At 74.8% G+C, this 115343-nt stretch carries 102 protein-coding genes, 3 pseudogenes and 1 riboswitch (2 of these 106 cut by a window edge); of the genes and pseudogenes, 54 read left to right on the top strand and 51 right to left on the bottom strand.

Annotated elements, in window-relative coordinates; translation table 11 throughout:
• Both ACYVQV_RS05365 and ACYVQV_RS05360 read right to left on the bottom strand, forming a co-directional pair.
• Nucleotides 1-1727: the 5' portion of a DNA polymerase gene (locus ACYVQV_RS05365; RefSeq protein WP_461022225.1), read on the bottom strand. The gene continues 121 nt to the left of window position 1, outside the view; 1727 of the gene's 1848 nt are visible here — the first part of the coding sequence; the start codon lies at nt 1725-1727; its stop codon lies off the left edge, out of view.
• A gap of 75 nt (nt 1728-1802) precedes the next feature.
• Nucleotides 1803-3467 carry an ATP-dependent DNA ligase gene (locus ACYVQV_RS05360; protein ID WP_461022224.1) on the bottom strand — a complete coding sequence of 555 codons (1665 nt, stop codon included), beginning with the start codon at nt 3465-3467 and terminating at the stop codon, nt 1803-1805.
• Between the two features lie 51 nt (nt 3468-3518).
• On the opposite strand from ACYVQV_RS05360, the gene ACYVQV_RS05355 reads away from it, so the two are divergent.
• From ACYVQV_RS05355 to metX, 6 genes are all read left to right on the top strand, one after another.
• Nucleotides 3519-4184, top strand: coding sequence for an EcsC family protein (locus ACYVQV_RS05355; protein WP_461022223.1), 666 nt, complete (start codon nt 3519-3521; stop codon nt 4182-4184).
• A 102-nt stretch (nt 4185-4286) separates the two neighbouring features.
• On the top strand, nt 4287-5027 hold the full coding sequence (locus ACYVQV_RS05350) for a matrixin family metalloprotease (RefSeq protein WP_461022222.1): 741 nt from the start codon (nt 4287-4289) through the stop codon (nt 5025-5027).
• A 164-nt stretch (nt 5028-5191) separates the two neighbouring features.
• On the top strand, nt 5192-5578 hold the full coding sequence (locus tag ACYVQV_RS05345) for a YkvA family protein (RefSeq protein WP_461022221.1): 387 nt from the start codon (nt 5192-5194) through the stop codon (nt 5576-5578).
• A 158-nt stretch (nt 5579-5736) separates the two neighbouring features.
• A complete protein-coding gene (locus ACYVQV_RS05340) occupies nt 5737-6960 on the top strand; it encodes a DUF4192 domain-containing protein (RefSeq protein ID WP_461022220.1) in 1224 nt (407 codons plus the stop codon).
• Nucleotides 6961-7042: 82 nt separating this feature from the next.
• Nucleotides 7043-7158, top strand: a riboswitch (SAM riboswitch).
• A gap of 195 nt (nt 7159-7353) precedes the next feature.
• Nucleotides 7354-8670 carry a bifunctional o-acetylhomoserine/o-acetylserine sulfhydrylase gene (locus ACYVQV_RS05335; RefSeq protein ID WP_461022219.1) on the top strand — a complete coding sequence of 439 codons (1317 nt, stop codon included), beginning with the start codon at nt 7354-7356 and terminating at the stop codon, nt 8668-8670.
• Entirely contained in the window at nt 8670-9839 is a 1170-nt protein-coding gene (metX, locus tag ACYVQV_RS05330) for a homoserine O-acetyltransferase MetX (RefSeq protein WP_461022218.1), read from the top strand. Before ACYVQV_RS05335 ends, metX begins: the two co-directional genes overlap by 1 nt.
• A gap of 39 nt (nt 9840-9878) precedes the next feature.
• Here the strand turns inward: metX and ACYVQV_RS05325 are convergent, their stop codons facing one another.
• Nucleotides 9879-10448 (bottom strand): NUDIX domain-containing protein, encoded by a 570-nt coding sequence (locus ACYVQV_RS05325; protein WP_461022217.1) that lies wholly within the window; start codon nt 10446-10448, stop codon nt 9879-9881.
• A 210-nt stretch (nt 10449-10658) separates the two neighbouring features.
• Here ACYVQV_RS05325 and ACYVQV_RS05320 point away from each other — a divergent pair, with 210 nt between their 5' ends.
• From ACYVQV_RS05320 to ACYVQV_RS05305, 4 genes are all read left to right on the top strand, one after another.
• Nucleotides 10659-11057 carry a universal stress protein gene (locus ACYVQV_RS05320; protein ID WP_461022216.1) on the top strand — a complete coding sequence of 133 codons (399 nt, stop codon included), beginning with the start codon at nt 10659-10661 and terminating at the stop codon, nt 11055-11057.
• A gap of 21 nt (nt 11058-11078) precedes the next feature.
• Nucleotides 11079-11702 (top strand): HhH-GPD-type base excision DNA repair protein, encoded by a 624-nt coding sequence (locus tag ACYVQV_RS05315; protein WP_461022215.1) that lies wholly within the window; start codon nt 11079-11081, stop codon nt 11700-11702.
• A gap of 234 nt (nt 11703-11936) precedes the next feature.
• Nucleotides 11937-13562, top strand: a complete 1626-nt coding sequence (locus ACYVQV_RS05310; protein ID WP_461022214.1) for an RNA polymerase sigma factor — start codon at nt 11937-11939, stop codon at nt 13560-13562.
• A gap of 147 nt (nt 13563-13709) precedes the next feature.
• Nucleotides 13710-14261 (top strand): AMIN-like domain-containing (lipo)protein, encoded by a 552-nt coding sequence (locus ACYVQV_RS05305; RefSeq protein WP_461022213.1) that lies wholly within the window; start codon nt 13710-13712, stop codon nt 14259-14261.
• A gap of 62 nt (nt 14262-14323) precedes the next feature.
• Here the strand turns inward: ACYVQV_RS05305 and ACYVQV_RS05300 are convergent, their stop codons facing one another.
• Nucleotides 14324-14824 (bottom strand): DUF456 domain-containing protein, encoded by a 501-nt coding sequence (locus ACYVQV_RS05300; RefSeq protein ID WP_461022212.1) that lies wholly within the window; start codon nt 14822-14824, stop codon nt 14324-14326.
• A gap of 23 nt (nt 14825-14847) precedes the next feature.
• Nucleotides 14848-15072: a DUF7455 domain-containing protein gene (locus ACYVQV_RS05295; protein WP_461022211.1), complete on the bottom strand. Its 225-nt coding sequence runs from the start codon at nt 15070-15072 to the stop codon at nt 14848-14850.
• Nucleotides 15073-15337: 265 nt separating this feature from the next.
• On the opposite strand from ACYVQV_RS05295, the gene ACYVQV_RS05290 reads away from it, so the two are divergent.
• Complete coding sequence (locus ACYVQV_RS05290) at nt 15338-17494, top strand: DNA gyrase/topoisomerase IV subunit B (RefSeq protein WP_461022210.1); 2157 nt, start codon at nt 15338-15340, stop codon at nt 17492-17494.
• Between the two features lie 123 nt (nt 17495-17617).
• Nucleotides 17618-19090 (top strand): APC family permease, encoded by a 1473-nt coding sequence (locus ACYVQV_RS05285; RefSeq protein WP_461022209.1) that lies wholly within the window; start codon nt 17618-17620, stop codon nt 19088-19090.
• A 67-nt stretch (nt 19091-19157) separates the two neighbouring features.
• Here the strand turns inward: ACYVQV_RS05285 and ACYVQV_RS05280 are convergent, their stop codons facing one another.
• From ACYVQV_RS05280 to ACYVQV_RS05260, 5 genes are read right to left on the bottom strand one after another with little or no spacing between them, the layout of a single operon-like run.
• Complete coding sequence (locus ACYVQV_RS05280) at nt 19158-19766, bottom strand: hypothetical protein (protein WP_461022208.1); 609 nt, start codon at nt 19764-19766, stop codon at nt 19158-19160.
• Complete coding sequence (locus ACYVQV_RS05275) at nt 19763-20389, bottom strand: hypothetical protein (protein ID WP_461022207.1); 627 nt, start codon at nt 20387-20389, stop codon at nt 19763-19765. Before ACYVQV_RS05275 ends, ACYVQV_RS05280 begins: the two co-directional genes overlap by 4 nt.
• On the bottom strand, nt 20386-20844 hold the full coding sequence (locus ACYVQV_RS05270) for a hypothetical protein (protein ID WP_461022206.1): 459 nt from the start codon (nt 20842-20844) through the stop codon (nt 20386-20388). The genes ACYVQV_RS05275 and ACYVQV_RS05270 overlap by 4 nt, the downstream gene beginning before the upstream one ends.
• Nucleotides 20814-22193, bottom strand: a complete 1380-nt coding sequence (locus ACYVQV_RS05265) for a hypothetical protein (RefSeq protein ID WP_461022205.1) — start codon at nt 22191-22193, stop codon at nt 20814-20816. Before ACYVQV_RS05265 ends, ACYVQV_RS05270 begins: the two co-directional genes overlap by 31 nt.
• Nucleotides 22190-22504, bottom strand: a complete 315-nt coding sequence (locus ACYVQV_RS05260; RefSeq protein ID WP_461022204.1) for a hypothetical protein — start codon at nt 22502-22504, stop codon at nt 22190-22192. Before ACYVQV_RS05260 ends, ACYVQV_RS05265 begins: the two co-directional genes overlap by 4 nt.
• Before the next feature lie 91 nt (nt 22505-22595).
• Between ACYVQV_RS05260 and ACYVQV_RS05255 the strand changes: the two genes are divergently transcribed.
• Both ACYVQV_RS05255 and ACYVQV_RS05250 read left to right on the top strand, forming a co-directional pair.
• The gene (locus ACYVQV_RS05255; RefSeq protein ID WP_461022203.1) at nt 22596-23636 is read left to right on the top strand and encodes a GNAT family N-acetyltransferase; all 1041 of its coding nucleotides are present in this window, start codon (nt 22596-22598) and stop codon (nt 23634-23636) included.
• A gap of 51 nt (nt 23637-23687) precedes the next feature.
• Entirely contained in the window at nt 23688-24059 is a 372-nt protein-coding gene (locus ACYVQV_RS05250; RefSeq protein ID WP_461022202.1) for a DUF3140 domain-containing protein, read from the top strand.
• Nucleotides 24060-24134: 75 nt separating this feature from the next.
• Here the strand turns inward: ACYVQV_RS05250 and ACYVQV_RS05245 are convergent, their stop codons facing one another.
• Nucleotides 24135-26609: a DNA gyrase/topoisomerase IV subunit A gene (locus ACYVQV_RS05245; protein ID WP_461022201.1), complete on the bottom strand. Its 2475-nt coding sequence runs from the start codon at nt 26607-26609 to the stop codon at nt 24135-24137.
• A gap of 230 nt (nt 26610-26839) precedes the next feature.
• Between ACYVQV_RS05245 and ACYVQV_RS05240 the strand changes: the two genes are divergently transcribed.
• Both ACYVQV_RS05240 and ACYVQV_RS05235 read left to right on the top strand, forming a co-directional pair.
• On the top strand, nt 26840-28006 hold the full coding sequence (locus tag ACYVQV_RS05240) for an alanine racemase (protein WP_461022239.1): 1167 nt from the start codon (nt 26840-26842) through the stop codon (nt 28004-28006).
• Between the two features lie 20 nt (nt 28007-28026).
• Complete coding sequence (locus tag ACYVQV_RS05235) at nt 28027-29364, top strand: D-arabinono-1,4-lactone oxidase (RefSeq protein ID WP_461022238.1); 1338 nt, start codon at nt 28027-28029, stop codon at nt 29362-29364.
• Here ACYVQV_RS05235 and ACYVQV_RS05230 read toward each other — a convergent pair.
• A complete protein-coding gene (locus ACYVQV_RS05230) occupies nt 29337-30014 on the bottom strand; it encodes a nitroreductase family protein (RefSeq protein ID WP_461022200.1) in 678 nt (225 codons plus the stop codon). The genes ACYVQV_RS05235 and ACYVQV_RS05230 overlap by 28 nt on opposite strands.
• A 128-nt stretch (nt 30015-30142) precedes the next feature.
• Here ACYVQV_RS05230 and ACYVQV_RS05225 point away from each other — a divergent pair, with 128 nt between their 5' ends.
• The 4 genes from ACYVQV_RS05225 to ACYVQV_RS05210 are packed head-to-tail and all read left to right on the top strand — an operon-like array spanning nt 30143 to nt 35532.
• Nucleotides 30143-32980: a bifunctional acetate--CoA ligase family protein/GNAT family N-acetyltransferase gene (locus ACYVQV_RS05225; protein WP_461022199.1), complete on the top strand. Its 2838-nt coding sequence runs from the start codon at nt 30143-30145 to the stop codon at nt 32978-32980.
• Between the two features lie 28 nt (nt 32981-33008).
• Entirely contained in the window at nt 33009-33641 is a 633-nt protein-coding gene (locus ACYVQV_RS05220; RefSeq protein WP_461022198.1) for a DUF5998 family protein, read from the top strand.
• Complete coding sequence (locus ACYVQV_RS05215) at nt 33638-34792, top strand: alkaline phosphatase family protein (protein WP_461022197.1); 1155 nt, start codon at nt 33638-33640, stop codon at nt 34790-34792. The genes ACYVQV_RS05220 and ACYVQV_RS05215 overlap by 4 nt, the downstream gene beginning before the upstream one ends.
• Before the next feature lie 38 nt (nt 34793-34830).
• On the top strand, nt 34831-35532 hold the full coding sequence (locus ACYVQV_RS05210; protein ID WP_461022196.1) for a thymidine kinase: 702 nt from the start codon (nt 34831-34833) through the stop codon (nt 35530-35532).
• A gap of 16 nt (nt 35533-35548) precedes the next feature.
• Here the strand turns inward: ACYVQV_RS05210 and sepH are convergent, their stop codons facing one another.
• The gene (sepH, locus tag ACYVQV_RS05205) at nt 35549-36823 is read right to left on the bottom strand and encodes a septation protein SepH (RefSeq protein WP_461022195.1); all 1275 of its coding nucleotides are present in this window, start codon (nt 36821-36823) and stop codon (nt 35549-35551) included.
• Nucleotides 36824-37024: 201 nt separating this feature from the next.
• On the opposite strand from sepH, the gene ACYVQV_RS05200 reads away from it, so the two are divergent.
• From ACYVQV_RS05200 to ACYVQV_RS05190, 3 genes are all read left to right on the top strand, one after another.
• Entirely contained in the window at nt 37025-37759 is a 735-nt protein-coding gene (locus ACYVQV_RS05200; RefSeq protein ID WP_461022194.1) for a trimeric intracellular cation channel family protein, read from the top strand.
• A gap of 78 nt (nt 37760-37837) precedes the next feature.
• Nucleotides 37838-38962, top strand: a complete 1125-nt coding sequence (locus ACYVQV_RS05195; RefSeq protein WP_461022237.1) for a ferrochelatase — start codon at nt 37838-37840, stop codon at nt 38960-38962.
• Nucleotides 38959-39801, top strand: coding sequence for an inositol monophosphatase family protein (locus ACYVQV_RS05190; RefSeq protein WP_461022193.1), 843 nt, complete (start codon nt 38959-38961; stop codon nt 39799-39801). The genes ACYVQV_RS05195 and ACYVQV_RS05190 overlap by 4 nt, the downstream gene beginning before the upstream one ends.
• Before the next feature lie 61 nt (nt 39802-39862).
• Here ACYVQV_RS05190 and ACYVQV_RS05185 read toward each other — a convergent pair whose 3' ends face one another.
• Nucleotides 39863-40156, bottom strand: a complete 294-nt coding sequence (locus ACYVQV_RS05185; RefSeq protein WP_461022192.1) for a hypothetical protein — start codon at nt 40154-40156, stop codon at nt 39863-39865.
• Between the two features lie 406 nt (nt 40157-40562).
• On the opposite strand from ACYVQV_RS05185, the gene ACYVQV_RS05180 reads away from it, so the two are divergent.
• Nucleotides 40563-40859 carry a DUF4193 domain-containing protein gene (locus ACYVQV_RS05180; protein WP_461022191.1) on the top strand — a complete coding sequence of 99 codons (297 nt, stop codon included), beginning with the start codon at nt 40563-40565 and terminating at the stop codon, nt 40857-40859.
• Between the two features lie 72 nt (nt 40860-40931).
• Here ACYVQV_RS05180 and ACYVQV_RS05175 read toward each other — a convergent pair whose 3' ends face one another.
• Entirely contained in the window at nt 40932-41456 is a 525-nt protein-coding gene (locus tag ACYVQV_RS05175) for a DUF3093 domain-containing protein (RefSeq protein ID WP_461022190.1), read from the bottom strand.
• A 70-nt stretch (nt 41457-41526) separates the two neighbouring features.
• Here ACYVQV_RS05175 and dut point away from each other — a divergent pair, with 70 nt between their 5' ends.
• The 4 genes from dut (at nt 41527) to ACYVQV_RS05155 (ending at nt 44594) form a co-directional block, all read left to right on the top strand.
• The gene (gene dut / locus ACYVQV_RS05170) at nt 41527-42054 is read left to right on the top strand and encodes a dUTP diphosphatase (protein ID WP_461022236.1); all 528 of its coding nucleotides are present in this window, start codon (nt 41527-41529) and stop codon (nt 42052-42054) included.
• Complete coding sequence (locus ACYVQV_RS05165) at nt 42051-42914, top strand: DUF3710 domain-containing protein (RefSeq protein WP_461022189.1); 864 nt, start codon at nt 42051-42053, stop codon at nt 42912-42914. The genes dut and ACYVQV_RS05165 overlap by 4 nt, the downstream gene beginning before the upstream one ends.
• Nucleotides 42915-43002: 88 nt before the next feature.
• On the top strand, nt 43003-43431 hold the full coding sequence (locus ACYVQV_RS05160; RefSeq protein WP_461022188.1) for an OB-fold nucleic acid binding domain-containing protein: 429 nt from the start codon (nt 43003-43005) through the stop codon (nt 43429-43431).
• Entirely contained in the window at nt 43428-44594 is a 1167-nt protein-coding gene (locus tag ACYVQV_RS05155; RefSeq protein ID WP_461022187.1) for a DUF3159 domain-containing protein, read from the top strand. Before ACYVQV_RS05160 ends, ACYVQV_RS05155 begins: the two co-directional genes overlap by 4 nt.
• On the opposite strand, the gene ACYVQV_RS05150 is transcribed toward ACYVQV_RS05155, so the two are convergent.
• Both ACYVQV_RS05150 and ACYVQV_RS05145 read right to left on the bottom strand, forming a co-directional pair.
• Nucleotides 44578-45240 (bottom strand): potassium channel family protein, encoded by a 663-nt coding sequence (locus tag ACYVQV_RS05150; protein ID WP_461022186.1) that lies wholly within the window; start codon nt 45238-45240, stop codon nt 44578-44580. The two genes, ACYVQV_RS05155 and ACYVQV_RS05150, sit on opposite strands and share 17 nt — an antisense overlap.
• Nucleotides 45237-45905, bottom strand: coding sequence for a potassium channel family protein (locus tag ACYVQV_RS05145; protein ID WP_461022185.1), 669 nt, complete (start codon nt 45903-45905; stop codon nt 45237-45239). The genes ACYVQV_RS05150 and ACYVQV_RS05145 overlap by 4 nt, the downstream gene beginning before the upstream one ends.
• Before the next feature lie 140 nt (nt 45906-46045).
• Between ACYVQV_RS05145 and ACYVQV_RS05140 the strand changes: the two genes are divergently transcribed.
• Nucleotides 46046-48163: an APC family permease gene (locus ACYVQV_RS05140; protein ID WP_461022184.1), complete on the top strand. Its 2118-nt coding sequence runs from the start codon at nt 46046-46048 to the stop codon at nt 48161-48163.
• A complete protein-coding gene (locus tag ACYVQV_RS05135; protein WP_461022183.1) occupies nt 48160-49536 on the top strand; it encodes a class I SAM-dependent RNA methyltransferase in 1377 nt (458 codons plus the stop codon). Before ACYVQV_RS05140 ends, ACYVQV_RS05135 begins: the two co-directional genes overlap by 4 nt.
• A gap of 204 nt (nt 49537-49740) precedes the next feature.
• Here the strand turns inward: ACYVQV_RS05135 and ACYVQV_RS05130 are convergent, their stop codons facing one another.
• Nucleotides 49741-50106, bottom strand: coding sequence for a tyrosine-type recombinase/integrase (locus tag ACYVQV_RS05130; RefSeq protein ID WP_461022235.1), 366 nt, complete (start codon nt 50104-50106; stop codon nt 49741-49743).
• Nucleotides 50107-50258: 152 nt separating this feature from the next.
• On the opposite strand from ACYVQV_RS05130, the pseudogene ACYVQV_RS05125 reads away from it, so the two are divergent.
• Nucleotides 50259-51374: pseudogene (locus ACYVQV_RS05125) on the top strand (ISL3 family transposase); the annotation flags it as partial.
• 21 nt (nt 51375-51395) lie between these two features.
• Here the strand turns inward: ACYVQV_RS05125 and ACYVQV_RS05120 are convergent.
• The 9 genes and pseudogenes from ACYVQV_RS05120 to ACYVQV_RS05080 form a co-directional block, all read right to left on the bottom strand.
• A pseudogene (locus tag ACYVQV_RS05120) lies at nt 51396-52725 on the bottom strand (ISL3 family transposase).
• Between the two features lie 123 nt (nt 52726-52848).
• A pseudogene (locus tag ACYVQV_RS05115) lies at nt 52849-53361 on the bottom strand (helix-turn-helix domain-containing protein); the annotation flags it as partial.
• A 123-nt stretch (nt 53362-53484) separates the two neighbouring features.
• Nucleotides 53485-54612 carry a MalT transcriptional regulator family protein gene (locus tag ACYVQV_RS05110; protein WP_461022182.1) on the bottom strand — a complete coding sequence of 376 codons (1128 nt, stop codon included), beginning with the start codon at nt 54610-54612 and terminating at the stop codon, nt 53485-53487.
• A 2-nt stretch (nt 54613-54614) separates the two neighbouring features.
• Complete coding sequence (locus ACYVQV_RS05105; protein WP_461022181.1) at nt 54615-54974, bottom strand: hypothetical protein; 360 nt, start codon at nt 54972-54974, stop codon at nt 54615-54617.
• Complete coding sequence (locus ACYVQV_RS05100; protein WP_461022180.1) at nt 54971-57427, bottom strand: AAA family ATPase; 2457 nt, start codon at nt 57425-57427, stop codon at nt 54971-54973. The genes ACYVQV_RS05105 and ACYVQV_RS05100 overlap by 4 nt, the downstream gene beginning before the upstream one ends.
• A 96-nt stretch (nt 57428-57523) precedes the next feature.
• Entirely contained in the window at nt 57524-58546 is a 1023-nt protein-coding gene (locus tag ACYVQV_RS05095; RefSeq protein WP_461022179.1) for a hypothetical protein, read from the bottom strand.
• A complete protein-coding gene (locus tag ACYVQV_RS05090) occupies nt 58543-61980 on the bottom strand; it encodes an AAA family ATPase (protein ID WP_461022178.1) in 3438 nt (1145 codons plus the stop codon). The genes ACYVQV_RS05095 and ACYVQV_RS05090 overlap by 4 nt, the downstream gene beginning before the upstream one ends.
• 36 nt (nt 61981-62016) lie before the next feature.
• Nucleotides 62017-63186: an exonuclease SbcCD subunit D gene (locus tag ACYVQV_RS05085; RefSeq protein ID WP_461022177.1), complete on the bottom strand. Its 1170-nt coding sequence runs from the start codon at nt 63184-63186 to the stop codon at nt 62017-62019.
• 54 nt (nt 63187-63240) lie between these two features.
• The gene (locus ACYVQV_RS05080) at nt 63241-65178 is read right to left on the bottom strand and encodes an ATP-binding protein (protein WP_461022176.1); all 1938 of its coding nucleotides are present in this window, start codon (nt 65176-65178) and stop codon (nt 63241-63243) included.
• Between the two features lie 609 nt (nt 65179-65787).
• Between ACYVQV_RS05080 and ACYVQV_RS05075 the strand changes: the two genes are divergently transcribed.
• The 9 genes from ACYVQV_RS05075 (at nt 65788) to ACYVQV_RS05035 (ending at nt 77080) form a co-directional block, all read left to right on the top strand.
• Complete coding sequence (locus ACYVQV_RS05075) at nt 65788-68604, top strand: aconitate hydratase (protein WP_461022175.1); 2817 nt, start codon at nt 65788-65790, stop codon at nt 68602-68604.
• Nucleotides 68605-68729: 125 nt separating this feature from the next.
• Entirely contained in the window at nt 68730-69101 is a 372-nt protein-coding gene (locus tag ACYVQV_RS05070) for a hypothetical protein (RefSeq protein ID WP_461022174.1), read from the top strand.
• Between the two features lie 95 nt (nt 69102-69196).
• Complete coding sequence (gene dxs / locus ACYVQV_RS05065; protein ID WP_461022173.1) at nt 69197-71146, top strand: 1-deoxy-D-xylulose-5-phosphate synthase; 1950 nt, start codon at nt 69197-69199, stop codon at nt 71144-71146.
• A gap of 114 nt (nt 71147-71260) precedes the next feature.
• The gene (locus tag ACYVQV_RS05060; RefSeq protein WP_461022172.1) at nt 71261-72520 is read left to right on the top strand and encodes a substrate-binding domain-containing protein; all 1260 of its coding nucleotides are present in this window, start codon (nt 71261-71263) and stop codon (nt 72518-72520) included.
• A 50-nt stretch (nt 72521-72570) separates the two neighbouring features.
• The gene (locus ACYVQV_RS05055) at nt 72571-73308 is read left to right on the top strand and encodes an ABC transporter ATP-binding protein (RefSeq protein WP_461022171.1); all 738 of its coding nucleotides are present in this window, start codon (nt 72571-72573) and stop codon (nt 73306-73308) included.
• Complete coding sequence (locus tag ACYVQV_RS05050; RefSeq protein WP_461022170.1) at nt 73305-74081, top strand: ABC transporter ATP-binding protein; 777 nt, start codon at nt 73305-73307, stop codon at nt 74079-74081. The genes ACYVQV_RS05055 and ACYVQV_RS05050 overlap by 4 nt, the downstream gene beginning before the upstream one ends.
• Entirely contained in the window at nt 74078-74962 is an 885-nt protein-coding gene (locus tag ACYVQV_RS05045) for a branched-chain amino acid ABC transporter permease (RefSeq protein ID WP_461022169.1), read from the top strand. Before ACYVQV_RS05050 ends, ACYVQV_RS05045 begins: the two co-directional genes overlap by 4 nt.
• Nucleotides 74959-76149 carry a branched-chain amino acid ABC transporter permease gene (locus ACYVQV_RS05040; protein WP_461022168.1) on the top strand — a complete coding sequence of 397 codons (1191 nt, stop codon included), beginning with the start codon at nt 74959-74961 and terminating at the stop codon, nt 76147-76149. Before ACYVQV_RS05045 ends, ACYVQV_RS05040 begins: the two co-directional genes overlap by 4 nt.
• Complete coding sequence (locus ACYVQV_RS05035; protein ID WP_461022167.1) at nt 76142-77080, top strand: alpha/beta hydrolase; 939 nt, start codon at nt 76142-76144, stop codon at nt 77078-77080. Before ACYVQV_RS05040 ends, ACYVQV_RS05035 begins: the two co-directional genes overlap by 8 nt.
• Before the next feature lie 54 nt (nt 77081-77134).
• Here the strand turns inward: ACYVQV_RS05035 and ACYVQV_RS05030 are convergent, their stop codons facing one another.
• From ACYVQV_RS05030 to ACYVQV_RS05020, 3 genes are all read right to left on the bottom strand, one after another.
• Nucleotides 77135-79141, bottom strand: coding sequence for a helix-turn-helix domain-containing protein (locus ACYVQV_RS05030; RefSeq protein WP_461022166.1), 2007 nt, complete (start codon nt 79139-79141; stop codon nt 77135-77137).
• 89 nt (nt 79142-79230) lie between these two features.
• Nucleotides 79231-79980: a 3-hydroxybutyrate dehydrogenase gene (locus tag ACYVQV_RS05025; RefSeq protein ID WP_461022165.1), complete on the bottom strand. Its 750-nt coding sequence runs from the start codon at nt 79978-79980 to the stop codon at nt 79231-79233.
• Between the two features lie 120 nt (nt 79981-80100).
• A complete protein-coding gene (locus ACYVQV_RS05020) occupies nt 80101-80976 on the bottom strand; it encodes a hypothetical protein (RefSeq protein WP_461022164.1) in 876 nt (291 codons plus the stop codon).
• A 276-nt stretch (nt 80977-81252) separates the two neighbouring features.
• Here ACYVQV_RS05020 and ACYVQV_RS05015 point away from each other — a divergent pair, with 276 nt between their 5' ends.
• Complete coding sequence (locus ACYVQV_RS05015) at nt 81253-82818, top strand: tetratricopeptide repeat-containing diguanylate cyclase (protein WP_461022163.1); 1566 nt, start codon at nt 81253-81255, stop codon at nt 82816-82818.
• An 89-nt stretch (nt 82819-82907) separates the two neighbouring features.
• Here ACYVQV_RS05015 and ACYVQV_RS05010 read toward each other — a convergent pair whose 3' ends face one another.
• The 5 genes from ACYVQV_RS05010 to ACYVQV_RS04990 form a co-directional block, all read right to left on the bottom strand.
• Nucleotides 82908-85046 (bottom strand): 3-hydroxyacyl-CoA dehydrogenase NAD-binding domain-containing protein, encoded by a 2139-nt coding sequence (locus tag ACYVQV_RS05010; protein ID WP_461022162.1) that lies wholly within the window; start codon nt 85044-85046, stop codon nt 82908-82910.
• Nucleotides 85046-86263 (bottom strand): thiolase family protein, encoded by a 1218-nt coding sequence (locus tag ACYVQV_RS05005; RefSeq protein WP_461022161.1) that lies wholly within the window; start codon nt 86261-86263, stop codon nt 85046-85048. Before ACYVQV_RS05005 ends, ACYVQV_RS05010 begins: the two co-directional genes overlap by 1 nt.
• Nucleotides 86264-86365: 102 nt before the next feature.
• Entirely contained in the window at nt 86366-87595 is a 1230-nt protein-coding gene (locus tag ACYVQV_RS05000) for a ribonuclease D (RefSeq protein WP_461022160.1), read from the bottom strand.
• 97 nt (nt 87596-87692) lie between these two features.
• Entirely contained in the window at nt 87693-88334 is a 642-nt protein-coding gene (locus tag ACYVQV_RS04995) for a helix-turn-helix transcriptional regulator (protein ID WP_461022159.1), read from the bottom strand.
• Nucleotides 88335-88461: 127 nt separating this feature from the next.
• Nucleotides 88462-89049 carry a DUF3000 domain-containing protein gene (locus ACYVQV_RS04990; protein WP_461022158.1) on the bottom strand — a complete coding sequence of 196 codons (588 nt, stop codon included), beginning with the start codon at nt 89047-89049 and terminating at the stop codon, nt 88462-88464.
• Nucleotides 89050-89289: 240 nt separating this feature from the next.
• Here ACYVQV_RS04990 and ACYVQV_RS04985 point away from each other — a divergent pair, with 240 nt between their 5' ends.
• The 3 genes from ACYVQV_RS04985 to hemE all read left to right on the top strand — a co-directional run bounded on the left by ACYVQV_RS04985 (nt 89290) and on the right by hemE (nt 91725).
• A complete protein-coding gene (locus tag ACYVQV_RS04985; protein WP_461022234.1) occupies nt 89290-89709 on the top strand; it encodes a DUF2243 domain-containing protein in 420 nt (139 codons plus the stop codon).
• The gene (locus ACYVQV_RS04980) at nt 89706-90560 is read left to right on the top strand and encodes a cytochrome c oxidase assembly protein (RefSeq protein ID WP_461022157.1); all 855 of its coding nucleotides are present in this window, start codon (nt 89706-89708) and stop codon (nt 90558-90560) included. The genes ACYVQV_RS04985 and ACYVQV_RS04980 overlap by 4 nt, the downstream gene beginning before the upstream one ends.
• Nucleotides 90561-90675: 115 nt before the next feature.
• Nucleotides 90676-91725, top strand: coding sequence for a uroporphyrinogen decarboxylase (gene hemE, locus ACYVQV_RS04975; protein WP_461022233.1), 1050 nt, complete (start codon nt 90676-90678; stop codon nt 91723-91725).
• A 43-nt stretch (nt 91726-91768) separates the two neighbouring features.
• Here hemE and ACYVQV_RS04970 read toward each other — a convergent pair whose 3' ends face one another.
• Complete coding sequence (locus ACYVQV_RS04970; protein ID WP_461022156.1) at nt 91769-92860, bottom strand: DUF4349 domain-containing protein; 1092 nt, start codon at nt 92858-92860, stop codon at nt 91769-91771.
• A 135-nt stretch (nt 92861-92995) separates the two neighbouring features.
• On the opposite strand from ACYVQV_RS04970, the gene hemG reads away from it, so the two are divergent.
• From hemG to ACYVQV_RS04955, 3 genes are all read left to right on the top strand, one after another.
• Nucleotides 92996-94513, top strand: coding sequence for a protoporphyrinogen oxidase (gene hemG, locus ACYVQV_RS04965; protein WP_461022155.1), 1518 nt, complete (start codon nt 92996-92998; stop codon nt 94511-94513).
• A gap of 70 nt (nt 94514-94583) precedes the next feature.
• Entirely contained in the window at nt 94584-95309 is a 726-nt protein-coding gene (gene hemQ, locus ACYVQV_RS04960) for a hydrogen peroxide-dependent heme synthase (protein WP_461022154.1), read from the top strand.
• An 83-nt stretch (nt 95310-95392) separates the two neighbouring features.
• Complete coding sequence (locus ACYVQV_RS04955; RefSeq protein WP_461022153.1) at nt 95393-95818, top strand: hypothetical protein; 426 nt, start codon at nt 95393-95395, stop codon at nt 95816-95818.
• 361 nt (nt 95819-96179) lie between these two features.
• On the opposite strand, the gene ACYVQV_RS04950 is transcribed toward ACYVQV_RS04955, so the two are convergent.
• From ACYVQV_RS04950 to msrB, 3 genes are all read right to left on the bottom strand, one after another.
• Nucleotides 96180-96590 (bottom strand): hypothetical protein, encoded by a 411-nt coding sequence (locus ACYVQV_RS04950; protein WP_461022152.1) that lies wholly within the window; start codon nt 96588-96590, stop codon nt 96180-96182.
• A 74-nt stretch (nt 96591-96664) separates the two neighbouring features.
• Nucleotides 96665-97156: a GNAT family N-acetyltransferase gene (locus ACYVQV_RS04945; RefSeq protein WP_461022151.1), complete on the bottom strand. Its 492-nt coding sequence runs from the start codon at nt 97154-97156 to the stop codon at nt 96665-96667.
• Nucleotides 97153-97602: a peptide-methionine (R)-S-oxide reductase MsrB gene (gene msrB, locus ACYVQV_RS04940; protein WP_461022150.1), complete on the bottom strand. Its 450-nt coding sequence runs from the start codon at nt 97600-97602 to the stop codon at nt 97153-97155. Before msrB ends, ACYVQV_RS04945 begins: the two co-directional genes overlap by 4 nt.
• A 116-nt stretch (nt 97603-97718) precedes the next feature.
• Between msrB and ligD the strand changes: the two genes are divergently transcribed.
• Nucleotides 97719-98774, top strand: coding sequence for a non-homologous end-joining DNA ligase (gene ligD, locus ACYVQV_RS04935; RefSeq protein ID WP_461022149.1), 1056 nt, complete (start codon nt 97719-97721; stop codon nt 98772-98774).
• Between the two features lie 47 nt (nt 98775-98821).
• On the opposite strand, the gene ACYVQV_RS04930 is transcribed toward ligD, so the two are convergent.
• From ACYVQV_RS04930 to ACYVQV_RS04920, 3 genes are all read right to left on the bottom strand, one after another.
• A complete protein-coding gene (locus ACYVQV_RS04930) occupies nt 98822-99127 on the bottom strand; it encodes a hypothetical protein (RefSeq protein ID WP_461022148.1) in 306 nt (101 codons plus the stop codon).
• Between the two features lie 81 nt (nt 99128-99208).
• Nucleotides 99209-99745, bottom strand: a complete 537-nt coding sequence (locus tag ACYVQV_RS04925; protein WP_461022147.1) for a hypothetical protein — start codon at nt 99743-99745, stop codon at nt 99209-99211.
• A gap of 70 nt (nt 99746-99815) precedes the next feature.
• Entirely contained in the window at nt 99816-100877 is a 1062-nt protein-coding gene (locus ACYVQV_RS04920; RefSeq protein WP_461022146.1) for an ATP-dependent DNA ligase, read from the bottom strand.
• Between the two features lie 88 nt (nt 100878-100965).
• On the opposite strand from ACYVQV_RS04920, the gene ACYVQV_RS04915 reads away from it, so the two are divergent.
• The 3 genes from ACYVQV_RS04915 to ACYVQV_RS04905 all read left to right on the top strand — a co-directional run bounded on the left by ACYVQV_RS04915 (nt 100966) and on the right by ACYVQV_RS04905 (nt 103875).
• Nucleotides 100966-101418, top strand: coding sequence for a DoxX family protein (locus tag ACYVQV_RS04915; protein WP_461022145.1), 453 nt, complete (start codon nt 100966-100968; stop codon nt 101416-101418).
• The gene (locus ACYVQV_RS04910; RefSeq protein ID WP_461022144.1) at nt 101415-102602 is read left to right on the top strand and encodes an alpha/beta hydrolase; all 1188 of its coding nucleotides are present in this window, start codon (nt 101415-101417) and stop codon (nt 102600-102602) included. The genes ACYVQV_RS04915 and ACYVQV_RS04910 overlap by 4 nt, the downstream gene beginning before the upstream one ends.
• Nucleotides 102603-102696: 94 nt before the next feature.
• A complete protein-coding gene (locus ACYVQV_RS04905) occupies nt 102697-103875 on the top strand; it encodes a hypothetical protein (RefSeq protein WP_461022143.1) in 1179 nt (392 codons plus the stop codon).
• Between the two features lie 33 nt (nt 103876-103908).
• Here the strand turns inward: ACYVQV_RS04905 and ACYVQV_RS04900 are convergent, their stop codons facing one another.
• Genes ACYVQV_RS04900 through ACYVQV_RS04890 form a run of 3 tightly spaced genes read right to left on the bottom strand, consistent with a single transcriptional unit; the run spans nt 103909 to nt 106072 of the window.
• Entirely contained in the window at nt 103909-104694 is a 786-nt protein-coding gene (locus ACYVQV_RS04900) for a dihydrofolate reductase family protein (RefSeq protein WP_461022142.1), read from the bottom strand.
• Nucleotides 104691-105179 (bottom strand): SufE family protein, encoded by a 489-nt coding sequence (locus ACYVQV_RS04895; RefSeq protein ID WP_461022141.1) that lies wholly within the window; start codon nt 105177-105179, stop codon nt 104691-104693. Before ACYVQV_RS04895 ends, ACYVQV_RS04900 begins: the two co-directional genes overlap by 4 nt.
• On the bottom strand, nt 105176-106072 hold the full coding sequence (locus tag ACYVQV_RS04890; RefSeq protein ID WP_461022140.1) for a sulfurtransferase: 897 nt from the start codon (nt 106070-106072) through the stop codon (nt 105176-105178). Before ACYVQV_RS04890 ends, ACYVQV_RS04895 begins: the two co-directional genes overlap by 4 nt.
• A 102-nt stretch (nt 106073-106174) precedes the next feature.
• On the opposite strand from ACYVQV_RS04890, the gene zapE reads away from it, so the two are divergent.
• Nucleotides 106175-107248, top strand: coding sequence for a cell division protein ZapE (gene zapE / locus ACYVQV_RS04885; protein WP_461022139.1), 1074 nt, complete (start codon nt 106175-106177; stop codon nt 107246-107248).
• Nucleotides 107249-107284: 36 nt separating this feature from the next.
• On the opposite strand, the gene treZ is transcribed toward zapE, so the two are convergent.
• From treZ to ACYVQV_RS04870, 3 genes are read right to left on the bottom strand one after another with little or no spacing between them, the layout of a single operon-like run.
• Nucleotides 107285-109378, bottom strand: coding sequence for a malto-oligosyltrehalose trehalohydrolase (gene treZ, locus ACYVQV_RS04880; protein ID WP_461022138.1), 2094 nt, complete (start codon nt 109376-109378; stop codon nt 107285-107287).
• Between the two features lie 50 nt (nt 109379-109428).
• The gene (locus ACYVQV_RS04875) at nt 109429-110583 is read right to left on the bottom strand and encodes a cation:proton antiporter (RefSeq protein WP_461022137.1); all 1155 of its coding nucleotides are present in this window, start codon (nt 110581-110583) and stop codon (nt 109429-109431) included.
• A gap of 4 nt (nt 110584-110587) precedes the next feature.
• Nucleotides 110588-111073 (bottom strand): cation:proton antiporter regulatory subunit, encoded by a 486-nt coding sequence (locus tag ACYVQV_RS04870; RefSeq protein ID WP_461022136.1) that lies wholly within the window; start codon nt 111071-111073, stop codon nt 110588-110590.
• 127 nt (nt 111074-111200) lie between these two features.
• Here ACYVQV_RS04870 and ACYVQV_RS04865 point away from each other — a divergent pair, with 127 nt between their 5' ends.
• Nucleotides 111201-111815, top strand: a complete 615-nt coding sequence (locus tag ACYVQV_RS04865) for a carboxymuconolactone decarboxylase family protein (RefSeq protein WP_461022135.1) — start codon at nt 111201-111203, stop codon at nt 111813-111815.
• Here the strand turns inward: ACYVQV_RS04865 and sigJ are convergent.
• Nucleotides 111742-112713 (bottom strand): RNA polymerase sigma factor SigJ, encoded by a 972-nt coding sequence (gene sigJ, locus ACYVQV_RS04860; RefSeq protein ID WP_461022134.1) that lies wholly within the window; start codon nt 112711-112713, stop codon nt 111742-111744. The two genes, ACYVQV_RS04865 and sigJ, sit on opposite strands and share 74 nt — an antisense overlap.
• A 105-nt stretch (nt 112714-112818) precedes the next feature.
• Between sigJ and ACYVQV_RS04855 the strand changes: the two genes are divergently transcribed.
• Nucleotides 112819-113961: a polyphosphate kinase 2 family protein gene (locus tag ACYVQV_RS04855; RefSeq protein ID WP_461022133.1), complete on the top strand. Its 1143-nt coding sequence runs from the start codon at nt 112819-112821 to the stop codon at nt 113959-113961.
• 25 nt (nt 113962-113986) lie between these two features.
• On the opposite strand, the gene ACYVQV_RS04850 is transcribed toward ACYVQV_RS04855, so the two are convergent.
• Together ACYVQV_RS04850 and treY are read right to left on the bottom strand one after the other, a co-directional pair.
• Nucleotides 113987-114928: a hypothetical protein gene (locus tag ACYVQV_RS04850; protein WP_461022132.1), complete on the bottom strand. Its 942-nt coding sequence runs from the start codon at nt 114926-114928 to the stop codon at nt 113987-113989.
• A gap of 44 nt (nt 114929-114972) precedes the next feature.
• Nucleotides 114973-115343, bottom strand: the final stretch of a protein-coding gene (gene treY / locus ACYVQV_RS04845) for a malto-oligosyltrehalose synthase (RefSeq protein WP_461022131.1). Its footprint extends 2146 nt past the window's final position; the window shows 371 of its 2517 coding nt (coding positions 2147-2517); its start codon lies off the right edge, out of view; its stop codon occupies nt 114973-114975.

Raw genomic sequence — 115343 nt, 5'->3', positions numbered from 1 at the left:
CACCAGCGCGCCGCAGTGGCCTCGAGGTCGGCGACCAGGCCCTCGGCGACCTCCTCGGCGGCGTCGTCTCGCACGTGCAGGAGCAGCTCGTCGTGCAGGCACAGCACCACCGCGCCGGACCCGGAGCCGGCCAGGCGGTGGCGGACCGTCGCGGCCCACGCCTTGAACAGCTCCGCGGCCGCGCCCTGCACCACCGCGTTGCGGGTGAAGCGCCCGCGAGCGGCCAGCGCGGCGCGGTAGCCGCGCGACGCGGCCTCACCGGCCTCCGGGGGGACGTCGTCCACCGGCCACGGCCGGACCAGCCGGCCGCCGTAGGTGCGCAGGTGCTCACCGGCTCGACCGCGCTCGTCGGCGGTCTCGAGCATCGCCATGGCCGTCGGGTAGGTCGTGCGCATGCCCTGCAGCGCCTGCCCGGCGGCGCCGCTCGTCTGGCCGTACATCGCGGCGAGCACGGCGACCTTGGCGACCGACCGCTCGCAGTCCAGCCGCTGGGCGACGGGCGCGTACAGGTCGTCCTCGCGGGCGGCGGCCACGAGCGCCCGGTCACCGGAGACGGCGGCGAGCACCCGGGGCTCCACCTGGCCGAGGTCGGCGCGCACGATCCGGTGCCCGGGCTCGGCGCGGACGGCGACCCGCAGCTCGCGCGGCAGGCTGTGCAGGCCCGCCTGCGCCGTCATCCGCCCGGCGCCACCGTCGCTGGCGGACCAGGTGCCGCGCAGCCGCCCGTCGGGGTCGAGGTGGGTGTCCAGCCACCGGTACCCGTACGTGGTCGCGAACCGCTCGGCCTGGCGCCACGCCAGCAGCGCCTCCACGACGGGGTGGGCCGTGCGCAGCCGCTCCAGTCGCCAGGACCGGGTGTCCGGGACGTCGAGCCCGACGTCGGCGAGCAGCTGCCTGACCTGGGCGGGCGAGCGCAGGTCGGCGGGGCGGCCACCGGCCCGGTCGAGGACGACGGCGTCCCGCGCGGCTCTCAGCCGCAGCTCGTGCCGCTCGTCCCGCGGGCGCGGGCCGGCGAACGAGGCGACCACCCGCTCGGCTGCCTGCCGGTCGACCGGGAGCCCCTCGCGGGCGAGCTCGAGCGCGAGGACGGCGGCTGCCGACTCCGACCAGGCGGTGTGCACCAGGCGGCCGTGGTGCGGTGCCACCCAGTCCGTGCCCGGGACCTGCTCGAGGGCGGCGACCTGCAGGTGGTGGGCCTGCAGGGCGAGGGCCGCCCATCGGGCGGCCCGGTCCGGTGAGGTGCTCCACCCGCCGTCCACCCATTCGGGGGACAGGTGCCCGTCGGCGGTGAGTGCGTCGTCGTGCGCTGCCCCGCCGTCCGCGCCCGGTGCCGCCGCGCCCCGCAGGTCGAGCTCGCCGGCGCGCGGGAGGTCCTCGACGGCCAGCCCGTGGCAGGCGGCCCACACCCGACCGGGGTCGTCCGCGGAGCCGCCGACGAGCAGCCGGTGCACCGCCGCGAGGTCCCAGCACCGGCGCACTCTCGGAGGCGGGGCAGCGGCCAGCAGCGGACCGAGCGCCTGGGCGGCCGACCACCACACCCAGCGCGGCCCGGCGTCCGCGTCCCAGCGGGTGAGGAGCGCCGCCGCCTGCGCCGGGTCGCACGCGACGGTGGCGGTGCCGGTGCCGCAGGCCACGGCGAGCCCGCCCGCGGTGACGGCCAGGGCCGCGGGCTCGCCCGCACGCAGCAGGGCGGCGACCTCGTGGCCGTCGGGGGGTGGTCGGTGCACCGTCCCATCCTGGCGGTTGGTCCCGACGGTCCGGCGCCGGTCCGCCACCGGTCAGCCCGCCAGCGAGCCCGCCGGTCAGCCGCCGGCCTCGTGCAGCGCGCGGACGTCGTCCACCGTGTCGGCCTCGTCCGGGCGCTTGTCGGGCCGGTACCGGACCACCCGGGCGAAGCGCAGGGCCATCCCCGCCGGGTAGCGCGTCGAGGTCTGCACGCCGTCGACGGCGACCTCGACGACGAGCTCCGGGCGGACGTCGACCCGGGCCCGCGTGCCGCCGGTGGACACGCGCTGCAGCGCGTCGGTCTGCCAGCGCAGCAGCTCGTCGGTCATCCCCTTGAACGTCTTGCCCAGCATGACGAAGCCACCGGGCCGGCCGTGCCGGCCGTCCGGGTCCCGGGCACCGAGGTGCAGGTTCGACAGCAGCCCGGCGCGCCGGCCGTGACCCCACTCGGCCGCCAGCACGACGAGGTCGAACGTGGTGCGCGGCTTGACCTTGACCCAGGCCGCGCCGCGCCGGCCCATCGCGTACGGCGCGTCCAGGGCCTTGACCACGACGCCCTCCTGGCCGCGGGCGAGGGCGTCCTCGACGAAGGCGGCGGCTTCGGCGCGCGTGCTGCCTGCGCGGTCCGTGCTGCCCGGCTCGTCGGGGTCGTCAGGGTCATCGGGCTCATCGGGGGCGTCGGGCAGCAGCAGGGCGGGCACCGCCAGGTGGGGGGCGAGGCGCTCGAGCACCTCCCGCCGGACCCGGTAGGGCTCGTCGAGGAGGTCGCGCCCGTCCAGGTGCAGCACGTCGAACAGCACCGTCGTCAGGGGTGCGGAGTCGGCGGGGCGGCGACGCGTGGCCACCAGCGACCCCGTCTCCTGGAACGGCAGCGGACGCCGCTCGCGCAGTGCCGGGTGCCCCGTGGGCGCGGGGCCCTCGGGGCGGTCGTGCGCAGCGCCGAGCGCCACGACCTCGCCGTCGAGGACGACGGAGTCCACGGGCAGGGCCGCCACGGCCTCGACGACCTCGGGAAGGCGCTCGGTGACGTCGTCCAGGCTCCGGGTCAGCACGCGGTGGCCGCCCGGCCAGCGGTGGACCTGGACGCGCACGCCGTCCACCTTCCACTCCACGGCCGCCGGACCGGTCCGCGCCAGCGCCGCGGCGAGGTCGGGCGCCGCCTGCGCGAGCATCGGTGACAGCGGCTGGCCGGGCACGAGGCCGAACCGGTCCAGCACGGCGGCGCGCCCGTCGGCGGGGACGCCGAGCAGCGCGACGGCGACGTCGGCGAGGCCGCCGGTGAGGGTGACGGCCCGGCGGACGGCGGCCGCGGGCACGTCGGCCGCCGCGGCGACGGCGTCCACGAGCACCCCGCGGGCGGCTCCCTGGCGCAGCTCCCCGCCGACCAGGCCGACGACCAGCCGCTGTTCGACCGCGGTCGCGCGGCTCGCGAGGTCCCGCACGAGGCTCCGGCGCGCCGTCGAGGACCCCGGTCCGGAGAGCTCCTGGGCGCGGGTGAACGCGGCGTCGAGGTCCAGCACGGTCAGGGTCGGGTGCGCTGCCGGCTCCGGGAGGTCCGCCAGCGACCGGTACCCCAGGCCCGTGCGGCGCTGGGGGAGCTCGCCCGCGAGGTGGTGCACGAGCACGGGGACCTCCGCCGTCGACGCGGCGCGCAGCACCACGGCGAGCCGGCGCGTCTTCGCCGTCCGCGAGGTGGTGGCGGCGACGTCCTCGACGGCGGCGGCGACCTCGGCGAGCAGCACCCGCCCATCATCGGCAGAATCGCCCCTCAGCACACGACGAGGAGGCAGCTGATGGCACGACGGACCGAGCAGGAGCCCGGCCGGCTGGACGAGGCGGCGGCGGGGCTGGTCGGCCGGCTCGTCGACGCCGGGCTCGACGGCGTCGGCCCGCTGGACCCCGCGCACGCCGTGGCGGCCCGCGCGCTCGCCGCGCGCGGCTCCGTGGAGGAGGCCGTGGACGAGGTGGTCACCACCCACGTCCGGCTCGCGGCGGCCAACGGCTTCGTGACCGGACTCGGCGGTTTCGTCACCCTGCCGGTCGCGCTGCCCGTGAACGTCGCGGGCTTCTACACGGTCGCGACCCGGATGGTCGGGGCCATCGCGCACCTGCGCGGGTACGACCTGTCGCGTCCGGAGGTCCGGTCCGCCGTCCTGCTCGTCCTGGTCGGCGCGGACTCGACGTCGCTGCTGACCAAGGCGGGGCTGAACCCGGGGGGCCGGGTGGCGGGTCTGGCGATGCAGAGGCTCCCGGCGCCGGCGCTCATGGTCCTCAACAAGGGCATCGGCTTCCGCCTCCTGTCGCAGCTGGGCACCAAGGGGCTCGGCCGCCTCGGGCGCGCCGTCCCGCTCGCGGGCGGCGCGATCGGCGCGGGGCTGGACTGGTGGCTGCTGCGCCGGATCGCCGGCGACGCACGGCGCGAGCTCATCGCCCAGCACCAGCTCGAGCCCGGGCGGTAGCCGCCGGCGGGCTCATGTCGGGGCGCCCGGTGCCGATGGGCGGGTGTGGGCGGTGTCGCGAGCAGCAGCAGCGGAGCGCGGCGGCGCGCCCGCGTGCCGGTCGTGGCCGTGCTCGTGGCCGTCGCGGCCCTCGCGGGCTGCGCCCTCACCGGCGCCGACGGGTCGTCGTGGTCGGGCCCACCGGTCCCTGACGACGCCTCGCCCGTTCCCATCGGGACCCCGCTGGCGGCCCCGCCCGGGTCGGGCGGCTACTCGCTGCTGATGCAGCAGGACGACGGCTCACCCGTCGGGTGGGACCCCTGCCGACCGCTGCACTACGTCGTCAACGACGCGGGCGCGCCGCCGTCCGGTGCGTTCGTTCTCGCGGACGCGGTCGCCCGCGTCGAGCAGGTCACGGGTTTCGTCCTGGTGCACGACGGCGCGACGGACGAGCTGCCCTCGGCCACCCGTGAGCCGGTCCAGCGCAGCCGGTACGGCGACCGCTGGGCGCCCGTCCTGGTCGCCTGGTCCGACGGGACGAGCGAACCCTGGCTCGCCGGGGACGTCGCCGGGTACGCCGCACCGCACCCGGTGGCGGGGTCCGGCGGTGACCTCCGGTACGTCACCGGCCAGGTGGTGCTCGACACCGGCACGCTGGGCGACCTCGCGAACCGGCAGGCCGGCGTCGCGCGGGCCCGGGCGGTGGTCCTGCACGAGCTGGCGCACCTGCTGGGCCTGGGCCACGTGGAGGACCCGGCCCAGCTGATGCACCCCACGACCACGCCGCTGGGCACCGACTTCGGTGACGGGGACCTGCGCGGCCTCTTCGCGGTGTCCTCGAGGCCCTGCGGCGCCGGGTCCTGACCACCGTCGTCCGGACCGTCCTCGGCGACGTGGTCTGCTGGCCGCGCCGGGGTGCGCCCGGGGTGTGCCCGGGGTGCGCGGAACAGCGGCCGTCCGCCGGGCGTTGGACGGGTCGGACCGCGGGCCCTGGAGCGGCGCCCGAGGCGGACGGGAGGAGCCGGCGGATGAGGACGACGCGACGCGCAGCCGCGCTGCGCACCCTGTGGGCGACCCTGAGCGGTCGCCGGCGCCCCGGAGGTCCGAGCACGGCCAGCGTGCTCTCCGCCGTCCCGCGACTGGTCGTCGCGACGCTGCGGGGGCGCTACCAGGGCACGACGCCCGGTCGCCTCGGCCTGATGCTGCTGGCCGGGCTCTACGTCGTGTCCCCGGTGGACCTGCTGCCTGAGGCCGCCCTGCTCGTCGTGGGCCTCGCCGACGACGCCGTCGTCCTCGCCTGGCTCGCCGGCGCGCTGCTGACCGAGGCCGAGGCGTTCCTCGAGTGGGAGGCGGGGGGCTCGCCCTCGACGACGGCGCCGACCGACCCCCGGGTCGTCCCCGGACAGGTGGTCTGACACCGCAGGCTCGAGGGCGGCGGCCCCGCGGCTGGGTCGCGCCGTCCGACGGGCCGTGCGGTACGAGACGTCCACAGGCGCCGTCACGGGGCCGGCCGTCCACAGCCACCGCACCTGACCGCGCGCCGCCGGCGCGCGCACGGCCAGGGTCGTGGCCCATGAGCACACCGACGATCCGCGTCAGCGAGCCCCGCGACCTCCTGGCGGTCGTGCCGTACCAGCTCGGGTACGTCCCGACCGACAGCCTGGTCCTGATGAGTCTGCGCGGGCCGCGCCAGCGGGTCGGTCTCGTCGCCCGCGCCGACCTGCCCGACCGCAGCTGGCCGCGCCACGAGGTGGAGTCCCTGTGCGGGACGGTCGCCGGGCACCTGCGTCGCGACGGGGCCCGCGCCGCGGTGCTGGTGGTCTACGCCGACCCGGGACGCACCCTGCCGCAGGACGTCGGCGCACCGGCGGACGACCGTGCCGCGGACGACCGTGCCGCGGACGACCGTGCCGCGGACGTCGTGGCGCTGGCCGCGGCGGCGCTGGCCGAGCACGGCATCCCGTTGCTGGACGCCTGGTGGGTGGGCGGCGGGCGCTACCGCTGCCTGACCTGCGCGGGGGACTGCTGCCCGGCGGACGGGCGACCGCTGGACGAGGTGCGGGACAGCCAGGCGCAGGCGGAGCTGGTCTACCGGGGGTTGAGCGTCGCGTCGGGACGCGGGGACCTCCTCGGCGACCTGTCACCCGCCGCTGCGTCCGTCCGTCGGGCGGTCCGGGAGGCCGCCCTACGGCCCGGTGCCGTGCCCCCTCAGGACACGGCCGATCTCGTCCGGTGGCGCCAGGAGGTCCTGCGGACCTGGTCCCACCGCCTGCGCGCGGGCGACGGCACGGGCGGCTCGGGGGAGCGGGCGGTGGACGGCGACGTGGACGTCGCGGTGGCGCTCGTGCAGGACGCCGCCCTGCTGGCCGGGTTGGCCGACCCCGTGCTGCGCGACGCCATGATGCTGGCGTGCGCTCCCGGTGCCGGCGACGGCCCGGAGCGGCTGCTGTCCCGCGGGGCCGGCGACCGGGAGGCGGGGCGTCTGCTCGACCGCGTCTTCGGAGCCCGCGACCCCCTGCGCCCGGAGCGCGCTCGGCTGGAGGCGGCCGGGACGGTGCTGCGCCACCTCGTCCGGGTGTCGGACGGCCCGGAGGCTGCCCCGCCGCTGGCGGTGCTCGCGTGGATGTCCTGGTGGGCGGGCGACGGCGCCCCCGCCTCCGACCTGTGCGACCTCGCCCTGGCCGCCGACCCCGGGCACTCCCTGGCGGGCCTGCTGCGGCGCTGCCTGGACGGTGGGATCCCGCCCGGGTGGGCGGAGGCGGACCGGCAGCGGGACCTGCAGGTGGCACGCGGCTGATCGGGTGACGGGCGAGACGAGCGGTCCGACTGGCGAGACGCGGTTGTCGTGGCCGGTCGGCGCTCGCGTACCCTCCTTCACAGGTCATGAGTCCCAGCGCCAAGCCCCGGCTCGCTGGGCGGCAACCCTCCTCCGCGGTGGGGTGCCCCGGGTGATGACCGGGTCGGACGCCGCGACGGCGCCCGGCAAGCGCGGGCCCGCGGCACGGGCCCCGGTACCCGAGGAGGCCGCCGTGACCTGTCGAACGACCCGTCGAATGCGTCGCTGACGCCACCCCCGCCCCGTCGCGCGCTCCGGACCACCTGGTCCCGGCGCGGCGCGACCCGCCCCGGGCGGCGTCGCCCCCGGCCCCAGGACGGGCCGCCCCCTCATCCACGACCCAGGAGGCACACCATGACGCAGGGATGGTCCTTCGAGACCCGGCAGATCCACGCGGGGCAGGCCCCCGACCCGACGACGGGCGCCCGCGCGCTGCCGATCTACCAGACGACGTCCTACGTCTTCGACGACACCGACCACGCGGCGAACCTGTTCGGGCTCAAGGAGTTCGGCAACATCTACACGCGCCTGATGAACCCCACCACCGACGCGGTCGAGCAGCGCGTCGCCGACCTCGAGGGCGGCGTCGGCGCTCTGCTGGTCTCGTCGGGGCAGTCGGCGGAGGCCCTGGCGCTGCTCAACGTCGCCGAGGCCGGGGACCACGTGGTCGCGAGCCCGAGCCTGTACGGCGGCACGTACAACCTGCTGCGGCACACCTTCCCGAAGCTGGGTGTCACGGTCGACTTCGTCAGCGACCCCGACGACCTCGACGCCTGGCGCCGCGCCGCCACCGAGAGCACCAAGGCCTTCTTCGCCGAGACCGTCCCCAACCCCAAGCAGGACGTGCTCGACATCGAGGGCGTCGCGGGCGTCGCCCACGAGGTGGGCGTGCCGCTGGTGGTGGACAACACCGTCGCCACGCCCTACCTCGTGCGCCCGCTGGAGTGGGGCGCCGACGTGGTCATCCACTCCGCCACCAAGTACCTGGGTGGCCACGGCACGTCCATCGCCGGCGTCATCGTCGACGGCGGCACCTTCGACTACGCGCGCGACCCGCAGCGCTTCCCGGGGTTCAACCAGCCGGACCCGAGCTACCACGGGCTGGTCTACGCCCGGGACCTCGGCGTCGGCAGCCCGCTCGGCGCGAACCTGTCGTACGTGCTCAAGGCCAGGGTCCAGCTGCTGCGCGACCTGGGTGCCGCGGTGTCGCCCTTCAACGCCTTCCTCATCGCGCAGGGCCTGGAGACCCTGAGCCTGCGGGTCGAGCGGCACGTGCAGAACGCCGAGGCCGTCGCCCGGTGGCTCGAGAACCGGGACGAGGTCCGCTCCGTCGCCTACGCCGGTCTGCCCAGCAGCCCCTGGCACGAGCGCGCGCGCAAGTACGCCCCGAAGGGCGTCGGAGGGGTCCTGTCCTTCGAGCTCGCCGGCGGTGTCGAGGCCGGACGCCGGTTCGTGGAGGCGCTGACGCTGCACAGCCACGTGGCGAACATCGGGGACGTCCGGTCGCTGGTCATCCACCCCGCCTCCACGACCCACAGCCAGCTCACCGACGCCGAGCGGCTCGCCGCCGGGGTCACCCCCGGGCTGGTCCGCCTGTCCGTGGGGCTGGAGCACGTGGACGACATCCTCGCCGACCTGGAGGCGGGGCTGACGGCGGCGAAGGGGGCGTGATGACCGTCCTCGGGCTGCCCGCGCGGTGCGAGCCCGCGCCCCGGCGCCCCAGCGCGGCGTGGCGCGACGGCGACCCTCCGGGGCGCCGGAGGTTCGCCGACGTCGGTCCCCTCGCGCTGGAGGCGGGTGGTCGGCTGCCCGGCGTCCGGATCGCCTACGAGACGTGGGGCACCCTGTCGGCGGCGCGTGACAACGCGGTGCTCGTGCTGCACGCGCTGACGGGGGACAGCCACGTCGTCGGCGACGCGGGGGAGGGCCACCCGACGCCGGGGTGGTGGGAGGGCCTGGTCGGGCCAGGCGCCCCGATCGACACCGACCGCTACTACGTCGTGGCACCCAACGTCCTCGGCGGTTGCCAGGGGACGACCGGTCCGGCGTCGACCGCGCCCGACGGTCGCGCCTGGGGCAGCCGCTTCCCGTTCACCACGATCCGGGACCAGGTGGCCGCGGAGGTCGCCCTCAGCGACCACCTCGGGATCGACGCGTGGGCCCTCGTGGTGGGCGGGTCGATGGGCGGCATGCGGGCCCTGGAGTGGGGCGTCGGTGCCCCCCAGCGGGTCGAGCGCCTGCTCGTGCTCGCGTCCAGCGCCTACGCGACGGCGGACCAGATCGCGTGGGCCAGGCCGCAGCTGGCGGCCATCCGGTCCGACCCGGCCTTCCGCGGCGGCGACTACTACGACGCCGCGGACGGTGCCGGACCCGACGCCGGACTGGCGGTGGCGCGCCAGATCGCGCACGCGACGTACCGCAGCGGCCCGGAGCTCGACCAGCGCTTCGGCCGCGCCCCGCAACCGGGGGAGCGTCCGCTCGGCGGTGGCGGCCGGTACGCGGTGGAGTCCTACCTCGACCACCACGCCGGCAAGCTCGTCGGCCGGTTCGACGCGAACTCCTACCTCGTCCTGACCGAGGCGATGAACTCCCACGACGTCGGCCGCGACCGGGGCGGCGTGCGGGCGGCCCTGTCGCGCGTCACCGCCCGCACGGTCGTCGCCTCCGTGGACAGCGACCGGCTCTACCCGACCCGGCTATCCGAGGAGATCGCACAGGGCGTCCCGGGAGCCGACCCGGTGGTCGAGCTGTCGTCGCCCTACGGCCACGACGGCTTCCTCGTGGAGGCGGCTGCGGTCGGCGCCGTCACGGCGCGGCTGCTGGCCGCGAGCGGGCGCTGACCCGGGTCGGACGCGGGGCACCGCCCGCGTTCGGCGACGTCAGGTGCGGCGGCGGTCGCGGCCCCCGGTGGCCGGCGGGGCGGTGACGTGGGGCAGCAGCTCCGCCCAGCTCGACGCGAGCCCGGGGTGCAGCGGCAGCGCCGGGACCTGCGCCGCCGGCACCCAGCGCACGTCGTCCGACTCGGCCGTCGTGGCTCGCGGGCGCACGGCGCAGCGCAGGCGCCCCACGACCACGCGGTAGGCCCAGTCACCGTGGTCGGTGCTGACCACGGTGGCGAGGACCTGCACCGCCTCCGGCGGGACGGCCGCCTCCTCGTGGGCCTCGCGCAGCGCGCCGGCGACGTGGTCCTCGTGGCTGTCGACGGCGCCGCCCGGCAGACCCCAGGTGCCGCCGAGGTGCGTCCACGCCGCCCGCAGCTGCAGCAGCACCTCGGCGCCCCCGGTGTCGGCGCCCCCGGTGTCGGCGCCCCCGGTGTCGGCGCCCCCGGTGTCGGGGCCCGCGGACCCGGAGCCGTCCCGCGTCAGCAGGAGGCCGGCCGCCCCGTGCAGCCCCCAGTGGCGGTGCCCGCAGCGGCACTGCACCCAGCCGTTCCCGTCTCCCGAGGCCACGGCCTCACGCTACGACAGCCGGTCACCGGTGACCCCGACCGGTGACCCCGACCGGTGACCCAGACCGGTGACCCAGACCGGTGACCTCGACCGGTCAGCCAGGACGCCGGGGCGACCGCTCGTGGCCACGGCGACGGCACGCCGCGCATCCGCTACGGTCGGCCCAGGAGCCGGGACGACCGGCGCAGTCGCAGTCGAGGAGGTCCACCGATGGCGATCGTCGTCGGGTACGTGCCCACCAAGGAGGGCCGTGCGGCCCTCACGGCCGCGGCCGCCGAGGCGCGGCTGCGCAACGCCAAGCTGGTGGTCATCAACAGCAACCGCGGTGGCAAGGAGCTCGACCAGGAGGAGGCCGCCCGCTACGAGGAGGAGCTGGCGGCCGTCAAGGCCCAGCTGGACGAGGCGGGCGTCGAGCACCAGGTCCGCCAGCTCGTGCGTGGCCTCGAGCCCGCCGAGGACCTCGTCGCCGTCGCCGAGGAGGAGGGCGCCGCCCTGATCGTCATCGGCCTGCGTCGCCGCACCCCCGTCGGCAAGCTGATCCTCGGCTCGAACGCGCAGCGGATCCTGCTCGACGCCCCGTGCCCCGTGCTCGCCGTCAAGGCGTCCTGACGCCCACCCCGACGCCCGGAGGTGGCTGACGTGCTGCGGATCGCCCAGGACACCGAGGCGGACGAGCTGCTCACCCGGGACCCCTTCGCGCTGCTGGCGGGGATGCTGCTCGACCAGCAGTTCCCGATGGAGCGCGCCTTCGCCGGACCCGCGCTGCTGGCGGGGCGGATGCACCCCGACGTCCCGGCAGGACGCCGCTCGCTCGACCCGCACGAGCTCGCGGGCGTCGACGACGACCGGCTCACGGCGTGGATGGCCGGACCGCCCGCCGTCCACCGTTACCCGGGGAGCATGGGGCAGCGGCTGCGGGCGCTGGCCGCCGAGGTCGTCGGCACCTACGGCGGTGACACCACGCGGCTGTGGACGGACCCCGGTCCCGACGGCGCGCCCGTCACCGGGATGCTGGTCCGGCGACGCCTGGAGGCGCTGCCCGGCTTCGGCAAGCAGAAGGCCGCGATCTTCCTCGCCCTGCTGGGCAAGCAGCTCGGTGTGCGCCCCCCTGGGTGGCGGGAGGCCGCCGGTGACTACGGTCGCGACGACGTCCGCCGCTCGGTGGCGGACGTCAGGGACGCGGAGACGCTGCAGCAGGTCCGGGACACCAAGAAGGAGCTGAAGGCCCAGGCACGGGCCGGCCGTCCAGGGTGACGCGACCGGGCCGCCGGACCCGATCGGCCTGCAGCGGCGGGCCCGTGGCACCGGTCGAGGTCGGCTCGTGCCAGAATGGGGGCTTGACCTGGTCCTCCATGTCCCCTGCCCGGAATCGGGCATGTTCGGGAGCCGGGCCGTGTTAAGCCCCTGGAGGGGCCGACGCCGAGGCGTGCGGGTCCTCCGTGCACTGCTCCACAGCGCTCCACCGAGTACCTCGACGAAAGGCAGTCTGTGTCGTCGGTCCCGACTTCCCGGTCGCTCCCGCCCGAGTTCAACCACCCCGCGCTGCAGGACCTCCTGCGCTCCGGCAGCACCCGGGGTGTGGTCGAGGCCTCTGCGCTGCGCAGCGCCTGCGAGCAGGCGGAGGTGCCCATGCCGCGGATGAAGGCGGTGCTCCGCGCGCTCGACGACGCGTCGGTGACGGTGGTCGTCGACCAGCCGGCCGCTCCCGCGCGCAAGAAGGTGGCCGCCGCCACCCGCACCCGCAGCGCCGTCACGGCCAGCGCCACCAAGAAGGCCGCCCGGTCCGAGGGCGGGACGACGACCGCCACGCGGCCGGCCAAGAAGGCCGCGCCCGCTGCCGCGGAGCCGGTCGACGACGCGGCGGAGGCTGCCCCCGCCGAGGCCACCCCCGCCAAGGCCCCGGCCCGGAAGGCGGCCAAGAAGGCCTCCGGTGACGGGGCGGCGCCCCGCAAGGCGGCCGCGCGCAAGGCGGCCGCGGCCAAGCCGGCGACCGCGAAGAAGGCCGCGGCATCCAAGGGTGCGTCCGCGAAGGCGGACCCGGCGACCGCCGCCGACCCCGAGGCCGCGGCCGACGACGAGAACGAGCCGGACCTGGCGACGGCCGAGGCCGCGGCTCCCGGTGAGGAGCCCAAGGAGGGCGAGTCCTTCGTCCTGTCCGACGACGACGACGAGGACGCCCCCGCCGTCCAGGTCGCCACGGCGGGTGCCACGGCCGACCCGGTCAAGGACTACCTGAAGCAGATCGGCAAGGTCGCCCTCCTCAACGCCGAGCAGGAGGTCGAGCTCGCCAAGCGCATCGAGGCCGGCCTGTTCGCGGAGGAGAAGCTGAACTCGGGCGAGAAGCTCGACACCAAGCTCAAGCGCGAGCTGCAGTGGATCGCCCACGACGGGCGCCGCGCCAAGAACCACCTGCTCGAGGCGAACCTGCGGCTCGTGGTCTCGCTGGCCAAGCGGTACACCGGCCGCGGCATGCTCTTCCTGGACCTGATCCAGGAGGGCAACCTCGGCCTCATCCGCGCCGTCGAGAAGTTCGACTACACCAAGGGCTACAAGTTCTCGACGTACGCCACCTGGTGGATCCGGCAGGCCATCACCCGTGCCATGGCCGACCAGGCCCGCACCATCCGCATCCCCGTGCACATGGTCGAGGTCATCAACAAGCTCGCCCGGGTGCAGCGCCAGATGCTGCAGGACCTCGGGCGCGAGCCCACCCCGGAGGAGCTCGCCAAGGAGCTCGACATGACCCCGGAGAAGGTCGTCGAGGTCCAGAAGTACGGCCGCGAGCCGATCTCCCTGCACACCCCGCTCGGTGAGGACGGCGACAGCGAGTTCGGTGACCTGATCGAGGACTCCGAGGCCGTCGTCCCCGCGGACGCCGTGTCGTTCACGCTGCTGCAGGAGCAGCTGCACTCCGTGCTGGACACGCTGTCCGAGCGTGAGGCCGGGGTGGTGTCGATGCGCTTCGGGCTGACCGACGGCCAGCCGAAGACCCTCGACGAGATCGGCAAGGTCTACGGGGTCACCCGCGAGCGCATCCGCCAGATCGAGTCCAAGACGATGTCCAAGCTGCGGCACCCGAGCCGGTCGCAGGTGCTGCGCGACTACCTGGACTGACATCGGCACGCCCCGAGGGGCCCGGTCCGTGGCGGACCGGGCCCCTCGGCGTGTGCGGCCCGCACGGACCTGCCCGTTCGGCTGACAGCCGCGCCCGCGCAGGCGTACCACTGAGGGAGGAGAGGGACCCTCACGAGGGAGGCCGTCATGGTGCGTCGTCGTCTCGTCTCGCTGCTCCTCGCGCCCGTGGCGGCCGCCGCGGTGCTGCTCGCACCGGTCGCCCCGGCGGCCGCCGGTCCCTACTGCGGCATCTGGTGGGGGTCGCTGCCGGAGATCGTGGAGAGCTACGACCGCGGGGTCCTGGTGGACGTGCGCTCAGGGCGGCACCCGTGCTTCGACCGGCTGGTCCTCGACGTCCGCGGTGACGTGTCGGGGTACCGGGTCTCCTACGTCCCCGCCGTCTACTCCGAGGGGCAGGGGGCGCTGGTCCCCCTGCGCGGTGGCGCCCGGATCCAGCTGGTGGCGCTGGTGCCCGCGTACGACGAGTCGGGCGAGCCCACCTACCTGCCCGTGGACCGTCGGGAGCTCGTCCACGTCGCGGGGTACCGGACCCTGCGGCAGGTCGCGTGGGCCGGGACCTTCGAGGGGCAGACGACGCTCGGGGTGGGCGTGCGCGCCAGGCTGCCGTTCCGGGTCTTCCTGCTCGACGGCCCGGGGGACCGGACGAGGCTGGTGCTCGACGTCGCCCACCGGTGGTGACCGCCGCACGGGCCGCCGTGGGGCAGCCGGTCACGTGCCGGCGGTCGGACCCCGCCGCGGGCTCAGCCCCCGGCGCCGCTCATGACGCTGACCAGCCACGTCAGGGCGGCCAGCAGGGCGGCGGTGAGCTCGACGAGGATGCCGATGCCCACGGCCTTGAGCGCGGTGCGGGTGGAGGCCGCCGACTGCGGGCCCGGCCCCAGCCGGTGGCGCTCCATCAGGTACAGGCCGCCGATGAAGAACAGCGCCAGTCCCACGACGGGGACGACGAAGAAGCCCACCAGGCCCGCGAGGCCGGCCACCAGCAACGAGCGCCGGGGCACCCCCGACGTGAGCATGGTGCGGCCCGCGGTCAGGTACTTCAGGAGCTGGCCGGCCAGCAGCAGGACGACGACCGCGGCCAGGACGAGCCAGCCGCCGGTCGTCTGGACGACGAGCGCCCAGACGCCGACGGCGACCGCGATGAGGAGGGGGCCGGGGACGACCGGGACGACCGTGCCCACCAGCCCGACGAGGATCGTCAGACCGGCGACGAGCGTGATGTCGTCAGCGAGCGCGCCCACCGGCGTACGGGGTCAGGGGTCGGTCAGCGCTGGTCGCCGGTGGGGGCGTCCCCGCTGGTCAGGCGCGCGGACTCGTCGGTGATGTCGGCGGCGACCTCGCGCAGCTTCTCGGAGTGCGCGCGGCCGTGGTGGGCGCAGAAGAGCAGCTCGCCCCCGGACGCGAGGACGACCCTCACGTAGGCCTGGGCCCCGCAGCGGTCGCAGCGGTCGGCGGCCGTCAGGGTGTCGGTCGTGAGAGTGGCGGTCACGTCGCCCCTTCCGTGGTGCTCGTGGTGCTGGTGGTGCGGGGTGCACCGGTGGCCCGGCCGGTCGTCCGGCCGTCACCTGGACCAACATGAAACCACCGAGCAGGCTTCCCGGCGGCCCGGTCCGGCCCGGTTCGCTCTCCGCGTAGCCGAATCGTTGTGGTGCAGGTCACGACGCGAGGGAGCGCGGACCGTCGCCGGTCGTGCCGTCGGGCCGAGGACGCCGTGTCGGGCGGGCCCCGTCGCCGGCGGCCGATAACCTGCCGGGGTGCCTGCACCGAAGACCTCCCAGCGTCCCGCCGCGACCCGCAAGCAGGCGGAGGACCCCGGCGCCTACTCGGCCCGCCACCTCTCGGTCCTCGAGGGCCTGGAGGCGGTCCGCAAGCGCCCCGGCATGTACATCGGGTCCACCGACTCGCGCGGCCTCATGCACTGCCTCTGGGAGATCATCGACAACGCCGTCGACGAGGCGCTGAGCGACTACGCCGAGCGCATCGACGTCGTCCTGCACGCCGACTCCTCGGTCGAGGTGCGGGACGACGGGCGGGGCGTCCCGGTGGACGCGGAGCCGAAGACCGGCCTGTCCGGCGTGGAGGTCGTCTTCACCAAGCTGCACGCCGGCGGCAAGTTCGGTGGCGGGTCCTACGCGGCGTCCGGTGGCCTGCACGGTGTCGGGGCCAGCGTCGTCAACGCCCTGTCGGCGCGCCTCGACGTGGAGGTCGACCGCGGCGGCAGGACCTACGCGATGAGCTTCCGCCGGGGGGAGCCGGGCGTCTTCGACGACCCCGCCGACGGACCGACCCCCGACGCCCCGTTCCGCCCGTTCGTGGAGGGCTCGGAGCTGCGGGTCGTGGGCAAGGCGAAGCGGGGCGTCACCGGAACCCGCATCCGGTACTGGGCGGACCGGCAGATCTTCACCAAGGACGCCGCCTTCGGGTACGACGAGCTGGTCACCAGGGCGCGGCAGACGTCCTTCCTCGTGCCGGGTCTGCGGCTGACCATCCGCGACGAGCGGGGCCTTCCGGGCACGCCCGCCGCCGACGGTGCGCACGAGGAGGTCTTCCAGCACGACGGCGGCATCACCGAGTTCGTCGACCACCTGGCCCACGACGCCCCGGTGACCGACGTCTGGCGGCTGCAGGGGTCCGGCTCGTTCACGGAGACGGTCCCCGTGCTCGACGCGCTGGGCCACCTCGAGCCGACCGAGGTCGAGCGCGAGTGCGTCGTCGACGTCGCGCTGCGGTGGGGGACCGGGTACGACACCGAGGTCCGCAGCTTCGTCAACATCATCGCCACCCCCAAGGGCGGCACCCACCTGGCCGGCTTCGAGGCCGCGCTGCTGAAGACCTTCCGCAAGGTGGTCGAGGCGAACGCCCGCAAGCTCAAGGCGGGCAACGACAAGCTGGAGAAGGACGACGTCCTGGCCGGCCTGACCGCCGTCCTGACCGTCCGCCTGCACGAGCCGCAGTTCGAGGGCCAGACCAAGGAGGTGCTGGGCACCAGCGCCGTGCGCGGGATCGTCGCCAAGGTCGTCGAGCGCGAGCTGAGCGCCCTGCTCACCTCCACGCGGAAGGGCGAGAAGCAGCAGGCCGGCCAGGTGCTGGAGAAGGTCGTCGCCGAGATGAAGTCGCGCATCAGCGCGCGCCTGCACAAGGAGACCCAGCGGCGCAAGAACGCGCTGGAGACCTCGTCCCTGCCGGCGAAGCTGGCCGACTGCCGCACCAACGACGTCGAGCAGTCCGAGCTCTTCATCGTCGAGGGCGACAGCGCCCTGGGCACCGCGAAGCTGGCCCGCTCCAGCGACTACCAGGCGCTGCTGCCGATCCGGGGCAAGATCCTCAACGTCCAGAAGGCGTCCGTCACGGACATGCTGAAGAACGCCGAGTGCGCCTCGATCATCCAGGTGATCGGCGCCGGTTCCGGACGCACCTTCGACCTCGAGGCCGCGCGCTACGGCAAGGTCATCCTGCTCGCGGACGCTGACGTGGACGGCGCGCACATCCGCACGCTGCTGCTGACCCTGTTCTTCCGCTACATGCGGCCGATGGTGGACGCGGGGCGCGTCTTCGCGGCCGTGCCGCCGCTGCACCGGGTCGAGGTCGTGGGCGCCGGCCGCTCGCGCAACGAGGTCGTCTACACCTACTCCGAGGCGGAGCTGACGACGCTGCTCAAGCAGCTCGAGAAGAAGGGCCGGCGGTACAAGGAGCCGATCCAGCGCTACAAGGGCCTCGGTGAGATGGACGCCGACCAGCTCGCCGAGACGACGATGGACCGCCGGCACCGCACGCTGCGGCGCATCACGGTCACCGACGCCGCCGCGGCCGAGCGGGTGTTCGAGCTGCTCATGGGCAGCGACGTGGCACCGCGCAAGGACTTCATCGTCGAGGGCGCGTCCGAGCTCGACCGCGAGCGCATCGACGCCTGAGCGGGCGCGACCGTACGGGGGCGACGCGTCCGGTTGTGGGGTCCCACCGAGGGGTCCACGCTGGCCCCGAGCGGGTCGCGGGGACCGGTCGACAGGCGGCCGTCCCGTCCCGGGGAGGTCGCCATGGCCAGGACCGCGGACGGCTCCGCAGCGGGGCCCGCCGACGCAGCGCCGACCGCCCGGCGGGGTGAGGAGGAGCCGCACGAGCTCAAGCGGGTGATGGGGCCGCGCCTCCTGTTGCTCTTCATCGTCGGGGACGTGCTCGGCACCGGGATCTACGCCCTGACGGGCCAGGTCGCCGCCGAGGTCGGGGGTGCGGTCTGGCTGCCGTTCCTCGTGGCGTTCGGCGTGGCCATGCTCACCGCCACCAGCTACCTCGAGCTGGTGACCAAGTACCCCCGCGCCGCCGGCGCCGCCCTGTACGCCCACCGCGCGTTCGGCATCCACTTCGTCACGTTCCTGGTGGCGTTCACGGTGATGTCCTCCGGCATCACCTCGGCCTCGACCGCAGCGAAGGCGTTCGCCGCCAACCTCAGCGCGGGGCTCGACCTCGGCCTCGGCCCGGAGGCGGCCGGGGTCACCTGGATCGCGTTGGGGTTCATGGCGCTCGTCGCCGCGGTGAACGTGCGCGGGGTCGGTGAGAGCGTCAAGGCGAACGTGGTGCTGACCTGCGTCGAGCTGTCCGGTCTGCTCATCGTCATCCTGGTCGGCCTGTGGGCGGTGCTCGGACTCAGCGGGGCGGAGACCGACTTCTCCCGCATCACGATGTTCGACACCGGGGAGGGCAAGAGCGCCTTCCTCGCCGTGACGGCGGCGACCTCGCTCGCGTTCTTCGCGATGGTCGGGTTCGAGGACTCGGTGAACATGGCCGAGGAGACGAAGGACCCGGTGCGGATCTTCCCGAAGGTCATGCTGACCGGCCTGACCGTGACCGGGATCATCTACGTCCTGGTGTCGGTGTCCGCGGTGGCTCTGGTGCCCGTCGGCGAGCTGGGGGAGGGCGACACCCCGCTGCTCAAGGTGGTCGAGGCCGGCGCGCCGGGGTTGCCCCTGGACGTGGTGTTCCCCTTCATCGCGATGTTCGCGGTCGCGAACTCCGCCCTGATCAACATGCTGATGGCCAGCCGGCTGCTCTACGGGATGGCCCGGGAGATGGTGCTGCCGCCGGTGCTCGGGCGGGTCCTGCCGGGGCGCCGGACCCCCTGGGTCGCGATCCTCTTCACCACCGCGCTGTCCTTCGGCCTGATCGTCGTGGTCGGTGCGGTGCCCGCGCTCGGTGGGACCACGGCGCTGCTGCTGCTGGCCGTCTTCACGGTCGTCAACGTCGCCGTGCTCGTGCTGCGCCGCAGCCCCGTCGACCACGACCACTTCACGGCGCCGACGGCGCTGCCGGTGCTGGGCGCGGCCGCCTGCGCCTACCTCGTCGGGCCCTGGACGGGTCGGGACCCCGAGCAGTACCGGGTCGCCGCCTGGCTGGTGGGGATCGGTGTGGTGCTCTGGGCGCTGACGTGGGTCGTCAACCGTGCTGTCTACGGGCGGCGGACCTTCCTGCGCGACCCGGAGGAGCTGGCGGCCAAGGGGCCGGGCGAGGGCTGACCCCTCGCGCCGTCCTCACGCCCGCGCCGTCCTCACAGCACTGCGTGGTCTTACGCGCACGCCGTCCTCACAGCACCACGCCGTGCTCCCAGCGCCACGTGGTCATCAACGCGTCGAACAGGTCGACGAACAGGTCCGGTGTGGCCTCGTCGTCCTGCAGGCCCACGGTGGTGAACACCACGCTCACCCAGCGCACGTCGTCACCGGGCACGGGCAGGTGGTACTCGACGCGGTGGGCCGTCGTCCCCTCCTCGGGGCCGTCGTGCCGGGTCCGCGACCGCACCGCGACACCGGCGCGCAGGGTCAGCACCTCGGCGTCAGGGGTCCGGCTGGCCAGCCCTGCCGCCGCCGTGGCCGGGTCCGGCGCGGTCTGGTCGCCCGGGAGCGGCAGGACGTGGTCCTGCACGACGAAGGAAGCGGGGACCGGTCGCCCACCGACCCCCCGGATCGGGGCGTAGAGGTCGAGCGCACCGGCGGCCCGGGCCCTGGCGACCATCTGCGCCGCCTGCTCGCGGGCCCTGGCCAGGTGGGGTGCGACGCGGTCGCGGGGCGCCCCCTCGGCGGCCTCGACGAGGATCCGGTCGATCTCAGCGGCCGTCCCCTCGTCCCGGACGGGGAAGCGCACCCATCCCGGGGGGAGCACCAGCCGGTAGCCGGTGGCGGGGGCGTCGCTCACGCCTGCCTCACCTCCAGCGTGGCGGCCAGCGCGTCCACGTCCAGGCCCGCCGCGGCGACGACCGTCGGGTCACCCGCCGCCCACAGCCGCACGTACACGTCCACGTCGTCCAGGCGGGTCGCCCAGGCGTAGGACAGCAACGCGGTGAGCCGCTCGTCGACGCCCGCCCCTGACTGGCCGTACGCCAGGGCACGCAGGCCAGGGCCCAGGGGGGTGCTGACCTCCTCGACCACCGGCGGTTCCACGGTCCGGGCGCCTCCGTCGGCCCCCACCAGGCGGCGCAGCGTGCCCGCCTCGTCGTCACCGTCCTCGGCGACGTGCAGCTCGAGCACGAGGGGCAGCGGGACCGCGTCGGGCGAGGGCAGGTGCAGCCACTTGGCCACCCACTCGTCCCCCGCGGGGTAGCCGGGCGAGCCGGTCAGCTCCAGGAGCCGGACCAGACGTTCGCGGAGCTCCGCGTCGGGTGCGTCCCCGGCGTCGGCGAGCACCGCCTCGGCGGTCCGGGTGGCCCAGGCGCGCACGTCCACCGGCGCCTCGTCGGGCAGGTCGGGGCCGGGCGCGTCCACCCACACGCTCCAGTCGGGGTCCGCGTCGACGTAGTGCACGCCGGTCTCCTCGCTCACGGGTCACGGCGGCCGGGGCCGCCCGTCTGCTGGGGGGCCCCGACCCGGACGCCGCGCAGCTCCTGCGCTCCGCGCACGGCGAAGGCGACCGCCAGCGCCGCAGCGAGCAGGCTGGTCCACAGCACCGGGGACGCCGGGTGGCTCAGCCCGGGCAGCGCGCACAGGAAGGCCAGCAGCATCGCCTGCGGGAACAGCAGCGGCGACCGCTCGCCGACCCGCCGGCCCAGCACCACCGCGACGAGCGGCACGAGGCTCGGCAGGACGAACCAGGGCCACAGGGGCTCGGGTCCGACCCGCTCCCCGCTCACGGCCGAGACCACCGACCCCACGGCGAACGAGACCACCACGAGCACCGCGGTCACCGACACGGCGACGTGCGCGGCGCGGACCGGGGCGGGCTCCTCCCGCAGCGACTCGGGACGGTTCACCAGGACGAGCCGGGGGTCGTCGTCCACGCCTTCTTCAGGTCGTCCCAGCCGGGTACGGGGTTCCAGTCGGCGTAGACACCGAACGCGCTCGCACCGGCGCCGACGAAACCGGCGCCGGTGGCGACGGCCGTCGCCGTCCGGGTGGCCGCGGCGGCGCCCCGGATCGGGGCGCTGGTCGGGAAGTCCCGCACCACGCGCGCGATGTCGTCGCTGAGCGCGGCGACCTCCGGGTCCAGGCCGCGGGCGACGCGTGAGCGCAGCGGCGCGACGGCGAGGTCCGCCTCGCGGTAGATCTGCGCCATGTGCGCCCGGGCCACCTGCGCCTGCCGGTTCATCGCCTGGGTGATGCGGTGGTGCTCGGCGCGCGCGATGCTGCCGGCCCGGCCCCCGCGGGCCATCCGGGTACCGAGGAGGGCGCGCTGCGCGCTCGTGACGGCGCGCACGGTCCGTTCGGCCTCACGGCCCGCCCGCACGGCGCCGAGGGCGCGTACGGCCGCCTGACCGCCCTTGAGGGCGCCCACGGCGAGCCTGCCCGTCCCCAGGGTCGCGAGGCTGAACGCGTCGAGCGCCACGTCCGCCCACGACCCGTGGCCGCTGGCGGCCAGGGCCGTGTGGGCGAGCAAGGCGGCCACCCCCACCAGGACCCCGGCCACGAGGAGGTTGAGACCGGGGACGAACAGGGAGACGACGAGCAGCACCATGCCGATCGCGCCGAGGACCTTGGCGACGACGTCGATGACGTCGTGCCACCGGTCCATGAAGTCGAGGAAGTTGTCCCACCAGCCGTCCTTGACGTCGTCGTCGGCACCCTCCCGGATGCGACGGGCGACGTCCCGACCGTCCTCGTCGAGGTCGAGCTCGAGCCGGTGGAGGTCGCGCCGCAGGTCCTCGAGCTCCTGCGAGGCGTTGCTCCAGGCCTTCTGGCGGCGGGTCCAGTCGTCGACGTCCTCCTGCGTCCCGGCCGCGGGAGGCTGCGCCCACGGGCCGACGTCGTCGCCGGCACGGTCCATCGAGCCGAGGGCGGCCTGCGCCTGCGTGAGCAGCGACGCCGACCGCCGCTGGTAACCCTCCAGCTGGGCGGGCCACGGGCGCAGCGCCGCGGCGGTCGTCCGGTACCGCCCGGACACCTTCTCCAGCTGGCCCGCCGCCTTGGTGGACGCCTCGACGAGGGTCTCCTTGTACTCGCCCTCGAGGAGGTCGCTCGAGCCGATGGCCCGCAGCCGCCGCACCTGGCTCTCGATCTCGTCGGCGACCTGGTCGTAGTGCCGTGAGGCGCGGCGGACCACGTCGGGGTCGCCGGGCACCGGGTCCTCACCACGGCCGAGCGCGGACCAGTCGCGCGGGCGCCCGCCGCCACCGCCGACCTCGACCCTCACAGCGCCACCGGACCGTGCTGCGGGCGGGGGGACTCCACCGCGAGCTGGCGCGCGACGGACTCGTCGGCGTCCTGCCAGCTGGCGATCGCGGTGCGCGTCGCCTGCTCCAGGCCACGGAGCTGGTCGACGAGCTCACCGCGGTGGCGGTCCCAGTTGTTCGCGAACGCCTCGATGGCACGGCTGATGCCGTGGTGGCCCACCGCGTCCTTGACGGCGTCGGAGGCGTCGTCCAGGCCGGCGAACTCGTCCGCCAGCGTCCTGAGCGCCGACGCCGACTCCTCCAGCGTCCCGTAGTGCACCCGCAGCGTCATGACCTCGTCCTCCCCCTCGTGCGCACCGCGGGAATCTAGCAAGCCGAAAAGCAGGTGAGGCGGCGTCGTCCACAGCCCTACCGTGGCGCCCGTGGAGACCAGCACCTCGGCGCCCTCACGCGCCGTCCCCCTGCCGCCCGGTGCGCACGGCCTGACCTGGCGGCCGATCGAGGAGGCCGACCTGCCCGCCTGGCTCGAGCTGGAGCAGGCCATCGAGGCGGCAGACGACCCGGCGGAGCGCTACGAGCTCGACGACCTGCGCGAGGAGCTGCTCGACGGCAGCTGGAAGGACCCGCGACGCGACACCGTCCTCGCCCTGGACGACGACGGGCGCGCCCGGGCGTTCGGGCAGGTCACCGTCCTGCCCGGCGACACCCGGGTCGTCCGGGCGTTCTGCTGGGGCGGGGTGCACCCGCAGTGGCGGCGCCGGGGGATCGGCCGGGAGCTGCTCACCTGGCAGGAGGCGCGCGGCCGGCAGGCCATCGCCGAGACGGGCAAGCAGGCACCGGGACGGGTGCTGGTGCACGCGGGGGAGCAGTACCCCGACCGGCAGGCGCTGCTCGCGTCCGCGGGCTTCCGGCAGGCCCGCTGGTACCTGGAGATGACCCGTCCGCTGACCGGGGACGGTGCCCAGCCGGTCCCCGACGTCGCGCTCGACGAGGAGCTGCGCCTGGTCCCCTTCGACGCCGACCTCGGCGAGGCCGTGCGGCTGGCGCACAACGAGGCGTTCGCCGAGCACTGGGGCAGCGAGCCCCGGGACCCGGAGAGCTGGCGGCAGCACACCGTCGGCGGTCGCAGCTTCCGCGCGGACTGGAGCTTCGTCGTCCTCGACGGCGACGAGGTGGCGGGGTACACCCTCGCGTCGGCGTACCGGCAGGACTGGGCCGCCCAGGGCTACAGCAGCGGGTGGACGGACCTGCTCGGGGTGCGCCCGAGGTGGCGGGGACGGCGGATCGCGCCCGCGCTGCTGGCCGCCACCATGCGGGCCCTGCTCGCCGAGGGGATCGAGCGCGCCGACCTCGGCGTCGACAGCGAGAACCCCTCCGGTGCGCTGGGGCTCTACCACGGCATGGGGTACACCCAGACCCGACGGGAGGCCGCCTGGGTCAAGGACGTGCCGCCTCCCGCCTGAGCAGCCTCAGGGCGCGGGTTTGGGTGCCGTCCCCGCGGGTAGCCCAGCGGCATGAGCACCGGCTACGACGACGAGACCGTGGACCCCGACGCGCTGTGGCAGGAGTTCCACACCGTCGTGAACATGACGTCCCGCGAGCTGGAGGAGTGGCTGCGGACCCGCTCCGCCGGAGAGGACGCCGAGGAGCTGCCCGACGAGGCCGGGACGCCGAAGGGCCAGCGAGTGCTGGCGGTGCTGCGCAAGCGCCGCCAGGACCTCACCGACGACGACGTCGCGGTGATGGGCGCGGTCGTGCGGACGGTCAGGTCGCAGCGGCGCGAGGACCTCGAGCCCACCGCCGGGGAGGCGCACTGGCGGCACCGGCTGATGTCGCTGGGGCACGACCCGCTCAAGCCCCCCGGCGACCCCGATCGCCGGAGCTAGCCCGTGGGCTCCGTCCGGCGCGCCCGGCTGTGGCTGCTGGCTGTCGGGGCCCGGCTGTCGGGTGGTGGTCCCCCGTCAGCCGGTGGTGACCACCGGGCCGCCGAGGGCGGCGACGGGCTGGGGCAGCGGCGTGCCGGACCCGTCGCGACGCCCCGTCGCCGCGGGCAGGTCGACGGCCGCACCGGCCGAGGACGTCGCCATCGCCGGGCCGGCGCCGACCCAGGCGGCGACGAGCAGGTCCTCGCCACGCAGGAAGCGGTGGCAGCGGACACCGCCCGTGGCGCGGCCCTTGCCCGGGTACTCCGAGAGCGGCGTGACCTTGACCGACCCGGTCTCCGTCCCGGGCAGGGCGGAGGCCGAGCCCGCGACCGTGACGACCACCCCGGCGTCCAGCGAGCCGGCCGGGACGGCGCCGAAGAACGTCACCCGGGCGCCCGCGGACAGCTTCACGCCGGCGATGCCGCTGCCACCGCGACCCTGCGGCCGGACCTTGTCCGCGCCGAACCGCAGCAGCTGGGCGTCGCTGGTGACGAACACCAGCTCCGCGTCCGGACCGGTCAGCTCGACGGCGCCGACGACCTCGTCGCCGTCCCTGAGCGCGATGGTCTCCCACTCCTCCCGGCCCGGGTAGTCGGTCGTGACGCGCTTCACGACGCCCTGGGCGGTGCCGAGCGCCAGGCCCGGTGAGTCCTCCGCCAGCGAGCACAGGGTCAGCACGCGCTCACCCGGCTCCAGGGTCAGGAACTCCGACACCGGCGCCCCGCCCGACAGCGACGGGGAGCCCTGCGTCGGAGGCAGCGCCGGGGTGTCGACCACGCCGAGGCGCAGCACCCTGCCGCGGTTGGTAACCGCACCGACCTCGCCGCGGGCGGTCGTGCGCACGGCCGCCACGACGACGTCGTGCGCCCGGCGGTCGGTACCTTCCGCGTACGCCGCAGGCGGCTCGGCGTCCGCCGTGCGGGCGAGCAGGCCGGTCCCGGACATCAGCAGCCAGCACGGGTCGTCGGCGACCTCCAGGGGCGTGGCGGCGGTCTTGCCCTGGGCCCCGGAGGACTCCAGCAGCACGGTGCGCCGCGGCGTCCCGTGCTCCTTGGCGACCTTCGCGAGCTCGTCCGACACCAGCGTGCGCAGCAGCCGGTCGTCGCCGAGCACCTCGCGCAGCTCGGCGATCGCCGTGGCCAGCTCGTCCTTCTCCGCCTCGAGCTCGATCCGGGAGAACTTCGTCAGCCGCCGCAGCCGCAGCTCGAGGATGTAGTCGGCCTGCACGGTGTCGAGGTCGAAGACGCCCATCAGCCGGCCCCGGGCCTGCTCGGCGTCGTCGCTGGTGCGGATGACCGCGATGACCTCGTCGATGTCGAGGATCGCGACGAGCAGACCCTCGACGAGGTGCAGCCGCTCCTCCTTGCGGGCCAGCCGGAACGCCGTGCGCCTGCGGACGACGTCCAGGCGGTGCTCGACGAAGACGGTCAGCAGCTCGCGCAGGCCGAGGGTGCGCGGCTGGCCCTCGACGAGGCAGACGTTGTTGATGCCGAACGAGTCCTCCATCGGCGTGAGCCGGTACAGCTGCTCCAGCACCGCGTCGGGGTTGAAGCCGGTCTTGACCTCGACCACCAGGCGCAGCCCGTGCGCCCGGTCGGTCAGGTCGACGACGTTCGAGATGCCCTGCAGCTTCTTCGCCTGGACGGCGTCCTTGATCTTCTCGATGACCTTCTCGGGCCCGACCGTGTACGGCAGCTCGGTGACGACGATGCCCTTGCGGCGCGCGGTCACGTTCTCCACGCGCGTCGTCGCCCGGGTGCGGAAGGTGCCGCGTCCCGTCGCGTACGCGTCGCGGATCCCGTCCAGGCCCACGATCTTGCCGCCCGAGGGCAGGTCCGGGCCCGGGACGAACCGCATCAGCGCCTCGAGCGAGGCGTCCGGGTGGGCGATGAGGTGGCGGGCCGCTGCCACGACCTCGACGAGGTTGTGCGGCGGCATGTTCGTCGCCATGCCCACGGCGATGCCGCTGGCGCCGTTGACCAGCAGGTTCGGGAACGCCGCCGGCAGGACCTCCGGCTGGGTCAGCTGGTTGTCGTAGTTCGGGACGAAGTCGACGACGTCCTCGTCGAGCGACGCCGTCATCAGCAGCGCCGACGGGGCCAGGCGGGCCTCGGTGTACCGCGGCGCGGCCGGGCCGTCGTCCAGCGAGCCGAAGTTGCCGTGCCCGTCGACCAGCGGCACGCGCAGCGAGAACGGCTGGGCCATCCGCACGAGCGCGTCGTAGATGGCCGCGTCACCGTGCGGGTGCAGCTTGCCCATCACCTCGCCGACGACGCGGCTGGACTTGACGTGCCCGCGGTCGGGGCGCAGACCCATGTCGTGCATCGAGTAGAGGATCCGCCGCTGCACCGGCTTCAGGCCGTCCCGCGCGTCCGGCAGGGCGCGCGAGTAGATCACCGAGTACGCGTACTCGAGGAAGCTGCCCTGCATCTCCGAGGAGACGTCCACGTCGACGATGCGCTCGTGGACCTCGTCGGGTGGGGGCGGTGCGGAGGAGGAACGGCGGGCCATGCGCCCGATTGTGGCGCAACGTCGCGGCGGTCCCCGCACCGGCACGCGGCCCCGCCGGCATCCGCGCGGGGGTTGACCGGCCTCCCCCCGGGCACGAGGCTGCCGCGGTGACCAGCAGCGCGCGGACGACACGCACCGACCGGTCGGCGGCGGCGTCATCGGGTCCCACCGGTGCGACGCCCGCGGCCCCGGCGACCGCCCCGTCCCCCGACGGACCGACCGCCGAGGGAATGTGGGAGGAGCTGGACGCCGCCACGCGGCACCTGCCCGCACCGCTGGCCGCCGTGCACCTGGACGCGTTGCGGCGCAACGCCGACGACCTCGTCCGCCGCGCCGCCGGGACGCCCGTGCGGGTGGCGACCAAGTCGGTGCGCTGCCGCGCCGTCCTCGAGCTCGTCCTGGCGCGGCCGGGCTTCCGCGGCCTGATGGCGTACTCGCTGCGCGAGGCGCTGTGGCTGGTCGGGCACGGTCACGACGACGTCCTCGTCGCCTACCCCAGCGTCGACCGCGGCGCCCTGCGCGACCTCGTCGCCGACGAGCGGGCGCTCGCCGCCGTGACGGTGATGGTCGACGACCCCGTGCACCTCGACCTGCTCGAGGAGGCCGCCGCGGCCACCCGCCCGGCGGCGCCGGTCCGGGTCTGCCTGGACGTCGACGCGTCCCTGCGCGTGGCCGGCGCGCACCTGGGCGTGCGCCGGTCCCCGCTGCGCACCGCCGACCAGGCGGCAGCCGCCGCGCGCGAGGTCGCCCGCCGGCCCGCGACCCGGCTCGTCGGGGTGATGACGTACGACGCGCAGGTCGCCGGGCTGCCCGACCGCTCCCCGGCCGTCCGGGCGGTCAAGCGGCTCTCGCTGCGCGACCTGCACCGCCGACGGCTGGACGTCGTCCACGCCGTCGAGCGCGCCGCCGGCGGGCCGCTGGACGTCGTCAACGCCGGCGGGACGGGCAGCGTCGAGCTCGTCGCGGGCGAGCCGGCCGTGACCGAGGTGGCCGCCGGCTCCGGGCTCTACGGGCCCACGCTCTTCGACGCCTACCGGCGCTTCACCCCGCGGCCCGCGCTCGGCTTCGGCCTCGACGTGACCCGCCGGCCCGCGCCCCGGGTCCGCACCCTCTTCGCCGGTGGCTGGGTCGCCTCGGGCCCAGCCGGTGAGGACCGCCTGCCGCGCCCCGTGCACCCGCCGGGTCTGTCGCTGCTCGGCACCGAGGGCGCGGGGGAGGTGCAGACCCCGGTGCGCGCCCGCGGGCGGGTGCCCGAGGTGGGCGAGCGCGTGTGGCTGCGGCACGCCAAGGCCGGAGAGGTCTGCGAGCGGGTGAGTGCCCTGCACCTCGTCGAGGGTGCCGGCGCCGCGGTGCGGACCGTGCCGACCTACCGCGGCGAGGGTCGGTGCTTCGGGTGACGCGGCGTGCGAGGGGCCTGCTGCGGGCGCCGGCCGGTGCCGCCCGCCCGGTCGGTGAGTGGACGACGTGGGGGCGCACCGCCCGGGCCCTGCCGGTCCGGGAGGCGCACCCGGCGACCGCCGGGGACGTCGCGGCCGAGCTGGTCGGGGCGGCACGGGAGGGCCTGCGGGTCAAGGCGGTCGGCAGCGGCCACTCGTTCACGCCGGTGGCCGTCACCGACGGCGTGCTGCTGCGGATGGACCGGCTCAGCGGGGTCGTGGCCGCCGACCCGTCGACGGGGCTGGTGCGGGTGCGCGCCGGGACGCCGCTGCACCGGCTCGGCGCCGAGCTCGACGCGCTCGGCCTGGCGATGACGAACCTCGGCGACATCGACAGGCAGACGATCAGCGGGGCCGTCTCCACCGGCACCCACGGCACCGGAGCGCGGTTCGGTGGGCTGGCCACGCAGGTGGTGGCCGCGCAGGTGGTGCTGCCGGACGGCTCGGTCGTGGACTGCTCGCCGGCGCACGAACCGGAGCTGTTCGCCGTCGCCCGGCTCGGCCTCGGCGCGTTCGGCGTCCTCACCGAGCTGACGGTGCAGTGCGTCCCGGCGTTCGACCTGCACGCCCGCGAGGAGCCCGGTCGGCTCGACGACGTCCTGGAGCGGCTCGACGACCTCGTCGACGGCAGCGACCACTGCGAGTTCTACTGGTTCCCGCACACCGACCGCGTCCAGCTCAAGGTCAACACGCGCCTGCCCGCGGGCAGCGCCACCCCGGACGGCCGGGCCCGCCGGCTGCGCCGCTGGGTCGACGACGAGGTGCTGTCCAACGCGGTGTTCGCCGCCACCAACCGCCTGTGCGCCGGCGCCCCGGGCGCCGTGCCGACCGTCAACGCGGTCGCGGCCCGCGCGCTGACCGCACGGGAGTACACCGCCCCCAGCCCGCAGGTGTTCACCGCACCGCGCCGGGTCCGGTTCCGCGAGAGCGAGTACGCCGTCCCCCGCGAGAGCGTCGCGGACGTCGTCACCGAGCTGCGCCGGGCCGTCGACGCCAGCGCGCTGCGGGTCTCCTTCCCGGTGGAGGTCCGGTTCGCCGCCGCGGACGACGTGTGGCTGTCCACCGCCCACGGCCGCGAGAGCGCGTACGTCGCCGTGCACCAGCACGTCCTGGGCGAGCACGAGGAGTACGTCGCACTGTTCGAGCGGGTCGTCCGCGACGTCGGCGGCCGCCCGCACTGGGGCAAGCTGCACTCGATGGACGCCGCGTCCCTGGCGCCGCTGTACCCGCGGTTCGCCGACGCCCTCGCCGTCCGCGACCGGGTCGACCCCGGACGCGTCCTCGGCAACGCCTACCTCTCGCGCGTGCTCGGCCCCTGAGGCGCGGTGGCCGTCCCGGCGCCCTCGCCGTCCTCCGGCGACCACGGCGTGCCGAACCGCCCCCCGTGCGCCACGTCGCCGAGGGGACGCCGCCCGCGGCGCAGGCTGGGTGAGCGCCGGTCCGGTGCCGGGTGCCCGAGGGCGACCACCCCCACCGGACGACGGTCGGCCGGGACGTCGAACGCCGACCGCACGGCGTCCCAGCGCTCCCCCGGGACGCCGAAGAAGCAGGCGCCCAGCCCCTCGTCGACGGCCGTGAGCAGCACCAGCAGCGCCGCCATCCCGGTGTCGACGTCCCAGTAGGGCACCGGCCACCGTGCCTCGTCGCGGTCGGTCCAGCCCTTGTCCGGCTCGGCGTAGCGGTCGAGGTAGGCGTCCTTGCGGCTGAGGCACACCACGAGGACCGGCGCCGTGGCCATCCCCCGCAGCCAGGAGTCCGGGACCGCCGCGGGGTCGGTGGTCGCGTCCCAGAAGCGGGCGACGTCGGCCGGCCGGTCCAGGACGAGGAAGTCCCAGCCCTGGGTGAAGCCCGCGGACGGCGCGCGCACCGCCGCCTCGAGCAGCCTGCGCACCGTCGCGCCGGGCACGGGGCGGGCGGGGTCGAACGCGCGCACCATGCGCCGGCGGCGGACGACGTCCCTCAGCTCCACGGGAGCCACCCTGGCAGAGTCCTGGCGGGGGCGTCCTCGGCACACGGCAGCAGCCCGACGTCGGCACGGCGGCGGCACGACGTCGGCACGGCGTCCGGGGGCGGGCGCGGGACCTCTAGCCTGGGCCCATGCGGCGCCAGGGGCGGGACCGGGCGGGGGAGTACCCCTCCCACTGGGAGGCGGACGTCGTCCTGCGTGACGGCGGCATCGCCCACGTGCGGCCGATCCGCACCGACGACGCCGACGCGCTGCAGCGCTTCCACGTCGCGCAGTCGCCGGAGTCCGTCTACCTGCGCTTCTTCGCCCCCATGCCCCGGCTGTCCGAGAAGGACCTCGAGCGGTTCACCCACGTCGACCACCGCGACCGCGTGGCCCTGGTCGCGACGACCGGCGAGGAGATCATCGGCGTCGGCCGCTACGACCGGGTCGACGGGCGGCAGGCCGAGGTCGCCTTCAACATCTCCGACCACCACCAGGGTCGCGGCCTCGGCTCCGTGCTGCTCGAGCACCTCGCCGCCGCCGCCCGCGAGCGCGGCATCCACCGGTTCGTGGCGGAGGTGCTGCCGCAGAACCGCAAGATGGTCGGCGTCTTCCGCGACGCCGGGTACGAGGTCACCCACCACTACGACGACGGGGTCATCTCGCTGGCGTTCGACATCGACCCCACCCAGCGGTCGATGTCGGTGATGGCCGCGCGCGAGCACCGGGCCGAGGCCGAGAGCATCAAGGCGCTCCTCAACCCCTCGTCGGTCGTCGTCGTGGGCGCCAGCCGCAGCACCGAGTCCGTGGGTGGGGCGCTGCTGCGCAACCTCGTCGACGGCGGGTTCACCGGTGCCGTGCACGCCGTCAACCCCGAGGCGCTGGAGCTGTACGGGGTGCAGGTGCACGCCCGGGTGGAGGACGTCCCCGGCCCGGTGGACCTCGCGGTCGTCGCGGTCCCCGCCCCGATCGCGGTGGACGTCGTGCGCGCCTGCGGCGGGTTGGGCGTCAAGGGCGTCGTCGTGGTGTCCAGCGGGTTCGCCGAGACGGGCAGCGAGGGGCTCGAGCGCCAGCGAGAGCTGGTGCGGGTGGCGCGCACCTACGGCATGCGCGTCGTCGGGCCGAACTCCTTCGGCATGCTCAACACCGACCCGGGCGTCGCGCTCAACGCGTCGCTGGCGCCGTGGCTGCCGCGGCCGGGCCGGCTGGGCCTGTTCAGCCAGTCGGGGGCGCTGGGGGTGGCGGTGCTGTCGTCGGCGGACCGGCGCGGGCTGGGCGTCTCCGGCTTCGTGTCGGCGGGCAACCGCGCGGACGTGTCGGGCAACGACCTGATGCAGTTCTGGGAGGAGGACCCTCGCACGGCGACCGTCGGCCTGTACCTGGAGAGCGTGGGCAACCCGCGCAAGTTCTCGCGGGTCGCCCGCCGGCTGGCCCGCAGCAAGCCCGTGGTGGTGGTCAAGTCCGGCGTCTCCGGGTACGGGGTGCCGCCCGGCCACGCCGTCCGCAGCACCCGCGCGCCGCGCGGCACGCTGGACGCGATGCTGCGCCAGGCCGGGGTGATCCGGGTGGAGAACATCCACCAGCTCTTCGACGTCTCGCAGGTCCTCGTCGACCAGCCGCTGCCCGCGGGGGAGCGGGTCGGCGTCGTCGGCAACTCCGACGCGTTGGGCGCGCTGGTCGCCGAGGCGGCGCTCAGCTGGGGTCTGGAGCTGGCCCGCGAGCCGGTGTCGCTGCACCCGGAGGCCGACGCGGCGACGTTCCGGGCGGCGCTGGAGGACGTCTTCGCCGACCCCGGCGTGGACTCGGTCGTCGCCAGCTTCATCCCCCCGCTGGCCACCGTGGACCGGGAGGTGGCCCGGGCGCTCGTCGAGGTCGCCGGCGGCAGCGACAAGACGTGCGTCGCGTGCTTCCTGGGGATGCGCGGGGTCGGTCACCAGGGCGGGCTCGCCGCAGGGCCGCCCGGCGGGGGAGGCGCCGGGGGCGGGCAGACCGCGCAGGAGGGCGCGGGGACCCGGCACGTGGTCGCCGTCGGCGACGAGGGACCGGCGCTGACCGAGGGCCTGCCGACCATCACCGCGGCCTCCGCGGCCGCGACCCCCGGCACCGACGGCGCGGGGCACCGCGTGGTGCCCGCGTACCCCAGCCCCGAGGACGCCGTCCGTGCACTGGCCGCCGTCACCCGCCACGCCCAGTGGCGACGGCGGGACCCGGGGACCCCGGTCGCCCCCGCCGACGTCGACGTCTTCGCCGCGCACGTCCAGGTCGAGGAGGTGCTCAGTGGCGCCCCCGGCGCGCACCCCGCCGGCATCCGCCTGGACGACGAGGCCGCCGCGCGGCTGCTCGGGCACGTCGGGGTGGACGTCTGGCCCGCCGTCGCCGTCCGGGACGCGGACGCCGCCGTCACCGCGGCCGAGGAGCTCGGCTGGCCGGTCGTGCTCAAGGCGGCCACCCCCAACCTGCGGCACCGGCGCGAGCTCGGCGGCGTGCGCCTGGACGTCGGCGGTCCCAGCGAGCTGCGCCGGGACCTGGCCGGGCTGCGGGCCGAGCTCGGGGACCTCGGCGACGGCTTCCTCGTCCAGCGGATGGCCCCGCCCGGGGTGACGGTGGTCGTCCGGTCGATCGAGGACCCGCTGTTCGGCCCGGTGGTCTCCTTCGGGCTCGCCGGCGACGCGATCGAGCTGCTCGAGGACGTCGCGCACCGCATCCCGCCGCTGACGGACACCGACGTCAGCGAGCTCGTCCGCTCGGTGCGGGCCTCACCCCGGCTGTTCGGCTACCGCGGTGCCCCACCGGTCGACGTGGAGGGCCTGGAGGACCTGGTGGCCCGCGTCTCGGTGCTGGCGGACGAGGTCCCCGAGGTCGCCGAGCTCGAGCTGAACCCCGTCATCGTCGGCCGCCGCGGCGTGGCGGTCCTCGGGGCCGCGGTGCGGCTGGCCCGCCCGGCCGGGCGGACCGACTCGGGTGTGCGCCGGGCGCCGTCGGCCTGAGCCCGCGCAGGGTGCCAGGATGACGGCCATGAGCTCGCGTCGTCGTCCCCCGGACCCCTCGCTGCCCTCGTCGCCTCCCGAGCTGCCCGCCGAGCTGGGCGCCGACATCACCCGGGCCGGGTACTACCCGGCGCTCGTCGCCGACGTGGTCGCGACCGCGCTCGCCGACGAGCAGGTGCGGGCGCACCTGGTCCACCAGGAGACGACGTTCGACTCGGACGAGGTGCGACGGCACGTCACCGTGCTGGCGCTCACGCCGACGCGGTTGATCGTCGCGCACGCGGACGACCACGGCCCGGACGCCGCGGTGCCGACGACGTACGCCGCCGCGTCCTCCGAGGCCGTGCCGCTGCAGCACGTGCGATCCGTCGTGGTCTCCCACGTCGTCACCCGGCCCGAGCGGTACGTGACGGGGACCCCGCCCCGCGAGGTCACCCTGACGATCTGCTGGGGGTCGGTGACCCGGCTGGACCTGGAGCCCGCGTCCTGCGCCGACCCCGACTGCGAGGCCGACCACGGGTACACCGGGACGACCACCGCCGACGACATCGTCGTGCGGGTCAGCGCGGAGGCCGAGGGGGACGACGCCGTGGCCGCGGCCGTCGCCTTCGCCCGGGCGCTGTCCGCGGCCACCGGCCCCGGGAACCCGGCCCACCGGTGAGCCCGGCGGCCCCGGCGGGCCCGGCGACGCCGGTGCTGGCCGACGTCCTGCCCGCGGCCGCCGCCGCGCTCGACGCCCCCGTCGACGTGCCGGGCCGGTCCGGGACGCCCTCGCTCGTCCTGCCCGCCGCCCCGCGGGTCTGCGTCCTCCTCGTCGACGGTCTGGGCGAGCGCCTGCTCGCGGACCGGGGCGGCCACGCGCCGTACCTGCGCGCGCTGCTGGAGCAGGGCCGGGTGCTGGACTCGGGCTTCCCCTCCACCACCGCGACGTCGATGGGCTCGTTCGGCACCGGCGCGTCCTCCGGCACGCACGGCATGGTGGGGTACCAGGTGCTCGACCCCGACCGGGACGTGCTGCTCAACGAGCTGGCCTGGGACCCCGCGGTCGACCCGCGGACCTGGCAGCGGCACCCGACGGTCTTCGAGCGGGTCGCCCAGCAGGGGGTCGTGGCCGTGCAGGTCGGGCCGGGCTTCTTCGCCGGGTCGGGTCTGACGGAGGCGGCGCTGCGCGGTGCCCGCTTCGTCGCCGCGGACACCCTGGACGAGCGTGTCGACGCCGCCGTCGCGGCCATGCGCAGCGCCCCCCGGACCCTCGTGTACGTGTACTGGGGTGAGGTCGACAAGACCGGCCACGTGCACGGGTGCGGTTCGTGGCAGTGGGGCGAGGAGCTCGGGCAGGTGGACCTCGCGGTCCGCCGGCTCGCCGCGTCGATGCCGGCCGACGGCCTGCTGCTGGTGACCGCGGACCACGGCATGGTCGACGTGCCGCGGCACGCCCGGCTCGACGTCGCCGGCGAGCCGGACCTGGCGGCCGGTGTGCGGCTGACCGGCGGTGAGCCCCGGGCACCGATGCTCTACTGCGAGCCGGACCAGGCAGCCGCCGTGGCGAGGCGCTGGCGCGAGCGGCTCGCGGACGACGCCGACGTGCTGACGCGGGACGAGGCGGTGGCGGCGGGGTGGTTCGGGGCGGTGGACCCCCCGGTCCTGCGCCGCATCGGGGACGTCGTGGTGGCGGTCCGCGGGGCCGTGTCGGTGCACGACTCGCGCGTGCAGCGGCCGGAGCTCATGGGCCTGGTGGGGATGCACGGCGCGCGGTCGGACGCCGAGGTCCGGATCCCGCTGCTGCAGGTCGCGGGGCGCCGGGTCGGCTGACGCGCCGGCCCGCTGCGGCCGTGCGGCAGGATGTCCCGGTGCCAGAACTCGTCTTCTTCACCGGGACCATGGACTGCGGCAAGTCCACGCTCGCCCTGCAGATGGACCACAACCACGCCGCGCGCGGGCGCGGCGGGCTGGTCTTCACCCGGTACGACCGGGCCGGCAGCTCCAGGGTGTCCAGCCGGCTGGGGCTCAGCACCGCGGCCCTCGAGGTGGACGACGGCACCGACTTCTGGGACGAGGTGGCCCACCGTCGCACGCACGGCCAGCGGGTCGACTACGTGATCTGCGACGAGGCCCAGTTCTACTCCCCGGAGCAGGTCGAGCAGCTGGCCCGGCTCGTCGACGAGATGGAGGTCGACGTCTTCGCGTTCGGCATCGCCACCGACTTCCGCACCCGGCTGTTCCCCGGCTCGCGGCGGTTGTTCGAGCTCGCCGACCGCGTGCAGGTGCTCCAGGTGGAGGCGCTGTGCTGGTGCGGCAGGCGGGCGACCCACAACGCCCGGACCGTCGACGGCGTCATGGTGGTCGAGGGGGAGCAGGTCGTCGTCGGCGACGTCGACGAGCCGCTGCTGCACGGCGGGCCGATGGCACAGGTCGGCTACGAGACGCTCTGCCGGCGCCACCACGCGCGCCGGATGACCGCGAGCGCCGCCCGGGCGGCCGCCGCCTCGCCGGACGTGCTGCCGTTCGACCTCGCGGTGTGCGCGGTGCCGCCGCACCGCGGTCACGGCTGACGCCGGACCGCCCGCGTCAGTCCTTGCGGGCGCCGAAGACGATCTCGTCCCAGCTCGGGACGCTCGGGCGCCGCGCCTTGCCCTTGCCGGACTGGCGTCGCGGCGCGGCGGGCACGACGGCCGGCTCCCGGCGCGGGCTCCCGCCCTCCGCCCGGCCGCCCTCCGCATCCGTCGTCGCCGGCTCGTCGCCGCCGGCCGCCGGGTCACCCGGGACGACGTCGTCCGCCGACCCGTCACCCGACCCGTCGTCCGACCCGGCGCCGGCTGCGTCGTCCGGACCCTCGTCGGGTTCGCTCGCCTCACCGGCGGGAGCGGTGGCCTCCTGCGCGTCGTCCGCCGCGCGCCGCCGGTCGCGCGCCGGCTCCAGGGCGGGTGCCGCCGGGTCGGGGAGGGCCAGGATCTCCGCGTCGTGGGCGGTGTCGGGCCGTGACGCCGGCGGGTGCGCCGCCGGCGGCAGGCCGAGCTCCCCGAGGAGGTCGTCGCCCTCCTCGGGGGTCGCGACCGGCTGCCGGCGCCCGCGCCGGCCGCGCAGCTCCTCGAGCAGGTCGACCGTCCCGCCGGCCGCGGTGACCGCGGGCTCGGGCACCGGCTCCGTCGGGGTGGGCTGGGTGGAGGTCGGCTCGGTGGCGGTGCCACCGGCCTCGCGGACGCCTCCGTCGGCCTCCACGTCGTAGACCCGCTCGCGGACCGCCGCCAGCCGCCGGCCGGTGAGGGGGCCGTCGGCCACCGGCTCCTCGGCCGCGGTCAGCCAGCGCGCCTCGTCGTCCACGGGCTCGAGCGTCGAGCGCGCCACGTCGAACACCCACCGGGCGCGACGGTCCTTCGACCCGGTACGGAACGACAGCTGGACCATCCAGGTGCCGTCGTCGCGCCGCCACGCGTCCCAGTCCCCGGCGGTGGCGCCGCGGGCGGCGAGCCGCTCGTCCACGCGCTCGGACAGGACGGGGCCGCGCTGGCCCCCGGCCCGGACGGGCTGCTGCTGCGCCACGCGGGCGACGTGCTCGCGCTCGGCGAGCACCGGACCCTCGTACCGGCGCACGTGCTCGACGGGCACCCCCGCGGACGCGGCGACGTCCTCGGCGGACTCCCCGGCCCGGATCCTGGCCTGGACCTCACGGGGGCGCAGCGCGCCGTCCACCTGGATCTGCAGCTGGCCGAGCCGGGCGCGGTCGCGCCGGACGGCGGCCCGCAGCGGCTCGTCGATCGCGAGCCGGTAGCGCTGACCGTCGGCGCCGGTCAGCAGGACGTGCTCGCCGTCGTCGTCCACGCCGACGAGATGCAGGTCCTGCATGGCTCGTGCCTCCGTCGTCCGGGCGCCGCCGTCGCGTCACCGTGCCGCTGGTCCCACCGGCGCACCCGCGGTGCGCCCTGCGCCGCGGTGGTGCCCCGGCGCCACCGCGACTCTGCCACCTGGCGCGCGGCAGGTGAAGCAGGCCCGCGGCGCGCCGAGCATGTCGATCTCGGGCCGTGGCGGTCCGGGTACCGTCGCCGGGTGGACCCGATCGGCGCCTTCTCCGCCCTCGGCGCCCTCCCGCTCGTCCTGCCGGCCGGTGCGGCGACGGGGACGGCGCAGGCCGTGCTCGAGGCGGCCCGCATCCCCGTGCTGGCGCTGGACCTCGTCGGAGTGTTCGTCTTCGCGCTGTCCGGCGGGCTGGCCGCCGTCCGGCACCGGATGGACGTCGTCGGGGTGGTGGTCCTGGCCTGCGCGGCGGGCCTGGGCGGCGGGATCATCCGGGACGTGCTGCTGGGGGCCGTGCCGCCGGTCGGGATCTCCGACTGGCGGCTGCTCGCGGCCGCGGGAGCGGCGGCCCTGGTCGCCTTCTGGTTCCACCCCGCGGTCCCCAGGATCCGGCGGGTCGTCCTGGTCCTGGACGCCGTCGGGCTCGGCGTGTTCGTCGTCGCGGGGACGGCGAAGGGGCTCGGCCTGGACGCGCCGGTGCTGGCGGCCGTGGTCGTGGGGGTGGTCACCGGCGTCGGGGGCGGGATGGTGCGGGACCTGCTCACCGGCCAGGTGCCCGAGGTGCTGGGACGCACCGAGCTGTACGCCACGCCCGCGGTGCTCGGCGCCGTCGCCTACGCGGCCCTGGAGCGCGGTGGCCTGGGGGGACCGCCGGCCACGGTCGGGTGCGTGCTGCTCGTCGTCCTGGTCCGGCTGTGGGCCATCCGGTACCGGGTGACGGCCCCCACACCGCGCGACCCTGGAGGGGCGGCGACGCCCGCGGCTTGACACGATGGGCCCGTGAGCGACGACGTCCCCACCCCCGCCACCGGCACCCCCGCCACCCCGGCGACGACCGCCGGTGGCCTGCGTCCCTACGACGAGGTGGTCCTGCTGTCCTTCGGCGGGCCCGAGGCCCCCGACGAGGTGCTGCCCTTCCTGCAGAACGTCACCCGCGGCAAGAACATCCCCGACGAGCGGCTCGAGGAGGTCGGCGAGCACTACTACTCCCGTGGTGGGCGCAGCCCGATCAACGACCTCAACCGCGCGCTGCTGGCCGAGCTGCGCGCCGAGCTGGCCCGGCGCGACGTGGACGTCCCGGTCCGCTGGGGCAACCGCAACTGGGCCCCGTACCTGACCGACACGCTGAGGGAGGCGCACGAGGCCGGGGCGCGCCGGGTCCTCGTGCTGGCGACCAGCGCCTACCCCTCCTACAGCGGGTGCCGCCAGTACCGCGAGGACGTCGCCCGCGCGCTGCTGGAGCTGGCCGCCGAGGGCCGCACCCTGGCCGCCGACAAGGTGCGCCACTACTTCAACCTCCCGGGTTTCGTCGAGGCGTCCGTGGACGCCGTCACCACGGCGCTGGGCGAGCTGGGTGAGGCGGCGGCACGCGCGCGGCTCGTGTACGTGACGCACTCGATCCCCACCGCCATGGCCGACACCGCCGGGCCCGACGGCGGCGGGTACGTCCGCACGCACGAGGACGTCGCCCGCGAGGTCACCCGGACGGTCGCCGAGCGCACCGGCGCCGACCTGCCCTGGGACCTCGTGTACTGCTCGCGCTCCGGCCCGCCGTCGCAGCCGTGGACGGAACCGGACGTCAACGACCACCTGCGCGACCTGGCGGAGCGGGGGACGGACGCCGTCGTGCTGGTGCCCGTCGGCTTCGTCAGCGACCACATGGAGGTGGTGCACGACCTCGACACGGAGGCGGCGCAGACGGCCCGCGAGGTGGGCCTGTCCTTCGCGCGCGCCGCCACGGCGGGGACGCACGCCGCCTTCGTTTACGGCCTGGTCGACCTGCTGCTGGAACGGGCCCGCGCGGAGCGCGGGGAGGCGGTGCACCGTCCCGCGGTCGGCGCGCTGCCGGCGTCGCACGACGTGTGCCCGGTGGGCTGCTGCCCCAACCTGCGCGACCCCGACCGCCCGGCGGCGTGCGGCGTGGACTGGCCCGGCGCCGGCGCGGCGGTCTCCGTCGGGTCGGGCCGGTGACCTCACCCCCGGTCGGCCCGGACCCGGCCCTGCTCGGCGAGCTGGTCGGGTTGGCCGAGCGCGTCGCCCGGGACGCGGGGCGCCTCGTCCGCGACGAGCGGCCCGCCGACCTGGGGGTGACGGGTACCAAGTCCAGCCCGACCGACGTGGTCACGGCGATGGACACGGCCGCGGAGGACTTGCTCGTCCGGGACCTGCTCGGCGCGCGTCCCGACGACGGGCTGCTGGGCGAGGAGGGCGGGCTGCGGCCCGGCACGTCGGGCCTGACGTGGGTCGTCGACCCCATCGACGGCACCGTCAACTACCTCTACGGCATCCCCGCCTACGCGGTGAGCGTCGCCGTCGTCAGCGGTGAGCCGACGCCCGCGGCGTGGACCGTGCTCGCGTCGTGCGTGCACAACCCGGCCTCCGGGGAGACCTGGACGGCCACGCTGGGTGGCGGTGCGCTGCTGGACGGGCACCGGCTCACCGGTCCCGCGGAGGTGCCGCTGGAGCGCGCCCTCGTCGGGACGGGCTTCGGCTACCGCGAGGACCGGCGCCGCTCCCAGGCGAGGGTGCTGGCCGCCCTGCTGCCGAGGGTCCGCGACGTCCGGCGCGCCGGGGCGGCGTCCCTGGACCTCTGCGCGGTCGCCACCGGCCGGCTGGACGCCTACTACGAGCGCGGTCTGCAGCCCTGGGACCTCGCGGGAGGGCAGCTGGTGGCCTCGGAGGCCGGCGCCAGGGTCAGCGGGCTGTCGGGTCTGGCGGCCGGTGAGGCGATGGTCGTCGCCGCCGCGCCGCGCCTCGCCGCGGAGCTCAGCGCCGCGCTGGTGCCGCTCGACCCGCTGGGGGACGGCTGAGGACGACGAAGGGCCCACCGGTGCGTCCGGTGGGCCCTGTCGCGGCGGGGTCGGGTGACCCTCAGGCGCGCTGCTCGGTCTGCTCCGTCACGTCGACGGCGTCCACGTCGACGGCGTCCACGTCGACGGCCTCCGGCTGCTCGGGCAGGACCACGTCGATCGGGCCGGTGTGCGCGGCCAGGGTCTCCTGGAGGCCGGGCACCTCGACGTCGTGGTCCGCCGCGACGCGCGCGAGCTCCTCGAGCTCACCCACCCGCACGTCCACGAGGTAGTCGTCGCCCTCGTCCTGGGCGTCGCGGAGCGACGTGCTGGCCTGCGCCACGCGCTCGGTGATCTCACTGGCGAACTCGCTCATGACACCTCCACTCGATCGGTCCGGTCGGCGTCGCCAACTCGGGGCGGCGGCGCCGTGGACCCGGCACCGGTCCGCAGACCCTACGCGGTCAGGGGGTGCCGCAGGCAACTCCCGGCGGTGGCAGGTGGGTGAAACCCGGGTGGACCGCGGGCGGCGTCCCGGTCGACCGTGTCGCGCTGACCTGCGGCTTCACCGTGCTCGGGGCCGCCGCTGTGGTCTGGCTCACCGCTGCGACGGGACGGGTGGCAGGATCCGTCCCGTCCTGCCGGTGAGCCGCGGAGGCACCACGGGCTCCGGTGAGGCACAATCCTGGCGCCCCGGGCACAAACGCGAGCCGCCCGGCGTTAGACCGTCGCCGCAGCCCGCGGCAGCCGATGCCTTACCTCACCCGGAGCGTGACCCCCCGATGGCGACCGACTACGACGCGCCGCGCAAGACCGACGACGACCTCAACGAGGACTCGATCGAGGAGCTCAAGGCCCGCCGTACCGACAAGAACTCCGGCAAGGTCGACGAGGACGAGACCGAGGCCGCCGAGGGCTTCGAGCTGCCCGGCGCCGACCTGTCCAACGAGGAGCTGTCGGTCCGGGTCCTGCCTCGTCAGGCCGACGAGTTCACCTGCTCCAAGTGCTTCCTCGTGCACCACCGCAGCCAGCTCGCCAGCGACAAGGGCGGGGTGTACGTCTGCACCGAGTGCGCCTGACCACCCGGCCCGGTCCGGGGCCCGGCGTGCCGGTCGCGTCCTGAGGCGACCGGCACCGGCGCCGCCGTGCGCTCATCCGCCCGGCGGTCGCCGTGCCGCGCCCGCCCGGCGCAGGGCGGTCACGAGGTCGTCGGGTCGCCGCGTCGACACCAGCCAGTAGGGCGTGGGGTCGCCCGGGTCGTGCAGCGGCACGCGCACGACGGGGTCGACCCACCCGCGGATGAGCAGGTGGGCCCGCGGGTCGAGACCGGGCCCGCGCTCGTGCCGGGCGTCCTGCCCGCGGGCTGCGGCGGGCTCCCCCAACCAGGCGAACTCGATGCGCGCGCGCCCCGCCCGCAGCGCTCCGTCCGCGACCTCCACCGTCGGTGTCGAGCGGACCAGGGCCAGCAGCACGAGCGCGGCGGCCACCGCGGCGGCCGTGACGGCCGCCGGGACGCCGACCGGCAGCACGACCACCCCCGCCGCGGCGGCGGTCGCCGGGACGAGCAGCCACACCGCGGGGGAGGGCCACAGGCGCTCGAGGAAGAGGGCCCCACCCTCCGGTGCCGAGGGGGCAGGTCCCCCGGGGGCGGGGGCCGGACCGTCGTCGTGCTCCACGGGCCCAGCCTCGCACGGTCGCGCGGGGGCACTACAGTCGCCCACCGTGGTCCAGACCCCCGCGCAGGACGTGGCCGGCAGCCCGTCGGACGACGCGCACACCGTCGACGTGAGGGTGCTGCGCCTCGACCCCGAGCTGCCGGTGCCGTCGTACGCCCACGCCGGGGACGCCGGCGCCGACCTGCACGCGAGGCACGACCTCGTGCTCGGGCCGGGTGAGCGCGGCACCGTCGCCACGGGGATCGCGCTGGCGCTGCCCCAGGGGTACGCCGCCTTCGTGCACCCGCGGTCGGGACTGGCCGCCCGGCACGGCGTCACCGTCCTCAACGGCCCCGGGACCGTCGACGCGGGTTACCGTGGGGAGGTCGTGGTGGCCCTGGTCAACACCGACCTGCACCGGGCCGTGACGCTGCACCGCGGCGACAGGGTCGCGCAGCTGGTCGTCCAACGCGTCAGCACCGCACGCTTCGTCGAGACGGACGCCCTGCCGGGCTCCGGACGCGGCGCCGGCGGCTACGGCTCCACCGGGGGACTGGCCCACGACGAGAGCGCGTCGCACCGGCGCACCGAGCAGGACGACGTCGAGGAGGACTCGTGAGCTGGTTCCGTCGCGGGAGCCGCAACCAGGCGGCCGCCAACGTCGACCCGGAGGTCGGCACGGGCGTCGAGGACGCCGCGGACGAGGTGGAGGAGACCGACGAGCAGCGCGCCGCACGCGAGGAGGCCGAGGAGCTCGAGCGGGCCGAGCGCGCCCTGCACGCCCGGCGTGCGGCCCTGGCCGACGCCGACGCCTCCCGCCGCGAGCTGGGTCCGCTGGACGCGGCGGAGGTCGACGACGAGGTGACCCGGGTCGACCTCGGTGCGCTGCGGCTGCCGCCCCGCCAGGGCATGGAGCTGCGGCTCGAGCTCGAGGAGAAGACGCAGCGCGTCGTCGGGGTGACGGTCGCGCTCGCCGGGTCGAGCGTGCAGATGCAGGCGTTCGCCGCACCCCGCCGTGACGGGGTGTGGGACGACATCCGCGGGGAGATCGCCGCCCAGGTGGCCCGGCAGGGCGGCACCGCCGACGAGGTGCCAGGCACCTTCGGGCGAGAGGTCCTGGCGCGGCTGCCCGCGCGGACCCCGGACGGGCGCACCGGTCACCAGGTGGCGCGGTTCACCGGCGTGGACGGCCCGCGGTGGTTCCTGCGCGCCGTCTTCCACGGCAAGGCGGCCGTGGACGAGGAGGCGGCCCGTGAGCTCGAGGAGGTCGTCCGCGGGACGGTCGTCGTGCGCGGGGACGAGGCGATGGCACCTCGCGACCTGCTGCCGCTGAGGCTGCCGACGCAGCCCGGCACGGTGCAGCCGACGGCCGGCGCGGCGGCGGAGCAGGCCGAGGGCGGGGGGCAGGCCGGCGGGGAGCCGGGGACCGGGCCCCTCGACCCGTTCCGTCGCGGTCCCGAGATCACCGAGACGCGCTGACGCCGGGCCGTCGCGGCACCCACCGCCGGCCGGGGCCGGGCGACCGGGTAGCCCGTCGACGTCGACGCCGCTGACCTACGCTGGAGGCATGGACGTGCCCGCTCACCCGCTCGTCGAGCCCGGTCGCAGTGACCAGCCCGCCCGACGCAGCCGCTGGCGGGACGCCGTGCGCCGGCTCACCACGGCGCAGGACGACCTGCACGCCGCCGAGGAGCAGGAGGCGTCCACCCGGTGGGGTGGGACGCCCTGCTGCGACCTCACCGGCCGGCGCCAGGCGACGCTCGTCGGCACGCTGCGCTCGGTCACCCTGCGGCCCCGGGGCGGTGTCCCGGCGCTGGAGGCGGAGCTGTTCGACGGCTCGGGCACCGTGACGGTGATCTGGCTCGGGCGGCGCGAGATCGCCGGGGTGCAGGCCGGCCGGCGCGTGCGCGTCAGCGGGATGGTGGCCGTGCACGAGCGCCGCGCCGTGATGTACAACCCGAGGTACGAGCTGCTCCCGCTCGGTGTGACGGCGTGAGCGACCACGCGGCGGCCGGGCGCCACGACGGCCGGCGCCGTGGTCGGGGGGACGACCGGGGGAACCTGGGCCGCCGGGCCAGGGCGGGGATCGCCGCCGCCACCGCGGAGGAGTTCTCCGTCCGCGACGCCGTGGGCGGGCCCCGCGGCGTCGTCGAGGCGGTGCTCCCCGGTCTGCTCTTCGTGCTGTGGTTCACGGCCACCCAGGACCTGCGGGCCTCCCTGGTCGCGGCGGTCGCCGCCTCCGTGGTGGCCGTGGTCGTGCGGGTCGCGACCGGCGGGACCGTCATGTCCGCGCTGTCCGGGCTCGTGGGCGTCGGCGTGTGCGCGTTCGTCGCGGCCCGCACCGGCGAGGCGAGGGACTTCTACCTGCCCGGGCTGCTCATCAACGTCGGCTACGCCGTCGTCTACACGGCGACGACGCTGCCGACGCCGGCCTTCACCGTCCGTCTCCGGCGGCACCGGTGGCGTGTACCGAGGGGCCCGTGGCCCGTCTTCGGGCTGCTGCTCGGTCCGCTGCTCGGTGAGGGGCTGGCGTGGAAGCACGACCAGCGACGGTTGCGGGCCTACGTCGTCGTCACGTGGCTGTGGGTCGGCATGTTCGTCACCCGGCTCGTCGTGCAGCTGCCGCTGTTCCTCGCCGACGCCGTCGGTCCGCTGGGCGCGGCGCGTCTGGCGATGGGCGTGCCGTTCTTCGCGCTCACCGCCTTCCTGTCGTGGCGGGTGCTGCGAGCGGTGCCGCTCGCCGTCGCCGCGCCCGCTGCCGACGACGCGGGGACGCCGAGCGAGGACGGCGCTGACCGCGCCCCGTACGCGGACCCCGACGGGTACGGGGCCGACGGGTACGCGGCGGACGGGTACGAGGCCGACGCGTACCAGCCCGAGGGGTACGCGGTCGATGGGTACGAGGCGCACGGGTACGAGGCGGACGGGTACCAGCCCGAGGGGTACGCGGCCGAGGGGTACGAGCCAGACGGGTACGAGGCGGACCCGTACCCGGCGGACGCCACCGCCGTGCACGGCGCGGTCGAGCCCTGGGAGGACGGCACCGTCGACGGCACCGCGTGGCGGGACGGGACGTCACCGGACGACCGCTGGCGGGACGAGCCGTGGCCCGACGACCGCCCGGAGGAGCCGTGGGACGAGGTCACCCGCGGCCGGTGAGCAGGCGCCGCAGCTCCTCGTCGTGCTCGCTGACCGACAGGATGAGCAGCTCGTCGCGCGCCTCGAGGGCGTCGTCGGACGTCGGGGCGATCGGCCGGTCCTCCCGGATGATCGCGACCAGGACCGTGTCCGCCGGCCAGGGGACCTCGCCGACCGTCGTCCCCACCAGCGGGGAGTCGGGGGCCAGGGTCAGCTCGAGCATGTTCGCGTGACCCTGCTGGAAGGTGAAGATCCGCACCAGGTCGCCGACGGTGACGGCCTCCTCCACCAGAGCGGTCATCAGCCGCGGGGTGGAGACCGCCACGTCGACTCCCCACGCCTCGTCGAACATCCACTCGTTCTTGGGGTTGTTGACACGGGCCACGGTGCGGGGCACCCCGAACTCGGTCTTCGCCAGCAGCGACGTGACCAGGTTGGCCTTGTCGTCGCCGGTGGCGGCGACGACCACGTCGGTGTGCTCCAGCCCGGCCTCGGCCAGCCGCGCGACCTCGCAGGAGTCGGCCAGCAGCCACTCCGCCTGCGGCACCGACTGCATCTTCATGGCCGCGGGCGCCTTGTCCACCAGCAGCACCTCGTGGCCGTTGACGAGCAGCTCGCGGGCGATGGACCGCCCCACGGACCCCGCCCCGGCGATGACGACCCTCACTCGCGACCCACCTCCGGTGCCGACGCCAGCACCCGCTCGACGACGGGCTCGTCCTCGGTCCGCATCATGACGTGGACGAGGTCCCCCTCCTGCACGACGGTGTCGGCGGCCGGGATCGTGCCGTCGCCGAAACGGGTCAGGTAAGCCACCCGCGCCCCGCTCGCCCGCTCCAGCTCGGCGACGGACCGGCCCAGCCACCCGGGGTGCAGCCCCAGCTCGGCCAGCCTCAGCCGACCGCTGCTGTCGGTGTACTCCGGGGCGGCGCCGTGCGGCAGCAGGCGGCGCAGCATCTGGTCCGAGGTCCACCGCACGGTGGCGACCGTCGGGATGCCGAGGCGCTGGTAGACCTCCGCGCGCCCGGGGTCGTAGATCCGCGCGACCACGTTCTGCACGCCGAAGGTCTCCCGGGCGACGCGCGCGGCGAGGATGTTGGAGTTGTCACCGCTGGAGACGGCCGCGAAGGCGTAGGCGTCCTCGACGCCGGCCTCGCGCAGCGTGTCCCGGTCGAAGCCGATCCCCTCGACGGTCGAGCCCTCGAACGTGGTGCCGAGCCGCCTGAAGGCGTCGGGGTTCTGGTCGATCACGGCGACCGTGTGGCCGTGCTCCTGCAGGCTGTGGGCCAGCGTCGACCCCACCCGCCCGCAACCCATGATCACGAAGTGCACGTGCGCCCGTCCTCCCGTCGGCACGGCGGCCGTCGACCCGGGGCCGCAGGGTGCCGTGTGGCGGCGCCGACCCCCGTCCGCAGACGCCGGAACGCTACACGTCCCCGGGACGTGCCGCCTCGTGCCTAGCATGGTCGCTCGTGCTGACCTTCACGGGCGCCCTCAAGCGCGTCCTCGTGGGGCGACCGTTCCGCAGCGAGCGGTTGCAGCAGACGCTGCTGCCCAAGCGGGTCGCCCTCCCCGTCTTCGCCTCCGACGCCCTGTCGTCGGTGGCGTACGCGCCGAACGAGATCTTCCTGACCCTGGCGCTGGCCGGGCTGACGGCGTACGCGCTGACCTGGCAGGTCGGCCTGGCGGTGGCCGTGGTGATGCTCGTCGTCGTCGCCTCGTACCGGCAGAACGTGCGCGCCTACCCCTCGGGCGGCGGGGACTACGAGGTGGCCACCACGAACCTCGGGCCGCGCTGGGGTCGCACGGTCGCGAGCGCCCTGCTCGTGGACTACGTGCTGACGGTCGCGGTGTCGGTGTCCTCGGCGTCGCAGTACGCGGCGTCGGCGGTGCCGTCGCTGCGCGGCCACGAGACCACCGTCGCGGTGGTCACGGTGCTGCTGCTGATGACGGCGAACCTGCGGGGGGTGCGCGAGTCCGGGACGCTGTTCGCGGTCCCCACCTACCTGTTCATGGTCTCGGTGCTGGGGATGTCGCTGGTCGGGGTCGTGCGGTGGCTGCTCGGCGACCTGCCGCAGGCCGACAGCGCCCGGTTCAGCACCGTCGTCCAGCCCGAGTACTCCGACGGCCTGGCCACGCTCGCGGGCGCGCTGCTGCTGATGCGGGCGTTCTCGGCCGGGTGCGCGGCCCTGACCGGGGTGGAGGCGGTGAGCAACGGCGTGCCGGCGTTCAAGGCCCCCAAGAGCCGCAACGCGGCGGCCACGCTGGCCATGCTGGGCGTGCTGTCGGTGACGATGCTGATGGCCGTCATCGTGCTCGCCCGGCGGATGGGCGTGGTCTACGTCGACGAGACCCGGCCGTGGGACGAGCTGCTGCTCGACGGCCAGCAGGGCCGGCCGGGCCCCGGCGGGTCCGTGGTGTTCCCCGACGGCACGGAGTACCACCAGCTGCCCATCATCGGCCAGCTCGCCGAGGGGGTCTTCGGCGGCGTCCCGCTGGCGTTCCTCGTGGTCACCGCGGCGACCGGCGCGATCCTCGTCCTCGCGGCGAACACCGCCTTCAACGGCTTCCCGGTGCTGGGGTCGGTCCTGGCGCGCGACGGGTACCTGCCCAAGCAGCTGCACACCCGCGGCGACCGGCTGGCGTTCAGCAACGGCATCCTCATGCTCGCCGGCGGGGCCGTGCTGCTCATCGTCGTCTTCGACGCCCAGGTGACGCGGCTGATCCAGCTGTACATCGTCGGCGTGTTCGTCGCGTTCACCGTCAGCCAGGCGGGGATGGTGCGGCACTGGACGCGGCTGCTGCGCACGGCCACCGACCCGCGGCTGCGGCACCGGATGCTGCGCTCGCGGGTCATCAACGCGGTGGGCCTGGGCCTGACCGCGACGGTGCTGGTCGTCGTCCTGGTCACGAAGTTCACCCACGGGGCGTGGATCACGCTGGTGGCGATGGGCCTGCTGTACGCGCTGATGACGGGGATCAGCACGCACTACCGCCGGGTCGCGGCCGAGCTCGAGGTCGAGCGGACGTCGCCGCGCGTGCGGGTGCTGCCCTCGCGGGTGCACGCCCTGGTGCTCGTGTCCAAGGTGCACCTGCCCACGCTGCGCGCGGTGGCCTACGCGCGGGCGAGCCGCCCGTCGGTCCTCGAGGCCGTCACGGTCTCGGTGGACCCCGAGGAGACCGTGGCGCTCCAGCGCGCCTGGTCGCAGGCGCAGCTGCCCGTGCCGCTCAAGGCGCTGGACTCCCCGTACCGGGAGATCACCCGGCCGGTCGTGGACTACGTCCGCAGCATCCGGCGGGAGAGCCCGCGCGACCTGGTGGTCGTGTACGTCCCCGAGTACGTCGTCGGTCACTGGTGGGAGCAGCTGCTGCACAACCAGAGCGCCCTGCGGCTGAAGTCCCGCCTGCACTTCACCCCGGGGGTCGTGGTCGCCAGCGTGCCCTGGCAGCTGCGCTCCTCCGAGGGGATGGAGGAGCGCTGGCACGCGGACGAGGGGATGGTCCGCCACGCCGCGCCCGACCACGACGAGCCGGACGACCGGTCCGGCGGGACGACGGGCGACCCCGGCAGCAGGAGGACGGGCGCGTGAGGAACGAGCGGGACGAGCGCGGGAGGCGGTCGCGGCCGCGACCCGGCCGAGGGACGGGACCGCGGCGCGCGCAGCGGCCCGTCGGGCGTCACGTCGGCCGCGAGGTCGAGCTGGACGTCGGCCCGGTGGCCCACGGCGGGCACTGCGTGGCCCGGCACGAGGGACGGGTGGTGTTCGTCCGGCACGCGCTGCCGGGGGAGCGGGTCGTCGCCCGCCTGACGGAGGCCGGGGACGACGACCGCTTCTGGCGCGCGGACGCCGTCGACGTGCTCACCGCGTCGCCGGACCGGGTGCCCTCGGCGTGGCCGCAGGCGGGCCCGGGTGGTGTCGGGGGCGGCGAGCTCGCGCACGTCGCCCTGCCGGCCCAGCGGCGGTGGAAGGCGGACGTCGTCCGCGAGCAGCTGCGCCGACTCGCGGGGCTCGACCTCGACGTGCTGGTCGAGGCGGCCCCCGGTGACGACGCCCGCGGCGGGTTGGCGTGGCGGACCCGGATCGAGCTCGTCGCGGACGCCGAAGGGCGGGCGGGCATGCACCGGCACCGCTCGCACGAGGTGCTGCCGCTGACGTCGATGCCGTTGGCGACCGAGCGGGTCGCCGGTCTCGACCTGTTCTCGCGGCGGTGGCCGGCCCGGTCGCGGATCGAGGTGGTCGCCCCGGCCGGCGGGGACCGGCCGGTGGTGCTGGTCGACGGCGTCCCGTGGGTGCAGGGCCGGCCGGACGGCCGTCCGAACGCCCGGACGTCGGTGCGCGAGCACGTGGAGGTCCGTGGCGCCGGGTACGGCTACCGGGTGTCGGCCGCGGGGTTCTGGCAGGTGCACCGGGCCGCGCCGCAGGTGCTGGCGGAGGCGGTGCTCGACGCCCTCGCGGGTCACGACCTGGCTGGCGCCGCGGTCCTGGACCTGTACGCCGGGGCCGGGTTGCTCACCCAGCCGCTGGCCGACCTGGTGGGGCCCGCCGGTCGGGTGGTCGCCGTCGAGGGCGACGCCACGGCGGTGCGGGACGCCCGTCGCTCGCTGCACGACCGTCCGCACGTCGAGCTGGTCGAGGGGGACGTGCGGCGCGTGCTCGGGTCGCCGTCCGGGGGAGGGGGCGGTGACCCGCACGCCGGCCCGCTCGGCGGGGCGTTCGACGCGGTCGTGCTCGACCCGCCGCGGGTCGGGGCGGGCCGCCGGGTGGTCGCCGCCGTCGCGGGTCGCCGTCCGCGGGCGGTGGTGTACGTCGCCTGCGACCCGGCGGCGCTGGCGCGGGACGTGGCCTACCTGGCCGAGGAGGGGTACGTGCTGAGCGGTCTGCGGGCGTTCGACCTCTTCCCGATGACGCATCATGTCGAATGCGTCGCGCTACTGACGAAAAGCGGCTCTGACCTGCGGTGATGCGTTCGGGGCCCTTGGCGCGGACCTCTGAAATCCGGTCTTAAGGCTCACTTTGGGCTCACTTTGATGTCACGGCACAACTTCTGAGCTGTGTGGTGCCGTCCGCGACGGACCGCAGCGAAGGGCTGAGGAGCGCTGGAGGGCCCGTAGACGTTCTCGAAGCGTTTCCACGGGCTCTGGGCCCCGGATGCGTCTCTCCGGCCCTCAGCGGTCGAGAGACGGTCCGTCGGTCGGCCCGTCCCCCGGCGCGAGGCGCTCCGTGGCTGCCCGGTAATCGGGAACGACCAATTTGCGGTTGATGTAGTGCCGCTCGGTGACGGTCTTGGACGTGTGCCCGAGGTGGTGCATGGCAGCTTCGGCGTCGTAGACCTCGTCGATCTCGGTCGCGACGGTCCTCCTGAACGAGTGGGGCGAGACATCCTGGAGCGCCGCGATGTCGGCGTAGTCGGCAAGGTGGCGGATGTGCCACAGCCGGCCCTGCACGTTTGTCGGGTAGTGCCAGGTGCCGTTACGGGTGATGAACACCGCGTCGAGGTCGTTGGGCGGTTGGGCGACCTTCCGCCGACGCAGTAGCGCGGAGTGAATCGCCCCGGGTTTCGTGGCTCTTCCCAGTTGAGGGTGTAGTGGGCGGTGTCGGAGGGGTCGGCGCGTCGGTGCCTGGGTAGAGGTCGAGGTCTCCCGAGGATGGGAGTTCCTACGCTGCCCATCCGGAAGACCTCGACGTGCTTGACGCTACCTTCGCGACCCCTGATGTGACGACGTTCTGCGGCCTGGACGAGCTCGGTCTCGTCGTGGTCGGTCAGCGGCTGGAGCGGGACCGGGCGGTGCTGGCCTGTCGGGTCGCCGACCACGCGGTCGACGACGCGGATCGCTGGTGCCGGCGCTGCGGCTGCGAGGGCAGAGCCCGGGACACCGTCACCAGGCAGTTGGCGCACAAGCCGCTGGGGTGGCGTCCGACGACGCTGCTGGTCACGATCCGCCGCTACAAGTGCACCGGCTGCAGTCACGTGTGGCGCCAGGACACCAGCCGCGCCGCCGAACCGCGGGCGAAGCTGACCCGCACGGCGGTGCGGTGCGCACTGGTTGGGCTGGTCTGCCAGCACCTGACCGTCGCCCGCCTCGCCGAGGCCCTCGCGGTGTCCTGGGACACCGCGAACACCGCGGTGCTCGCCGAGGGCAGTCGGGTGCTGCTCGATGACCCGGCCCGCTTCGACGGGGTGCAGGTCATCGGGGTCGATGAGCACGTGTGGCGGCACACCCGCCGCGGCGACAAGTTCGTCACCGTCGTCATCGACCTCACCCCGGTGCGCGACAAGACAGGCCCCTCACGGCTGCTGGCGATGGTCGAGGGCCGCTCCAAGCAGGCGTTCAAGACCTGGCTCGCTGGTCGCCCGCAAGCCTGGCGAGACGGGTTGGCGGTCGTGGCGATGGACGGGTTCACCGGCTTCAAGACCGCCACCACCGAGGAGCTGCCCGACGCGGTCGCGGTCATGGACCCCTTCCACGTCGCCCGCCTCGCCGGCGATGCGTTGGACCGGTGCCGCCGCCGGGTCCAGCAGGACCTGCACGGGCACCGCGGTCGCGCCGGTGACCCGTTCTACCGAGCCCGCCGCACCCTGCACACCGGCGCGGACCTGCTCACCGACCGCCAGGCACAGCGGCTCACCGCGCTGTTCGGGGTCGAGGACCACGTGCAGGTCGAGGCCACCTGGGGCGTCTACCAGCGCATGATCGCCGCCTACCGCGACCCCGACCGCGCGCAGCGCCATCGCGCGATGAGCAGCCTCATCTGCGCGCTCAGCGCCGGCGTCCCGGCAGCCCTGACCGAGCTCATCACGGCTCTTCGCCGTTGAGTGTGGTCACGGAGTCAGGCCACCTGCGATGAGGAGCATGCGCAGTCGGTAGTTGCTGAGGTTGCGGAAGCCGCGGGCGATGCGGCGGTGGAGCTCGATGAGCCCGTTCACGGCTTCGGTGCCGCCGTTGCTCGCGCCACCTGTGTCGAAGTAGCTGAGGAACGGCTCGCGCCACTGCTTCAGCGTGCGACCAAGGCGCGCGACTTCGGGGATCGGGCAGGTCGGCAGGCTGGTGAGGACCTGTTCGGCGAGTCGGCGGCCGGCGGCGTGAGTGTCCTGGTGGAAGCAAGCTCGGACCTGCTGGGCGCAGCGGTAGGCGACTTCGACCTCGACGTGCTCGGGGCGGGCGGTGAACGCCGCGCGCAGCCGGGCCCGCTGTCGGTCGGTCAGGTGCTCGGCGCCGGCGCGCAGGATGTTTCGGATCCGGTAGAGCGGGTCGTCGCGGCGGCCGCGGTGGCCGGTGGTCTCCTGCTGAACCCGGCGGCGGACGTCGTCGACGACCGCGCCGGCGAGCTTGACGACGTGGAACGCGTCGAGCACGGCGACTGCGTCCTGCAGCTGGTCGTCGATCGCGTTCTTGTAGCCGTGGAACGGGTCGAGGGTGGCGATCTTCACGCCCGCACGGAAGTCCTCGCCTCGCTCGATCAGCCAGCCCCGGTAGGCCTGCCCGGAGCGGCCGGGCACCAGGTCCAGCAGCCTGGCGTGCACGCGTCCGTGCTGGTCACGGGTCAGGTCCACCATCCCGGTGAGCTCCTTCGGGCCGCGCCCGCCGTCGGCGACCGGCTTGGTTGAGACGTGGTGCCACACGTGCTCGTCCACGCCGAGCATGTGCACGCCGGCGAACCGGGCCGGGTCGGCGTCGGCAGCGGCCAGCACCGGTCGGATCGACTCCCACACCGTCCGCTAGCCGGTGCCGAGCTGGCGACGGATGCCGTTGACCGAGGCGTGCTCGCGGCGCAGCTGCTCGATCGCCCACCGGCAGGCCCGGGCGGTGAGCTTGGCCCGCGGCCGCGACCCGCTCGTCCTGCTCGACGAACGTCGTTACCGGGCACGCGGGCTCGGAGCAGATCCGGCGCCGCTTGCGCCAGCAGATCCGTACCGGCCGGCCCATCGCAGGCGCGTCGATCAAGTGCACTTCGAGCCGGCCGTGGCCACGCGCCACGACGCCGCACGCCGAGCAGCCCATCACGGCCGGCGCGGACTCCACCGTGACCGTCAGGGCGCCACCATCGTCGCGCTCGACACCCACCACGCGCAGCCCAGGAAGGCCGACCAGCAGATCGCAACGGTCGCAGTAGCCGCCGACAGGGCGGCAGCACGACGTAGGCTCACCCATCGTCGAGGGCCTCGGGGTCAGAAGAGGTAGAAGTCCTCTGATCCTCGGGGACCTCGACCCGTCTCAGCCCTCAGCCCCCACCCCCCGCGCGTCGCACCCCGACCACACTCAACGGCGAAGAGCCGGTTTGTCCGGGGTCGCCGCCCGGTTGCGGGTGCCCTGAGCCCGTCCGACGTACCGCCACCCGCCGCCGTCGGGGATGTTGCCGAACTTGGTCACGTCGACGTGGATCATCGATCCGGGGTGGGGGTGCTCGTAGCGGCGCACCGGCTCCCCGGTCGCCCGGTCCACGTGCGTCAGCCGGTTCAGCCGGCACCGGACCAGGACCTGGTGCGCGGTCGAGGGCGCGACCCCGGTCATCGCGGCGAGCTGGACCGGGCCCAGGCGCTTGCGCAGCCGCAGCGACACGATCCGCTTGGTCGTCGCCGGGCACGTCTTGGTCGGGCTGGTCCGCGGCCGTGACGTCCGGTCGGCCATGCTCTCCCCGGCCCGGTACCGCTCGGCCCACCGCTTCACCGTCGGCCACGCGCACTGGAACCGGGCCGCGACTTCGGCGATCGGGACCTGCTGGTCCACGACCAGGCGAGCGACGGTCAGCCGGGCACGAGGGGTCAGAGCAGCGTTAGCGTGGGACACGAGGGCCTCCTGGCGGGTGAGCGGTTCTTCGACAGCTCCACTCCACCCCGGGAGGCCCTCCCACGCTCACATCCTCAGATCAGCGTGTCGCACTCCCTCGACCAACGTGCCCGGTCAGTACAACTAGAAGAACTCCTGGGCGAGGTCGACGCGGATCGGGTCATCACTGGTGAGTTCGACGTCGCGCCTATGCGTTGCGACTATCCGCTCCACGATTGAGTTCGAGATGCCCAAGCGGCGTGAAACCTCCGCGCGCGTCATCCCGCTCGCCTGTAGGCGCCGCGCTGCTGTGGCGTAACGCTCCTCGCGGGGCAGACCGAAACGTTCCTGCTCAAGGCGAGCTACCTCCTTGGCAAGACGCTCGGCTTTGCTGCTGGACTCTCTTTCGAGATGCGGCGCGAGCACGTGAAGCTTTGCCGCATTTCTCGAGGCGAAGCCGAGCCGGTCGCGCTCCGCCGGTGAGAGTGCAAGAAGGATGGCCTCCGCGCGCTTGGCGAGCTCGCGTTCAGCTTTGGTGCGCGCACCGGACTCATAGGCATAGGTAGAGAGCGCGCGCTCAAGGCGCTCGAGAAGCCGGGGGTCTTCATCCTCGACATGCGCCTCAATGAACGCGCGGTTCTCCGGCCCCCAAGCCAACGGGTCGTACGACGGATCCTTGACCAGCGTCTGAACGAGCTGGGTAGCTCGGTGGTCGAGTTGCTTTCCGACTGTCTCGTCGAAGACTCGCCTGGCGACCCGTTCGACTGCGTCAGCGTCCTCCGCGTCGAGTTCGGTGACGTACTCCGCGACAACATGGCCACTGCGGTAGCCGTTGAAGCGGTCGTCGGCGACCAATGCATCAACTGCCTCGCGGACTCGGCCAGAGACCTTCTTGCCGCTCTGCCAGTCGTAGTAGGGATCGTCGTAGTCGTGCGAGCCGCCCATCCGGATTGCGATACTCCCGGAGCGTTGGTCCTCGTCCCCATCGAGGAGCAGGTCTTCGTCATCCGCTGCATCGCCGCCAGTAAGGCGGACCCTTTCGGCCGGCGTAGCGAACAGGTGGACAACACCGTTGGCCGCGAAGGCCGCCGCAGAGCCGTCCGGATCGAGGTACAAGATCGGGGCGCCAACCGCTCGAGCAATCGCCAAGAAGTCCGCGAGACTCTGCGACTCCGGGTTCAACGTCGTGGCTCCGCCCCAAGGGATCCCTTCCCAAACGAAGACGTTGGTCTGGGTCGCGAACTCTCGAACCTCGGCCTCTATGGTCTCCATGCTCAGGACGCCTTCTCGTGATTGTTCTCTGACATGTTCGCCAGTTCCGCCACCAGACCGATCAGGTGTTGGACCTCCGGGTACGTCGGTGCGAGTTCGTACGCGTGCTGATGGCAGGCCTCGCTGAGGCGACTCCAGGCGTACTCCGCTCGGTGCGCCAAGGCGCGATCGTCGACGTAGATGCCCTCCAAGCAGGAGAGCTTCGCGCGTTCAGATGCTCGATCGGCCGCGACGCCCTTGATCTTCAGGAGCTCTGTGATGACGCCCTCAAGTGCTGTTCGGGCGAGCCAGCACGCTCGACGCAGGGAGTAAGGATCCTGCGCTTCAATCTGCTGGCGGGCCTTCTCGACCAGGGTGTTCATTTGACGCCCGCTCTGATGTCTTCGACAAGCTTCTTCGTCTTGTAGTGAGCATCCTCGGGGTCTGTCGCCAACCCCCGATGGAAGCCGTTGCTGGCGATACCGAGGGCCCCGGGGCGGTAGGGCCCAGAGATCCAGCGTTGGGCAAGGTGCTCTGGAGGCTCTTGCCCGAAGATCGCGAGGAGAACCCGCTTGCGCGTGTTGTGAGTGCCTGACCAGGTCGATTCCAGATCGTGAATGCTTGCTCCGGTGGCGAGGCGGGTCGCGAAGTAGCGATCCTTCGCTGCGGACTCGATGGCGAAGCGGTAGAGGCCGGGCAACGTCTTGCGGAGATCATCCTCGGTCAGTCGCTCGTGCTGCCATTCCTTGATAAGGCCATGTGCGTCCTTGAGGTAGCGCACCGTTGGGTCTTGGGATGCGGTCATGCTGACGGCCGAATTCGCGCCTCGGTTGACTTCCAAGATTGTGGCGTCGTGGGGTGAGCGACGCAGTGCGGCCGGAAGTCGATCGTCGTGAGAGAAGACGATGACCTGTCTGGTCTGCGCAAGTTCACCAAGGAGGTCTACGAGTCCGTCAACCTTCGCCGGGTCCATGGCCTGTACGGGGTCGTCGAGCACGACAAACCGGAACGGCGACTGCGCCAGCGTCGCTCGGGGTAGGAACAGCGAGAGCGTCAGAGCGTGCAGCTCGCCTTGGCTGAAAACGGCGAACGAATCCACTGCCTCGCCGTCGATCGCTCCGCTGATGCGGACACGTCGGCGAGTGTTGGTTCCTGTCAGCTCAAGAGCTCCGAGTTCAACGTTGCTCTCCTGCTTGAGCTTCTGCCACGCATGCCTCGCCTGGGCCTGAATCGGCTCGAGGCGCTCATTCTTTAGGCGAAGGTCGTTGTCCTTCAGCCACCTCTCGGCATCGAGGAGCTGCCTGACGCTCGGCTCGACCTTCTTCCACGCCTCCCAGTCGTCACACCAGCCGGCGATAGCGCTAGCCAAAGGCTGCCACTCATCGTCCAAGGCTGAGACCTCGGATGCCGCCGCCTCCCTGAGGCAACTGACAGCGGCGGCAAGGGCGGGAAGTTGCGTCTCGACATGGGCCGCCAGCACGTCAGCGCCGCCCGCGTCCTTCTTGACGTCGATGCTGGCCCATGCAATCCAGGCTTGTCGTGCTTCATCGACGACGACCTGCAAGGACGGCATCGGCGCTTTCGTCAGTAGCGCCGGCGGCGGCTGCAGCACCTTGCGAACGGCCTCGATCGCCAGGTCGAAGGTCTGATGGGCTGCTTCGACCTCGGCGAACTGCTTCTTCTCGTGCATGACGAGGGTCTTGCTCGTCTCCGCCCAGGCCGCGTCGAGGTTGCCTGCACGGCACACCGGACACGTCTGATCACCATGGCTGGCGTGCAGTAGGAGGCCTTGCTCAAGCAGCTTCAACCGGTCCCGATTCCGCTGGGACACCTGCGCTCCAGCGTCAGCGAGTTCATTCTTCGCAGTTCGAAGGCGCGTGACGGCGGCCGCGACGGCGGTTTCGTCGGGGGTCGAGAGCGTGGACAGTGCCCGCAGTGCGGGGAGTGGTCCGCGGTCGACCTGCTCCCCGCCAGTCGCGAGAGCTCGAAGTTTGGCAGTGTCGGGGTCTGTCTTTCTTAGCAAGCTCGCCGCCTCAACGGCGCGTTCGTCCGTGGAGGCCGCTGCTTGTCCCTGTAGGTCCTTGCGCCGGGCTGTCGCGGCGGCGCCTGGTCCCTTGCGGACGTCGGATCGGGCCTTAAGTCGCTTGACCGCGTCGCCGAGCTGTTCGACCCCGAGAATGCTCGCGAGTGCGTCGTAGAGCTCGGATTGCTTGCCTTCAAGCATTCCGCCCAGTTCGTCGTAGGACAGGATCGGCCTGAACTGCTCCAGCGCCCGCTTCCAGCCCAAGTGCTCGATGCTGTCAATTTGAGGCTGACCCGCTACTTGCGCCCTCACTGTGCGTGACTCGACGGATCTCTCGTCGTCGGCCCACGTGGATGTCACGGTGATCGGGCCAACACCCTCTTCGACGAGCCCCACAGAGACGGCCGCAGAGGGGTGATGGAGGTTGCGCCACTGCTCGCGCCACTCTGCGCTCTTGTTCGCCCAGCGATAGGTGCCGCCAGTGAGGACGAGTTCAAGGGCCTCGGAGAAGCTGGATTTTCCGGAGCCGTTCCGCCCAGCGACGATGGTGAGCCCGGGCTTCGGAGCGATCGGAAGCTCGCACGCGGCGCCGATTCCTCGGAAGCCTTCAACCTTGATCGAGGTCAGGACAACCCCGTTCGCCTCGACCTTGTCCGAGGCCTCGGAGGGCTCAGGGCGAGCAATCGCGATGCCGTCGTCCAGGTAGGCATCGAGCTGGTCATCCCCTTCGAGTGCGGCTAGAACGAGCAGTGCGACTTCGTCGGGCAGGTCGGAGTTCTGGAGCTGGGCGTCCACCCATTCGGTCAGGCTCATTGGCACCAAGCGAAGGTACCGTCGGCCTCCGACGGATCTCCCAGGAATCGAGAGATCGACGGGTGACACTTGCGGATGCCGCGCGTTTGGATCGGCTTATGAGGTTGCGGCCGCAAGCTGCAGAGCCCGGTACACCATCTTCTGGTCGCCGAGACGGCGCCGCAGCTGACGCTCGAGGCCTGCGATCGGGACCAGGTTCTGCGGGGCCCGCTGGTCTTTGTACTCCACGGACGCGTACCGAGGCAGGAGAAGCTGGGAAAGGCTCGCGAGCTCGACGGCCTCTTTCGCCGTGAGACTGGCCGCACACTCCACGCGTACGACCCCCACCCATGGGGAACCCGGCCGGCACGGGAGCCGCAGGTACCAGGCGTACCGGTCCCAGCTGGTGCCCATCAGGAACACCGGGGTCCGCTCCCCAGGCCCGAGCCGGCCCACGACCGCGTTCAGCTCCGGTGGCAAGTAGATCGCCCGGTGGGTCTTGATGAAGCCCAGTGCCCGCGGAAGGTGATCACGAGAGCGCAGCGGACCGTCAATGACGAGCAGGTCGGTGTCCGGTTCCGCGCAGTGCCTGCTGACCGCCGCCCTCGCGTTCGCCGCGGTGACCAGCTCCAGAGCGAGGAGCTCGCGCTGCAACGCCGCCGACAGCGTGACCGCCGGCGACTCCGCCTCATCAGCCGGGACATGGTGGGCGCGGAACTCGCCGGCCCTGGTGGCCACATCGGTGGTGTGCGCGTCGGTGGTGAACAGGCCACGCCGCTGCTCGGAGACCAGCATGTGCGCGCCACCATCCGGGCAGCAGCACACCGCACCGGAGGCGTAGGAGGCGGCGACACCCATCGACGCCTCGGTGCCATCGGCGTCCGGGATCCACACACGAGCCTCGATGCGCCGCACCCCGTCGACAAACACAACAGCGCCAGGCTCCTTGGACTCCGGACCGGCGGCCACCGGCGCCCACCGCTCCGGAGGGGTCTCCACGGTCGCGTCGATGCGGGCGGTCGACTCCGCGACGGCGGTCGCCTCGCCGGTGTCCTCCATCGCGGACCCGTACGCGGGGTCCCAGCCGTCGATGTGGAACCTCATCCGACCTCCCGAGCCGCTCGTCGTGGCGGTGGTCATCCGGCATCCCTCTCCACGCGCGAGGTGCGGTTGTCGTGGCTCACCAGGAACCGAACCGGGGTCCGCTCGGCGAGAGCCGCGACGTGGGTGACGACGCCGACCATCCGCTCACCCTGAGCGAGGTTCTCCAGCGTCGCGGCGACCGTCTCCAACGCGTCAGGGTCGAGAGTGCCGAAGCCCTCGTCGAGGAAGATCGAATCCAGCCGGGCGTTCCCGCCGACCGCCAGCGCCGCCAACTGCTTCGACAACGCCAGGGCCAGCGCGAGGGACGCTTGGAACGTCTCACCGCCCGACAACGTCCTCACCGAGCGGAGCGAGTCGGCGTCGAAGTGGTCGATGACGAAGAACTCGCCCTTCTCGTGCGTTAGGGTGAACTGGTCGTCAGACAGCTCAAACAGGCTGGTCGAGGCGCCCTCGACAAGCGTGTCGAGGGCGGCGGTCGCAAGCCACTGCTGGAACTTGTCCGAGCGCAACAGCGTGCGCAGCTCTCCGGCGACGATCGCCCGCTCCCGAGCTTCCTCGCTCTTGGACAGCACCTCGTCCTTGCGGGCCAGGGCGTCAGAAAGCCGTTCGGCGGCCGCGGCAGCCTGGGTGTGGGCGACGGCGACCAGACGCTCCGCCGTCCGCGGGTCTTCCTGGACGCCGGCGATCGACAGATTGTGCTCGGCCAGTTGCCCGGTGAGCGCGTCCACGAGCTTGGCCGCGTCCGAAGCAGCCTGCGCCTGGGCGTCGGTGGCCGAAGCTGCGGCGGCCTCCTGCTCGGCGGCGCGGGACTCGGCCCAGGTGACGAGCTCGTCGAAGCATCCGGCCAGGTCCTCTCCCAGCCGCGTCGCGTTGAACGTCGGAGGGCTCCATGCCGCCACCGTGTCGCGGATCGCGCCGAGAGCGTCCCGGTCGGCGGTGACCGCTGCTTGCGCAGCCTGCAACGCCTCCTCCGCGCTCTTCGCGACCTGCTGGGCCTGCTCTGCGGCAGCGGCCGCGTCGGCACGTGCCCGGGAGAGCGTCTCGGCCTCGGCGAGGAGCGCAGGCAGGTCGGCCCGTGCGGGCACCGACGCGAGACGTCCGGTCAGTTCCGTGTCGCGGCTGGTGAGCTGCTCGAGCGTCGCTGCTGCCGCGGCGGCCGCTGCCGCGGCCTGGGAAGCCGCTGACGCCGCTTCGGTCGCTGCGGTCTCGGCGCCGAACAGATTCTCGGCCGCCTCCTGTGCCCGCGCCTGGGCCTGCTCGGCTGCGGTCGTTGCGGCCGGCAGCTGCTCGTCCCGGATCTGCTCGGCGGTCCCAGCGGCCCACGCGGTCAGGGACGCCCACCCGGCGACGGTCCCTTCGAGGGTGGAGGTGTCCACGGCCGGAGCGCCGTCGGACTCGACGCCGGTGTGGGCCCGGACCAGTGCGGCGCGGTGGCCGTCGATCTGCCGCTGCGCCTGCTCGGCGGCGACGCGGGTCGCGGCGACCTGCTTCTCGGCAGCGGCGAGAGCAGCGGCAGCTTCGTCGCGGCTCGTGAACGCCTCACGGCACCGGGCCTCGGCAGCGGTCAGGGTCGAGGCGACCGCTGCCACCAGCGCCTCGACCGCTGAACCGGTGACCTCCTCACCGATCGGCGCCGCCGGCAGCTCCTCCAGACCGGCGTCTGCGGCGAGGGAGGAGACCGCGGCGGTGAGACGGTCAGCGGCAGACCGGATCTCCCGGGCCTTCGCCTCCCGCTGCACCGTAAACGTCTCCGCGGTCCGGACCGCGGCCCGGTGCTGCTCCTCGGCCTGCTGTTGGGCGGCCTGCACCGTGCGCCACGCCGCGGTGAGCGTCTCCACGGTCGGACCATCGGTCGCCACCTCGGGGAGCGTGGTGACGGTCTGGGTGCACACGGGGCACTCGTGGCCGACCTGCAGCGAGGGACGCAGCGCGGCGGCTGCGTCGCGGGTGCGGGCTTCCTCGAGAGCGGCCCACGCGGCGTCGAGCTGCACAGAGGCCTCGGCCAGTCGCGCCGCGGCGGCCTCGGCGGCGGCCGTCAGCTTGGCGCCGTTCGCGGCGTCCTCGTCCCAGCCGGCGACACTCGCGGCGAGGGCGGTGCGTTCGGAGTCCAGGGACTGCAACGTGCGCGGGTCGGGCAGGCCCTGACATGCGGCCGCGGTCTTCGCTGCTGCGTCCTTGGCGTCCGCGAGGGCGGAGTCGGCTGCAGCGAGCTCTTCCGCGGTGTCCCGGGCGCCTGCGGCGAGGGCGGCGAGGTCGGTCGGCGCGGTGATGGTCGCCAGGCGCTGGACCTGGTCGGTGAGAGTCTTCACCTTGGCTGCCGCGGACTCGTGCTCGGCGCGAGCCTGCTGGTCCGCGGTCTGGGCGTCGCGGAGAACCTGCCGGGCGACGTCGGACGCCTCAGTGGCGCGGGACGCTGCGGCACTGGTCTCCTCCGCGGCCCGGGTCGCCTTCTCCAGCGAGGAGCGGACCTGGTCCGCTTCGGAGTAGAGCGCCTCGGCAGCGTCCAGGGAAATCTTCTGCGGCCCGGACTCGGCGGCTTTCGTCGCAGCGGTGAGCGCAGCGGCGGCAGCGGCAGCCTTGCTCGCGGCGTCGCTGTGCGCGGACTTCGCGGCCGAGAGGTTCGCGTGCCGGTCGACCAGCCCGTCGGGAGCCTTCACCTTCCGCAGGGCGGCGACGGCTGCGTTCGCCTCCGCTGCGGCCTTGGCGTGCGTCTCCTCAGCGGTGCGGGCGGCGAGGACCGGAGCGACCACGTCGGAGATCTGCGCGTTGAGCTCGGCGAGGACGTCGCGGCGGGCGGTCGCCGCCTGCAGCGCCTCCGGTCTGGCCTCGGCGAGGCCGCGCAGCTGGTCGGCGTACATCTCGACCTCCTTCTCCGCCTCCTTCGCCCGGGCGCCGGCGACCTTGCCGATCTGCTCGTAGTGGCCGGATCCGAGCAGCTTGAGCAAAATCGTCTGCCGCTCCCGCGGGGTCGCCTTGAGGAAGCGGGCGAACTCGCCCTGGGGGAGGACGACGCACTGGCAGAAGTCGTCGAACTCCATGCCGAGCAGGTCGCACATCGCCGGCGTGAGGTCTCGTACCTCGGAGACCAGCACCTCGGTCTCGACGGGGTCGTCTCCGGGGGCCGGGCAGGCGGTCGGGTCGAGGAACCGCTCCAGGCGTGCGGCCTTCTGCTGGATCTGCTGCCCGACGCGGCGGACCTCGCGCGCGACCTGGTACCGCTGCCCGGAGACGTCGAAGATGAGGGAGACGGTGCACCGGTTCGTCGTCGGAGCGAGCGCGTAGGCGATGGAGTTGGCGCGCTCCCAACGGTGAGCGGTCCCGTAGAGCGCGAAGGTGATCGCGTCGATTATGGTCGACTTCCCCGCACCGGTCGGTCCGACGAGGGCGAAGTAGTCGACGTCGTTGAAGTCGACCGCTGCGGGCTCGCGGAACGAGGCGAACCCGTGGATGTCGAGGCGAACTGGACGCATCCTGGCTGCTCCTGTGGTTGTTCTCGGGCGGGCGCGTCAGCGGCCGGTGGTGAGCTCGTCGTTGATGGTGTCGAACATGGCGCGGACCCTCTCGTCGTCGGAGCCGACGTGCGCGCAGTACTCCGCGAACAGCTCCGCCGGGCTCTTCGCGGCGACCTGGACGCTGGAGACCTTCCCTGACCCGGTGTTGGTGAAGTCGGAGTGGATGTGGATCTCGAGCGCATTCGGGAGAGCTTCGATGATGTCGTCGCGCAGGCCGGCGTACGTGGACTGCTTGACCCGCACACGCAGCCAGTCCTCCCCGTACTCCTCGGCGGCGGCGCGCAGCTGCTCGACGGTCCCCTCCACGGTGCGGAGCCGGCGCGCGGACTTCAGCGGCAGGTCGGTGACCTTCGCCGGAGTGCCGGGGGAGGCCTCGACGAGCAGAACGGTGGGGGTGTTCTCCTCCTCGCCGAAGTCGACGGCCAGCGGGGAGCCGGAGTAGTGGACCGGGCAGCCGGCCGGAAGCTCCTGGCGGCGGTGCAGGTGACCGAGGGCGACGTAGTGGGTGTCGATCGGGAAGATCGCTGCCGGCACGTGGTACTCGAAGATCGACTGCGCCATCCGCTCGCCGCCGCCGAACGCCCCGCCGGTGCACGTCAGGTGGGCGGTCATCAGGTTCACCCCGTCGGGGTCGTAGCCGCCGTGGAGGTGGTCGACGATGTTGCGGACCCACTGGTCGTAGGACCCGACGTTGCGGGCCGGGACGTTGTCGCCCGGTGCGATCAGCTGGGCGGCGCGGACGGCGTACCGCTGGGAGAGGAACGGGATGACGGCGAGGTTGACCGGCTCGCCGGTGGAGCGGGCCGTGAAGGAGTAGACCCCGCCCTTGTCCTTCGCGCGGGCCTGCCCGTACAAATTGATGCCGGCGACGCCCATAAGGGGACGGAACGCCTCGAAAGTCGACCCGGAGTCGTGGTTGCCGGCGATCGCGATGACCTCGATGTCGTCCTTGGCCAGCGCGAGCAGCGTCGCGATGACCAGCCGCTGCGCTTCAGCGGTCGGAACGGAGGCGTCGTAGATGTCGCCCGAGATGACGACGGCGTCGACGTCGTTGGCTCGGGCTTGGCCAACGATCTCGGCGAGGACCGCCTTGTGCTCGTCCAGACGCGGACGTCCCTTGAGCGTCTTGCCGACGTGCCAGTCGGAGGTGTGGAGGAACTTCATCGTCGACTCCTGGGTCGGTCGGAAGGTCGGGCGGCGGGCGCTGGGCCGGTGGGGTTAGAACGGCGGCTGGTCGTCGGCGATGGCACCGTCGTCGCCGTCGAGGTCGGGAAGCAGCGCGAAGGGATCCGCGGCCGCGGGATGCGAGGCAGCCCCGCCCGAGCCGGCCGCGGCACCGTCAGCCGCAGCCGTGGTGAACGTCGAGTCGGTGACCTCCGAGAGACGTGTGGCCCAGGCGGGGAAGGGGAACTCCACGGCGAGCGGGACGGGGATCTCCGGCTGGGAGATGAACATCGTGCCCGGCTTGGCGAGCGTCGCGCGGCCGCGCTGGGAGGCAGGCAGGAACCCGTACTCGGGCCGGCCGGCCTCCGCGGGGTCCAAGCGCCCGACGATCTTGATTGAGGAGTTCGACACGATGCGCCGCTCGACCTCGGATGCGGTCTGCTGCGCGCCGATGAGGATGATGCCGAGTGACCGGCCGCGTTCGGCGATGTCGAGGAGGACCTCCTTGATCGGGGAGGACCCGTCACGTGGCGCGTACTTGTTCAGCTCGTCCAGCATGGTGAACAGCAGACCGCCGGAGCCAGCGGCTTCCTTGCGCTCGGTCTCGGTGGCGAGCACGACACCGACGACGAACCGCTGCGCCCGGTCGTGCAGGGCGTGGAGGTCGACGACGGTGACCTGCTGATTGGCCGTCGAGATCTGCCGGGCGGGGCTGTTGGGCAGGTCGCCGCGGATGATCGGGGTCAGGTGCCGCTGGGAGGACCGCAACCGGCGTACGAACGCGTTCACGGTCCCGATGCCGGTCACGGGACCCGCCCACCGGGCCCGGTAGTCCTCGTCGGTGACGCGCTCGGTGATGAACTCGATCAGGTCGGGCCACGTGCGGATCTGAACGCCGTCGATGGAGATGGCGCCGTCGTTCCCTGCCGGCACGGCGTCGGACTTGAGCCGCGCGGCGACTTGGTGGATGACCATCGTGTACTGGCTGCGCTCATCCTCGCTGTCGGCGAAGACGTAGCGGAGCAGCTCCCGGTCGCAGAACTCCGCGAGGGTCCACCAGAACGCGTTGACGCCTGACGTGCGGCCCTTCACATTCGGACGGCCGGTCTGGTCATCGGGCATCGGCGGGGAGTAGAACCCGGCGGAGGAAAACGGGACGGGAGCCAGTCCGAGCTTGGCGTACTTGGCGGCGTGGACGTCGGTCAGCTTGTTGTTCGCCTGGTCGAGGAACAGGAGGTCCTCACCCTTGACAGAGAAGATCAGAGCCTTCGCGTTCACCGATCGTGCGCCGAGGGCGCCGGAGGTGAAGACGGAGTGAAGGAGGAACAGCGCGAAGCTGGTCTTGGTCGCGACGCCGGAGATGCCGGAGATGGAGACGTGAGCGCCACGGGTGCCGTCAAGAAATTCCAGGTTGCAGTAGACCGGGACACCGTCGCGACCCAGTCCGACGGGCACCTTGGCTTCCATCTGGTCGAAGTACAGCGCCTGGTCACGCTCGACCCCGGTGGCACGGTACGCGTCCGCGCCGGGGCGCGGCGGGACGTAGCACTCCGGGTCGACGCGGGTGGCGGTGACCTCGGCAACCTCCTGGACCTGCCCGGGCATGACGCCGTCGGCGATGAGGAACACGTCCGAGCCGAACGTGGCGCCCTCGTGGCGAGAGACGACGTCGGTGACGACGCCGGAGGTGACGACCTTGCCGACGCCGGGGACCTCGCGCGAGCAGGTCACGACGTCATCGAGCTGGAGGTAGGCGTCCTCGGTGATCGCGACGTGGAACTTCAGCGGCGTCGAGTCCTCCGTGCCGGCGACCTTTCCGACGAGGGCCTGTACGTTCCCTCCGGGAGGGGCCTGTGCCTCGCGTCCTAGCTGTAGAGCGTCGCGGGCGGCGCTCTGCTGGCTCAAGGCAGTCGGCCCCGCCCCCGCCTCTTCCGTGAAGCCATCGGACGTGCCGCGAGTGCCGACGGAACCTCGCGGGGAGTCGTTGTCCATGTTTCGCCTTCCTAGATGTACCTAATGCCCCGCGGCTACGGAGTGGGCGCTGGACCTGTTCGCAACCGTACGAGGAACCGCCGACAGATTCAGGAAGTCCGTTTCAACTGCCCTTTGGCGTTCGCCCAGAAACTGCCGGGAGCCTCAAGTCGCGTGCCCGTCGTCGAGCTCGTCGCGGGCCGGGGAGTGCCTGTGATCTTTGCGGGCGTCGGACCCGTGGTCCGAGAGGGCTCGGATTGGGCACGCTTTGATGCGCAAAGGGCTGCAGCGCGCTCCCGTCGTCCGCAGGGCCACGAACTGGATCCCCGCAGGTCAGAGCCGGGTTTGGCCCCTTTGAGCGCACGCACCCGCAAAGGATCGCTTCTACGCTCAGGATCCTGTACGTCTTCCCGATGACGCACCACGTCGAGTGCGTGGCGGTGCTCGAGCCGGACGGCGGCTGACGCCGGCAGGTCGGGGCGGGCGGTGACAGCGGCACCGGCCTGTGGTTAGATATCTTGACGTCGAGATACTTTCCGGCGCCCCGGGCGACGAGCGCCCACCCGGCTGCCAGGATGAGACAGGACGGCCCCAGCGGCCCGACCGCCCGCGATCGAAGGAGATCCACCCGTGAACGCCACCACCCAGGACAGCTTCGGCGCGAAGGGCACCCTGAGCGTCGGGGACCGGTCCTACGAGATCTTCAGGCTGTCGGCCGTGGACGGCGCGGCCCGGCTGCCCTTCAGCCTCAAGGTGCTGCTGGAGAACCTGCTGCGCACCGAGGACGGCGCCAACATCACCGCCGACCACGTCCGCGCCCTCGCCGGCTGGGACCCGCAGGCGGAGCCGGACACCGAGATCCAGTTCACCCCCGCCCGCGTGATCATGCAGGACTTCACGGGCGTGCCGTGCATCGTCGACCTGGCCACCATGCGCGAGGCCGTCGCCGACCTCGGCGGGGACCCCGCCCGGATCAACCCGCTCGCGCCCGCCGAGCTGGTCATCGACCACTCCGTCATCACCGACGTCTTCGCCCGGCCCGACGCGTTCGAGAAGAACGTCGAGCTGGAGTACCAGCGCAACGGCGAGCGTTACCAGTTCCTGCGCTGGGGCCAGACCGCGTTCGAGGACTTCAAGGTCGTCCCCCCCGGCACCGGCATCGTCCACCAGGTCAACATCGAGCACCTCGCCCGCGTCGTGTTCGACCGCGACGGCGTCGCCTACCCCGACACGCTCGTCGGCACCGACTCGCACACCACGATGGTCAACGGCCTCGGCGTGCTCGGCTGGGGCGTCGGCGGCATCGAGGCCGAGGCCGCCATGCTGGGCCAGCCCGTCTCGATGCTCATCCCACGCGTCGTCGGCTTCAAGCTCTCCGGTGAGATCCCGGCGGGCGCCACGGCCACGGACGTCGTCCTGACCATCACCGAGATGCTGCGCGAGCACGGTGTCGTGGGCAAGTTCGTCGAGTTCTACGGCGAGGGCGTGGGCGCCGTCCCGCTGGCCAACCGCGCGACGATCGGCAACATGAGCCCCGAGTTCGGCTCCACCGCGGCCATCTTCCCGATCGACGACGTCACCCTGGAGTACCTGCGCCTGACCGGTCGCAGCGAGGAGCAGGTCGCCCTCGTCGAGGCGTACTGCAAGGAGCAGGGGCTCTGGCACGACCCGTCGACCGAGCCGGAGTTCTCCGAGTACCTCGAGCTGGACCTGTCCACCGTCGTCCCGAGCATCGCCGGCCCGAAGCGTCCGCAGGACCGGATCTCCCTCACCGACGCCAAGTCCTCCTTCCGGACGGCGCTGCGCGACTACGTCGACCACCACGACGGCGAGATCAGCCCCGCGGACGAGGGGTCGGCCGAGTCCTTCCCCGCCTCGGACCCGCCCGCCGTCAGCGCGGCGGCGAGCGACGGCGGCACGCTGCCCAAGCCGTCGCCGGTCGACACCCCCGGGGACGCCCCGCAGCGCGTCAGCAAGCGGTCCCCGGTCACGCTCGCGGACGGCACCGAGACCGAGCTGGACCACGGGCACGTGGCGATCGCCTCCATCACGTCCTGCACCAACACCTCGAACCCGTCGGTGATGGTCGCCGCGGCGATGCTGGCGAAGAACGCCGTCGAGAGGGGCCTGACGGTCAAGCCGTGGGTCAAGACGTCCCTGGCGCCGGGCTCGAAGGTCGTCATGGACTACTACGAGCGCGCCGGCCTGCTGCCGTACATGGAGAAGCTCGGCTTCCACCTCGTCGGCTACGGCTGCACCACCTGCATCGGCAACTCCGGCCCGCTGCCGGAGGAGGTGTCGCAGGTGGTCAACGACGCCGACCTCGCCGTGGTGTCCGTGCTCTCCGGCAACCGCAACTTCGAGGGCCGGATCAACCCCGACATCAAGATGAACTACCTCGCGTCGCCGCCGCTGGTGATCGCGTACGCCCTCGCCGGCACGATGGACTGGGACCCGCAGAACGAGCCGATCGGCACCGCCGAGGACGGCAGCGACGTATACCTGCAGGACATCTGGCCCGACGCGGCCGAGGTGGCGCACGTCGTGGAGCGGTCCATCACCACCGAGATGTTCGCGTCCGACTACAGCGACGTGTTCGCCGGCGACGAGCGGTGGCGCTCGCTGCCCACCCCCGAGGGCGACACCTTCGAGTGGGACGACGAGTCCACCTACGTGCGCAAGCCCCCGTACTTCGACGGGATGGAGCGCGAGCCCTCGCCCGTCACGGACGTGCAGGGCGCTCGCGTCCTGGCCAAGCTCGGGGACTCCGTCACCACCGACCACATCAGCCCCGCCGGCGCCATCAAGGCCGACAGCCCCGCCGGGGTGTACCTGTCCGAGCACGGGGTCGAGCGCAAGGACTTCAACTCCTACGGCTCCCGGCGCGGCAACCACGAGGTGATGATCCGCGGCACCTTCGCGAACATCCGCCTGCGCAACCAACTGCTGGACGACGTCCAGGGTGGCTTCACCCGCGACTTCACCAAGGGCGGGGAGCAGACCACCATCTACGACGCCGCGCAGTCCTACGCCGAGGCGGGCGTCCCGCTCGTCGTCCTGGCCGGTAAGGAGTACGGCTCGGGCTCCAGCCGCGACTGGGCCGCCAAGGGCACCGCGCTGCTCGGCGTCCGCGCCGTCATCGCCGAGAGCTACGAGCGGATCCACCGCTCCAACCTCATCGGGATGGGCGTCCTGCCGCTGCAGTTCCCGCAGGGCGAGAACGCCGAGTCCCTCGGTCTCGACGGCACCGAGACCTACGACGTCAGCGGGGTCACCGCGCTGAACGACGGCCAGACCCCCCGCACCGTCAAGGTCACCGCGACGAAGGAGTCCGGCGAGACCGTGGAGATCGACGCCGTCGTCCGGATCGACACCCCCGGCGAGGCGGACTACTACCGCAACGGCGGCATCCTGCAGTACGTGCTGCGCTCGCTGATCGCGAGCTGACCCGCCGCGCCGTCCGGGCCCCCGCACCCACCGGGTGCGGGGGCCCGTGCGTGCACGCCCGTGCGGCGCGGTGGCACCGCCCCCCTCGCGGGGACGTCGTCGGTGCGGGGACCCACCATGGAGGGGTGAGCCCCCAGCAGCTGCCGCCCGGGTGGCCGGACGAGGTGCCACCGCCCGGCGCGCCGGGGTGGCAGCACCGCGCCGTCGCCTACCTGCTCGACCTGTGCCCGGCGGACTACCGCGCCCACGACGTCCTGCGGCGCCAGCCGCTGGTGCTCGCCTACGTCGCCACCCGGCACGTGCGCGCCGCGCTGGACGGTCACGCCCGCGCCGTCGCCGGGCTGCGCGACAGCCTCACCGAGATGGTCCCCGGGACGGTGGTGGACGAGGCCCTCGAGGCCCTGGACGTCGAGCGCGTGCGGCTGCTGCGCCAGCGCCTCGCCGCCGACCGCCTCGCCGCGGCCCTGGCCGGGGCCCGGCACGTGCCCCGGCTGTGAGCCGGGCTACCCGCGGGTAGGTCTGCACACGATCCGCACAGGCGGCCCGGTGTCCGACCGCGCCACGCCCTGACCGCGCACCTACACTCGGCCGGGTGACGAACGTGCTCGCCTCCGTCCGCAGCCCCCGGGACCTGCGTGGGCTCACCCGTGCCCAGCTGGACGAGCTGGCGACGCAGATCCGCCACCACCTCGTGCAGTCCGTCGCCCGCACGGGCGGTCACCTCGGCCCCAACCTCGGGGTGGTCGAGCTGACGATCGCCCTGCACCGGGTGTTCGAGTCCCCGAAGGACGTCATCGTCTTCGACACCGGCCACCAGTCGTACGTGCACAAGCTGCTCACGGGGCGGCAGGACCTGTCCGGGCTGCGCACCCGCGGCGGGCTGTCCGGTTACCCGAGCCGTGCCGAGTCCGAGCACGACGTCGTGGAGAACTCGCACGCCTCGACGTCCCTCTCGTGGGCCGACGGGATCGCCAAGGCGCACCAGCTCAAGGGCGAGTCCGACCGGTACACGGTCGCCGTCATCGGCGACGGCGCCCTCACCGGCGGGATGGCCTGGGAGGCGCTGAACAACATCGCCGCCGGTCAGGACCGCAAGCTCGTGGTGGTCGTCAACGACAACGAGCGCTCCTACGCGCCGACGATCGGCGGCCTGGCCCACCACCTGTCCACGCTGCGCACGACGCGCGGGTACGAGCGCTTCCTCGAGTGGGGCAAGCAGGCGCTGCGCCGCGGCGGTGCCCCCGGCCGGCTGGCCTACGACACCCTGCACGGCGTCAAGAAGGGCCTGAAGGACATCGTGGCCCCCCAGGGCATGTTCGAGGACCTGGGCCTGAAGTACGTCGGGCCGGTCGACGGGCACGACGTCGAGGCGGTCGAGCACGCGCTGCAGCGGGCCAAGGCCTTCGGCGGCCCGGTGATCGTCCACACCATCACCCGCAAGGGAAACGGGTACGCACCGGCGATGGCCGACGAGGCCGACCAGTTCCACGCCGTCGGGGTGATCGACCCGGAGACCGGCTCGCCCGTCGCGGCCTCCGGCCGCAGCTGGACGTCGATCTTCGCCGACGAGATGGTCGACCTCGGCCGCGAGCGCAGCGACGTCGTCGGCATCACCGCGGCGATGCTCATTCCCGTGGGGCTGCACCGGTTCGCCGAGGAGTTCCCCGAGCGCGTCTTCGACGTCGGCATCGCCGAGCAGCACGCCGTCACCAGCGCCGCCGGGATGGCCTACGCCGGCCTGCACCCCGTCGTCGCCGTCTACGCCACGTTCCTCAACCGCGCGTTCGACCAGCTGCTGATGGACGTCGCGCTGCACCGGGCCGGCGTGACGTTCGTGCTCGACCGCGCCGGGATCACCGGCCCGGACGGCGCCAGCCACCACGGGATGTGGGACCTGTCGCTCCTGCAGGCCGTCCCCGGGATCCGGGTGGCCGCGCCGCGCGACGCCGAGACCCTGGCCGAGGAGCTGCGCGAGGCGGTGGCCGTGGACGACGCCCCCACCGTCCTGCGCTTCGCCAAGGACGCCGTGCCCGACCCCGTCCCGGCGCTGGAGCGCGTCGGCGGGGTGGACGTGCTGCACCGGCCCGGTGGGCAGGAGCGGGCCGACGTGCTGCTGGTGTCGGTCGGGACGCTGGCCACGACGTGCCTCCAGGTCGCCGACCGGCTCGCCGACCAGGGCATCGGGACCACGGTCGTCGACCCGCGGTGGGTGCTGCCGGTGGACCCGGCGCTCGTGACGATGGCGGCCGACCACCGGCTCGTCGTCGTCGTCGAGGACGGCCTGCGCGTCGGTGGCGTCGGCTCCCGCGTGAGCCAGACGCTGCGGGACGAGGGGGTGCCCGTGCCCGTGCGCGAGTTCGGCGTCCCGTGCGCGTTCATCGACCACGCCAGCCGCGCGCAGGTGCTGGCCGACATCGGCCTGACCGCGCAGGACGTCTCGCGCGCCGTCGCGGAGCACGTGTCGCGCCTCGACTCCGACGTGACCGTCGACCTGGGCGCCGGCACGGTGCCCACGCGCGAGAGGTCGGCCGAGGGGTCCTGACCCCGGTCGGGTGTGCGCGGCACCACGCACCGGCGTGCCACTGTGTGGTGAACCCACATGGGTCGTCCCCTGGTGCCTGCGTAGCGTTCGGGCATCGCCCACCCAGGAGGACCCATGCGCCGTCACCGCGCCCCAGCCGCGACCCCGACCGCCGTCACGCCGGCCGCCGCGGCCCGCCGCCGCCCGCTGCACGCGGCCGTCGCGGCACTCGCCCTGACCGCCCTCGCCGCCTGCGGCGCACCCGGCTCCCCGGGGTCGACGGCCGCGGAGGGCGACGGCGGCGACGACTCGCCGTTCCAGGTCGGGCTGGTCCACTCCCAGACCGGTGCCCTGGCCAGCTACGGGGAGCAGTACCGGGCCGGGTTCGACGCGGGCCTGGACTACGCGACCGACGGGACCGGCGAGGTGGACGGCCGCCCCGTCGAGGTCACCGAGGTCGACGACGCGGGCGACCCGGCCAAGGCGGTCGCCGGGGCCACCGACCTCATCGGCCAGGGCTACCAGGTGATCGCCGGCTCCACGGCGTCCGGGGTCGCGCTGCAGGTGGCTCCGCTCGCCGAGGAGAACGACGTGCTGTTCATCAGCGGCCCGGCCGCCGTGGACGCCCTCACCGGCGTGAACGACCACACCTTCCGCTCCGGGCGGCAGACCTACCAGGACGTGATGGCCGCGGCGTCGTTCATCGGCGACCCGGCGGGCAAGACCGTCACCGTCTTCGCCCAGGACAGCGCCTTCGGGCAGGCCAACGCGGCGGCCGTCGAGGCCGTCCTCGGGGCGCAGGGCGCCACCGTCACCCCGTTGCTCGTGCCCGCCGCCGCCACCGACCTCACCCCGTTCGCGCGGCAGGCCGCCGACGCCGCACCGGACCTGCTGTTCGTCGCCTGGGCCGGCGCCAACGCCACCCAGATGTGGCAGTCCCTCGAGCAGCAGGGCGCGTTCGACGCGAGCACCGTGGTCACGGGGCTGGACATCAAGCCGACCCACGAGGTCTTCGGGCCCGCGGCGGACCGCATCCAGTTCCTCTCGCACTTCTTCGAGGGCGCCGCCGACACCGACGCCTACCAGGCGCTCGCCGAGGGCCTGCAGGCCTCCGGCCACGAGGTGGACCTGTTCACCAACGACGGCTTCGTCGCCGCGCAGATGGTCGTGCACGCGCTGCGCGAGGGCGGCGACGACGTGGACGCGATGGTCGACGCGCTCGAGGGCTGGGAGTTCGAGGGCCCGAAGGGCACCGTCACGATCCGCGCCGAGGACCACGCCGTCCTCCAGCCGATGTTCACCGCCCGCCTCGTCGCCGAGGGCGACGGCTGGGTGCCCGAGCTCGTCGACACCCTCCCGGCGCAGGACGTCGCCCCGCCGGCCGCCACGTCGTGACGGCCCCCACCACGGGCCGGTCGCCGTCGCAGCCGTCCACCACCCCCTGCGTGCTGGCCGCGCAGGGGGTGGGCTGGACGGTCGGTGGCGCCCGGATCCTCGACGACGTGACCCTGGAGGTGCGGACCGGCGAGATCCTCGCCGTGATCGGCCCCAACGGCGCCGGCAAGTCCACCCTGCTGCACATGATGTCCGGGGTGCGGCGGCCCACCACGGGCCGCGTCCTGCTCGACGGGCGCGACGTCACCCGCCGCAGCGCGGCCGACCGGGCCCGGCGCGGCCTGGGTCGCACCTTCCAGACCTCCAGCCTGTTCGACGGGCTGACCGCCCGCGAGAACGTCCGGCTCGGTGTGCAGTCCCGTGGCCGCTCGCCGCTCAGCCCGCTGCGCCCCGCGCTGTCGGCCGGGGCGCTGGCCGAGGCGGACGAGCTGCTCGCCCGGGTCGGGATGACCGGGCGCGGGGACGCCGGCGCCGGTGAGCTGTCCCACGGTGACCGCCGCAAGCTCGAGGTCGCCGTCGCGCTCGCCCGCCGCCCGCGGGTGCTGCTGCTCGACGAGCCGATGGCCGGCGTGTCGGTCGAGGACGTCCCGGCCCTGACCGACCTCGTCGCCGGCCTGCGCGCCGACGGCGTCAGCGTCTGCATGGTCGAGCACCACATGGACGTCGTCCTCGGCCTCGCCGACCGCGTGGCCGTCCTGCACCACGGGGCGCTGCTGTCCGTCGGCACGCCGGCCGAGGTCACCGCCGACCCGACCGTCCAGCAGGCCTACCTCGGGGAGGAGCTGTGAGCGGACGTCCCGCCCCCGCGGCGTCGGACGCCGTCCTGTCGGTCCGGGGACTGCACGTCCACCTGGGCCGCTCGCACGTCCTGCAGGGCGTCGACCTCGACGTCGCGCGGGGCGGCGTCACGGGGCTCCTCGGCCGCAACGGCGTCGGCAAGACGACCACGCTCAAGGCGGTCCTCGGGCTCGTGGCGCGCAGCGGGGCGGTCGAGCTCGACGGGGTCGACGTGACCGGCCGCAGCACCCCGTGGATCGTCCGCCAGGGCGTCGGCTACGTGCCGGAGGACCGCGAGGTGTTCGCCGGGCTGACCGTCGAGGAGAACCTGCGGCTCGCCGAGCCGATGGCCCGCGCCACCGGCGTCGAACCCGACTACGCCCTGGTCCACGGCCTGTTCGGCGAGCTCGCCGAACGCCGCCGGCAGAAGGCCGGCACGCTGTCGGGCGGCCAGCAGCAGATGGTCGCGCTCGCCCGGGTCCTGCTCGGCCGGCCGCGGCTGCTGCTCGTCGACGAGCCCACGAAGGGGCTCGCGCCCCGGCTGGTCACCGAGGTCGCCCAGGTGCTCGCCCGCGTCGCCGAGACCACCACCGTCCTGCTCGTGGAGCAGAACCTGACCGTCGTCCGGCACCTCGTGCGCGACGTCGTCGTCCTGGACGCCGGCCGGGTCGTGCACCGCGGACAGGCCGCCGACCTGCTGTCCGACGCCGAGCGCACCCGCGAGCTGCTCGGCGTCGCAGCCAGCCGGCACCCCGCGCGCGCCACCGAGGAGGCGACCCCGTGAGCACCCTGCTGCTGCTGCTCGCCACCGGCCTCGGCCTGGGGGCGCTGTACTTCCTCGTCGCCTCGGGCCTGAGCCTGATCTACGGCCTGATGGGCGTGCTCAACTTCGCGCACGGCGCCTTCCTGTCCGCCGGGGCGTACGGCACCTGGTGGGCCAGCCGCAACCTGCCCGGCGCGGGTGACTCCGGCCCGGGGTTCTGGCTCGCGGTCGCCTTCGGCGTCGCCGGCGGCGCCCTGCTGGCCACCGCCGTCGAGCTCGTCCTCATCCGGCCGCTGTACCGGCGCCACATCGAGCAGGTGCTCGTGACCGTCGGGCTCTCCCTGGCCGCGGTGGCGCTGCTGCAGGGCGTCTGGGGTTCCGACCCGCGACCCTTCCCGCGGCCGGCGTGGACGCGCGGGACCGTCGACGTGGCCGGCGCCAGCATCCCCGCTGACCGCTTCCTCCTCGTCGCGAGCGCGCTGCTCGTCCTCGGCGGTCTGCTCGCGCTGCTGCGGTGGACGCGCGTCGGCCTGGTCATCCGGGCCGGCGTCGAGAACCGCAGCATGGTCGAGGCCCTCGGCGTCGACGTCCGCCGCACCTTCACCCTCGTGTTCGCCCTCGGCGGGGCCGTCGCCGCGCTCGCCGGCGCCCTCGGGTCGGTGTACCTGGGCAGCGTCTCGCCCGGGCAGGGCACCTCGCTGCTCATCTTCGCCTTCATCGTCGTCGTCATCGGCGGCCTCGGGTCGGTCACCGGCTCCGCCGTCGCCGCCGTCGTCGTCGGGCTGGTGCAGCAGCTCGCCAACTACTACGCCGCGTCGGGGGTGGGGGACCTGTCCGTCGTCCTGCTGCTGGCGCTGGTGCTGCTGGCCCGCCCCGCGGGCCTGTCCGGGAGGACCGCGTGAACGGACGACTGCCCGACCTCGCCGACGCGGTCACCGGCCGCACCACCGCACCCGCCGCCGGGCGGGCCGCCACGGCGGCGGCGCGCGACGCCGACGGGCCGCCCCCGGACCGGGGCGCCGGCACCGGCCGCCGCGGCCCGGCCGCCCGGTCGCTGCTGCGCGCCGCCGTCCCGCTGGGCGTGCTCGCCCTGCTCGTCGCCCTGCCGTACCTCTCCGTCCCCGTGCCCGGGCTGCTCGGGGGACTGGTCAACAGCCCCGGGTCGATGCAGCTGCTCGCGCTGTGCCTCGTCTTCGGGGGCGTCGCCCTGTCCTACGACGTGCTGTTCGGCCGCACCGGGATGCTGAGCTTCGGGCACGCCCTGTTCGTCGCCGCCGGCTCGTACACGACGGCGCTGGCGCTCGGCGAGCTGCGCCTCGGCCTCGGCGCGGCCGTCGGGCTGGCCGTCCTCGTCGGGATCGTCCTGCCCCTCCTGGTGGGAGCCGTCGCCCTGCGCGTCAGCGGCATCGCGTTCGCGATGGTGACCCTGGCGTTCGCCCAGGCCGGGTCGATCCTCGTGCTGCGCAACCCGGGCGGCCTGACCGGTGGCGAGGAGGGCCTGCCGCTGGTCCGGGACCGGGTGCCCGACCTGCTGACCGGGGTGGTCAACGCCCCCTACCGGTACTGGCTGGCGCTGGCGTACCTCGTGCTGTGCGTCGCCGTCGTCCGCTGGCTCGTGCGCTCGCGCGCCGGCCACGCGTGGGCCGCGGTGCGCGAGAACGAGGAGCGGCTCGGCGTCCTCGGCGTCTCCACGTACGCCGCCAGGCTGCAGGCGTTCGTGGTCGGCTGCTTCCTCGGGACGATGGGCGGTGTCGTGCACCTGCTGGTGGTGGGCGGTGCGACGCCGCACGTCACGACGACGGAGCTCACCCTCGCGCTGCTCGTCATGGTCGTCCTCGGCGGGGCGGGCAGCCGCTGGGGCGCCGTCGGCGGCGGGGTGCTGTACACCTACCTCGACAACCGGTTGCTGCAGCTCGCCGGCTCGGACGCGATCGAGTCGCTGCCCGGGGTGCTCCGCGTCCCGGCGTCCGAGCCGCTGTTCGTGCTCGGCGCCCTGTTCGTGATCGTGGTCTTCTTCGCGCCCGGCGGGTTGGCCGGTCTGCTGGCCCGGCGCCGGGCGCCCCGGCCGGAGGAGCCCGGCCGTGCCTGAGCCCCCTGCGCACCGCGTCCCCGTGGCCGGCGGGCGGCTCGCCGTGCACGAGCTCGCCGCCGGCCCACCGGCGAGCCGCGCGCGGGACGACGACGGGGCGCCGGCGGACCGTCCGCTCGTCGTGGCCCTGCACGGCATCACCGCCAACGCCCTGTCGTGGACGGCGGTCGCCGAGCGGCTGGCCGGCCGGGTCCGGCTGGTCGCCCCCGACCTGCGGGGTCGGGCGGCGAGCGCGGACGTCCCGGGGCCGGTCGGCCTGGCCGCCCACGCCGACGACGTGGTCGCCGTCCTGGACGCCCTCGGCGCCGACGACGCCGTGCTCGTCGGGCACTCGATGGGCGCGTTCGTCGCGGCCCTCACCGCCGCCCGGCACCCCGGCCGGGTGCGCCTGCTCGTCCTCGTCGACGGGGGAGTGGGCTTCCCCGCGCCGGAGGGCACCGACCTCGACGCGGTCCTCGAGGCGGTCATCGGCCCGGCGATGCGCCGCCTGTCGATGACCTTCGCCGACCGCGACGCGCACCTGGCGTACTGGCGGGAGCACCCCGCGCTCGGGCCGCTCCTGGACACCGCTGCCGGCCCCCACCTGGAGCGCTACCTCGACCACGACCTCGTCCCCGCCGACACCGGTGGCCTGCGGTCCTCCTGCCGGCTGGACGCCGTCCGCGCCGACGGCCGCGACGTGCTGACCGACGCGCGGACCCTCGCGGCGGTGCGCTCCAGCGGCGTGCCGACGTCCCTGCTGTGGGCGCCGCGGGGACTGCTCGACGAGCCGCAGGGGCTGTACGACGAGTCCCGGCTCGCGGCGGCCGGGCTGCCGGGAACGGTGACGGTCCGGCGCGTGGACGGGACCAACCACTACTCGGTCCTGCTGGCCCCGGCCGGGGTGGACGCCGTGGCGCAGGCGGTCGTGGAGGCGGCGGAGGCGCACTGACGGCACCCGTGCTCGACCACCCGGCTGGTCGGTCCGGCCGGTCAGTCCAGGCGGTCAGTCCGGGCGGCCGGTCGGGGGACGGCTCAGCCGGTGCAGGCGCAGCGCGAGCTGGACCTCCAGCGCCCGGGCCGGCTGCGCCCAGTCCCCACCGAGCAGCGTCGCCACCCGGTCCAGCCGCTGCGTCACGGTGTTGACGTGGACGTGCAGCGACCCCGCGGCGCGGCTCGGGGAGGCGCCGGCGGCGAAGTAGGCGTCGAGAGTCCCGACGAGGTCGCTGCCGCGCCGGCTGTCGTAGTCCAGGACCGGCCCCAGCACGGTGCGCACGTACCTGCCGACGTCCGGTGTGCCACCGACGACGAGACCGGCGAAGCCCAGGGCGTCGGCGGTGGCACCCGTCCCCTCCGTCCCGAGCGCCAGCAGCGCGTCCGTGGTACGGGCGGCCTCCTCCCACGCCGGGACGAGCCCGTCCGCGGGTCGCACGGGCCCGGACGCGCCGACGGTGACGGGGGCGCCGGTGCGGCCCAGCCCACGGGCCAGCCGGTCGGCGACCGCCGCGGCGTCACGGCCGGGGACCAGGACGACGACATCGCCCGCGTGCTCGCCGACGAGGCCCGCGGACTCCGTGCGCCCGACGGGCTCCCTGCCGTGCTGGTCCCTGATCTGGTCCCGGTGCTGGTCCTTGTGCTGGTCCCGCAGCAACGGGCCGGCGGCGAGCAGCGAGCCCGCGGCCAGGGCGAGGCTGCGCCGGGAGCGGCCCGACGCCGGGCGGCACACGGCGACGACGTGCTCGGCGGCCAGGTCCGCGCCGAGCAGGCGGGCCCGGGCCACGAGCCCCTCGGCGTCGGCGGCCGTGCGCGGGCCCCCGGCGAGCAGGTCGGCCAGCAGGTCGGTGCGCACCCGCTGCTCGGTCTCGGCGGCCTGGCGCCGGAACAGCAGCAGCAGCGCCGTCACCACCGCCGCCCGCTCGACCGTCCGCTGGTCGCCGCCGTCGAGGTCCGCGCGACCACCGAGCACGAGCGTGCCCATCCGGTCGCCGGCCGCCGCGACCGCCACGGCCCACACGCCGTCCACCTGGGTGAGGCGCCCGGAGATGTCGGAGGCCCGCACCGCGGGCGCCGTCGCCAGCGGGTCGGGCGACCCGGCCGGCGCCGGCGCCGGGACGTCGACGCCGTCGGCGCCGTGCGCTGCGGTGCGGGTCCCCTCCTCGTCCAGGACGACGACCCACCCCCCGAGCAGGTCGGCCAGCGCGTGCGCGATGTCGTGCACCCCGCCGCCGCCGAGGACGACGTGCGCGAACCGGTCGTGGGCCGTCGCCGCGCGCTCCGCCGAGACCGCCTGGCGACGGACCGTCTCGTGGGCCGCGGACAGCGCGTCGAGCGCTTCCCGGGTGGCCGTCGCGGCCCGCGCCTGCACCAGCGACACCGCCGCCAGCGCCGCCAGCGACCCCAGCAGCGAGACCTCCTCGTGGCTGAACGGGCGCCGGGTCCGGTTCGCCGCGAACAGCACGCCGACGAACTCGCCGTCCACCAGCAGCGGGACGCCGCAGATCGCCACCAGCGCCTCGTCGCCGACGGCGCCGTCGATGTCCCGGGTGTGCTGGAAGCGGGAGTCGGCGAGGTAGTCCGATGTCCAGTAGGGCCGGCGCGTCTGGGCGACGAGACCGCCGAGGCCGGAGCCGAGCGGCAGGCGCACCGCCTGGAAGCGCGCGGACACCGACCCGTCGGTGGCCCGCATGAACGTGTCGCCGACGTCCGGGTCGTACAGGGTCAGGTAGGCCACGTCGGTCCCGAGCAGCGCCCGGGCCCGGCGCACGATCGCGTCCAGGACGCCGTGGGTGTCGCGGACCGACGCGAGCTCGCGGGCGGTGTCCACCAGCGCGCTCAGCTCCGCCTCGCGCCGGCGACGGGCGTCCAGGACGCCGCGGACCCGCAGCGCCAGTGCCCGCGCCGCCTCTCCGGCCTCCGCGTCGACCTGCGCGACGCGGTCGGCCTGGCGCTCGAGCTCCTCGGCGCCGGCGTCCTCGGCGAGCAGCCGCAGCAGCTCCAGCGTCGACGAGGGCACGGCCCCGATCCTGCCACCGGCACCACGGTGCGTCGCCGGTCGGGCCGCCGCAGGTGCAGGCGCGGGCGCCGGCGCAGGGTGGCGGGGGCTCACCGGGCGGTCCAGCCCCCGTCCACCGGGAACGAGGCGCCGGTGACCGAGGCGGACGTGGGCCCGCACAGGAACGTGACCAGGTCAGCGACCTCCACCGGCTCGATGAGCCGCTTGACCGCCACCGCACCCAGCATCACGCGCTCGACGACCTCGTCGGGGGAGATGCCGTGCGCGGCCGCCTGGTCGGCGACCTGCCGCTCCACCAAAGGCGTGCGGACGTACGCGGGGTTGACGCAGTTGCTCGTCACGCCGTGCGCGGCGCCCTCCAGGGCCACCACCTTGCTGAGGCCCTCCAGCCCGTGCTTGGCCGCCACGTACGCGGACTTGTACGGGCTGGCCCGCAGGCCGTGGGCGCTGGAGACGTTCACCACCCGCCCCCACCCCTGCGCGTACATGTGCGGCAGGACGCGGCGCACGAGCCGGAACGGGGACTCGAGCATCAGCCGGACGATGAACGCGAACCGCTCCGGCGGGAACTCGTGCACCGGGGCCACGTGCTGTACGCCGGCGTTGTTGACGAGCACGTCGACCTCGGCGGGCAGCGCGTCGACCGCGGCGAGGTCGGCCAGGTCGCACACCAGCGGCGTGACCCCCGGCGCCTCGGCCGCCAGGTCGTCCAGGCCGGCCGCGTCCCGGTCGACGGCCAGCACCTGCGCGCCGTCCTCCAGCAGCCTGCGCACGCACGCCGCGCCGATGCCCCCGGCCGCGCCGGTCACCAGCGCGGTGCGGCCCGTCAGCGTGCCCATGCCGTCGTCCCCGACGTCCGTCGACCCATGCCGAGGACGCTAGGTCCAGCGCGTCCGCCGGGACGTGTGCGCCGGGGACGCAGTTCACGACCGACCTGTGGTGGTCCACCACACCTGCGGTCAGCGGTAGCGCACGTCCCGTCCCCAGCCACGGGGGCGCTCGTCCCGGACCGGGTCGGCCAGGGCCTCCCGGACGTCACCGCCGGTCAGTCCCAGGGACACCTCGTCCGCCGTGACGAGGACCGGGGCGGCCAGGCCGCGGGCGACCTCGGCGGTCGCCGACCACGCGGCGCCGACGAACGCCGGGTCGATGCGGGCCAGGTCGTACCAGCCGCGGGTGCGCATGGGCACGGCGAGGGCGCGCATCCCCGAGCCGTCGTCCTCGGCGAGGTGACGGCGCAGCGCGCCGGACAGCAGCAGGCTGGGCACGTCGACGCCGCCGACCGGCCGCAGCACCTGCTGGCGGGGCCCGCGGTCGCGCCGCAGCCGCTGCACGACGAGGTGGCCCATGCCCTCGGCGTGCTCGCGCACCGACGGCCACCAGGCGGCGGGGTCCACCCCCGCGGCCGCGGCGACCCCGGTAGGCAGCGGGACGACCTCCAGCGGGTCGTCGAGCAGCCCGAGCAGACCGACCCCGCACACCAGGGCGTCGCCGAGCAGCGGCTCGCGGACCCACCCGTCGTCCTGGGCCAGGGCGTGCCCGTGCGGCAGGGCCAGAGCGCGCGCGGCGGGGCGCAGCACGGCGGGCGCCTCCGGCCCCAGCTCGGCGACGAGCAGCCGCAGCCGCAGCCACTGGGTGAGGCGGGTGCGCGCCACGCCGCGGTCCGGCGGGTGGCCGGCGACCACGTCCGCGACCACCGACCACGGCACGAGCACGTCGGGGTGCTCGGTCAGGGCGACCCCCTCGTCCCGGGGGTCGAGGTCGATGTCGGCGAGCACGCTGACGGCCAGCGCCAGGTGCCGCAGGGGCGCGGTGCGCCCGGACCCGTCCTGCACCCGATCACCGTAGGGGCGCCCGTCCGCCGGGACCTGCCGGGCACCACCCGTTCGGCCCTGTCCGTGACCTCGCGTGGCGGCACCCTCGCGGCCCCCGGGGCAGGCGCTCGACCGGGTCCGCGGCGCCCGCGTCCGGACGTGTCCCGGCGGGGCGCGGCCCCCGGGAGATCGCCCGTGCGTGGCGCTTGGGTCAGAAGGGGTTCCTGCCGATAGGAGGGCAGAGCCGGAGGGTGTGCCGAAGGGCGCTCCCCGGACGGGCTCGCGGGGTGAGGGGAGGTGGGTGCGACGAGCACGATCGGGACAGCGCTCGACGTCGACCTGCTCGAGGACTCCGTGCGCCGCGACCTGGGCGCCGCGCACGCCACCGCCGTCGCCTGGCTCGCCGAGCAGGGCGAGCACGTCGACCCCGTCACCCTGCGCCGGGTGCTGCTCGTGCGGGTCGACGTCGAGGCGCGACGCGGGCGGACCGAGACGAGCGCCCGGGTCATGCGCGAGGTCAACGCGTGGGCCACCGAGCACGGCTCGACGTACCTGCAGGCGCGCAGCCACCGGTTGCTGTCCGCCCTCTTCCGCCGTATCGGCGACTGGGGGACGGCGCTGGAGCACGCGGTGCCCGCCGTCGCGCTGCTCGACGCCGGCGTCCGGGCCGTCCTGCGCGCCGACCACCTGCTGGGGCTCGCCGACGCGCTCGGCTCCTGCGAGTCCTTCGACGAGGCGCACCGGCGCTACCAGGAGGCGGGCCGCCTCGCCGAGCAGGCGGGGGACCAGCACCTGCGCTGCATCGTCCTGAACAACCTCGCCTACACCTACTACCAGGCGGGCCGGGGCGCCGAGGCGGTCGAGACCGCGGAGCGGCTCAAGGCGGTGACGGCCGCCCGGGGGATGACCCTGGACGTGCACGACCGGGACACGGTGGCCCGCGCCTACCTGATGGACGGCCGTCTGGACGAGGCCGAGGCCCAGCTGGAGCCCGTGCTGCGCGGAGGGGTGGAGGGCGAGTCCGACTTCGACGGGGTGGCCCAGTGCCTGCTCACCCTCGCCGAGATCCAGCGCCGCGGCGGCCGCACGCAGCAGGCCCAGGCGACCCTGGACCGCTGCCGGGCGCTCGCCGAGGAGCAGCAGCTGTCGGGCGTGGCCCTGGAGGTGCTGGAGGAGCAGTCGGCCCTGCACGCCGCGGCGGGTCGCTACCAGGAGGCCTACGAGACCTTCCGCGCCTTCCACGCCCAGGAGCGGGCGGTGAAGTCCGCGGAGAAGGAGGCGCAGGCTCGCACCCGCCAGGCGATCTTCGAGACGACGGAGGCCCGCCGCGACAGCGAGCGCTTCCGGCGCCTGGCGGAGCGCGACCCCCTGACCGGCCTGCACAACCGCCGGTACGTCGACGCCCAGCTGACGACGCTGCTGGTGGAGGCCGCTGACACGGGCCGCCCGCTGACGGTGGCGCTGGTCGACCTCGACCACTTCAAGTCCGTCAACGACACGTACTCGCACGAGGTCGGGGACGTCGTCCTGCGCCGGGTCGCCGGGGTGTTGCTGGCAGCGGCCGGCGAGGTCGACGGCGGCGTGGCGGCCCGGATGGGCGGGGAGGAGTTCCTGCTCGTCCTGCCGGGGCTGTCGGGCCCCGAGGCCGCCCAGCGGCTGGAGGCGGTCCGGCGCGACCTGGCGGCGCACCCGTGGGCCGACGTCCTGCCCGACCGGGTGGTGACCGCCAGCATCGGTGCCGCGAGCGCGCCCCAGGACGCCGTCGACCGCTCGCAGCTCCTGCGTGCCGCGGACGACCGCCTGTACCAGGCGAAGGCCGCCGGCCGGGACCGTGTCGTGGTCCCGTCCCCCCGCACCGGCTGACCCGGCTCCCGCCACCTCGGCTGGGACGGCGAACGGCCCCGTCCCGGTGGGGGACGGGGCCGTTCGCCGGTGTCAGCGGTGAGGGCTGGTCAGCCGGCCACGCTCGCGACGCCCGGCTCGAGGAACCGGCGTCCGGTGACCTTCTCGGCGATGCCGCTGCGGTCCAGCAGCGGTGTGACGCCGCCGTTCCAGAACGAGAACCCGGCGCCGGTGATCATGCCGAGGTCGACGTCCTGCGGCGCGGCCACGACCCCCTCGTCGAGCATGAGGCGGACCTCCTCGGCCAGCACCGACAGCACCCGCTCGCGGACCTGCGCGGGCTCGAGCACCACCGGGTCGGCCGGCTTCTCGAGCAGCGCCTCCACCTCGGGGTCGAGGACCGGCTTGCCCTCGGGCCAGATGTAGAAGCCGGGCTTGCCGGCCTCCACCACGCGGCGCAGGTTGTCGGAGACGTGGAACCGCTCGGGGAACGCCCGGTGCAGCGTCTCGCTGTTGTGCAGCGCGATGGCCGGGCCGACGAGGCCGATGAGCACGAACGGCGGCATCGGTGCCAGGCCGGCGATGGCCTTGTCGGCGACCTCGACGGGGGTGCCCTCGTCGACGACCTTGGCGACCTCGCCCATGAACCGGCCCAGGAGCCGGTTCACGACGAAGGACGGGGAGTCCTTGACGAGGATCGTCGTCTTCTTCAGCGCCTTGCCGGTGGCGAACGCCGTGGCGAGGGTGGCGTCGTCGGTCTGCTCGCCGTTGATGACCTCGAGCAGCGGCATGACGGCGACCGGGTTGAAGAAGTGGAAGCCGACGACCCGCTCCGGGTGCTGCAGCCGCGAGGCCATCTCGGTGACCGACAGCGAGGAGGTGTTGGTGGCCAGCACGCACTCGGGGGAGACGACCGCCTCCACCTCGGCGAACACCTTCTGCTTGACGCCCATCTCCTCGAACACGGCCTCGATGACGAAGTCCGCGTCGGCGAAGCCTTCCTTGGACGTGGAGCCGGTGACCAGGCCCTTGAGGCGGGTGGCCTTGTCGGCGCTGACCCGGCCCTTGGCCTGCAGCTTGTCGACCTCGGCGTGGACGTAGCCGACGCCCTTGTCGACCCGCTCCTGGTCGAGGTCCGTGAGCAGCACCGGCACCTCGAGGCGCTGGGCGAACAGCAGCGCGAGCTGGCTGGCCATCAGACCGGCACCCACGATGCCGACCTTCGTGACCGGACGGGCCAGGCCCTTGTCGGGCGCGCCGACCGGTCGCTTGGCGCGCCGCTGCACGAGGTCGAACGCGTACACGCCGGCGCGGAACTCGTCGCTGAGGATGAGGTCGGCGAGGGCCTCGTCCTCGGCCGCGAACGCGGTGTCGCGGTCCGCGGTGCGGGCCAGCCGGATGAGGTCCAGGGCCCGGTACGGCGCCGGCGCCTGGCCGGCCACCTTGGCGTCGACGCCGGCCCGCGCCGCCGCGACCGCGCCGTCCCAGGCGGTCTCGTCGTCCAGGTCGACCGGGCGGCGCTCGACCGTCGTGGCGCCGGTCAGCACCTGCGCGGCCCACCGCAGGGACTCCTCGAGGAAGTCGGCGGGCTCGAACAGCGCGTCGGCGATGCCGAGCTCGAAGGCCTTGGGGCCCTTGAGCATCCGGTTGTTGTTGAGCGCGTTGTCGACGATGACCGTCAGCGCGTCGCGGACGCCGACGAGGCGGGGGAGCAGGTACGTGCCGCCCCAGCCGGGCACGAGGCCGAGGAAGCACTCGGGCAGCGCGACGGCCGGCACGCCGGCGGAGATGGTGCGGTACGTGCAGTGCAGCGCGATCTCCACGCCGCCGCCCATCGCGGCGCCGTTGACGAAGGCGAACGAGGGCACGGGCAGCTCGCCCAGACGCCGCATCTGGTCGTGGCCGAGGCGGGCGACGGCCAGCGCCTGCTCGCGGTCGGCGAGCTGGCCGACGTCCTTGAGGTCGGCGCCGACGGCGAAGATGAACGGCTTGCCCGTCACGCCGACGGCGGCGATCTCGCCGGCCTCCGCGCGGGTCTGGACGGTGTCCAGCGCGGACCTGAGGTTGAGCAGGCCCTGCGGGCCGAAGGTCGTGGGCTTCGTGTGGTCGAAGCCGTTGTCCATGGTGATCAGCGCCATCGTCCCGGCGCCGCCCGGCAGGGCGACGTCGCGGACGTGGAAGCTCGTGACGCGCTCGTCGCCGGTGCCGGCGGCGAGCTGCTCGGGGGTGGTGGCGGTGGTGGTGGTCATCAGGCCGCGGCCTCCTTGCCGAAGTCGGCGTGGTGGGGGTTCTCCCAGATCACGGACGCGCCCATGCCCAGGCCGACGCACATCGCGGTCAGGCCGTAGCGGACGTCGGGGTTCTCCTCGAACTGGCGGGCGAGCTGGTTCATCAGCCGGACGCCGGAGGAGGCGAGCGGGTGCCCGATCGCGATGGCGCCGCCCCACGGGTTGACCCGCGGGTCGTCGTCGGCGATGCCGAAGTGGTCGAGGAAGGCGAGCACCTGGACGGCGAACGCCTCGTTGAGCTCGAACAGCCCGATGTCGTCGATGGTCAGGCCGGCCAGCCTGAGCGCCTTCTCGGTGGCGGGGACGGGGCCGACGCCCATGAACTCCGGCTCGACGCCGACGAACCCGTAGGAGACCAGGCGCATGCGCACCGGCAGGTCGAGCTCGGCGGCGGCCTCGGCGGAGGCGAGCACGCACGCCGTGGCGCCGTCGTTGAGACCGGCGGCGTTGCCCGCGGTGACGTTGCCGTGCGGGCGGAAGGGCGTCTTCAGGGAGGACAGGTCCTCCATCGTGGTGCCGGGCCGCGGCGGCTCGTCCTGCGTCGCCAGGCCCCAGCCCAGCTCGTCGTGGCGGGTGGCCACCTCGACCAGGTCGGGCTGGACCTTGCCGTTGGCGTACGCCTTGGCCAGCTTCTCCTGGCTGCCGACCGCGAACGCGTCGGCCCGCTCCTTGGTCAGGTGCGGGAACCGGTCGTGCAGGTTCTCGGCGGTCTTGCCCATCACCAGGGCGCTGGGGTCGACGAGCTTCTCGGCGATGATGCGCGGGTTGGGGTCGACGCCCTCGCCCATCGGGTGGTGGCCCATGTGCTCGACCCCGCCGGCGATGACGACGTCGTACGCGCCGAACGCGATGCCCGAGGCCGTCGTGGTCACGGCGGTCATCGCGCCGGCGCACATGCGGTCGATCGCGAAGCCGGGGGTGGTCTTGGGCAGGCCCGCCAGCAGGGCGGCGGTGCGCCCGATGGTCAGGCCCTGGTCACCGGTCTGCGTGGTGGCGGCGACGGCCACCTCGTCCACGCGCTCCGGCGGCAGGCTCGGGTTGCGGCGGAGCAGCTCGCGGATGCACTTGATGACGAGGTCGTCGGCGCGGGTCTGGGCGTACATGCCCTTCGGGCCGGCCTTGCCGAACGGGGTGCGGACGCCGTCGACGAAGACGACGTCGTGGGCGGTGCGGGGCACGGACCCTCCTGGAGGTGACGTGGGTGTGGTCGTCACACCCAGGCTACTCGCCGGTAACAAGGCAGGCGAGGTCCGGGTGGGTGGCCTGGGTCACCCGGTGGGTCAGTCCTGCTCGGCGGGTGAGGGGCTGGCGGCCATGACCTCCGCCAACCGCGCCGCAAGCAGCTCGACCTGCCAGGGGCGGGCGCCGGCCTCCGCCAGCGCGACCGCGACCGCCTGGCCGTCCGTCGGCTCCGGGGGTCGCCAGCACAGCCGTCGCAGGGTGTCGGGGGTCAGCAGGTTCTCCACGGGCACCGCCAGCTCCTCCGAGAGGCCACCGACCAGCTCCCGGGCCCCCGCGAGCCGCGCCGCGGCGGCGGGGTCCTTGTCCTTCCACACGCGCGGGGGAGGAGGACCGTCCCCCGGGACGGCGTGCGCCGGCAGCTCCGACTCCGCCATGGCGCGTCCGCGCTCAAGCGCGGCGAACCAGGTGTCCGCCATCCGCCGGTTGGCGGGACCGGAGAACACCGGCAGCCGGACGAGCTCCTCACGGGTCCGGGGCCCGGCGGCCACGGCCGCGACCATCGCCTTGTCCGGGAGCACCCGGCCCGGGGAGAGGTCGCGGCGCTGGGCGACCCGCTCGCGCTCCTGCCACAGCTCGCGCAGCACCGCGAGCTGGCGCCGGTTGCGCAGCTGGTGCAGTCCCGACGTCCGGCGCCAGGGCTCCGCGCGCGGCGGTGCCGGGGGCTGGTCGCGGACGGCGGTGAACTCCTGGCGGGCCCACTCGAGCTTGCCCTGGCGGTCGAGCTCCGCCGCCAGCGCGTCCCGCAGGTCGAGCAGCACCTCGACGTCCAGCGCGGCGTAGCGCAGCCACGGCTCCGGCAGGGGCCGGGTCGACCAGTCGACCGCGGAGTGCTCCTTGGCCAGCCGGTAGCCGAGCAGGCGCTCGACGACGGCTGCCAGGCCGACCTTCTCGAAGCCGGCGAGCCGGGCGGCGAGCTCGGTGTCGAAGAGCTCGCCACCGGGACGCAGGCCGGTCTCGGCCAGGCACGGCAGGTCCTGGGAGGCGGCGTGCAGGACCCACTCGGCCCCGCCCAGCGCCTCACCGAGACCGCTGAGGTCGGGCAGCGGGACGGGGTCGACCAGGACGGTGCCCGCCCCGGCCCGCCGCAGCTGCACCAGGAACGCCCGCTGCCCGTAGCGGTACCCCGAGGCGCGCTCGGCGTCGACGGCGACCGGACCGGTCGCCGACGCGAGGGCCTCGACGGCGGCCTGCAGGGCGGCCGGGGAGCCGACGACGTCGGGCACGCCGTCGCGCGGGGCGTCGAGCGGGTGGGCCTCCTCGACGTCCATGGCCCCACCGTACGGGGGCCGGGCACCGCTCACGCGCAGGCCGGACGGCGTGCCGGGCCCCGCACCCCGCGACGGGTGTGACGTCGCCGGTGCCGGGTCAGCTGATCAGGCCGGCCCGCAGGGCGATGACGACCATCTCCGCGCGGTCACCCGTGCCCAGCTTGCGGGCGATGCGGGCGAGGTGGCTCTTGACCGTGAGGGCGGACAGGCCGAGGGCCTCACCGACGTCGCGGTTGGACCGGCCCTCGGCGACCAGCTGCAGCACGTCGATCTCGCGCTGGGACAGGCCGTAGCTCGTCGCACCCGAGGCCCGCTCGGAGGTCGGCTGGGACGGCACGAGCTGGCCGGGGCTGGGCGGGGCGGGACGCGACGACGCGGTGCTGACGACCAGGTAGCAGGGCACGCCCGCGGCGATCGCCGCGCGGACCGCGAACGGGTCCTCCTGGGTGGCCAGCACGACGTTGCGCCGCCAGCCGGCCGCGCGCAGGTCGCGGACCAGGGTGCTGCCGGAGCCGTCCGGCAGCGTCGCCTCGACGACGCTGACGTCACCGGGCCGGCCGGTGGTGTGGCGCCGGGCCTCCTCCACGGTCGTGGCAGCGAGGACGTCGGTGGCGCCCAGACCGCGCAGGATGCGGACGGCCGCGTCCCGGGCGCTGCGGTGCTGCACCGCCACCAGGGCCGTGCTGCGCACCGGGGTGCCCGCGGGCCGGGTGCTGTTCTGTTCCACGACAGCCGTCACGCCGCTTCCTCCTCGACCGCGCCCCGTCGTCGCGACAGGGCCTCGTGCACTTCCTATCGGCCGGTGGGCCGCCGTCCTTGACCCTTCCGGCGGATCGACTCCGGCGCGGAGGCGTGCTGTCCGACGGTCAGCGCAGCCGGCGCGTCAGCGGGGCGACGCCCTCCGGCAGCGGTGGCAGGCCGGCGACGGTGCACAGCAGGTCGGCCCAGGCGTGCAGGTGCGGAGCGAGGTCCGCGCCCTCCGGCGTCCAGCTCGCGCGGACCTCGATCTCCACGGTCGCGGGCCGCTCGGCGAGGGAGCCGTGGCTGTCGGACAGCACCCGGGTCACCGTGCCCCCGGCGGCGTGGGCCGACGCCCCGGCGTTCGTGAGGCACTCGACGAGCCAGGACCACCCGACCTGGCCGAGCAGCGGGTCGGCACCCATCTCGGGCTCGAGCTCGGCGCGGACGAACGAGACCACCCGGAAGGTCCCCTCCCAGGCCTCCTGCCCGGCCGGGTCGTGCAGCAGCACGAAGCGCCCGGTCGCCAGCTCGTCGACGTCCTCCGCCGGACCGGCGACCACGTCCGCCGACAGCGCCGCCGAGTACGGGGCGATCCGCCCGGGCGCGGGCACCTCCTCCAGGCGCACCTCGGGGCGCAGCCGAGCGCTCCGCAACGCCTCGACGGCGCGCTGGAAGCCTTCTGGGGGGACGCCCGGGACCCCGTGGACAGCCACGTCCGCAGCCTAGGCCGGGAGGTCGGCGCGAGCACGCACCCGCGCCCGCGCGCGTCGCGGCCCGTCACCCGTCCGCGCGGGTGCGGACCGGCCCGTCCGCGGGCACGCTGGGTCCGAGCGACGGGTGCGATCGGGAGGCCTCGGGTGGCTGCTGGGACGGCGAGCGGGCGCTCCGGGAGCACCACCGCGGGGCCCGCCGTGGGGACGCCGGACCACCGGCGGTCCACCTGGGTGGCCGCGATGGTCGGTGCGGGGGTGATGGCGGCCGTCGACGAGATCGTCTTCCACCAGGTGCTGGGCTGGCACCACTTCTACGACCGCTCCACCAGCGAGGTCGCGCTGGCCTCCGACGGGTTCCTGCACGCCGCCGAGCTGCTCGTCCTGGTCGCCGGCACCTTCCTGCTCGTCGACCTCGCCCGCCGGCAGGCCCTGGTGGCGCGCGCGGCGTGGGCCGGGGCGTTCCTGGGCCTCGGCGGCTTCCAGCTGTTCGACGGGCTCGTCGACCACAAGGTGCTGCGCATCCACCAGGTCCGCTACGACGTCGACCTCCTCCCGTACGACCTGGTCTGGAACCTGGCCGGGGTGGTGCTGCTCGTGGTCGGGCTGGCCCTGCTGCGGCGCGGCCGCCGGGAGCGCAGGGCCGCCGCGGGTGGGCGGTGACCGACGCCGGCCCCGACGGGTGGTGGGTCCCCGCCCTGGTGCTGGTGGTGCCCCTCCTCGGGCTGGGCCTCACCGTCCGCCGACGTCGGGGTCGGCTGGGACGGGGCTGGAGCCGGTGGCGGGTGGCGTCCGCCGTCACCGGCGTCGCGCTCGTCGCGGTCGCCGTCAGCCCGCCGCTGGTGCACTGGGGCCACACCGACCCGCGGGGGCACATGGTCCAGCACCTGCTGCTGGGGATGTACGCGCCGCTCGCGCTCGTCCTGGCCGCTCCCGTGACGCTCCTGCTGGGCGCGCTGCGACCGCGGACGGCGCGGCGGGTCGGCCGGGTGCTGGCGAGCCGGCCCGTGCACGTGTTCGCCCACCCCGTCACGGCAGGGCTGCTGAGCACCGGCGGGCTGTTCGTCCTCTACCTGACCGACCTGTACGCCCTCAGCACGCGGGCGCCGCTCGTGCACTGGCTGGTCGCGGCGCACCTGCTGGTCGCGGGCTCGCTGTTCGCCTGGGCGGTCGCCGGGCCGGACCCCGCCCCGCGCCGGCCGGGCACGGCCACGAGGGTGGTCGTCCTGCTCGTCTCCGCGGGGGCGCACGCGGTGCTGGCGAAGACCCTGTACGCCCGGGCGGGGGAGCTGCCGCCCGGGGTGCCCGTGGTGGTGGAGCAGGCCGAGCAGGCCGCGCGGTGGATGTACTACGGCGGCGACGTCGCCGAGGTGCTGCTCGCGTGCGCGCTGCTGGCGGGCTGGTCGCGACGTGCCGCCGGCCGGGCGAGGGGTGTCCCCGTGCCGGGCGGACCGGCCGAGCGACGGCGCCCGGGCGTCGGCGTGCGACCATCGGGCCGTGCCCTCCAGCCCTGACCCGACGCCGGACGCGACCCCTGCTGCGACCCCCGACGCGACTCCCGACTCGACCGCTGACCCGGCCGCTGACCCGGCCGCTGGGGCGACCTCTGCCGCCGCCGCGTCGACGGGAGTGTCCGCCGTCCAGGACAGCGCCTTCCTCCGCGCCTGCCGCAGGCAGGACGTGCCGCACACCCCGGTGTGGTTCATGCGCCAGGCCGGGCGGTCCCTGCCGGAGTACCGGCGGGTGCGCGAGGGCACCACGATGCTGCAGGCCTGCGCCGACCCCGACCTGGTCACGGAGATCACGCTGCAGCCGGTCCGCCGGTACGGGGTGGACGCCGCGATCCTGTACTCCGACATCGTGGTCCCGCTGCGGTCGGCGGGTGTGGACCTGGACATCGTCCCCGGCGTCGGCCCGGTGGTGGCGAAGCCGGTCCGCACGGCGGCCGACGTCGACGCGCTCCCCGAGCTGCACCCCGAGCAGGTCGAGCCGGTGGCGCAGGCCGTGCGCCAGCTCGTCGCCGAGCTGGGCGCCACGCCGCTGATCGGCTTCGCGGGCGCTCCCTTCACCCTCGCCAGCTACCTCGTGGAGGGCGGGCCCAGCCGCAACCACGAGCACACCAAGGCGATGCTCTACGGCGACCCCGGCCTGTGGGAGGCGCTGATGGCCAAGCTCGCCCGGACCACCGCCACGTTCCTCGAGGTGCAGGTCCGCGCCGGGGCGAGCGCGGTGCAGCTCTTCGACTCCTGGGTGGGCGCCCTGCCGGCGGCCGACTACGTGACCAGCGTCCAGCCGCACTCCGCCGCCGTCCTGCACGGGGTGGAGGCGCTGGACGTCGGACGGCAGGTCCCGCGGATCCACTTCGGGGTGGGGACCGGTGAGCTGCTGGCGCACATGGCGGACGCCGGCGCGGACGTCGTGGGCGTCGACTTCCGGCTGCCCCTGAACGCCGCGGCCCGGCGGGTGGGGCGTGAGAAGGCGCTGCAGGGCAACCTGGACCCGGCGATCCTGTTCGCCCCGTGGCCGGCGGTGGACGCCCGGGTCCGGCAGACCCTGGAGCTCGGCCGCCTCGCCGGCGGGCACGTCTTCAACCTCGGGCACGGCGTCATCCCCGACACCGACCCGGACGTCCTGCACCGGGTCGTCGACCTCGTGCACGAGGTGTCCGCCGGGCGCTGACCTCCGCCGCGGACGCCCGAGCGGCCGGGCGCCGGGCTGCCGCTCACCCGGACCGGCGCCGGCGGCGGACGGCCAGCACGGGGACGACGACCACGGCGGCCACCGCGGCGAACGGCAGCAGGGCACCCACCGCGGTGAGCAGCACCTGCGTGCTGGTCACGAGGGCGTCCCTGCCGGCCCGCAGCCCGGGCAGGAAGCCGGTGGCGTCGTCCGTCGCGGCGGCGACCCCGGGGGTGCGCAGGTGCACGGTCAGGGTGGCCAGGTCGGCCTGCCCGGCGAGGGCGGCGTGCCGCGCGCGGAGCGACTCGAGGTCGGCCTCCCGCGTGGCGAGCTCGGACTCCAGGGCGACGACGTCGGCCAGGGACGTCGCCTCCGCCATCAGGGCGCGGACGCGCTCGACGCTGGCCCGCTGCGTCGCCATCCGGCTCTCCAGGTCCACCAGGGCGTCCTCGACGAGGGTCTCGGTCGACCACCGCCCGACCTCGGTGCCGAGCGCGGCCACGTCGTCCGCCGCGGTCCGGAAGCGGTCGGACGGCACCCGGACGACCAGGACCGCCTCGCCCGGTCCCCGTGGCGACAGGGACCGCGGTGCGACCGCGTCGTCGGCGGGGCCCCCGGGCGCGTCCCACCCGGCCCCCGCGGTCTCCTCCCACGCCACGTGCGCGGCCACCGGGCGTCCCGAGGCCTCCTGCGCCACGAACCCGCCGTGGGAGGCGGCGACGTCCCGCACCGTCTGCGTGGCCGGCCCGAGGTCGGACACCTCGACCGCGACACCACCGCGCCGGATGCGGCGCTGGTCGTCGACGGCGGCACCCGCCGACGCCCCGGACCCGTCCGAGCCGGCCCCTGGGCCACCGCCCCCCGAGCCACCGGCCCCGTCCCCTCCGTCGGCAGTCGCGCCGCCCTCGACCGGGTCCTGCGCGGCCGGTGCGGACTGCGCGGACTCGTCGCCGGCGCCGGCCGAGCACGCCCCCAGCACCAGCGCCGGCAGGGCCACCGCCAGCGAGGTCGCGGCGAGGACCAGGCGGCGGCGCGGACGGCGGCGCAGGGGCGTGGCCAGCGGGCGGGGCGCGGGCGGGGTCGCGGTCGGGCTCGCGGCTGGGGTGGCAGGCGGGCTCGGGGTCGAGCTGGTCACGGTGGCCTCCGGGGACGGGGTGGGGCGGTCGCGGCTGGGACGGCGCGTGCGTGCGCGCACGTTCCCCTGCTGAGGGCACGGTTCGGTCCCGGGCGGGTCACGGGTGCGGCACGACCGCTCTGAGAGGCTTGGCCCGTGAGCGAGCAGCAGGGCAGCAGCCCCGAGGGCCCGGCCGGACCGCGACCCGACGGCCCGGCAGCGGGTGACCCAGGGCTGGAGACCGGGCAGGGGGAGCGGCGGGGCCGCACGGTGGTCGTCGTCGGTGCCGGGGTCACGGGGCTGGCGACGGCGTGGCGGCTGCACCGCAGCGACCCGGACTGCCGGGTCGTCGTCCTCGAGCAGGCGGACCGGGTCGGTGGCGCGCTGCTGCGCGGCCAGGTGGACCCTGACCTGGGGCTGGTGGCGGACCTCGGCGCGGAGGCGCTGCTGGCACGACGTCCCGAGGCGGTCGACCTCGTCCGCGAGGTCGGTCTGGGGGACGACCTCGTGCACCCGGCGACGTCGAGGGCGGCGATCTGGTCCCGCGGGCGTCTGCACCCGATGCCGTCCGGCACCCACATGGGTGTCCCGGGTGACCCGCAGGCGCTGCGCGGCCTCCTCACCGACGAGGAGGTCGCGCGAGCCGCGGCCGAGCCGGCGCTGCCGGCGGTGCCCGTGACCGGCGGCGACGTCGACGTCGCGTCGTTCGTGGCGGCGCGCGTCGGTCCCGCCGTCGTCGAGCGGCTGGTCGAGCCCCTGCTCGGCGGGGTGTACGCCGGTCACGCCTCGCGGTTGTCGCTGCGCGCGACCGTGCCCGTCCTGTGGCCCGCGGCCCTGCACGGGTCGTCGCTGCTCGACACGGTGCGCCAGCACACGCAGGGGGCGGGGACCGCGGCGGGTGCCGGCGCGGGGGCGCCGGTGTTCGCCGGGATCCGCGGCGGCGTCGCGCGGCTCGTCGAGGGCCTGCGCGACCGGTTGGCGGAAGGGGGCGTGGAGGTCCGGACCCGCGCGTGCGTCCAGCGGCTGCAGCGCAGCGGCGACCGGTGGCGGCTCGAGCTCGGCCCCGCGGGGCGCGGTCCGGTGCTGCAGGCCGACGCGGTGGTGCTGACGGTGCCGGCCCCTCGGGCGGCGCGGCTGCTCGCGGACGCGGTGCCCGCGGCCGCGGCTGAGCTGGGCGAGGTGCGGACGGCGTCCATGGCCGTCGGCACGTTCGTGCTGCCCGCGTCGGTCCTCGACGGGCTCGACGTCTCCGGCTTCCTCGTGCCGCCCGTCGAGGGCCGCCTGGTCAAGGCGGCGACGTTCTCCACGCGCAAGTGGGACTGGCTGCGCCAGGACGCGGGCGGCCGCGCGGTCGTGCGCGTCTCGGTGGGGCGCGCCGACGAGGAGGAGCAGCTCCAGCGACCCGACGCCGAGCTGCTGGACGCCGCGGCGGCCGACCTGGGGGAGATGCTGCGCCGCCCCGTGCCGTACCGGTCGGCGGTGCTCACCCGCTGGGGCGGCGCGCTGCCGCAGTACGACGTGGGTCACGTCGACCGGGTGGAGCGGGCGCGTGCGGCGGTCGCCGCCCACGGTGGGCTGGCGGTGGCCGGGGCGAGCTACGACGGGGTGGGCGTGCCGGCGTGCGTCGCCGGGGCGGACGCCGCCGCACGCACCGTCCTGGCCGCCCTCGGGTGAGTCACGCGCGCCGGGCCGGGGCCCGGACCCGGCAGCAGCGGCACCGAGGCGCAGGAGCACAATCGGGACCATGAGCGCAGCGTCTGACAGCACCTCGCAGGCCACGGCCGCCATGAGCGCCCGGCAGATCAACGAGACCATCCGCTACGCGATGTGGTCGGTCTTCGCGGTCCGCGAGCCGCTGGGCGACCAGGACCGGTCCGAGCTGGTCGACGAGGTCCGCGGCGTCCTGGACGACCTGGCGGGCAAGGACCTCGTCGTCCGCGGCTTCTACGACGTCGCGGGTCTGCGGGCCGATGCCGACCTCATGGTCTGGTGGCACGCCCCGACGGTCGAGGTCGTCCAGGAGGCCTACCGCCGCCTGCGGCGCACCCGCCTCGGTCGCCACCTGGCACCCGTCTGGTCGGTCGTGGCGCTGCACCGGCCCGCGGAGTTCAACAAGGGCCACGTGCCGGCGTTCATGGCGGGGGAGACCCCCCGGGCGTACGTGTGCGTGTACCCGTTCGTGCGCTCCTACGACTGGTACCTGCTCCCCGACGAGGACCGCCGGGCGATGCTGCGCGACCACGGGATGGCCGCGCGCGGCTACCCCGACGTGCGGGCGAACACGGTGTCGTCCTTCGCGCTCGGCGACTACGAGTGGCTGCTGGCGTTCGAGGCCGACGAGCTGCACCGCATCGTCGACCTGATGCGCGACCTGCGGGCCACCGAGGCGCGCCGGCACGTGCGCGAGGAGATCCCGTTCTACACCGGCCCACGGGTCGAGCTCGGCGACCTCGTCGCCGAGCTGCCCTGACTGCGCGTGTCCCACGTCCCCGAGTCCCGGTCGCCGGCCTGCCCACGAGCTGTCGGTGTGCCTGTCCTGACAGCGTCGGTGGCATGAGCGACGCCGAAGCTACCGCCGTTGTGCTCGACGACGGAGAACGCCGGTTCCTCCGTGCGGCTCTGTTGGAGTGGGGCGGCCCGGCGCGCCCGACGGACGAGCTCGCTGCGGCGATGGGCTTCTCCAGCGCGGAGCGCATGGCGGCCGAGGCGTGGCACCTCTGGCACAGGATCGAAGCGGGGGACGCGCTGACGGCCGGCGACTGGCGACGAGTCCTGCTAGCCGCTGAGATCGTCTTCGTCAGCGACGTCGTGAGGTCAGGTCTGGACTGGGCCACCACGTCAGGGATGCCGGACTCCGAGGCCCTTGTCGTTCTCCGCGGACTCCAGCGCAGGTTGCCGAGATGGCGTGGCAGCGCGCAGTTCACCGTGAACGACGCCGGCCGAGTCACCATGACGGATCCCGAGCGCCTGGAGCCGTAGCGCACCCTCCCGCTGCTGGGCACGGTGCTGATGGCGCGCGCAGCGCGACCTCGACGCATCAGGCGTGGGGCAGGCCGGAACACCGACTGCTCGCGCTTCCCTGCCGACCCGGTCCGCCTCGACGCTGAGCCGCTGGTCCAGGTTCCTTGCGGCCGTTGCGGTCACCTCACGGGCCACCGTGACCAGCCCGAGCCGAGCGGTGACGTCCTCGGCCGCCAACTGCTCGGGCCAACGGCGCCAGCGGTGCTGGCCCCGTCGGTCCCGTCACGGGCGGTCGACATGCGCAGCACGGGTGCTCAGGTGTCTGGCCCGGCAGTTGGGCCGAGACGCTCCTAGCGGCAGCAGCGGCCTGACCGCCCGCTCAGACCTCGCGCAGGTCGTGGTCGGCGGCCTCCCGGCCGGCGGCGAGCGGGTCGGGCTCCGGCTCCTCCTGCGCGACCCGGTCGTCGAGCGTCTCCCGGCCGGCCTCGTCGGACGGCGTGTAGCCGTCCTCGGTGACCGGCGTCGGCTCCTGCGGTGGCTCCCACGTGTCGTCGTCGACGTCCGGCAGCAGCCGGTCGGTGGCCAGCGACTCCGGGTCGTCCCGGCCCTCGAGCGGCTCACGGGCCGCCTGCAGGTCGTGGTCGTCCAGCGCCTGCTCGTCTCCGGCGACCCCTGCGCCGTCCCGGTCGTCCCGCAGCTCGGGGTCGCCCGAGACGTCCGGGTGGTCGGCCGGGTCGACGTCCACGACCGGGGTCGGGTCGGTGTCCTGCTGCGCGGGGTCGGTGCTCATGCCCCCACCCTCGCGTGCCGCCACGCCGCTCGCATCCGGACGGGTGGGCGTCCCGTGCGCGGCCCGCGCGGCGGTCAGGCCGGCTCGGACCGTACGGTGTCACGCACCGGGCCGCGGGCCATCGGCACGTGCGGGATGCCGTCCTCGTCGAACCGCGGCCCGGTCGGGGTGAAGCCCCACCGCTCGTAGAAGCCGGTCAGGTGCGCCTGCGCGGCCAGGACGAGCGGGCCGTGGCCGTGCCTGCGGACGACGTCGTCGACGAGGGCCGCGGCCAGACCGCGACCGCGGACGTCCGGCCGGGTCACGACCCGCCCCACCCGTCGGACGCCGTCGGGTTCGGTGAGCACCCGCAGGTACGCCGCGGGGCGCTCGTCGCCGGCGGCACCGGCGGACCCGTCCGCGCCGCCGTCCCACCACACGTGCTCGGTGCCGGGTTCGACGTCGCGGCCGTCGAGCTCGGGGTACGGGCAGGCCTGCTCGACGACGAAGACGTCGACGCGCAGCCGGACGATCCCGTGCAGCGTCCGCGGGTCCAGCTCGTCCCAGCGGGCGTGGCGGGTGGTCACCGCCCGGACGCCGCCTCGTCGTCCGCCGGCGCCCCGGGCTGCAGCGTCAGGCTGATCGAGTTGATGCAGTAGCGCTGGTCGGTTGGGGTGTCGAAGCCCTCGCCCTCGAAGACGTGCCCGAGGTGGGAGCCGCAGCGGGCGCAGCGGACCTCGACGCGCCGCATCCCCAGGGTGGTGTCCTCCAGGTACTCGACCCGGTCCTCGGCCAGCGGCGTGTAGAACGACGGCCACCCGCAGTGGCTGTCGAACTTCGTCTCGCTGCGGAACAGCTCGGCGCCGCAGGCGCGGCACGCGTACACGCCCACCTGCTTGGCCTCGGTGTACTCACCGGTCCACGGGCGCTCGGTGCCCGCCTGGCGCAGCACCTGGTACTCCTCCGGCGACAGCCGGGCGCGCCACTCCTCGTCGGTCAGCTGGACGTCGTAGCGGCGGCCGGTGCTCTCCATGGACGCGGTCTCCCGGGGTCGTCGGTGTCGGAACGGACCTCCGGTGCAACGGCCCCGGGCGGGGGCGTGTTCCGCGCAGCGCCGTCCCGTCGGCCCCGCGCGGCATGATGGCGGCCATGGCGAGCCGCGCGGTGGTCATCGAGGTCCCCTCGGCCGTGGCCGAGGACGGCGTCCGGCAGGTGCGGGTGTCCAGCCCGGACCGGGTGCTGTGGCCCGAGGTCGGGGTGACGAAGGAGGAGCTGGCCCGGTACGCCGTGGCGGTGGCCGACCCGCTCGTTCGGGCGTTGGGGGACCGGCCGGTGACGCTGCAGCGGTTCCCGGACGGCGTCGACGGCGAGGCGTTCTACTCCAAGAACCCGCCCCGCGGGGCGCCGGAGTGGGTGCGCACCGTGCAGTGCACCTACCCCAGCGGTCGGCGGCACCCGCAGCTGGTCGTCGACGAGGTGGCCACGGCGGTGTGGGCGGTGCAGATGAACACGATCACGTTCCACCCGTGGCCCGTGCGCACCGGCGACACCGACCGCCCGGACGAGCTGCGGATCGACCTCGACCCCCAGCCCGGCCGCGGGTACGCCGACGCGGTCGAGGCGGCCCACGGGCTGCGGGCCGTGTTGGCGGAGGCCGGCCTGACGGGCTGGCCGAAGACGTCGGGCAACCGCGGCGTGCACGTCTTCGCGCGGGTCCGCCCCGAGCACGAGTTCCTCGACGTGCGGCACGCCGTCATCGCGGCGGCGCGCGAGCTCGAGCGGCGGCTGCCCGAGCTCGTCACCACCGCGTGGTGGAAGGAGGAGCGGGGGGAGAAGGTCTTCGTCGACTTCAACCAGGCGGCCCGCGACCGCACGATCGCCGGGGCCTGGAGCCCCCGCCCGCTGCCGCACGCCCCCGTGTCGTTCCCGCTGCGGTGGGAGGACCTGGACGCCGCCGACCCGCGCGAGCTGACCGTGCGCACCGCCCCCGGCCTGCTCGCCGCGCACGGCGACGCCTGGGCCGGGGTGGACGAGGCGGTCGGGGACCTGGCGACGCTGCTCACGTGGTGGGAGCGGGACGTCGCCGACGGCCTGGGGGAGATGCCGTTCCCCCCGGACTACCCCAAGATGCCGGGCGAGCCGCCGCGGGTGCAGCCGAGCCGCATCAACAAGGACAACTGGCCGCAGGACGGCGCCCGCAGCTAGGACCCGCGGTGAGGACGGGACGCCCCTGCGGTGACCACCGGCAGCGGTCAGGACGTGGTGTCCCCCGGGTCCTGCGGGTCGACGATCTCGCGGTCCAGGGCGTCCCGGGGGATGCCCAGCGCGTCCTGCTCGTGGGCGTTCATCACGACGATGCGCCCGGAGGCGATCTCGATGGCGGTGTCGCGCACCCACTTCTCCGGCTGCTCCGGGATCGCCGCGCCGTCCATGGCCATCCGCAGCGTCTGCTCGACGTCGTCGACGGGGGCCTTCGAGTGCGTGCGCGCGACCGACACGACGATCTGCTGCAGCCGGTGCTGCACGTCCGCGACCTGCTCCGGGTGCTCCTCTGCCATGGCACGACGCTAGCCAGGGCGGGCGGCCCGCGCCCGTCGAGACGCGGTCCGCCGGGGTGGCGGTGTGCGCGTCGGCGCCGGTCAGCCGAGAAACGTCGTCCCGGCGTACACGTGCAGCACGGGGACCCCGACCTCGTCCCGGGCCCGGGACGCCCAGTCCGTGTGGAAGGTGTCCTCCACCGCGTGCGGGCGGGTCACCACCACGACCTCGCGCGCCGCGTGCCGGCGCACCGCGTCCCGCAGCGCGGGCACCGGGTCGTCCTGCGTCACCTCGCCTGTCGCCCGGACCCCCAGGGACTCCAGCGCCGCCACGGACGCGGCGAGCTGGCGCCCGGCGTCGGTGCGGGCCGCCCGCTCGTCAGGACGCTCCCGCAGCGCGGCCACCGCCTCCTTGAGCTCGAGCAGGCTGAGGTGGTCCAGGACGTCGGCCAGCAGGTTGCGCCGGGTGTCGGCGGGCACCATCACCCGGTACGCGAGCGGCTCACCGGCGTGCAGGTCGACGATCCGGCGGGCGTCACCCGCGTCGAGGGCCTCCTCGGTGAGCACCACGACCGTCTCGACCTGGTCGGGCAGCGGCGTCGCGGGGGCGTCCTGGGCGGGCTCGTCGTGGTCGTTCACGCCGCGAGACTACCCAGCGGGTCCTCGCGCCGCGCGCACGGCGGGACGCGGGCCGCGTGAGGGTCGCGCGTCAGCGCCCGCCGGTGAGGACGGCGTCCAGGTCGTACGCCAGCGGGTACTCGATCTGGTCGTACCCGCAGGACGCCGGGTCGCGGTCGGGGCGCCAGCGCAGGAGCTGCACGGCGTGCCGGAACCGGTGGTTCTCCATCTGGTCGAACGCCACCTCGGCGACCAGCTCGGGCCGCAGCCGGACGAACGAGCTGTCGGCCCGGGACTGGAAGCGGTTCGGCTCGCCCTGGCCGCGGACGACCTGGCCGTCCTCGTCGCGCAGCACGAACGGCTCGAGCTCGTCCACGAGCTCCTGCCGCCGCTTGACGGTGAACGCCGACGCCCCGCCGACCTGGACGAGCCGGCCGTCGTCGGTGTGCAGGCCGAGCAGCAGCGACCCGAGACCGGAGCCGGACTTGTGCACCCGGTACCCGATCGCGACCACGTCGGCGGTCCGCTTGTGCTTGACCTTGAGCATCACGCGCTTGCCCGGCTGGTACGGCTGGTCCAGCGGCTTGGCCACGACGCCGTCGAGGCCGGCGCCCTCGAACTCGGTGAACCACCGGGTGGCCTCGGCGGCGTCGGACGTCACCCGCGTCAGGTGCACCGGGGCGCTCACGCCGCCCAGGGCGTCCTCGAGGCGCTCGCGGCGCCGGGCGAACGGCTCGCCGAGCAGCGACGCGTCGTCCAGGGCGAGCAGGTCGAACGCCACGAAGGACGACGGGGTCTCCTCGGCGAGCCGGTTGACGCGGGAGGCCGCCGGGTGGATCCGCTGGGCCAGCGTGTCCCAGTCCAGTCGCTCCGCCCCCGGCTCGCCGACCCGGACGACGATCTCGCCGTCGACCACGCAGCGCGGCGGCAGCTCGCGGCGCAGGGCCTCGACGAGCTCGGGGAAGTAGCGGGTCAGGGTCTTCTCGCCCCGCGAACCGAGCTCGACGTCGTCCCCGTCGCGGAACACCACGCACCGGAAGCCGTCCCACTTCGGCTCGTACACGAGGCCGCCGCGCACCGAGTCCGGCGCCGGGACCTCCCCGACGGCCTTGGCGAGCATCGGGCTGACGGGCGGTTCCACGGGCAGGTCCATGCCCGCATCCTGCCCCGTCCGGGCGACGGTGGGGTGAGTTCCGCGCCCGGGCGGCGGTCGTCGCGGGGGAGCAGGCAGAATCGCCCGCATGACGACGCCGCGCCCCGGATGGCGACCGCTGGCCCTGCTGCTCGCGGGCGTCGGCGTCCTGCACTTCGCCCAGCCCGGGCCGTTCGCGCGGATCGTGCCGCGACGGCTCGGCGACCCCTACCCGTGGGTGTACGGCTCCGGGGTCGCGGAGCTGGCGTGCGCGGCCGGTCTCGCGGCGCCTCGCACGCGCAGGGCCGCGGCGCTGGCCACGGCCGCGCTGTTCGTCGGCGTCTTCCCGGCGAACGTGCAGATGGCGGTGACGGCCCACCGCTCGTCCCGGGCGTCGACGGCCACGAAGGTCGTGAGCACCGCGCGGCTGCCCCTGCAGGGGCCGCTGGTGTGGTGGGCGCTGGACGTGGCCGCGCGCTCGGCCGTCGCCGGGGGGCGCGCGCACGGGCCCGCGCGCCTCGGGCGGTCGGGACGCCGTCCCCGGCGGGGGAGCGGGTCGTGACGCCCCGGCACCCCGTCGCCCGTGCGGCCGTCAAGGGAGCGGTCGCCGGTGGCGCCGCCGCCCTGGCCGCGGGGGCGCTGACCTCGAGCCTGGCCGCGTACTTCGCCCGCCAGGTCGTGACCCCCCGCCGGGTGAAGCCGGACGACGTCGAGGTGCTGTCGGTCGGCGCGGGCACCGTCACCCTGCGGGCCAGCCCCGACACCGTGGCCCCTGGGCGCTACGGCCTGTGGACGGACGGCGGCGCCGGGCACGTGCGGCTCGGTGACGTCCTGGAGCGCGACGACGACGCCCGCACCGTCACCCGCGCGGTGCTCGGCACCGACCGGGGCCGGCTGCCGCTGGGCCACGCCCGCTGGAACCAGTACTACTTCGCCGGGACGCCGACGTCCGCGCTCGGGATCCCGCACGAGGACGTCGTCGTGACGTCCGACGCCGGCGACCTGCCCACCTGGTACGTCCCCGCGCCCGGTGAGCCGCCGGACGCCGCGCGCGACGTGTGGGCGGTCCTCGTGCACGGGCGGGGGGCGACCCGGGAGGAGTGCCTGCGGGCGGTGCCGCTGCTGCACCGGCTGGGGCTGCCGATGCTCGTCCCCAGCTACCGCAACGACCTCGAGGGCCCCTCCACCCACGGCGGTCGCTACCACCTCGGCGACACCGAGTGGCTCGACGTCGAGGCCACCGTCCTGCACGCGCTGGAGGCCGGGGCCCGCGAGGTCGTCCTCGTCGGCTGGTCGATGGGCGGGGCGATCGTGCTGCAGCACGTGTCCCGCTCCTGGACGGCGGACCGCGTGCGCGCGCTCGTCCTCGACGCGCCGGTCGTCGACTGGCGGACGGTCCTGGACCACCACGCGAAGGTCAACCGGCTGCCCAAGCCCGTCGGCCGCCTGGGCCTGTCGATGCTCGGGCACCGCACGGCACGCCAGGTCGTCGGCGTCGACGGGCCGGTCGACCTGCGCCGGATGGACTGGGTGACCCGAGCCGCCGAGCTGCGCCTGCCGGTGCTGCTCGTGCACAGCGAGGACGACGAGTTCGTCCCGGCCGGGCCGTCCCGGCGCCTCGCCGAGGCGCGGCCCGACCTGGTGACCTACGTGCCGTTCGAGCAGGCCCGCCACACCAAGGAGTGGAACGTCGACGCGGACCGGTGGGAGCGCGAGGTCGCGAGGTTCCTGCTGCAGCACCTCTAGCGGAACCGGCTGAGCCGCCGGTTCCGCCGACACCACCCGCGCGCCCTCGCCGCTGCCTACGCTGAGCCTCTCGTCCACGACGCGAGGAGCGGCGATGCGCGCGACCCCGGCAGGCCCGCGGCCCGGTGGCACCAGGGTGCGCGCGCTGCTGACCGCTGGTGCCGCGTCCGCGGCGGCCCTGCTGCTCGGCCTGCTCGTCCCGCTCGGGTGCGCGGCCTCCGCCGGAGCCTCCCCGGTGGCGCCGCTCGTCGGTTCGGGTCCGCACGTGGCGACCCGGGCCGCGGACGGGACGACGACCCTGACGCTGACGGTGTGGAACGTCGAGGAGCGGCCGGTGCAGCTGGCGCTGGACGCCACCAGCCCCTGCGAGGACCCCGACACCCGTCCCGGTGTCGCCGCGTCCTCCCAGAACCGGGTGACGTTCGAGATGCGGTGCTCCGGCGAGGGGCGGACCACCGCGACCCTGCAGGCCTCCGCGCCCTCCGACCCCGCCGGGGCGCCGGCGACCACCACGGTGACCTTCACGGTCCAGGCGCCGAGCACCCCGGACGCGGGCCCGATCTGGCGCTCGTTCCTCTGGGGCGCGCTGGTCGCCCTGGTCGCCGTCGTGCCGCCGTACCTGGTCTGGCTCGCCAACCCCCGCGGCAACCGCGACGAGGACGCCGGCGAGCACCGGGCGGCCAGGGACGACGCCTCGGCGGCGGGACGAGGCGACCAGTCCGCCTGGCACCGGCTGCGCGCCGCCCTGGAGCTGGAGCTGCCCGGCATCGCGAAGGACTGGAGCTTCGCGGACAGCTGGGCCACGAGCGCGGGACTGGCCACGGCGCTGTTCACCGGCGTCTTCGCCGCCACCGACCCGCTGGCCCTGGTGCTGGGGACGGAGTCGTCGCGGGTCCAGAGCACCGTCGTCGTCGCCTCCGCGGCCGCGGCGGCTCTCACGGCCGCGGCGCCGCTGCTGCTCGTCATCGGCAAGCGCCGTTACGCGACCCGCCACGGAGGTGTCGCGCGCCACCACACCGTCGCCGGCGTCCTGGCCGCGTCCCTCGTCGTCGTCGCCGCGGGGTCCGGTCTGATCGTCACCGTCGCGACGCTGCTGCCCGGGGGGTGGGTGACCGCGGTGGCGACCGCGGCCGTGGCGCTGCTCGTCGTCTACAGCTGGAAGTCGATCCCGCAGACGCTGGCCCTGGGGCGGTACGGGGAGGGGGTCACCACTGCGGCCGAGGGGGCGGTCGCCGTGGCGCCGTCCCGGCAGCAGGCGGCGGGGCTGCCGTGACCACGTGGTCGGCCGACGACAGCGGACGGGCCGTCAGCCGACCAGCCACCGCCCGACCAGGGCGCCGTCCGCGTGCAGCAGGTGCGCCGGGCGCAGGTCGAGGTCGACGTCCGCCCCGGCCAGCACCCGTGGGGCGTCCCCACCGAGCAGGCGCGGGACCCAGGTCAGGCACAGCTCGTCCAGCTCGCCCGACGCGGCGAGGTCGCGCAGCAGCCGCGGGCCCCCCTCGCAGAGCACCCGCGCCAGGCCGCCGTCCGCCAGGTCGTCGAGCGCCGCCGTGAGGTCGACGTCGTCGCCACCGGTGACCAGGACGCGTTCCGAGCCGAGGCGGTCGCGCAGCCGCCCGAGGACGTCGGCGCCCGCCGCCTCGCACGTCACCACCCGGGTCCCGGTCCCGGGGGAGAGCAGCGCGGGCGGCACGTCGCCGCTTCGGGTGACGACAGCGAGGACCGCCGCGGGCGCCTGGTCGAGGTCCTGGCGCACGTGCGCCGTCGACGCGACGGGCCGCGGCGGCCCGTAGCCCTCCGTGCGGACCGTCCCGGCGCCCACCAGGACGACGTCCGCGAGCCCGCGCAGCAGCGCGAACACCCGCCGGTCCGCGGCGGTGTTCAGCGAACCCGTCCGGCCGTCCGGGCCGGCCCCCGCGCCGTCCAGGGTGGCGACCATGTTCGCCCGCACCCAGCAGCCGTCCTCCGGGTAGGCGTAGAGCTGGGCCAGGGTCGCGTCGTCCAGCGGCTCGCGACCGGCGAGGTCGGCCGGCCAGACGCCGACCACCGTGCCGCCCGGCTCGTCGCCGCGGGCCGCCGCCGCGGGTGTCACACCGCGGCCTTCTCGCGGACCTGGCGCTTGATCCGCGCCAGCATCCCGCTCATCCCGCGCAGCCGCAGCAGGCTCACCGCCTCCGCCAGCGCCAGGCGGTCGGACAGGTCGTTCGGGACGGCGAGCAGCTGCCCGGCGGTCAGGCCCGCCAGGCCCTCGGCGAGGATGCCCGCGAACCCCCGGGTCGTGGGGGCCTCGGGCGGCGCGGAGAAGAACACGCGCACCGGAGCGTCCTCGCCCTGCCCGTCGACCTCCGTGACGAGGAAGATGGGGGACTGGCACTCCGGCACCGGCTCCAGCAGCTCCGGGTGGTCGGCGTAGCGCCCGGGCAGCTCGGGCAGGTTCCGGCTGAACTCCAGCAGCAGCTGCAGCCGCTCGGACGCTGACAGGGCCGTGAAGTCGTCGACGATCTCCTGCAGCGCCGGGGGCAGCGGCAGCCCGCCGTCCCCCGATGCCGACGCCGGGTCGCCCGCACCGACGGTCACGACGGCACCTCACCCGGTTCGGTGCCCTTGACGATCGGCACGCGCACCGCGTTGCCCCACTCGGTCCACGACCCGTCGTAGTTGCGCACCTTCTCGAAGCCGAGCAGGTGGGTCAGGACGAACCAGGTGTGGCTGGAGCGCTCGCCGATCCGGCAGTAGGCGACGACGTCGTCGGTGGGCGACAGGCCCTTCTCCTGCTGGTAGATCGCCTCGAGCGCCGCCCGCGGCAGGAAGGTGCCGTCCTCGGCGGCCGCCCGCGCCCACGGGACGGACTGCGCACCGGGGATGTGGCCGCCGCGCAGGGCCCCCTCCTCCGGGTAGTCGGGCATGTGCGTGCGCTCGCCGCTGTACTCCTGCGGGGACCGGACGTCGACCATCGGCTGGCCGAGGTGGGCGACGACGTCGTCCTTGTAGGCACGGATCGGGGCGTCGTCCCGTTCGACGACGGGGTAGTCGGTGCGCTCGGGGGTGGGGACCTCGGTGGTCATCTCCCGACCCTCGGCCTGCCACGTGGCGCGGCCGCCGTCGAGCAGGCGCACGTCCGGGTGGCCGAACAGGGTGAACACCCACAGCGCGTAGGCGGCCCACCAGTTGCTCTTGTCGCCGTAGATCACGACCGTCGTGTCGCGGGCGATGCCCTTGGACGCCATCAGCTCCGCGAACCCGGCGCCGTCCACGTAGTCGCGGGTCACCGGGTCGTTGAGGTCGAGGTGCCAGTCGACCTTCACGGCGCCGGGGACGTGCCCGGTCTCGTAGAGCAGGACGTCCTCGTCGCTCTCGACGACGACCAGACCGGGTTCGCCGAGGTGGTCGGCGAGCCACTGGGTGCTGACCAGGCGCTCCGGGTGGGCGTACTCGGCGAACTTCGGGTCGGTGTCGTGGGGGAGTGCCACGCGGCTCACCTCCGGGTGCGACGGCTGGGGGCGGTGACGATCCTGCCACCGCGGGCCGCCCGGCGCGCACGCCCCCCGGGCGCGCGTCGTTACGCTCGGTCCGTGCCAGCCCGCCCCCTCCCGCCGGACCGCGGTCCGGCCACCGACGTGGTCCGGCTCGTGGACCGTCACCCCGCACTCGACCGCGAGCGCCTCGTCGAGGAGATGGTGCCGCCGCCGCACTTCGCCGACGTCTCGTTCGACTCCTACGAGCCGGCGCCGGACCAGCCGAGCCAGGCCGAGGCGGTGCGGGTGCTGCGCGAGTTCGCCGGGTCGTTGGCGGACGGCGGGTCCCGCGGGCGCGGCGGCGGCCTGCGCCGGTTGCTGGGCGGTTCGCGCACCGGCGACCGGGGGCCACGGCCCGGCGTGTACCTGGACGGCGGCTTCGGCGTCGGCAAGACCCACCTTCTGGCGTCGCTGTGGCACGCCGCCCCCGCACCGAAGGCCTTCGGCACGTTCGTGGAGTACACCCACCTCGTCGGGGCGCTGGGGTTCCGGCACGCCGTGGAGGTGCTGTCCCGGCGGCGCCTGGTGTGCATCGACGAGTTCGAGCTCGACGACCCCGGGGACACCGTCCTGATGGCCAGGCTGCTGCGCGAGCTCGTCGACGCGGGCGTGCGGCTGGCCGCCACGTCCAACACGCTGCCCGACGCGCTGGGGGAGGGACGCTTCGCGGCGGAGGACTTCCTGCGGGAGATCCAGGCCGTCGCCGGCCACTTCCGGGTCGTCCGGGTCGACGGCGAGGACTACCGCCACCGCGGCCTGCCGACCCCACCGCAGGCGCTGGACGACGCGGAGGTCGCCGAGCGCGTCGCCGCCGTCCCCGGGGCGAGCCTCGACGACTTCGACGAGCTCGTCGACCACCTGGCCACCGTCCACCCGAGCCGCTACGGCGCGCTGCTCGACGGCGTGACCACCGTGGGCTGGCAGGGCGTGCGGACGGTGGAGGACCAGGCGGTCGCGTTGCGCCTGGTCGTCCTCGCCGACCGGATGTACGACCGGGACCTGCCCGTCGTCGTCGGCGGGCAGGGGCTGGACGCGCTGTTCACGCCGCAGATGCTCGCGGGCGGGTACCGCAAGAAGTACCGGCGGACCCTGTCCCGGCTGACGGCGCTCGCCCGCGACGGGCACCAGTAGCGGCTCGACCCGCCCGCTCGGCTCGGCGGTCGCGGGTCAGACGGTGTCCTCCGAGCGGCGGTGCGAGGACTGCGCGTCGGTGTCCGCGTCGTCCGGCCGCTCGGTGATGCCGGTCGCGCCCTCGGTGCGCTCGGCCGACTCGGCGAGCACCGCCTCGGCCTGCGCCTGCGGGTCCGCCGACGGGGCGTGCCGCTCCTCCGGGAGGAGCTGCGCCCGCTCGCTCACGTGCTGGTCGTCGGGGCCCCGCTGCCCGGGGCCGTCCGCCGTCCCGCCCGGCCCTCCCGTCCCCGCCTGACCGACCCTGCTGCCGCCACCCACCACGTCGACACCTCCCGTGCTCGTCGTCGAGACCTTCACCACGGCGACCGAGCGGCCCGGCAGCCGGGCCGTCCCGCGGCCCAGCACCGCGCCGTCCCAGGCGGCGACGGCCATCAGCGGGTCGGCTCCCAGCGGCACGTCCGCCGGCTCGTCCCCGAGGGTGACGACGACCCGGAAGCCGCCGCGGTGCACCACCAGCCACCGCCCGTCGTCGTGCCGCACCTCGACGCCGGCCAGGTCGCCGTCGCGCAGGTCGGGCTCGCGTGCCCGCAGGGCGAGCAGGTCCCGGTACCAGGCGAGCAGCCGCTGGTGGGGCTGGACCGCGATCTCCTCCCAGCGCAGCACCGAGGCGTCCCGGGTCCCCGGGTCCTGCGGGTCGGGCACCTGCTCGGCGTCCCACCCGTGGTCGGCGAACTCGCTGCGGCGGCCCTCGCGGATCGCGTCGGCGAGGTCGGCGTCCTCGTGGTCGGTGAAGAACTGCCACGGCGTGCCCGCACCCCACTCCTCGCCCATGAACAGCATCGGGGTGAACGGGGAGGTGAGGACCAGGGCGGCGGCGGCCGCCGCCAACCCCGGACCCGTCGTGGCGACCGGGCGGTCGCCGACCGCGCGGTTGCCCACCTGGTCGTGGTTCTGCGCGTACGCGACGAACGCGTGCCCGTGGTGGCGCGCCGGGTCGACCGGCGCACCCCAGTCCTCGCCGCGGAACGTCGAGTAGGTGCCGTCGTGCAGGAACACCCGCGTCATGACCTTCGCGAGCGCGTCGAGTCCGCCGAAGTCGCAGTAGTAGCCCTGTCGCTCACCGGTGAGCAGCGCGTGCAGGGCGTGGTGGACGTCGTCCGCCCACTGGGCCGTCATGCCGAGCCCGCCGTCGTCGACCGGCTCGACCGTCCGGGGGTCGTTGAGGTCGGACTCGGCGACCAGGCCCAGCGGCCTGCCCAGCTCGCGGGAGAGCTCGGCGGTCTCCGACGCGAGCTGGGCGAGCACGTGGGTGCCCGAGTCGTCCTTCAGCTCGTGGACGGCGTCGAGGCGCAGCGCGTCGACGTGGAAGTCGCGGAACCAGCGCAGCGCGTTGTCGACGACGAAGCGCCGGACCTCCGCGGACCCCTCGTCGTCGAGGTTCACCGCGGAACCCCACGGGGTGTGGTGCCTGTCCGTGAAGTAGGGACCGAAGTCGTGCAGGTAGTTGCCGCTCGGTCCCAGGTGGTTGTAGACGACGTCGAGGGCCACGGCCAGACCCCGGGTGTGGCAGGCGTCGACGAACCGCTGCAGGGCCTCCGGGCCGCCGTACGGGTCGTGGACCGCGTACAGCGCCACGCCGTCGTAGCCCCAGCCCCAGCGTCCCGGGAAGGCGGCGACCGGCATCAGCTGGACGACGTCCACGCCCAGCGACACGAGGTGGTCGAGCCGGGAGTGGGCGGCGTCCAGCGTCCCGTCGGCGGTGAAGGTGCCGACGTGCAGCTCGTAGAAGACGGCGCCGCGCACGTCCACGCCGCGCCAGGTCCCGTCGCGCCAGCCGTGCCGGGTGGGGTCGAACACCCGGCTGGGACCGTGCACCCCGTGCGGCTGCCACGCCGAGCGCGGGTCCGGCCTCCCCGGCCCGCCGTCGACGTGGAAGAGGTAGTCGGTCCCGTGCCCGGCCCCGTCGACGTCGGCGGACCACCAGCCGTCGTCCGACCTCGTCAGCGCCACGGTGCGAGGCACGCCACGACCGGGGGGCTGCGTGCCCGGCTCGCCGTCGTCCGCCGCGTCGGGCAGCACCTCGACGTCGACCCCCTGCGCCGTCGGCGCCCAGACGCTGAACCTGTGCATGCGGACAGCCTCTCCGGGGCCCCCGCGGCCCGCCATTCGGGGCCGCTCGCTCAGCGCCTGCCGGCCCGGGAGGGCAGGCTGTCGGTCAGCCGCGCCACCAGCGGGCCGCCCACGGCCATGACCAGCACGTAGCCCGTGGCCAGCGGGCCCACCTCGGGGTGACCCGCAGACACCGCCAGGCCGGCGATCACGACGGAGAACTCGCCGCGTGCGACGAGGGCGGCACCGGCACGCCAACGCCCTCGGGGACCGACCCCGTCCGTGCGCGCGGCGAACCAGCCGGTCCCCAGCTTCGTCACCGCGGTCACCAGCGCCAGCACGGCCACCGGCACGAGCACCGGCGGCAGGTCCGCCGGGTCGGTGCCCAGGCCGAAGGCCACGAAGAACGTGGCGGCGAACACGTCCCGCAGCGGGCCGAGGACGGTGCGGGCGCGCTCCGCCATGCCCGCCGGTACCGCGATGCCGACGAGGAACGCGCCCACCGCCGCGGACGCGCCCACGGCCTGCGCCACGCCGGCCACCAGGAGCGTCAGGCCGAGCAGCCGGAGCAGCACCTGCTCGTCGTCGGCGTGCGAGAGCAGCCGGCCCAGCCGGTGTCCGTGCCGGTGCGCGGCGGCGACCACCAGGAGCACGGCGGCCACGGCCAGCGCCGCGCTGCCCACGGCCTGCAGCGGGCCGCCACCCGTCAGCGCGACGACGAGCAGCGGGAGGAACAGCGCCATCGCCACGTCCTCCAGGACGAGCACCGACAGCACCGCCGGCGTCTCCCGGTTCGCCAGACGCCCCAGGTCGGTCAGCAGCCTGGCGATGATCCCCGAGGAGGAGATCCAGGTGACCCCACCCATCGCCACGGCCGCCGGCCACGGCAGGCCCAGGACCAGGCCGGCGACCACCCCGGGCGGGGCGTTGAGCGCCAGGTCGACGAGGCCCGACGGGGTGTGCCGCCGCAGCGACGTCACGAGCTCCGACGCCGAGAACTCCAACCCGAGCGTGAGCAGCAGCAGGACGACGCCGATCTCCGCCGCCACCTCGATGAAGGACGCCGAGGTCGCGAGCGGCACCACCCCGCCCTCGCCCAGCGACAGGGCGGCCAGCAGCACGAAGGGGATGGGGGACAGCCCCCACCGTCTGGCCAGCAGCCCCAGCAGCGACAGCGCCACGAAGAGGCCGCCGAGCTCGAGGAGGAGGGCCGTCAGGTGCTCCACGTCGTCAGGTGCTCCCGGAGAGCAGCGCCTCGAGCTGCTCCAGCCCTGCCTGCGACCCGATGACGACCAGCACGTCGCCGCCGCGCAGGGGCTGGGAGGGTTCGGGTGAGGTGACGACGTCGGGGCCGCGGACCACGGCGACCACCGAGCAGCCGGTCAGGGTGCGGGCGCGCGTCTCGCCCAGCGTCCGGCCGTCGAACGCCGAACCAGCCGCCAGGGTGATCCGCGCCGACCGCAGTCCCGGCACCTCGCGGGAGAGGTCGACGAACCGCTGCGTCAGGCGGGTCGCGCCGAGGAGCTCCGCGACCACCTCCGCCTCGTCCGGCTCCAGCCGCACCACCCCCCGGGCCTGGTCGGGGTCGTCGCGGCTGTACACGGCGACCTCCACGCCTCCGTCGCGGTGCACCACGAGACCGATCAGGTGACCCCCGGCGGTCCGCAGCTCGTAGCGGATGCCGACACCGGGCAGGAGCGTCTCGACGAGGTCCACGCCCGGCATCCTGCCAGCGACGGCACGGGCGGGCCGACGACCGGGCCGGCTGGGTCGGCGCGGCTGTCACACCGGACGCCCCGGTCTCGTCCACCGGGTGACAGCGCACCCGACCCAGGAGGACCCCGTGGCACGACTCACGCTCGACCCCGCTCAGCGCCCCGACCGTCCCGGGCCGGTGACCCGGCTCGTCCTCGCCGCGACCGGACGCGTCCTCGGGCAGGTGCCCGACTCGATGGCCGCGATGAGCGTGCACCCCGGCGTGCTGAGGCGATGGGGCGCCTTCGAGGCGGCCAACGCCCGGATGCCGTCGTCCGTCCTGCCCGGCGAGCTGCGTGACCTCGTCGTCCTCGTCGCCTCCGTGCGGCTGGGCTGCTCGTGGTGCGTCGACTTCGGAGCGGCCCTGTGGGAGCGCCGCGGGCTGGACCAGCAGACGCTCGTCGAGGCGGTGCGCTGGCGCACCAGCGACGTCTTCGACGAACCGACGCGCGCGGTCCTGGAGTACACCGAGGCGGTGTGCGCGGACCCGGTGGCCGTCACCGACGAGCTGGCCGACCGGGTCCGCTCCCACCACGGTGAGCGGGGCCTGGTCGAGGTGACCTACTGGGCGGCGTTGGAGAACCTGCGGTCCCGGTTCAACGCCGCCCTCGGCCTGACCTCGCAGGGCTTCAGCTCCGGGGCGGCGTGCTCCCTGCCGGTGCCCGAACCGGCCGAGGGTACGGCGACCCGGGCAGGTGGCTGACCTTCTCCGGCGCCAGCACCGCGTGGACGGCTCGCACCCGGCCGTCCACGACGGTGAAGGCGTAGGCGGAGACCCGGGGGTCCTGCGGCCGGTCGGAGTCGACCACCGCCAGGAGCCCGGGTTCGCCGTTGACGACGGCCGGCGTCGTCCGGGTGCGGTCGCCCAGCCGTGCCACCAGCCCGAGCAGGAAGGCACCCACCTCCCGGGCGCCGCGCAGCGGTCGCCGCGCCGCGCTCACCACGCCACCGCCGTCCGAGACCAGGACCACGTCGGGCGCCAGCAGCTCCGCCACGCGGTCGCGGTCGCCGCTGCGCAGCGCCTGGGTGAGCTCGGTGAGGACGGCGGCGGCGCGCTCCTGCGGGTCCGGGCGGGGGAGGTCCGCGCGGGCCAGCCGGCGCCGGCCACGTGAGGCGTGCTGGCGGGCGGCGTCCGTGCTGCACCCGAGCACCTCCGCCACCTCGGGGAACGGCACCGCCAGGGCGTCGTGCAGCACCACCGCCACCCGCTGCTCGGGCGTCATCGCGTCGAGCACCACCAGGAACGCCATCCGCACGTCCTCGGCGACCACGAGCTCCTCCAGCGGGTCCCCGCCGGCGGCCGGGCGGGCACCGGTCACGGTGCCACCGGCGGTGAGCACGAGCGGCTCCGGCAGGTAGGGCCCGACGTACCGCTCGCGCCGGGCCCTGGCCGAGCGCAGCTGGTCCAGGGCGATCCGGCAGACCACGGTCGTCAGCCACGCCCGGGGGTCCGCGACGGTCCCGGCGTGCCGGCGCCACCGGGTCCAGGCCTCGGCGACGGCGTCCTCCGCGTCGACCCACGACCCGGTCAGGCGGTACGCGGCCGCCGTCAGGTGCCGTCGGTGCTGCTCCAGCACGTCCGCGGCGTCGTCGTCGTGCACGTGGGCTCCCGTCGTCGATGGTGCTCCCACCCCAGGACGAGACGGGCGGTGGACGTGTGACGAGCCTAGGATCGCGGCTACCCGTCCGATGAGGTGAGGAGCACCATGGGCCGCAGCAGCTCGAAGCGAGGCAGGGCGGGGGCCGGCGGCGCGAAGCGCTCCTCCGAGGCCGAACGGATCTCGGCCGAGATCCGCAAGACCAGGGCCGCCAAGGAGAAGGTGGAGAAGTCGCGGGCCGTCGAACCGCCGGACGCGCAGGCGGAGGGCAAGGGCTCCCAGCGCAAGGGCTCCCAGGGCAAGGGCTCCCAGGGCAAGGGCTCCCAGGGCAAGGGCTCCCAGGGCAAGCAGTCCCGGGGCAAGCAGTCCGCGGCGCCGGCCGCGACCGCGACGGACCTGCGGGACGTCGCCGCGGACGCCTCGGCCGTGGCCGAGGCGCTGCGGGTCGGGGAGGGCTTCGACCTGTCCGCTGTCGACACGCGGGCCACCCCGGGCTTCCGCGGTGGCAAGGCCGAGGGCAAGGCCGCGCTCGCCGAGGCCACCGACGAGCTCTCCGACCTGCAGGAGCGGTTCTGGGCAGAGCGGACCGCGGGCAGCGACCGGTCGCTCCTCCTGGTGGTCCAGGGGATGGACACCTCGGGCAAGGGCGGGGTCCTGCGCCACGTCGTCGGGGCCGTCGACCCGCAGGGGGTCGAGATCACGGCGTTCAAGGCCCCGACCGCCGAGGAGCGGTCCAAGCCGTTCCTGTGGCGGATCCGCCGGGCGCTGCCCGCACCGGGGCACATCGGGGTGTTCGACCGCTCGCACTACGAGGACGTCCTCGTCGTGCGGGTCCACGACCTGGTCGAGCCGCGGGTGTGGCGGCGCCGCTACGACACGATCAACCGGTTCGAGGCGCAGCTGGTCGAGCGGGGCACCACCGTCGTCAAGGTCATGCTGCACGTGTCCCGCGACGAGCAGCGCTCGCGGCTGCTCGAGCGCCTCGACCGGCCGGACAAGCACTGGAAGTACCACCCGGGCGACGTCGACGAGCGGCTCCACTGGGACGACTACCAGGAGGCGTACCAGGCCGTCCTCGACCGGTGCTCCACCGAGGCGGCGCCGTGGTACGTCGTCCCCGCCGACCGCAAGTGGTACGCGCGCTGGGCCGTGCAGCAGCTCCTGCTGCACCACCTGCGGACGCTCGACCCGCAGTGGCCCGTCGCGGACGTCGACGTCGACGCCGAGCGCGAGCGCCTACTCGCCACCTGAGCCGACCGCCCGGCAGGCTGACCCCTCAGCACCGCTCGTCGACCGCGGACCCGGAGCCCGCGACCGCGCCGGCGGGCGTGCGGACCGGTTGCCAGCCGAACGGGGCACGAGCCTCCAGCCGGGGGACGGTGACGGCCCGACCCGGTGGGCAGGCGGCCTTCCAGCGCACGGTGAGCAGACGAGCCTGCCCGGCCTCGAGCAGCCGCGGCAGGGAGGGCCGGGTGACGAGCTGGTCGCGGGGCGGGGACCCCGGCTCGTCGACGACGGCGGACACGCTGCCGGCGTTGACCAGTCGCAGCACGACGCCGCTGCCGTCGGGCAGCGGCTCGTGGTCGGTCAGCACCACGTGCAGGCCGTTGCCGCGCCGCGGGCACACGGGGTCCAGCGGGTCCTCGCCGGCCCGTGGGACCAGCCGCAGGTCCGAGGACCCGCCGCCCCCGCGGGCCGTCAGCGCCACGTGCGGGACGCCGGGGGAACCGCGCAGCACCGCGCAGTCGGGGCGCACCGTGGCCAGCACGGTGACCGCCTCCTGGGCCCCCAGCAGGGTCGGTCCCACGGGCGCGAGCCGTTCGGGGGCGCCGGGCACCGCGAGCCGCAACCGGTCGACCGTCACCGGCTGCCGCCCCGTGTTGCGGACGGTGACCCGCAGGGTGACGTCCCCGACCAGGTGCACCGGCCCACCGGCCGACACCGACGCGACCAGGTCGGCCTGGCCCGGCACGGACCTCGGCTCGGGCGCCGTGGCCAGCAGCACCGCGGCCCCGGCGAGGAGGGCCGGCACCGTCCGGAGCGCCCAGCGGGGGAGCGCCCGCAGCGCCCGCGCGGAGCCCGCGTCCCCAGGAGGGCCGGTCGGCGGGCCGTCGAGGTCCAGGACCACCGGTCGCGACGGCACCGCCGAGGCCGGGGGAGTGCCCATGGCGGACGACCCGCTCAGTGTGGTGCCGTCGCCGAGGCGCTCGGTGCTCACCCCACCATGCTGCGCGGACGGCGTGACGTACGCGACCGTCCCGTTCAGCCGACCCGGCGCAGCAGGGCCACCGGCAGGTCCGCCAGCAGGTCGGCCAACCGGGTGGTGCCGCCGTCCAGGCGTCGTCCGGTCAGCACGTCCTCCCAGCCGCCGTCCGGCAGCGCGACGGTGTGCTCCTGCCACCCGCCGAGCCGGTGGAGGGTCAGCGGCAGCCGGGTCGCCAGCGTGACCGCGGCCGGACCGTCGCCGTCGCCGCGGCTGAACGCCACGACGTGGCCGCTGGACGTCGGCAGCGCCGCGTACGTCGCCTCGGGGCCGACGAACGCCTCCGGCCGGTCCCGTCGCAGGCGCAGGGCCCGCGAGGTGACCAGGAGCTTCTCGTCGTCGAGGTCCGCGGGCCGGGCGCCGGCGTCGA

Source organism: Thalassiella azotivora, from assembly GCF_054781695.1.
This window is presented reverse-complemented; position numbering and strand designations above follow the sequence as displayed.

Coding starts and splice junctions, on each gene's coding strand:
- ACYVQV_RS05105 (WP_461022181.1), bottom strand. CDS start 54,974: ATGAACACCCTGGTCGAGAAGGCCCGCCAGCAGATTGAAGCGCAGGAT.
- ACYVQV_RS05340 (WP_461022220.1), top strand. CDS start 5,737: ATGAGCACACCGACGATCCGCGTCAGCGAGCCCCGCGACCTCCTGGCG.
- ACYVQV_RS04930 (WP_461022148.1), bottom strand. CDS start 99,127: ATGGCAGAGGAGCACCCGGAGCAGGTCGCGGACGTGCAGCACCGGCTG.
- ACYVQV_RS04955 (WP_461022153.1), top strand. CDS start 95,393: ATGAGCGACGCCGAAGCTACCGCCGTTGTGCTCGACGACGGAGAACGC.
- hemQ (WP_461022154.1), top strand. CDS start 94,584: ATGAGCGCAGCGTCTGACAGCACCTCGCAGGCCACGGCCGCCATGAGC.
- ACYVQV_RS05080 (WP_461022176.1), bottom strand. CDS start 65,178: ATGGACAACGACTCCCCGCGAGGTTCCGTCGGCACTCGCGGCACGTCC.
- sepH (WP_461022195.1), bottom strand. CDS start 36,823: ATGCAGGACCTGCATCTCGTCGGCGTGGACGACGACGGCGAGCACGTC.
- ACYVQV_RS05260 (WP_461022204.1), bottom strand. CDS start 22,504: ATGACGCTGCGGGTGCACTACGGGACGCTGGAGGAGTCGGCGTCGGCG.
- ACYVQV_RS05220 (WP_461022198.1), top strand. CDS start 33,009: ATGAGCTCGCGTCGTCGTCCCCCGGACCCCTCGCTGCCCTCGTCGCCT.
- ACYVQV_RS05110 (WP_461022182.1), bottom strand. CDS start 54,612: ATGGAGACCATAGAGGCCGAGGTTCGAGAGTTCGCGACCCAGACCAAC.
- msrB (WP_461022150.1), bottom strand. CDS start 97,602: ATGGAGAGCACCGGCCGCCGCTACGACGTCCAGCTGACCGACGAGGAG.
- ACYVQV_RS05345 (WP_461022221.1), top strand. CDS start 5,192: ATGAGGACGACGCGACGCGCAGCCGCGCTGCGCACCCTGTGGGCGACC.
- ACYVQV_RS05025 (WP_461022165.1), bottom strand. CDS start 79,980: ATGGGCACGCTGACGGGCCGCACCGCGCTGGTGACCGGCGCGGCCGGG.
- ACYVQV_RS05060 (WP_461022172.1), top strand. CDS start 71,261: ATGCGCCGTCACCGCGCCCCAGCCGCGACCCCGACCGCCGTCACGCCG.
- ACYVQV_RS04915 (WP_461022145.1), top strand. CDS start 100,966: ATGACGACGCCGCGCCCCGGATGGCGACCGCTGGCCCTGCTGCTCGCG.
- ACYVQV_RS05245 (WP_461022201.1), bottom strand. CDS start 26,609: ATGGCCCGCCGTTCCTCCTCCGCACCGCCCCCACCCGACGAGGTCCAC.
- ACYVQV_RS05335 (WP_461022219.1), top strand. CDS start 7,354: ATGACGCAGGGATGGTCCTTCGAGACCCGGCAGATCCACGCGGGGCAG.
- ACYVQV_RS05000 (WP_461022160.1), bottom strand. CDS start 87,595: ATGGACGTCGAGGAGGCCCACCCGCTCGACGCCCCGCGCGACGGCGTG.
- ACYVQV_RS05160 (WP_461022188.1), top strand. CDS start 43,003: ATGGACGTGCCCGCTCACCCGCTCGTCGAGCCCGGTCGCAGTGACCAG.
- ACYVQV_RS05240 (WP_461022239.1), top strand. CDS start 26,840: ATGTGGGAGGAGCTGGACGCCGCCACGCGGCACCTGCCCGCACCGCTG.
- ACYVQV_RS05320 (WP_461022216.1), top strand. CDS start 10,659: ATGGCGATCGTCGTCGGGTACGTGCCCACCAAGGAGGGCCGTGCGGCC.
- ACYVQV_RS05250 (WP_461022202.1), top strand. CDS start 23,688: ATGAGCACCGGCTACGACGACGAGACCGTGGACCCCGACGCGCTGTGG.
- ACYVQV_RS05085 (WP_461022177.1), bottom strand. CDS start 63,186: ATGAAGTTCCTCCACACCTCCGACTGGCACGTCGGCAAGACGCTCAAG.
- ACYVQV_RS05090 (WP_461022178.1), bottom strand. CDS start 61,980: ATGCGTCCAGTTCGCCTCGACATCCACGGGTTCGCCTCGTTCCGCGAG.
- ACYVQV_RS04985 (WP_461022234.1), top strand. CDS start 89,290: ATGGTCGGTGCGGGGGTGATGGCGGCCGTCGACGAGATCGTCTTCCAC.
- ACYVQV_RS04950 (WP_461022152.1), bottom strand. CDS start 96,590: ATGAGCACCGACCCCGCGCAGCAGGACACCGACCCGACCCCGGTCGTG.
- ACYVQV_RS05305 (WP_461022213.1), top strand. CDS start 13,710: ATGGTGCGTCGTCGTCTCGTCTCGCTGCTCCTCGCGCCCGTGGCGGCC.
- metX (WP_461022218.1), top strand. CDS start 8,670: ATGACCGTCCTCGGGCTGCCCGCGCGGTGCGAGCCCGCGCCCCGGCGC.
- ACYVQV_RS05010 (WP_461022162.1), bottom strand. CDS start 85,046: ATGACCACCACCACCGCCACCACCCCCGAGCAGCTCGCCGCCGGCACC.
- ACYVQV_RS05355 (WP_461022223.1), top strand. CDS start 3,519: ATGGCACGACGGACCGAGCAGGAGCCCGGCCGGCTGGACGAGGCGGCG.
- ACYVQV_RS04905 (WP_461022143.1), top strand. CDS start 102,697: ATGCGCGCGACCCCGGCAGGCCCGCGGCCCGGTGGCACCAGGGTGCGC.
- ACYVQV_RS04855 (WP_461022133.1), top strand. CDS start 112,819: ATGGGCCGCAGCAGCTCGAAGCGAGGCAGGGCGGGGGCCGGCGGCGCG.
- ACYVQV_RS05285 (WP_461022209.1), top strand. CDS start 17,618: ATGGCCAGGACCGCGGACGGCTCCGCAGCGGGGCCCGCCGACGCAGCG.
- ACYVQV_RS05180 (WP_461022191.1), top strand. CDS start 40,563: ATGGCGACCGACTACGACGCGCCGCGCAAGACCGACGACGACCTCAAC.
- ligD (WP_461022149.1), top strand. CDS start 97,719: ATGGCGAGCCGCGCGGTGGTCATCGAGGTCCCCTCGGCCGTGGCCGAG.
- ACYVQV_RS05095 (WP_461022179.1), bottom strand. CDS start 58,546: ATGACCACCGCCACGACGAGCGGCTCGGGAGGTCGGATGAGGTTCCAC.
- ACYVQV_RS04920 (WP_461022146.1), bottom strand. CDS start 100,877: ATGGACCTGCCCGTGGAACCGCCCGTCAGCCCGATGCTCGCCAAGGCC.
- treZ (WP_461022138.1), bottom strand. CDS start 109,378: ATGCACAGGTTCAGCGTCTGGGCGCCGACGGCGCAGGGGGTCGACGTC.
- ACYVQV_RS05225 (WP_461022199.1), top strand. CDS start 30,143: ATGCGGCGCCAGGGGCGGGACCGGGCGGGGGAGTACCCCTCCCACTGG.
- ACYVQV_RS05185 (WP_461022192.1), bottom strand. CDS start 40,156: ATGAGCGAGTTCGCCAGTGAGATCACCGAGCGCGTGGCGCAGGCCAGC.
- ACYVQV_RS05100 (WP_461022180.1), bottom strand. CDS start 57,427: ATGAGCCTGACCGAATGGGTGGACGCCCAGCTCCAGAACTCCGACCTG.